Here is an 81,246-nt window from a genome sequence, read left to right as displayed (position 1 = left end):
CAGCACCACCGGCCTCTTCTTCTGCGAACCCATCGCACCAGCCCTGTCCGGCAGAACGGAAGGGGAATCTGCCACACACCAGCATCCCGACCAAACCACCCACAGCTAAGCAGCGACACACTACTAGCTCGTCCAGAGGTCGGGGCCGCCGTCTCCCGTGGCCAGTTCCGCCCAGATGGTTTTCCCGTCGTAGCGGTGTCGCGTTCCCCAACGGCGAGCCAGCTGAGCGACGATGAACAGGCCGCGGCCGCCTTCGTCGAAGGTCCGTGCCCGCCGCAGGTGCGGGGTGGTGGTGCTGCTGTCCGATACTTCGCAGGTGAGATGGTCGGCTTCGAGGATGAGGCGGAGCTGGATCGGAGGTTGCGCGTAGCGGATGGCGTTGGTCACCAGCTCGCTGACCACGAGCTCAGTGGTGAATTGCGCGTCCTGCAGTTGCCAGGCAGCCAGTTGGCGGGATGCGTACTCGCGGGCGTCGGCCACGGCGGCGGGGTCCGGCGGGAGGTCCCAGGTGGCGACGTGGTCGGCGTCCAGGATCCGGGTGCGTGCCATGAGGAGCGCCACGTCGTCGGTGGGCTGGCCGTCGAGGAGGGCGCCGAGGACAGCCTGGCAGTGCTCCTCCAACGAGGGCTCCGGCCTGCTCAGTGCGTGGAGGAGTTCCCGCAGTCCGCTGTCGGGGGCGCTATGGCGCTCACGCAGGAGGCCGTTGGTGTAAAGGGCCAGCAGGCTGCCCTGTGGTACGTGCACGTCCACCGCCTCGAAGGGCAGATTCCCCAGGCCGAGGAGAGGGCCCGGGGGGACGTCGATGACCCGGATGCTCCCATCCGGTGCCACCATGACGGGTGGCGGGTGGCCTGCGCTGGCGAGCACGCAGCGGCTTGTTGCGGGATCGTAGATTGCGTACAGGCAGGTTGCTCCGACCTCGCCCGCCGAGCCGGCGGCGTCGAAGGCGTCCTCGGCGTCGCGCGTGGGTGTGCCTTCGGTGCTGAGCCGCAGGACGACATCGTCGAGGTGGGTGAGGAGTTCGTCCGGTTGCAGGTCGATGTCGGCAAGTGTGCGCACGGCCGCCCGCAGCCGGGTCATGGTGGCCGAGGCGTGCAGCCCGTGCCCGACCACGTCACCGACGACCAGCGCGACCCGAGCGCCGGACAGCGGTATCACGTCGAACCAGTCACCACCCACCCCGGCTCCGTGGTTCGCCGGTACATAACGGCTCGCCACCTCCACCGCCGCGAGTTCGGGCAGGTGTCTGGGCAGAAGGCTGTGCTGCAGGATCAGGGACGTTTCGCGTTCACGGGTATAGAGGCGGGCGTTGTCGAGGCACTCGGCCGCCCGTGTCGCCAACTCTGCGGCCAGGAAGAGATCGTCAGCGTCGAACGGGTAGCGGCGCCGGTGCCGGAGGAGCATCATCGCCCCGAGCACACTGCCCCGAGCGCACAGCGGGACCGTGATCGCCGCGTACCCGCCGCCGTCGTCCGTCGGGGTGGCGAGACTCCCATCCTGGGCGATCCAGCGCCTCACGTCGACGTCATCCACGGAGCAGGCCTGCACAGGCGGGCGCGCGCTCAGGTAACGGGCGGGGAGCGACACCTGCGGGTGTTCCCCCGCACTGCTCCCGTTGCGTCCTGGGCATCTGGGCTGCTGCGCGATGAGGCGCAGCGCGACGGGTTCCGCGAACGGTCCGGTCGGGGGCTCCTTGCCCCTCAGCACGCCGTCGAACACCCCCACACTGACGAAGTCGGCGAACCGGGGGACGGCGACCTCCGTGATTCCCCGGGCTGTCTGCGTCACGTCCAGGGTGTTGCCGAAGCACTTGCTCGCCTCGCTCAGCAAAGCCAGCCGACGCCGGGAGATCATGAGTCGCAGCCGGATTCGGCAGACGGCGACACTCAAAGCGCACGCCAGCACCGTACCCACGATGACCACGACGCGACCGCCTGGAAGAACGTGGGGCAGTGCGAGGCCGTAGACGATGCCGGCCGCCACGGCGGAGAGCACCCCGATCGCCAGGGTGAGCTTGAACGGCAGCAACGCGGCTGCCATCAGGGGAGCGAACACCGCATAAAGGGCCCACCTGAGGCGGCCACCGCCCGACATCTCGAGCACGAGGGCGGAGAACAACGCGATGTAGCCGACGAGCAGCGTGAAAAGACGTTCGTCCAGTCGATGGGTCGCTGCCATGCCATCTCCCGTGGACAGTCCGGAGATGCTCCGGGTATCGCCCAGGCCAACCTGCACGGGTATCCCGGCAGAACCACAGGAAGGGCGCGTTCGAAACACACACGACAGGCCGCGCTACCGTCGGATCGGTCACTTCTCACAACGTAACAGGCGCCCGACCTGCCGTCCTGTGAGACAGGACGAGCCCCGTGCTCGGCCACGCCGGGCTGAAGGAGTGCCCGATCTTGCTGTCCTTCGCGTGGCTTGCGTGCGGAACCAGCAGGCCCGACGGCACCATGGTTCCGATTCCTGCCCTCGCCGGCACCAGGGCAGGCGCTGCGTAGGCCAGTTCGGACCCATGCTGACACGGATGGGCGAACCCGGCTCGCCTCGCCAGTCCGGCGGGCCAGGGCATCGGCGAGGGCTTCAGGTAGTCGCCGTCTGCGGTGTACCCGGTTCTGGCTGGGCAGTCGCCGCGACCTTGGTCGCCGCCCGGACGAAGGCGGCGACGGCGGTGGATCGGGAGTGCTGCGGCCAGGCCACGGACAGCGTGGCCGGCTCCACGTCCTGGACCGGACGGTAGGCGATCGCGGATCGCGGATACCGCCGGGTGAGCGAGGCCGGAAAGAAGCAGACGATGCGTCCGAGCTCGACCAGCTTGAAGATCTGCGGCAGGTCTGAGGCGTCTTGCGCCGTGTCCGCGGTGAATGCTTCGTCCTTTGTTGGGCCGGGCCGACGGGCGTGCGTCCCGCCAGTGCCGTGTCGCCCGGTGACGGGGCCCTGGTCCGCGGGCGATCCGTCGGGCAGGCTCCAGCCGGCGAGGTCGGTCAGGTGCAGGCAGGTGCGGGCGGCCAGCGGGGCGTCGGCCGCCATGGCGATCAGAAACGGCTCGGTGAGCAGCGGCTCGGAGTCCAAGCCGCGGTCGTCGAAGGGACTGAGCAGCAACGCGGTGTCCGCGCGGCCGTCTCGTACGGCCTGCGCCTGCTCGCCGACGCGGCCGAGGACGAGCTGGACCGGCAAGGACGCCCCCTCCTGGGCGTATGCGTCGAGGATCTGCGGCAGCAGGCCGCCGTCGATGTCGGCCTTGAGTGCCAGCCGCAGCATCGGCGTGGGTTCGCCGGCGTGTCGGGCCCGTCGAGCTGCGGCGCTGACCGCGTCGAGCGCGGTCCGGGCGTCCTGCAGGAGGGCTTCGCCGGCCGTGGTGAGCGTGACCCGGCGCGTCGTGCGCTCGAGCAGCTGCACGCCGAGCTGACGCTCCAGCTCCCGGATGGCGCGAGTGAGAGGCGGCTGCGTCATACCGAGCCGCTTGGCCGCACGCCCGAAGTGCAGTTCCTCCGCCACCGCGACGAAGTATCGGAGCTGCCGCGTCTCCAACTCATTCATACCTCCAGAGTATCAGTGGCAATCGGATCGGCATTTCAGGTCCGCCGCGGCAGCGGCTTCACTGGCGGGTGATTCCCCTAATGAACAGGAGAAGGACCATGCGAGCAGTCGCAGTGCGCAACATCGGCGACCCGCCGGAGCTGATGGAACTCCCTGTGACCCACCCGGCACCGGGTGAGGTTCTGGTCAAGCTGGCGGCGGCGTCGGTGAACCCGATCGACCTGGGGATCGCGGTGGGCAGGCTGCCCATGCCGCACGTCTTCCCGCTCGTACTCGGCGTCGACGGCGCGGGGCGCGTGACGGAGGTCGGTGAAGGGGTGCGCGGGCTGCAGGTCGACGACGTCGTGCACGGCCAGTTCCTGCGCGCGCCGCTGGGCCACGGCACCTTCGCAGAGTACGCACTCGTCACGGAGACCCCGGACAGCGGGGCGCTCCAGCGGGTGCCGGATGGCATGCCGGCCGAGATCGTGGCGGCGCTGCCGACCGCCGGCATGACCGCGCTCGGTGCCCTCGAAGCCATCGGCCTGCAAGCTGGGCAGTCCATCCTGGTCGTGGGCGCCACCGGCGGGGTCGGGGTCTTCGCCGTCCAGTTGGCGGCAGCCCGCGGCGCGGAGGTCATCGCCACCGCCCGGCCCGAAGCCGACCGGTGGATCCGGGACTTCGGCGCCGCCCAGACGGTCGACTACACGGCCGGCGAAGTGGCCGAACAGGTGCGCAAGACCCATCCCGGCGGAGTGGACGCCGTGCTCGACCTGACCCGCGACCCGGCCCGCTTCGCCGAAAACGCCGGGCTGGTGCGCGACGGCGGCGCAGCCGTGTCCGTGGCGCTCGTCGCGACGCCGCGGCTGCTCGCCTCCGAACGAATCGTGGTGCGAAACTTCATGATGCAGGACAAGCCGGACCTGCTCGCCCGCATCACCGCCGAGGCCGCCGCGGCCCGGATCACGGTCCCGATCCAGCAGGTCGTCACGCTGGACGAGATTCCCGGAGCGCTGGGACGCAACGCCGCGGGCGGCGCACGCGGCAAGACGACGGTCCGCATCTGACGGCGACTGTGCAACCCGACCTGTCCGACCGAAAGGCATACACCATGGCTGCCAACGCCATCGACCCGAACGAGACCACCGCTGCCCGGCGGCAGCGGGGTGAGCGGATCACCGCGGAGCTGAGCGGAGACCCGAACCCAGCGCTGCTGGAAACGCTCGACCGGGACTTCCCCTTCCTGGCCAACGCCGTCACCTCCTACGCCGTCGGCGAGATCCTCGCTCGAACCGTGCTCGACGTGCGCACCCGCCAACTCGCGCTCGTCGCCGCCTTCGCGGCACTCGGCCTCGGCGACTTCATCAAGATCCACGGTGGCTACGCGCTCAACGCCGGTGTCCCCGAGGAGGAATTGAAGGAGATCGTCTACCTCACCACCATCCCCGCCGGCTTCCCCCGCGCGATCCAAGCCTCACAAGCGGTCGCCGAACTCCTCGCCTCCCGCCGAGCGGTGTGACGGTTCGTCGAAAGCAGCCGACGACGCGGCCACCGCGAATGCCGTGAGCTCCGGTGCAACAAACTTCCATGAATCAATGAAAGGACTTCTTGATGCGACAGCACGCGGACAGCCCCATCGTCTCCGTCGCGTACCACTCCGGCTACGGCCACACCGACGTGCTCGCCGAGGCAGTCCGCATCGGCGCGGCCGACGCCACTGCGGTCGTCCACCTGATCAGGGTTGACAAGATCACCGATGAGCAGTGGTCCATGCTGGATATTTCGGACGCCATCATCTTCGGTTCGCCTACCTATATGGGGACCGCATCCGGCGCCTTCCACACCTTCGCCGAGGCCACTTCGAAGCGTTTCACGCCTGCCACGTGGCGGGACAAGCTTGCCGCAGGGTTCACCAACTCCGGCGCCAAAAGCGGTGACAAGCTGCACACCTTGCAGTACTTCACCGTGCTCGCCGCTCAGCTCGGCATGCACTGGGTCAACCTCGGCCTGCATCCCGGCTGGAACAGTTCGCAGGCCTCCGAGAACGACCTGAACCGGCTCGGTTTCTCTCTTGGTGCCGCCGCCCAGACCCATGTGGACCAGGGAGCCGAGGCGGTGCACAAGGCCGATATCGCCACCGCCGAACACCTCGGTCGTCGAGTGGCTGAAACCGCCGCCATCTTCCGCGCCGGGCGGGCGGCCGTCGCTTGACAACTGCGACCAGCCGGGCGCAGGGGCGGCGGCCTGGGCTTCAGCCGGCCGGTCGCGCTGTCCCAGGTCGCCGGTCTCGGCTTGGCCGCGTCAGGTGTCCAGGAGCCGCAGGTCGACCGCGTCGGCCATCGCCTTCATGCCCGCGTCATTGGGGTGGATGTGGTCACCTGAGTCGTAGGCCGGGTTGAGGGCAGCCGGGTTCGCGGGGTCGCGCATGGTCCGGTCGAAGTCGATGACGCCGTCGAAGGCGCCGCTGGTGCGGATCCACCGGTTCACGTCTTGACGGATCGTCTCGGCGGCAGGCGTGTAGTACCCGTTGCCCTCGTCGGGCATCAGAGTCGCGCCGATGACATTGACGTGGGCGGCATGTGCCTTGTCGATCAGCGTGCGGTAGCCGTTGATGAGGTCCTGGGCGGTCAGCGGCCGGCCGTCGGGTCCGGCGTTGTTGCCGATGTCGTTGATGCCTTCGAAGAGGATGACGTCCTTGACGCCCGGCCGGCCGAGGGCGTCGTGCCCGAAGCGCTTGAGGGCACTGACCCCCTGCCACAGGTTCGGGACGTCGGTGAGGACCCGGTTGCCGCCGATTCCGGCGTCGACGACACTCAGCTTCTGCGGCCCTGGTGCGGCGCCCAACCGACGTCCGAGGAAGTCGGGCCACCGGGTGTAGGTGCCGGTCGAGGAGTGGTAGCCGTCCGTGATGGAGTCACCGAAGGCGACGACGGTGCCCCGAGCGGTCGATGACATGACGTCCAGCCCCGCCAGGTAGTACCAGGAGGTCGTGGTGGTGCCGAACGCGGCGGGGCTGTTGTCACCGGTGTGGTCGCCGGAGGCGATGTAGGTGGTGTCGAATGCGTCGGAGTGCCAGGTCGAGGTGCCCGTCGTGCCGGGCACGTAGAGGCTGACGAGCAGGTTCTTCCCGGCGCTGACCGAGATCGGCACGACGTCGCTGACCGCCTCTTGGCCGGCGGGGATCGTGACGTTGCGGGCTTGCCCGAAGGTGACGTTGCGGGTGGTGCCGCGCGTCGCCTCCCCGCCGCTCGCCTGGACCGCGACGTCCACGGCCCTGACATCGAGCGGGGTGCTGCTGTAGCGGTTGGACAGGGTGATGCGTACGTCCGAGCCCGTGACGCTGCTGTGCACCACCATCCGGATGGTCTGGTTGCTGAAGGACGGGCCGCCGGTCGTCATGCTGGGCGACCAGGCACTGACCCTGGTGTCCTTGCCCTGTGGCGAGGACGTGGCGGCCGTCGCCACGTTCGCCGTGCTCAGCGGAACGACCGTGAGGGCCATGCCGGTCAGCGTCACGACCAGGGCCGGCAGGAACCTGCGACGCGGTCGACGACTCGATGCCGGGCTTTCCTTCTTGTGGGACATCGACGATCTCTCCACTCTTCTCGTGGTGCGCGGCGGGCCGAGGTGCTTCGGGGCCTCGGCAGGCAGACCCGGTCCGGCTTCCGGTCCTCGGCGGGTCATGGACGGCAGGCTGGTGCGTCGGATGAACGTCACAGGGCCGGGCAGGGGCTTCCTCGGCCGCTGGACCCCACGCCGCCGACACGGTGGGCATGGCGGTCAGGACCGACCCCTGACCGCCATGTCCGGCCACTGGCACTCTGCCCGCAGGACGTCGTCACGCGGTCCTGACCGGCGGCCCGGTCACGTGTGCCGGTCCGGCCTCATCCGAGGTTGCCCAGCGTGATGGATTTGCCGGGCTCGAGGCTGATCTTCCGTGAGGTGCCGGCCGCGTGGACGGTCGTGTCGCGGCCGCCGACGCTCTTCAGCGTCACCCGGGCGACCTTGCCGTCCTTCCAGGTGAAGTCGGCGACGAAACCGCCGCGGACGCCGACGCCGGACACCGAACCGGACGCTGCCCACGCGGCGGGCAGTGCGGGCAGCAGCTCGACGTGGCCCGGCCGCGAGTAGAGCAGCATCTCGATCATCGCGGAGGGGGTGCCGAAGTTCGCGTCGATCTGGAAGATGCCGCGGCCTTGCCCCATATCCATGATGTCGAAGAGGTTCGGCGCGGTGCCGTTGCTGCCGCCCGCCGACGGCTTCAAGTTGTTGACGACGAGCTGGTAGGCCTTCTCCGCGTTCTTCAGCCGTGACCAGCACAGGCTGCGCCAGGCGTTGGACCAGCCGAAGCTGTTCATGCCGCGGGCGGTCAACAGGGCCGTCGTGCCGGCGAGGATGTCCTTCGGCGTGGAGTCGTCCGGGCGGATACGGTCGCCGGGGAAGAGGCCGACGAGCGGGGAGAGGTGCCGGTGTGTGGTCTCGCCGAGGTTGTCGGGCGACATCCACTCCTCCAGCCAGCCGGTCTTGGGGCTGACCACGGGCAGGTACAGGCGTTGACGCAGACCGTCGATCGTCGCGCTGTAGGAGGTGTCCTTGCCGAGTACCTGGGTTGCGGTGCGGTAGTTGCCGAACAGGTTCCACACCAGTTCCTGGGCGTAGGTGATGCCCTTGGCGTCGAGCGGGCCCTGTTCGGGCGACCAGTCGCTGTCGGCGATGAGGACCTCTCGTGAGGCTCCGGAGGCTTCGGTGACGGTCGTGGTGACGAGGCGGGGCTCCCAGAACTCCACGGCGCCCTTGATGAGGGGGTAGATCTTCTCGAGGTGGGCGCGGTCCTGGGTGTACTCGTAGTGCTCGAACAGGCTCTGGCAGAGCCAGGCGTTGCCGGCCGGATGCCACCACCAGCCGCCACCGCCGTAGGGGTTGGTGGAGATGGCCACGGTCCAGCCGGCGACCTTCCCGCTGGAGTTGCGGTACCTGTTCGTCGGTGAGTTGAACAGCCGCCGGGTGACGTCCGTCCAGGAGGACAGCTGCGCGAGGCAGTAGTCGGTGAGGGCGTCGAAGCAGTCGGGCAGGCCCGCCCGGTCGGCCATCCAGTAGTTCATCTGGATGTTGATGTCGGTGTGGTAGTCGCCCATCCAGTCCGGGTCGTTGCCGTCCAGCCACGGCCCCTGCAGGCCCATCGGCAGGCTGCCCCGCGACCCGGAGATCATCAGGTAGCGGCCGAACTGCAGGTAGGCGGCCTCGAGCTCCGGGTCGGGGACGTCGTCCCGGTGGCGCGCCTGCACCCGTTGCCAGGTGTCCAGCTTGCGCTGTGCGGCGGACGACGTGCCGAGGTTGATGTCCAGTTGCTCGAACATCGGGCGGAAGTCGGCGACATGTGTGTGCAGCAGGGTGCTCGCGGAGTGGCCGGCCGCGTCGAGGACCTTGGTCCGCGCCAGGTGCTCCGGGTCCACGGACGGGTCACGGAACCCGGCGGCCGCGTCGGGCGCGTAGTTGGAGCCGCCGCTGACGACGACGGTGAGGTCCTTGCAGCCGCTGAAGGAGATCGACGCGCCCTTGACGGCGACCGTGCCGCTGCGGCTGTACGCGGTGACGGCGGCGCCGTACTTCAGCCCGTTGGCGAAGGAAGCGCCGAACGAGGTGTGGCGCCCGGCACTGTCGGCGGTGGTGGACTCGCCGTGAGTGCCGGCGAGGGAGACGGTACCGGTGTAGGTGCCGCCGCCCTTCTGGGAGAAATACAGGACGATGACGTCGTCGGGGCGGCTGGCGAAGATCTGCCGCTGGTAGGTGACGCCGGAGAGGTCGTACGAGGCGCTGACGAGGCCCTGAGCCAGGTCGAGGGAGCGACGGTAGTTGTCGACGGAGCCCAGGTCGTGCCCCGGGATGTCGACGGTGAGCTCGGCCAGCAGGGTCAGAGAGCCGAAGTCGTCGCGGTCGTAGGGGAACTGGCCGTCGCTCTGCAGGGCGTCGTTGAGACCACCGGTCCACAGGGTGGCGTCGCTGATCGTCAGCAGTTCGCCGGCGGGGTCGTTGCCCGCGAGCGCTCCGAGGCGCCCGTTTCCGACCGGCAGACCTTGCTGGATCATCGAGTTGGGGGAGCCGGGAGCCTGCCACCACAGCTGGTTCTTCGCGGCGGCTGCCGCGGACAGCATGGGCGAGGAGGCGGGGCGGGCGGGCGAGGCCGAGGCGGTGAAGGCGGGAAGACCGCCGAGGGCGGCGGCCGCGCCGGTGGTTGCGGCGAGAGCGAGGAAGCCCCTGCGGCTCGGGCGGTGGTCGTGCGATTCGGTGTGCTGAGTGTCCACGGTGTGCACTCCATGTCCGGCAGACGGCGCATGCGGGGACGACGGCCACGGGCCGTCCGGCATTGGGTGAGGCGCGCATCCGGGCGTGGGGGACCCCGGATGCGCGGGATGGTGTGAGGCGGGATGGTGCCCGGGTGCGGGGCCCGGTCATGTCACTGCCGGGCCCCGCGGGAGGAGTCAGGCGGACTTGGGTACGTCGATCCTGTCGATGTCGGGCGAGTAGTCCCAGCCGCTGTCGAAGGTGATGGTGTTGGAGCCCGCCTTCAGGGCCAACTGGACGCTGACGGTCTCGACCGTGCCCCAGTCGCCCGTGGAGGGGAACTTCAGGCTGGTGCCGTTGCCGCTGTTGGAGTAGACCGTGACCGAGCGGGGGTCGCCGCTGACGTAGGCGACGTTGACGGTGTAGATGCCGTCCTTCTTCACCTTGATGTCGTTGAACTGCAGCCTGCTGTCGAGGTAGAGATTGCCGACCTTCTTGCCGCCGGAGCAGGAGTCGCAGGTGGCGACGGAGGCGTTGCCGGTCAGGGTGTTGTTCGCGGACTCTGCCTCGTAGCTGGTGGTCGCCAGTGGGGCGCCGCCGGGCTTGATGGTGAACAGCCGGGAGCCGTGTGCGGGCAGCGACGCGGTGATCTTGTTCTTGTGTGTCCCGATGTCCTGGTGGTTCCACAGGTCGCGCACGGAGGCGGTGCCGGAGAATCCGAAGGACGCCCAGTAGGCGGTGACGGCAGCCGACGAGTTGCCGAGGTTGAACAGGGCGACGGTGTACGTGCCGTTGGGGTTCTTGGTTCCCCAGACCTGCTCGTCGCCCATCGGGGTGACGGGACGTGCGACGGGCGAGTCGTTCTGGTCGACGGCGATGACTTCCCGGTTGGTCAGCAGGGAGAGACCGTAGCTGTCCAGCTTGGTGAGGTCGTCACCGGTGTAAAGAGGTGACTTGTTGATGGCCCACAGGGTCATGTAGCTCTGCCGCTCGGCGTTGGTGAGGCCGTCCATCGACCCGTTGCCGACGTCGATCGCGTCGAGGTCGTTCCAGCCGCCCGGGCCTGCCTTGCTGCTCCAGGCGGGGGCGTCGTCCCACCGGTCGTTGACCGAGTTCTCCCAGGTGACCAGGGTGTTGCAGTAGCACTCCACGTCGGTGTCGATGCGCCAGCCGTTGGAGTACTTCTTCCAGTCGGCGGCGTGACCGACGTCGAGCGACCAGGACAGCTCCAGGTGGATCGGGCGCCCGGTGGCGGCGATGGCCTTGTGCCAGGCGGCGACGTCCGCGACGTTGTCGTAGTTGTCACCGGACTTGAACGAGCCGGGGCCCACGCCGTCCAGCTTGAGGAAGTCGTAGCCCCAGTCGGCGAACATCTGCGCCTGCGAATCGATGTACTTCTGGGCGCAGGGGTTGTCGAAGTCCAGCTTGTAGGAGCTGTCCCAGCCGTTGGTGGTGCGCAGATCCGGGTGGACGACGTCCGCGGTGGTACAGCCGGGGGCGTTGTGGATCGGCGCCTTGCCGTCGCCGTACGCACCCTTCTCCAGACCGACGGGAAGGTAGATGCCGGCCTTGAGGCCCTTGGAGTGGATGTGGTCGGCGACCGACTTCATGCCGTGGGGGAACCGGACCGGGTCTGGTGTCTGCCGGCCGTACTGGTCGTACTCGGGAGTCCAGTTGTTGTCCATCCACCAGCCGGCGTCGATGTTGACGTGGTCGTAGCCGTAGTTCTTCAGCGTGGTGGCGAGGGCGTCCGTCTGCTTCAGGACGTTCGCTTCGGTGAGGTAGCTGTAGTTGCCGTTCGGGTTCAGGCCCGGGTACTGGGAGGACTGCATGCTCCAGCTGGACCAGCCCATGTACGGCTTGGCCGGCGTGCCGGAGGAGACGTCCGCCGTGGTCGTGGCCGAGGCGGCGGCTGCGGTCGTGGGCTTGGCGGGGACGGCCGTGGGCGGGGTGGCGGCGGCCGGGACCGCTGTGGTCAGTCCCGCCGTGACGGCCAGGACCAGCGCGGCTTTGACGGTACGGCGCGGGGAGCGGGGGAGGGCTTCGCGCAGTGCTCTGTACGGGGATGACCGCATGGGTCAGGCCTCCTGGTGATGGGGGAGCGGAATCGCGCGGTGGTACCCGGTGGGGGACGGGCGTTGTTGCAGGCAAGGGGCGGGTGCTGTTCCGGGCAGGCCGACAGGGCAGGCGGTCGGGTGGCCGGCCGCCGGGGCGCCTGGCCGGTGTCTCAGCCCTTGCCCGAGCCGATGGTGAGCCCGCTGATGAACTGTCGCTGGAGCGTGAAGTACACCAGGAGCGTGGGGATCGCGGTCATGAGAGCACCTGCCGCGATGAGGTTGGGGTTGGTGAAGTACGCGCCCTGAAGATTGGCCAGTGCGGAGGTGATGGGGCGCTTGTCACCCGTTTCGATCAGCGCGAGTGACCAGAAGAAGTCGTTGTAGATCCAGATGGATTCCAGGGTCGCGAGCGCCGCGAACGCCGGGCGGCACAGCGGTAGCACGATCTGGAAGAACTGCCGCCACACCGGGGCACCGTCCACGAGAGCGGCTTCGAAGATCTCCTTCGGGACCGTCTTCATGTAGTTGCTCAGCACGAAGGTGCAGAATCCGCACTGGTAGGCGATGTGGATGAAGATGATGCCCCAGAGGGAGTTGTAGACGAGCAGGGAGTCGCTCATCCACGCGGGCAGCGGTACCAGAAGGTACAGCCGGTACAGCGGAGTGATCAGGACCTGGGCGGGGAGCAGGTTGCCCGCGGTGAACAGCATCAGCAGCACGATGTTCCAGCGGAAGTCGAACCGCGAGACGAAGAAGGCCACCGCTGCGGCGAACAACAGGGTGCCGAGCACTGCCGGAACCGTGATGAGCACGGAGTTCCAGAAGAAGTGCGGCATCCCCGACTGGTTCCATGCGTCGGTGAAGTTCTGCAGGCTGATGCTGTGCGGCCAGGACAGGTACCCGTGCCTGGTGGTGTCGGAGTAGGGGCGCAGGGAGGTGTGCACGGCCCACAGCAGCGGGACGAGCCACAGCAGCGCGATGCCGCCGAGCAGGATGTGCCGTCCGGTCTGCCGCCTCGGCCCTTTGGAGGCCGCGACATGATACGCAGGCAAGGGACGTGACCGGCGGGTCGGCGGCGTGGCGGTCGTGGTCACTGGTCCTCCTTGCGGAACGTCTGGACGAGGAACGTCCCGATCGCGGCCAGGGAGACGACGAGCAGGATCACCGCGAGCGCGGACCCGTATCCGATGTGGCTGGACTCGCCGATGATGTTGTCGGTGATGAGCAGCGACAGCAGTTCCATGCCGGGCTTGCTTCCGGTACCGCCTCCGAGCACGTAGACGACGTCGAAGGCGCGCAGGGACTCCATGACGGTGACGACCAGGATGATGATGTTGACCGGTTTCAGGGCCGGCAACACCACCCTCAGGAAGGTCTGGCGTCCGTTGGCGCCGTCGAGGGCGGCCGCCTCCTTCAGGGCGGGGTCGAAGCCCTTCAGCCCGGCCAGGTAGAGGATCATGATGTAGCCGGTGTGCCGCCAGCCGGAGGCGACCAGGACGGCCCACAGGTTGAGGTGGGGATTGCCCAACCAGTCGATGTCGTGGCCGAGCACACCGTCGAGCAGGCCGGTGTCGGGGTTGTAGATGATCTCCCAGATGAAGCCGACGACCGCCAGGGACAGCACCATCGGCATGAAGATCGCCGTTTGGTAGAGGCGGGTGAAACGGATCTTGTGGTCGAGCTGGTAGGCCAGGAAGACCCCGAACGGGGTGGGGAGCAGCGCCGTGAACAGCAGCCAGAGCACGTTGTGCTCGACGGCCGGCCAGAACGGAGGGTAGTTGGTGAAGATCTGGTGGTAGTTGCCCGGTCCGATCCAGTGGATGTCGGACAGGGTCAGGCCGTCCCAGTTGGTGAAGGACAGGCAGATGGAGGCGAGCGCCGGCAGCCAGACGAAGACGAGCAGGGCGAGCACGGGGATGCCGACGACGAGGGTCAGGAAGAGGCGGTCGCCAGGACCGAGCCGGCGGGGACGAGGGTGTGCCTGCGACGGTGACCGACGCATGGTACGCACGGAGGACATGGTGAACCCTCCCGCGGGATCAGGCCGTGAAGAAGCGCGAGCGCTGTGACTCGATCTTCTTGAGGAGGGCTGAGCCGTCATCGGGATGGTTCAGCCATTCGGTGAAGCCTGGCTCGACCACGGTGGAGATGAATCCGGGGTCGCTGTCGCGGTCACCGAACTGGGTGATGTGCTTGGCACCGGCGATGAGGTCGGCTGCCTTGGTCTGCAAGGCGTTGTACGACCCCTTGCCGGTACCGGAGTTGACGGCCACGTTGCTCGGGTCGATGCCCATGTAGATGCCTTCGGCCTTCGCGCTGCCGAGGAACTCGAGGAACTTGGTGGCACCGTCGAGGTTCTTCGGCCTGCGGCTGAGCATGAAACCGTCGGTCGGCGCCTCGACCGTGTCCTGACCGTAGGCCGGGTCGATCTCCGGGAAGGGAAAGAAGTCGATGTCGGAGCGGAGGGACTCGTCGGTGACCTGCTGGCCGAGGAAGAGGCCGATGATCGCCATTCCGGACTTCTTGTCGAGCAGCGACTGCGCGGCGTCCTGCCACGAGCGGCCGCCGCCGTTGGCCTGGTAGTAGGGGGCGAGCTCGCGCCACAGATCGATCGTCTTGGCCGCGCGGGCGTCCGTCCAGGCGACCTGGCCCCTCATCAGGGACATGTGGAAGTCGTAGCCGTTGGCGCGGAGGTTGACGTAGTCGAAGGCGCCGAGGATGCTCCAGCTGTCGCCACCACCGTAGCCCGAGGCGATCGGCGAGAGGCCGTCCTTCTTCATCTGCTTGGCCAGTGCGACGAACTGGCCCCAGTTGGTGGGGACTTGATAGCCGTGCTGCTGGAAGACGCTCTTGCGGTAGAAGACGGCCCACGGGTAGTTGTAGAGCGGGACGAAGTAGTACTTCCCGTCCTCGCCCTTGGACAACTGCTTGGTGGCGTCGCTGTAGCCGGCGCCTATCTTGGCCCATACGTCGTCGATGGGAGTGGCCAGGCCCTTTTTGGCGAAGTACTGCATGCGGTAGCCGGCGAACCAGGTGAAGACGTCGTCCGGGGTGCCCTGCAGGTAGGTGGAGATGCTCTTCTGGAAGGTGTCGTGGTCGACGACGTTCGTCTTGACCGTGAGGCTGCTGTCTTTCTGGAAGGCGTCCGTCACCGCAGCGTAGGCTTTCTTCGGGGTGGCGTCCCCGCCGTTCGACCCGAACGTCACCGTCTTCGGGTCGGACCCGGCCCCTGCCCCGCAGGCGGCGAGGGCGGGCACGGCCAGGGCGGCGGCCCCGACACCGAACAGCCCGTGAAGCACCGTCCTGCGGCTGGGACCTGCGGCGGTCCGAAGGCTGCGGCTGTGCAGCGTCATTGCTACTCCTCGTAGGTTTCTGATCCGATGAAGGACTGGATCGCGGTGGCCGCAGCCCCACGCGCCCACTCCTCGAAGGGCAGGGGACGTGTCATCACGTCGCACTGCGAGGCGGTACCGAAGGCAGAGGCGGCGAACGCGTCCCGGATGCCCTCGGCGAAGAGGTCGTAGGCGGCAAGGCCTTCCCCGGAGATGATCACCCGCTCGGGACCGAGGAGGTTCACCAGGGAGCCGATGGCCTTGCCGATGGCCTCGCCGGCCCGTGCGTAGACCTCTCGGACACCGGGGTCTCCGCTGTGGGCCAGATCCAGCGCCTCGGCCGCAGAGGTCACCTGCTTGCCCGTGGCCTCGCGTACTGCGCGGACTATCGCGGGGTCCGCCGCGATCGCCTCCACGCACCCCCGGTTGCCGCAGTGGCAGAGCGGGCCGAGGGGATCGAGGGACAGATGGCCGATCTCGCCGGCCACGCCGTGCGAACCCGATACCACCCGCCCATGTATCACCAGGCCACAGCCGATGCCGGCGCCCACGGTCACCAGGGCGAAGTCCGAGAGGCCGACTCCGGCCCCGAACCAGTGCTCGGCGACCGTGAGCGCCCGCACGTCGTTGTCGACCGTGACCGGCAGCCCGGTCGCGGTCCCGACGATCTCGCCGAGCGCTACGTCCCGCCACTCCAGGAAGGGCGAGTAGCGAACGACCCCGTTCGCGCGGTCCACGTCCCCGGAGATCGCGAGGCCCAGCCCCCGTACCCGCACACCGAATCCGTCGGCCTCCGTGAGCAACTCCTGTACCAGGGCGGTGAGGGCGGGGAGCACCGTCTCCGTCTCGCGGCCCGTCAACCGTACGTGGCGGGAGATCCGGATACGGCAGCACAGGTCGGAGAGCACGGCGATGATCTCGTCGCCCGTCACCTTGATCCCGATGAACAGCGCCCTCCCCCCGTCCACCCACACCAGGTTGGCCGGACGTCCCACCGCCGGCCGTGCCTCTTCGTCCACAGCCTCGACCAGATAGCCGAGCTCCATCAGCGGACGGACCGCCTTGGTGACGGCGGCCGGAGAGAGTCCGGTCCGCCGCCCCACCTCCGAACGGGTGAGCGGACCGTGGGACAGCAGGGTGGTGAAGACGAGGGAAGCGGCCGGCGTCATCGCCGGGGCCGCCCCATGGGAGTCGGTCGAGCGCATGGCCGGAAACTTAGGAAGGTTCTTTTCTGCTGTCAATAAAAAATGCAGCCCCCTTTGGGCAGCGAGGGGTTGAACCTGATCAACCTGGAAAACATAGGTGTGGACGGGGCATTGACATGTGATCAGAGGCGAGGTTGGCTGCGCATTGGTCCTGGTCCCCTGTGTGGCACTCTCCGAACGTGAGGATCAATGTCTGCCATCTCCTTCGACCCCACCTCCGGTGTCTGGCTGCTCTCCACGGTGCGCACGTCGTACGCGGTGCGGGTCGACCAGACCGGAGCCCCCTGCCACCTCGCCTGGGGACCCAGGCTGCCCCTCGCTGCCGTCGGCCAACTCGTGCCTCCTCATGCCGGGGACGTCAGCAGCTTCGAGGGCCGCTCACCGGCCGGTGAGGAGTTGCCGGTCGACGGTGGGGCCCGGTACGGAGCGCCGTCGCTCCGGGTGCGGTTCGCCGACGGCACCCGCTCCTTCGAGTGGGCGCACCTGGGCCACCGGATCAGCGAACCGGCACCCGGAACCACCGAACTCGCCCTCGAGTTCGCTGACCGCCACTACCCGTTGGCGGTCACGCTCCACTACCGCGTCCACGACGACACGGACGTCGTCGAGCGCTGGACCGTGCTGCGCAACACCGGACAAGAACCGATCACTGTGCTCCGCGCGGACTCGGCCGCCTGGACACTGCCGCCGCGCGACGACTACCGGATCAGTCATGTCACGGGCCAGTGGTCGGCGGAGAGCCTGCTGCACCGCGAGCCGGTCCCGCACGGCGAGACCGTGCTCACCAGTCGGCGCGGCATCACCAGCCACCACGCGAACCCGTGGCTGATGCTGGACGCCGGCGATGCCACCGAGGAGCGGGGCGAGGTGTGGAGTGCGGCCCTGGCCTGGAGCGGCAGCTGGCACCTCACGGTGCAGCGCACGCCCGACGGACGGACGGCCTTCACGGGCGGAGCGGGACATGACGGAACGGCACTGCCCCTCGGCCCGGGCGAGGAGTACGCGACCCCGCGCTTCGCGGCCCTCTACACCGACGGCGGCTTCGGTGCGGCGAGTCGCTCCTGGCATGCCTACGTCCTGACCCATGTGCTCCCGCACCCGGACGAGACGCGCCCTGTGCTGTTCAACTCCTGGGAGGCCACCGGCTTCGACGTCGACGAGGCCGGTCAGAAGAAGCTTGCGGCCCAGGCGGCGAAGCTGGGGGCGGAACTCTACGTCGTCGACGACGGCTGGTTCCGAGGCCGCCGCGACGACACCGCAGGACTCGGCGACTGGGCGCCGGCCGCCGAGCGGTTCCCGCAGGGGCTGGGACCCCTCATCGAGGAGGTCCACCGGCTCGGCATGCGCTTCGGCCTGTGGGTGGAGCCCGAGATGGTCAGCCCGGACAGCGACCTCTACCGGGCGCACCCGGAGTGGGTGTTGCACTTCCCGCGCCGCACCCGCACCGAACTGCGCAACCAGCTGGTGCTCAACTTCGCCCGCGACGACGTCGCCGAGTGGGCGTACACATGGCTGACCAGGCTGGTCGCGGACAACGCGATCGACTTCCTCAAGTGGGACATGAACCGAGCCTTCAGCGAGGCCGGCTGGCCCGACCGGGAGGACGGGCAGGACCTGCTGTGGACCCGGTACGTGCACAATCTCTACGGCGTCATCGACCGGCTGCGTGCCGACCACCCCGGGCTGCGCGTCGAGACGTGCAGCGGCGGCGGAGGGCGCGTCGACCTCGGCATTCTCTCCCGTACGGACCAGGCGTGGCCGTCCGACAACACCGACGCGGCGGACCGCGTGACCATCCAGCACGGCTTCGGTCAGATCTACCCGGCACGGGTGATGGCGGCGTGGGTGACGGATGTGCCCAACCAGCTCACCGGCCGCTCGGTGCCGATGCGCTACCGCTTCCATGCGGCGATGGCGGGCGTCCTGGCGGTGGGCGGGGACCTCGCACACTGGACACCGGAGGAGTTCACCCAGGGCGCGGAGCTGGTGGCGCAGTACAAGAAGGTCCGCCACATCGTTCAGCACGGCATCCAGCACCGGCTGCGCGGTCCCGTCGACGACGGGCCGACCGCTGTGCAGTACACCACCCCGGACCGCCGGGAGGTCTTCGTGCTGGTGTGGCAGCGGGTACCCCGCTACGGCATGCCGCGCCCCGCCCTCAGGCTCGCAGGCCTCGGTCCCGCCGCCTGCTACCGGAACGCCGCCACCGGCGCCGTGCACCACGCGTCCGTACTGACGGGGTACGGGATCACACCCGAGCTGCCGGCCGGTGACTGGTCCAGCGCGTCCCTGCACCTGATCAGGGTGGACGACGAGGCGGTGGACGACGGCAGCCCATCCGGATCATGAGTCCTGGATACGGCTGGAGAGCCCGGCGCACTCGGGATGCCCCGGCCAGGTTGAGTGTTGTGAGGTGAAGCCGCTCCAGCCCCGTGAGCTCACTCGTCGGGCACTGCGCTCAAGCAAACGGCTCCGTCCGGTGGATCAGGAGCATGGCGATGTCATCGCTGCGCGGTATGCCGTGAGAAGCGTACTGGAGGAGCGTATCGGTGAGGGTGTCCATGTCGTCGTCCCCGGCTTGGGCAAGCTGGTGGGCGAGTTCGGCGATGGCATGGTCGATGTCGATGCCTGGGGCTTCGACGAGGCCGTCGGTGTACAGGACGAGGGTGGTGCCCGGGGGCAGCGGAATCTCCACGCCGGCGTAATCGGCGTCCGGGGTGATCCCGAGCAGGAGGCCGGGCGGCACCTGGAGGATCTCGGTGCGGCCGTCCGGGCGGCGTAGCAGGGGTGGGGGATGTCCGGCGGTGGCCAGGCGGGCGCGGTGCTGGGTCAAGTCGAGGTGGACGTAGAGGCAGCTGGCGAACAGTCCCGGGTTGAGGTCGCACATCAGTCGGTTGGTGCGGGCCAGGAGTTCGCTGGGAGGAGCGCCGGCGGCGGCGTGGGCGTGTACGGCGGTGCGGAGTTGGCCCATGAGGGCGGCGGCCTGCACGTTGTGCCCTTGGACGTCGCCGATGGCCGCGGCGGCGCTGGTGGCGTCGCAGCGGATGAGGTCGTAGAAGTCGCCGCCGATGTCCATGCCGCGGCCTGCGGGCAAGTAGCGGGCGGCGACGTGCAGGCCGGGGATGGCGGGCAGTCTTCGCGGCAGCAGGCCGTTCTGCAGGGTGCGGGCAAGATTGTGCTTGGCGTCGTACAGGCGGGCCCTGTCCAGGGCCTGGGCGATCAGACCGGCCACCGAGATGAGGAGGTTCCGCTCGGTCGGCGGGAAGCGGCGGGCCTCGCTATAGGACAGCACCAGGAGCCCGACGGGACGGCCGCGGATGACCAGCGGCAGGAAGGCCCATGCGTTCCTGCCGCCATAGCGGACAACGTTCGGGTAGGCGTGCTTGAACTCGTCGAAGCTGGCGAAGAAGAGGGGCCTCTGCATGGACAGCGCCCGTGCGGGTGGGGCACTGGAGCTCAGGGACTCGCCGTCGAAGCGGGCCATGAAGGCCGGAGGGTACCCACGGTGACCGACGACCCGCAGCCGTCCGTCGTCCGCCGTCATCAGGGCCAGGCCCGAAACCCCGAAGGCAGGCACGAGTTGGTCGGCGATCCTGTCGGCCACGTCTTCCATCCGCACCATCTCGGTGAGGCTCGCCGCCAGGTGCATCAGGTGGTAGAGCGTCGTGGCCCCGGTCTGCTCCGCAGGAGACGGGTTGGGTCGCTCCGGCTCGGCGGGCGGTGCATGCGGGAGAGGAACGATGTGGATGCTGACACCGGAGGCGTCGGGGTAGAGCTGGAAGGAAAGCCGCCGATCCAGTGGGCGCACAGCAGTGAAGTGAGCGGGCCGGCGGCTGATGACCGCGGCACGGAATCGGTCCTCGAAGGTGGGGTCGCCGAGCCACTGCAGGCGCTCCCACGGGCGGGCGCCCAGCAAGTCGGCGGCGCGAACCCCGAGCAGGTCGGCCGCCGCATCGTTGAGAAAAGTGATCCGGCCTTCCAGGTCCAGTGACAGCGCCCCCGGCAGGCGGGCGGCGAAGTCATAGGCGGCCCGGGCTTCGCCTTGGCCCAGGGTGTGAGAACGCACCGGTTCCAGCACCCGCGGACGGCCCTCGGGTAAGAGCGGGTGACCGCCTGCCACAGCGCGCTTGAGTACCAGGCCCGCCTGGTGGCAGAAGGTGTCGATCGCCTCACGCTCACCCCGGTCCAGACTCGTGGGATGCCAGGAGGGCCACAGCAGGCAGACCGTACCCCGTACGGCACCACTGGCGATGATCGGGGCGGCTGCCACGGCGTGGTCCGGCACCACGAGAGCGAGCCTTGGGTAGTGCAAGGCCAACTCCTCGGGGCTGCCGACCCAGACCAGGCGCCTCTCCCGCGTCGCTTCAGCCACCGGGACTGCCTCCTCCACCCTGATCCGGGCCCAGGGGGCGACGATGTGCCAGGAAGTCCCGTACACCATCGACAACTGCAACGCCCGCTCCCGCGGCGGCAGGAGGAACAGCATGCCGCCCGAAGCACCGGCGTCCTGCATCAGGCGGCGGACGAGAGTGGCCAGGTCTTCCCAACCCGAGGCGGGGCCAGGGGCGGCAGACTGCACGCCTTTTCACCGACCTTCTGGAACTGGAGCGAGGCCTCGTATGCGGTGTGCCCGGGATGCCTCGGCCTTCGTGGCGGGGACCACCGCGGTGCGTCTTCGCCCCGTCCCCGGCGCCGGCGTCACTTCCGCGAAAGGCTGCACTTGCCGATGTACTGCGAGCACCTGATGGACCGCAGCCCGCACCTGCGGCACCGGATCTGCACCTGTCGACGCCATGGTCGTTGTGCCCATCGGCTGTGGCAACGCAACACCGCACCAGCCGCATCGCGCGTGACCCATACAGGCACAATAGCCTTCCGAACAGGCATAGGCATCCAAAGTCACGCTCACTGCCCAATCGTGGCCGCGGCCGCCGCACCGACTTGAAGGCCCACTCCGGGGGCTACCGTCAGCGGTCGCCGCCTCGTCCCGGCTCGGATGTGCGGCGATGGCCTTCGGGCAGTCTTGGACAGACCAGGTGGGGTGAAGCACTCCGTCGGGGATTGGTCACAAATCGAACACGAGATCTAATGACGTGCCTGAGCCGCTGACCCTCGCTCAAGGTCATCGGTGACATCCTGTCCGTAGCCGCCGTACGCCCACCGCCTGCGGCAATCGCCGGTTCGGTGACAGCTCATGCCTGTGGCCGGAGCGTGGTCCCCTGGCTTCGCTGCCGGCATGCCTTCGCACACCGGGCCAAGAAGTTGCACACTGTGGAAGTCATGCGCGTGAGGAATCAACGTGTCGCGGGCCTGGGGCAGCCGTGGTCGAGCCACCTGTTGCTGCTGATACCGGTTGCGCTCATCGTGCTGATCACTGTCCTGGACATCGTGACGCCGGCCGACATCGTTCTCGGCCCCCTGCTGGTGATCGCGCCCGCGCTTACTGCGTGGTCCGAGGGCCCCTGGGTGACCAGCGGTATCGGGGCCCTGGTCGTCATGGCCCAAGGCTTTGTCGGCTGGCGTGATGGCCTGCTGTTGTCTCGGAACGTGCTGGTTGAGATGGTCGCTCTGGCGGTGCTGTCGACGGTGGTGGTCTCCTTCTGTGTGGTGCGTGACCGGCACAGGCGTCAGCTGGCCCGGGTGAGGACGGTGGCGGAGGCCGCACAGCACGTCCTGCTGTGGCCGCTTCCCACCCGGCTGGGACCGCTGCAGCTTGCCTGCCTCTACCTTGCCGCTGAGGAGGAGGCCGAGATCGGCGGCGACCTCTATGCCGCCGCCCGCACCGACAGCGCGGCCCGCGTGATGATCGGTGACGTGCGCGGCAAGGGCCTGCCCGCCGTCGGTGAGGCCGCCCTCCTGCTCGGCGCCTTCCGCGAGGCCGCCCACCAACACGCCTCCCTACCCCAGCTCGCCGCCGCCCTGGAACGCAGCATCGCCCGCTACCTCATCGACTTCGAGCCCGCGGACGAGGCGGGCGAGCGCTTCGTCACCGCTCTTCTACTGGAGATCCCCGACGACGAGCCCGTCGTCCGGATCACCAACTGCGGCCACCCGGCACCCCTGCTCCTCGGCCCGGACAACAGGGTGACCGTGCCCGGCCTCGACCCCGCACCGCCGCTCGGTATCGGCTTGACGGACCCCGACGACCACACCCTGGGTGTCCTGCCTTTCGGCCCGGGCGACACCCTGCTCCTGTACACCGACGGTGTCATCGAGGCCCGCGACCAGCAGGGCGCCTTCTACCCCTTCGCGGAACGCGCCGCCCAGTGGGCCGACCACGATCCAGAAGACCTGCTGCACCAGATCCGTCGTGACCTGATCGCCCACACCGGCGGGCGCCTCGGCGACGATGTCGCCCTCATCGCCATCCGCCGTAGCCTCATTCCCCGTCCTGGCCACGAACTGGGATACGCCATCCAGTCCCTTCGTGCTCCGCTATCCCTCCGAACCACCGAACCGAGTCGCCCTCCGGCGGCCGACTGACGCCCTGCAGGTCGGCTGTGATGCCGCCCCTCTCGGGTACTGGAACGGCCTCCAGCACCAGCACGGCCAGGTCGTCGTCCATCGGCTCGGTGCTGAAGTCGTGAACGGCCCGCCGGACCCGCTCCGCCACGGCCTTCGCGCCCAGTCCGACGCATCCGCGCAGTACCTCCGTCAGGCCGTCGTCGTCGTCCAACTGCCGTGTGCCTCTGCGGCGTTCGGTGACGCCGTCGGTCACGCACAGCAGTGTCTCACCCGGCGCGAGAGTGAAGGTGTTGGCGTGGAACTCCTCAAGCTTGTCGATTCCGAGGAGCATCTGCGGGGCTGCGGCGGGAGTCACCGAGCCGTCGGTCGACAGCCGCAACGGAAGCGGATGGCCCGCGCTGGCTATCGTGCATCGCGCGCCGCCGGCGACCGCATCCGGCTCCAACTCTCCGTACAGCAGGCTCAGGAAGCGGGAGTTCTCGTGCTCGCCACGGAATGCCATGGCCTCGGCTGCCTCCTCCGCCATCGCGAGGTTCAGCCGGTTGAGAAGGGACTCGACGCCGTGGCCCTCCCGTGCCAGCAGCCGTACGAGGTGCCGGGCCAGGCCGGTGACGGACATGGCCTCCAGGTCGTGGCCGCACACGTCGCCGAGCAGGAAGCACCAGCGGTGGTCTCCCATCGGGAACAGGTCGTAGAAGTCTCCGCCGACGGTCTGACCCTCACCGCAGGGCTCGTAGACGATCGCCGTGTCGACGCCCGGAATGGTGGCGAGGGACATGGGGAGCTGGCTGCGCTGGAGTGTGCGGCTGATGCTCGCCTGCCGGGTGTAGCGGCGGACGGTGACCACCGCCTGGGCCACCCGCTGGGCAACGTCCTCCGCGAGCCGTACGACGGCGTCGGTCATGTGAGGGAGTCCTGCTTGGCCGATCAGAAGCGTGCCGTGGTACTGCCCGCCCGCGACGAGCGGGAACGCCAGCGCGGAGCCGCCCTGCTCGGCTCCTCCATGCGCGGGCCAGGGCCAGGGCCACGGGCCACCGGTCATCCCCGGCCCGGCAGGCGGACGGTTCTTCTCCAGCGCCAGGCGGAGTGTGCGGATCCGCCGCTCGTCCATGTGCCAGACATGGGAAAGCCGCAACTCGGTGCTGTCGGTGGTCAGCCATACGCCGCACCAGTCGGCGAGCCTGGGGACCAGGAGCTGTCCGGCGAGCGCTGCGACCATGTCCTCGTCCATCTGTCCGACGAGCAGCTCGCCGGCCTCGGCGAGGAACGACCGTCCTTCACGCTCGGCCCACTCGACGCTGCGGCCCCGGCCGTCGCGCGGCGGTGCGGCCGTATCGGGCTCGGGGGTCGCCGGCTCGCGGGGAATGGATTCGGTGAGGCCCTGCTGGCCGGTCTCGAGCGGGGTCTCCATGGCGCACTCCACGCGGAACCAGTCGGCCTTCTCGGTATGCCGGTAGGTCACACCCCACGACTGGGCCAGCGCGCGCATCAGCTGCCGGCCGTAGCCGCGTACGTCGCTGTGTATGCCGTCTCCGTCACGGACGGTGCCGGATGAGCTGTGGTCCAGCACTTCGACCACGACCCCCATCCGTCCGGCCGCACCCTGCATGGCATCGGCCGGCGAGCCTCGACCGACGTCGAGGCTGCAGACCACTTCGATCTCGAACGCGGCCTGTGTGGCGACGCTGGTGACCAGTTCGCTGACGAGGAGTGCTGCGTCGTCGAGGAGCCGCTCGCTGATCGCCGGCGCTCCCGGGAACTGCAGAGCGGATCGTTCGACGAGCGCGGCGCGCAGGAACCTGCGCGCTGTCGAGGCAGCGAGTTCGTCTGCGGGTACGCGCATCCGCGACACGGATTCACGCGGATCAAGGGATGAGCCCATTGGCGACTCCCGGCCGGTCCGACACACATGGTGAATGTAGCCTAAAAGGGAAGTAATCGGATCCTTTTGCTTGCCGGGAATGGGTTGCCATGGACTCTGTCACCCAGCCTGATCGTGTTTCCCGTGAGCCAGAACTCCGGGACCGGGGGCCCGCTGACACCGGCCCCGAGGCCGCAGGCCGACCGGGCCCCGCGCCGGACGGTGAGTGGATACGCGTCGCCGATCTGCGTCCGCTGCTCGCGGCCATGAATGCGTTTTGCGACGGTGACTTCACCGTACGTACAGAGGGACTGTCCGCAGGGGTCCTCGCCGAGATGGCGGGGGTGCTCAACCAGATCATCGTGCGGAACGCGCATCTGGCCTCGGAGCTCGACCGAGTACGCCGGGAAGTGGTGCGACGAGGACGGCTGGACGAGCGGCTCGCAGCGAGTCCCGGGCAGGGCGCGTGGACCACGAGCGTGGAAGCGGCCAACACCTTGCTGGAGGCGTTGGCCGTCCCCGCCGTGAACGCCACCCGCGTCCTGACCGCCGTAGCGGACGGTGATCTGACTCAGCGCGTCGAGTTGCACGACGGCAAACGCCAACTCCGCGGCGATCTGCGACGTCTGGGGCATGGAGTGAACCGGATGGTCGAGCAGTTGTCGCTGTTCACCGGCGAGCTGACCCGCGTCGCCCGGGAGGTCGGTACCGAGGGGCGTCTCGGCGGGCAGGCCACGGTGCAGGGGCTGGTCGGGGACTGGCGTAACGCGACCGAGGCCGTCAACACGATGGCCTTGCGGCTGACCGCGCAAGTACGCGACATCGCGGTGGTGACCACGTCGGTCGCGCGCGGCGATCTGACACGCCAGGTCACGGTCGAGGCGAACGGCGAGCTGCTGGAGCTGAAGCTCACCGTGAACACGATGGTCGACCAGTTGCGCGCGTTCGCCGACGAGGTGACGCGGGTGTCCCGTGAGGTTGGTACGGAGGGCCAACTGGGCGGGCGGGCTCATGTACCGGGCGTCTCGGGCGTGTGGAAGGACCTCACCGACAACGTCAACTTCATGGCGTCGAATCTGACCTCGCAGGTCCGCAACATCGCCCAGGTGACCACGGCGGTCGCCAACGGTGATCTGAGCCAGAAGATCACGGTGGACGCGCGGGGCGAGATCCTGCAGCTGAAGAGCACCGTGAACACGATGGTCGACCAGCTGTCGGCGTTCGCGGACGAGGTCACGCGCGTCGCCCGTGAAGTCGGCACCGAAGGCCGGCTCGGTGGCCGGGCGCAGGTGCGCGGCGTTTCGGGGGTGTGGAAGGACCTCACGGACAACGTCAACTTCATGGCGGAGAACCTCACCTCGCAGGTGCGCAACATCGCCCAGGTCGCCACCGCCGTCGCCCAGGGCGACCTCGGCAAGACGATCACCGTGGAGGCGAAAGGGGAGATCCTGGAGCTGAAGTCGACGATCAACACGATGGTCGACCAGCTGTCGGCGTTCGCGGACGAGGTCACGCGCGTCGCCCGCGAGGTCGGTACCGAGGGCAACCTGGGTGGCCAGGCGCAGGTCCGCGGCGTCTCGGGCGTGTGGAAAGAGCTGACCGACAATGTCAACTTCATGGCGCTGAACCTGACCTCGCAGGTCCGCAACATCGCCCAGGTGACCACGTCCGTAGCCAACGGCGACCTGTCGAAGAAGATCACGGTGGACGCGCGGGGCGAGATCCTGCAGCTGAAGAGCACCGTGAACACGATGGTCGACCAGCTGCGCGCGTTCGCGGACGAGGTCACCCGCGTCGCCCGCGAAGTCGGCACCGAAGGCCGGCTCGGTGGCCGGGCGCAGGTGCGCGGCGTCTCGGGGGTGTGGAAGGACCTCACGGACAACGTCAACTTCATGGCGGAGAACCTCACCTCGCAGGTCCGCAACATCGCCCAGGTCGCCACCGCCGTCGCCCAGGGCGACCTGTCGAAGAAGATCGACGTGGACGCGCGCGGCGAGATCCTGGAGCTGAAGACGACCATCAACACGATGGTCGACACGCTCTCCTCGTTCTCGTCCGAGGTCACCCGCGTCGCCCGCGAGGTCGGCAGTGAGGGGCAGCTGGGCGGTCAGGCCCGTGTGGAGGGCGTCTACGGAACGTGGAAGCGGCTGACCACCAACGTCAACGAGCTTGCCCTGAACCTCACCACCCAGGTGCGGGCGATCGCGGAGGTGGCCAGTGCCGTCACCCAGGGCGACATGTCCCGTGCCATCACGGTCGAAGCCCAGGGCGAGGTCGCCGAACTGAAGAACAACATCAACCTCATGGTCTCCAACCTCCGCGAGACCACCCGCGCCAAGGACTGGCTGGAGTCCAACCTCACCCGTATGGCCGCCCTCATGCAGGGCCACCGCGACCTCGTGGAGGTCGCCGACCTGATCCTGCGCGAGCTGACCCCGCTGGTGAATGCGCAGTTCGGTGCGTTCTTCCTGGCCGAGGCAGGCGCGCCGCACGCCGAGGGCCTGCAGTTCATCGCCGGGTACGGCACCGACCGGGCCGGCGAGAGCAGCCCGCTCCCCGGCGCCGGCACCCTGGGCCGCGGCCTGATCGCACAGGCTGCGCAGGAGAAACAGCGCATCCTCATCACCGACGTCCCGCCGGACTACATCACCATCAGCTCCGGGCTCGGCATGGCGTACCCCGCCAGCATCGTCATCCTGCCGATCCTCTTCGAGGATCAGGTGCTCGGCGTGATCGAGTTGGCCTCGCTCAGCAAGTTCAGCGATGTGCACCTGGCCTTCGTGGACCAGTTCGCCAACACGATCGGCGTCTCGATCAACACGATCATCGCCAACTCCCGAACGGAGTCCCTGCTCTCGCAGTCCCAGCGCCTCACCTCCGAATTGCGCGAGCGGTCGGACGAACTTCAGCGCTCCAACGCCGAGTTGGAGGAGAAGGCCGCCCTCCTCGCGACCGCCTCGCGGTACAAGTCCGAGTTCCTGGCGAACATGTCGCACGAGCTGCGCACCCCGCTCAACTCGCTGCTGATCCTGGCCAGGCTGCTCGCCGACAACCCCGACGGGAACCTGTCCGAACAGGAGGTGCAGTTCGCGACCACCATCCACCGCTCGGGCTCGGACCTGCTCCAGCTGATCAGCGACATCCTCGATCTGTCGAAGATCGAAGCCGGTCGGATGGACGTGCGCCCGACCATACTGCCGCTGGTCAAGCTGCTTGACTACGTCCACGCCACGTTCCGGCCGCTCACCATCGACCGAGGCCTGGGCTTCGATATCGCTGTCGGGGAGAACGTACCCGCCGAGCTGTACTCCGACGAGCAGCGCCTCCAACAGGTGCTGCGCAACCTGCTGTCCAACGCCCTGAAATTCACCCACACCGGCAGCGTGGAGCTGCGCGTCGAGCGGGTTCCGGGCGAACAGTTCGAGGAGGCGACACTCAAAAACGCCGAAGCCATCATCGCTTTCTCCGTCAGGGACACCGGGATCGGTATCGCCCCCGAAAAGCTTCCGATGATCTTCGAGGCGTTCCAGCAGGCCGAGGGCACCACCAACCGCAAGTACGGCGGCACCGGCCTCGGCCTGTCCATCAGCCGGGAGATCGCCAGGATGCTCGGCGGCAAAATCGTCGCGGAGAGTGAGCCGGGTGTGGGCTCCCGCTTCACCCTCTACATTCCCTCGCACTACCCAGGCTCCACCACCGGGCAGGGTCCGGCGGAGCTGCGCACCGTCGGAGCCCCGCCCGCAGAGAACCGGGCGCCGGCAACGGCCGCCGAGGACGCATCACCTGGGCACGTGTTGGACAGCGGGGTGAGCGCCGACATCCTGGATCCGGGCCGCCTGAGCCCGGACGACCTGATGGGCAGAGGAGCCGCGGGGACGGCTGACGGCCGCGAGGACGCCTGGCCGGAGACGACTCGGCTCAAGGAATGGCTTAACGGGCGTCCCGGTCGCGTACTGGCAGGCCGTCACATCCTCATCATCGACGACGACATCCGCAATGTCTTCGCCCTCACACACGTACTGGGCCGCGTCGGCATCACCGTGAAGTACGCGGAGAACGGCCGAGAGGGCCTTGAGGTCCTGGAACGGTCCCCTGACGTGTCCCTGGTCCTGATGGACATCATGATGCCGGAGATCGACGGATATGAGACCACCCGCATCATCCGGGACACCCCCCGTCTCGCACACCTGCCGATCATCGCGCTCACTGCCAAAGCGATGCCCGGAGACCGCGAGAAGGCGATAGACAGCGGCGCCTCCGACTATGTGCCCAAGCCGGTGAACGTCGACCACCTGCTGTCGGTCATCTGCGATCTGCTCGATCCGCAGAACGGCTCCCCGGAGCCGGCGCAGGATCGGGACACCGCCGATGAACCGTCCGACGCAGAGGACGGCGCCGACGATCCGCCCAGGGAAGCGCCATGAACACCAGCCCGGCCGACCCATGCAGCATCCTGATCGTGGACGACATGGAGGAGAACCTCATCGCGTTCGAGGCCGTACTCGGCCCGCTCCACCAGCACCTGGTCCATGCGCGTTCGGGGGAGCAAGCGCTGAAGGCGATGCTGCGACAGGAGTTCGCCGTCGTCCTCCTGGACGTCCGGATGCCCGGCATGGACGGGTTCGAGACCGCCGCCAACATCAAGCGCCTCGACCAGACCAAGGACGTGCCCGTCATTCTGGTGACGGGGACCGAGCCGGGCGCTGACCACACCTACCGGGGATACGCGATCGGCGCCGCGGACTTCATCACCAAGCCCATCGACCCGTGGGTGCTGCGTACCAAAGTCAACGTCTTTCTCGATCTGTACCGCAAGAACCGCCAGTTGGCGACCCGCGCACAGCCCTCGGACGCAGACCGGCTTGCGGAGATCGCCGAGCAACTCGCCCAGATCGAGCTACTGCTGCGCAACAAGCCGGAAGCCGAGACGGCCCATCTCGCTGACCGCATCGCGGAGGTGGAACGCGCGGTGGGTACCCTCCTCCCAGGCCGCACCGGCCACTATTCAGCTTGATCGGCTGCCCATGTCCCGTACCCCGAGCATGCGGCGCCCGCCGCAGTGCACTGAGCATCGACGCGCAGCCACGTCCACGGACCTTGCGGGGCGCACGGTGACCTCGCAGCCTTCGCCGTGCCCGTCGTCCAGAGCGGCCGGCGTCCGGTGGCGGTCCTCCCCGTCGGCGGTGACGTGAGGGTGGTGGAAGCGCACGGGACCCAGTTCGAAGTGCCGCCGCACGCGGTGGGCACGGCGTGGGTCAGAGGCCACTGCCCTCCGTGGGAGGGGCCCCGATGATCTGGTGGTCAGGACTGGGCGGGCAGATCCGGGCGATGAGTAGGGCGACGTCGTCGTGGTCGCCCGGGTCCCGCAGGGCGTGCAGGAGCAGGTCACAGGTTTCTCCCACGGGGCGGCCCTCGGAGCCGTCCAGCAGGCCGAGGAGGGTGTCGAGGCGGTCGTCGATGGGATGGTGGCGCGTTTCGACCAGGCCGTCGGTGTAGAGGACCAGATCGTCGCCCGGACCGAGATCGAGCGTTCTGCTGTGGAAGGTGACGCCGCCGACACCCAGCGGCGCGCCGGGGCACAGGTCGAGCAGCTCGGGGGGTCGGCCGGGGTGGACCAGGACGGGGGGCAGGTGTCCGGCGTTGGCGATGTGGCACTCGCCGTGGTGGGGGTCGTAGACGGCGTAGAGGCAGGTGGCGATGTAATGCTCCAGGCCGCTGGTGATCCTGTCCAGATGCTGGAGCACCTGGGCGGGGTCGAAGTCGAGTTCGGCCAGGGTGCAGGTGGCGGTGCGCAGGCGGCCCATGGTGGCGGCGGCGTCGATGCCGCTGCCCATCACGTCCCCCACGACCAGGGCGGTCTTGTCGCCGGTCAGGGGGATGATGTCGAACCAGTCTCCGCCGACTTCGCTGGTGGCCTGGGCGGGCTGGTAGCGGGAGGCGATCTCCAGGCCTACCAGGTGCGGCGGGTGCTCCGGCAGCAGGCTGCGCTGGAGGGTGACGGCGGCGTTGCGCACGCTCTGGTACCAGCGGGCGTTGTCGATGCTGACCGCGGCACGGTTGGCCAGCTCGCCTGCCAGTACGGCGTCGTCATGGTTGAAGGGCAGGGGGTTGCGTGCGCGTTTGAGGTCCAGGGCGCCGAGCACTATGCCGCGGGCGCTCAGCGGCACCGCCAGGTAGGAGTGGATGCCGGCGCGGGCCAGGAGCGTGGCCGCCTCGGGATTGCGCGCTATACGGGACAGGTCGCGGTCGTTCACGTGCGGTACCAGAACCGGTTTGCCGGTGCGGACGCACTGGGTGACCAGGCGGTCGGCGGCGTAGGCGGCCAAGTCGCCTACCTGGTCGGCGGCGCGGGTGGCCTCGGTGGGGTAGGCGGCGGCCAGGGCGAGGGCGCGGAAGAGTTCTGGGCCGCTGCCCGGCGCGGCGGTGCGGTGGCAGGCCAGGACCGTGTCGAGGACGTCCACCGCCGCGATGTCGGCGAGCTCGGGCACGGTGACCCCGGCCAGCTCGCGGGCGGTCTGGTCCACGTCCAGCACGGTGCCGATGAGAGCCGAGGCGTCAGCGATCAGGGTCAGGCGCCGTCGGGCCCGGGCGGCTTCGGTCGCCAGGCGGTGCCGCTCGGTGACGTCCGCGATCGAGGCGGCCACTCCCCGCGCCCGGCCGACGGGGTCCTGCAGCCGGTAGAGGGAAACCGACCATGCATGGTCGTGATCCGCATCGGCCCAGGTGCGGCCGACGACGTTCTGGTCCAGCAGTGGGACTCCCGTTTCCAGAACCCGCCACTGCGCGGACTCGATGGCCGCGGTGTCCACATGCGGCAGGACCTCTGAGACATGGCGGCCGACATGCTCCTCGGTCGACAGGCCGTTGATGCGCTCCAGCGCCGGATTAACGGCCACGTACCGCAGATCTGTGTCCATGACGGCCAGCCCGACCGGGGACTGCGAGACCAGCATCCCGGACAGCTCATTCAGCAGCCTGCGGGGCTGGGACGTCCCGGGGACATCGTCTTCGGCCCGAAAGGATTCGGATGTGTTCATCCCGGCCATCCCCTCTTGCAACCGTCACCCCAGCTGCCTCCGGGCGCCGTCCTGGGCCCGAGACCCTGGTCCTTCGCAACCTCCATGATGTCCACGAAGCAGCCCGCCACGCATCCCCCCTCGGCTCCAAGAAGATCCTGCCTTCCGCGGCCTTGATCGTGAGCCGGCACGGCCAGCAGGGAGGCCAGGAGCGCCACAGCATCGCGGAGGAGCACCGCCAGGCCACCGAGGAGCGCGCCGACTGCAAGGGCACCGGTGGTGAGACACGCCAGTTACGCGCCCTGGAGCCCCCGATGAGCGAACAGCCGGCCCCGCCGACACCGCCCGGCAGCAGCTGGAGCCCCCAGTCGCCGACGCGGTCCGCGCGTACGCAGCCAAGACCCGCGCTGTAACCGCTGCTACTTGCTGCACCCGGCGACTGCACGGTGCTGCTCGTGCCCCTGGTCCTGCTGCTCGGCTGCTGAGCCGAAGCACACACCTCTTGCACTTAGTTCAAGTGGTCGGCTACGGTCACTCCATCAGCAAGTTGAACTAAGTGCAAGTCCGTCGAGGGAGGGTCCCCATGAACATGCTCGCCGCTGTCATGCAGATACTCGTCGCCGCCGCCTTTGTCAGCATTCCAGTGGTTCGCCACCGCTTCGGTCCCGCCGCGAAGGCCGCCGCCGTGGCCGAGCTCCGCCGCCAGGACGTCCGTCCGGAGGTGCTGGAGGAGAACGGGCTCCGCTTCGACGCCGGCGGCCACGAGACCGCGGCACCGGCGGCCGTCGCCGCGGTGATGACCGCCACCGCCGCCTTCAACTTCGCCGGCGCCGACCTGGCGCAACTACTGACCTGGATCTTCTCCTCCCTGGTGCTGCTGATGAACGCAGGCATCGTCTACAGCAACCTCACCGCGGTGCAGTCAGTGGAGGCCGCTTTCCGCCGCAAGAGCGACCCGGAACTGGCCCGGATCAAGGTCGCGCCCTTCCTCCAGGCCGCCGAGAACGCCTTCCCGCACTGGGTGCGCGCCCAGACCTACCTCCGCAACACCACGGTCTTCGCCGGCTCCGCCATCGCCCTGATCGCCGTTTCCTTCGGCTGACAGCGCCGGAGTCTCCCAAAAGTGCAGACGGGTCACACCCGTGCATCCCGCGGCGAACCGCAGCTCCAGACAGGGCTTGTAGGGGTCCAGCCTGGTGGGTCGCGGCCGGTTCTCGCGAAGGGTGTCCTACGACAGCTCCTGTCTCCGTCTCTGACCCGAGCGCTCTTGCGGACAGAAGCTGACCTAAATGCTCCGTACGGTCGTGCCATGACGCAGACGCAGAGGATTCTTGTCACCGGTGCCACCGGAACCGTCGGCCGCCAGGTCGTCGCCGAGCTGCTCGCCCGCGGCCATGCGGTCCGCGCCCTCAGCCGGGATGCGGCGAGGGCCGACCTCCCGGCCGGTGTCGAGGTCGTCCAGGGGGATCTGACCGAACCGGCCGGCCTGGCTTCGGCCTTGGAGGGTGTCACCGGCCTTCACCTGATCACCTTCGGCGGGCCCTACTTCGCCCCGCTGGAGACCGGCCTGCGGATCCTGGAACTGGCCCGCGCGGCCGGCGTACGCCGGGTCACCGTGCTGCATGGCGGCGGGCCGTCGCTGCTGGAGGACGCCGTGCGTGCCGATGACGATGTGGACTGGACCGTGCTCATGCCGGTCGAGTTCATGGCCAACTGCCTGGAGTGGGCGGACGGGATCGTGGCCTCGGACGAAGTCCGCGAGCCGTTCGTCTCCCGGCTGAGTGCCATCGTCCACGAGGGCGACATCGGAGCCGTCGCCGCGGTCGCGCTCACCGAGGAGGGCCACGGGGGCCAGGAGTACGTGATCACCGGCCCCGAGCTCCTGACCGTCGGCGACAAGGCGGCGACGATCGCCGCCGCCCGCGGCCGGGAGATTGCCCTGATCGAACTCAGCGAGGAGCAGGCCATCGCGCAATGGCGGGCGGCGGGCCACTCGGAGGACGTGATCGGCTTCCTGATCGAGGCGTACGGGAACACCCCGGAGGTGGGCCGTACGGTCGTTGACACCGTCGAGAAGGTCACCGGCCACCCGGCCCGCACTTTCGCCCAGTGGGCAGCGGAGCACGCGGACGCCTTCACGGCAACAGTCCCCGTGGTCACGGCATAGCCCCCCGCGTGGTATGCGGGACGGACGCGGAAGGAACCACATCACAAGTGACGAAACCACACCCGCGTCCGGCCCCGCCCGACGAGGTCAGGTGGCTCCCGATCTCGTGAACATCGGCTATTCGCGCGAGTATGCGACTCCCACTCTCGTGTCGCAACGACGTCGTTACTCACGTACGTAACCAAGAGGCCGTCCGTCCTCGCCGACGAACTGCGCACGTTCTTCGCCCGCCTGAACTGAGAGGTCAGATGGCCATCACTTCGTCCCAGCCCGCCGACGTACTCGAACGGCGGGCTCTCAACCGGGCGTTCCTGGCACGCCAGTTGCTGCTGGCACGACGAACGATGCCGGCGGAGGAGGCGCTCGAGCACCTCGTGGGTCTGCAGGCACAGGCACCCATTCCGCCTTACTACGGCCTGTGGACCCGGCTGGAGGACTTCCGCCCCGCGGAACTGGCCGGCCTGCTCACCGAACGGCGGGCCGTGCGCATCGCACTGATGCGGGGCACCGTCCATCTGGTCACCTCCGCCGACTGCCGCAGGCTTCGGCCCTGTCTGCAGCCGTTCATGGAACGAAGGCTGATCACCACCTTCGGCAAGGACCTGAACGGGCTGGATCCGGCCAAGGTCGCGGCGGCCGGCCGGGAGCTCCTGGAACAGTCTCCTCTCACCGTCGGCGACCTGAGCGCCTCCTTGCGGACGACCTGGCCCGACCACCCCGCCTCCGCACTCGGCAACGTCGTACGCAGTCTGCTGCCGGTCGTCCAGATCCCGCCCCGCGGAGTGTGGGGTCAGAGCGGACAGACGACGTACGCCACGGCGGAGGACTGGCTCGGCGCCCCGCTGGCCCCGGAGTCCGACGTCGACGCCCTGGTCCTGCGCTATCTGGCGGCGTTCGGCCCTGCCACCGTCAAGGACATCCAGGCGTGGTCGGGGCTCACCCGGCTGCGCGCGGTGACCGAGCGCCTGCACCCGCAGCTGGTCTCCTTTCGTGACGAGAACGGCCGAGAGCTGTGGGATCTGCCCGGCGCACCGCGTCCGGACCCCGACACGCCCGCGCCGGTGCGCTACCTGGCCCCGTACGACAACGCGATCCTCTCTCACGCGGACCGCACCCGGATCATCAGCGACGAGCACCGCAAGGCCATCGCGACGAAGAATGCCGTGATTCCCGGGACGATTCTGGTCGACGGGTTCGTCGCCGGGGCGTGGCGGACCGACCGTGCGCGCGGGGCGACGACTCTCAACGTCCAGCTCTTCCACCCGGTGAGCAAGCGCCGGCGCGCCGAACTCGCGGAAGAAGGGGAACGTCTCCTGCTCTTCGCGTCGGACGGCGCGACAGGGCGTGAACTGCGCATCGCCGACGCCTGACCGCGATGCGCCAAGGGGCGGGCCGGCTGGGCCTCTCCCACCACTCCACCCGCGAGGGCGGCACTACACCGTCGACCAGGCATCTCGCAGTGGGCATTCATCCGCGACGCTCGCGGCGTGCGCATGAGGATCTCCATCTCTTCGGTTGCGAAGACCGCGTCGACGGTCTCGCCGTACTTGTCATCGCGGTCGCGCAGCAGGAAGCGCAGTGACTCCCAACGCGTGCCCAGGTCGGCGGCGAGAATTCGTGCCTGTTGCACGGCCCAGGCCTGGGTCGGGTGCACGGTGACGCCGGTGATGTGCGACCTGCGGGTGCCGTGCTCGAGGAATGCCGGCGCGCCGGCCAGTGGGCCGACCCGGTCGGCGCCCGCGTGACGAGCCGGCTCAGGGACGCCGGGCCGGTCGTGGGCTCGGGCCCGGACCTGGAGGCGGTGACGAGGCCTCAGCTTGCCGAACGGACGGCAGAGCACGACATCCACGATGTCGCTGATCTCGCCGAGGCGTCGGACGGGGTGGAGACCGGCCAGGTAGTCGTGGCGCCGGGCGGTCGGCGGACCGACGATGGAGAACAGCGGCCCGCGCCCCGGTAACCGGGGCGCGGGCCGTGTATCGCTGAGATCCGGTGAACCGGAGAGACGGAGTCGGGCGATGAAGGACTTCCTGGTCGAGATCACCACCGACGTGCCGCGGGACGTTCCCGCCGAGGAGGTGGACCGCAGGCGCGCCGCCGAGGCGGTCCGCGCCCGTGAACTGGCTGCCACCGGAAGGCTGTTCAGACTGTGGCGGCCGGTCGGCGAGAAACGCAGCATCGGCATCTGGCGGGCCGGCGACGAGGCGGAGCTGCGCACGGAGGTACTCGGAACCCTGCCGATGTGGCCGTGGATGACCGCCGTGGTGACCCCGCTGGAGCCACACCCGAACGACCCGGGTACGCGCACGTGAGCTCGGTGGACCAGGTGCCGGGCCGACCGGTCGTATGCGGCGGCCATGCCCGGACCGCGGACCGAGCTCACTCGGAAGAAACTCGGCCGCGTCGTCCACCGCTCGGTCCGGGCCCTCGAACGCGGCCTCCGCGCCTGGCTCGCCCACTGGAACGACAGCCCCCGCCCCTTTGCCTGGACGAAGACCGCAGACGAGATCCTCGACGGAGTCGCCGCTTACTGCCGACGAATCTCTGACTCCGGTCACAGCACTAGGTGTGCAGCTGACGGACGCCCTGACCGTGGACGACGGGTGGCCCGCGCCCCACCGCCGGCGGGCTGGTGACCCGCCTACCCCCAGTCGAGGCGCCCGTCGAGCACGCGCGGCGCGGTGTCGTCCCCGAAGCCCCGCCCCTCGCACAGCGCGTTGGCGACCTCGGTCAGGTAGGCGGCGAACGTCGCTTCCCCCGGGTTCGGGAGTTCCGCCTCGGCGTAGTCGCCGAGCAGCCCGTACCCCCGGCCCGGGGTGCAGTCGACAAAGCTGCCGTAGAAGCCGTCCGGGTCGATGGTGGTGATCGGCAGGTACCGCTGCCCGGGCTCGTCATCCAGGCGCGCGGCCGCGACCGGGCCCTCGAACCACGCTCCCAGGTTCTCCAAGGGGCCGACCCCCTCATCATTGGGCAGGAAGTACCCGGTCGGCTCGGGGGCATCGCGGGATGTGGGCCAGTCGAAATCCGAGGCCGGCCCGGTGCCATTGCGCACCAGGTAGAAGGCGCGCACATCGGCGGGGACCGCCAAGTCGAGATCCTGCTCCAGCGAGCGGAGCTCGCCCTCCGTCGCGGGCGCGGGCAACCGCTGGAAGGTGCGGGGCGCATGCTCCTTCAACCACGTTTCGATCCGCGCCCAGGCGACGAGGGTCTGTTCAGCCCGTATCTGATCATCGGTCATAGCCCGGACCATAGCCGTGAGCGATGACACCGGCCCCTGGCCGCTGACGAGGCCTCACCTGGACCACCTATTGAGCGCGACCTCATACGCGCCTTGGGCGCGTAGCCATCGAGGCTGCCGACGGTTGAGTCGAACGGTGCACTCCACGGGCCAGCGCTGGAGGCGAGCGCGTCGAATCACCTCAGTTACCTCGAATGCGGCGACGCAGGGTCAGCACCAGGCAGTCCCGTCACGGCTGGCTGTGACTTCTGGGCCGAAGTCGCCGGTGCTGTCCCCGAGATCACTGGGAAACCACACAGCGACATGGACGGCAGTGCCCGCAATGGGCTTTGCGGGCCGGGCTCCTGTGGTCGGCTCGGTGCTGGCTTGTTCGGGCGTCCGGTCGAGTCTGGGTACCGCCGGCCCAGCCGGAGCCGTCGTGTCTGGCGAAGGGTGAACCCGGAGTCCCAGTCCACCGCATGGCACGGTCACGTCTGGGCGATGAACTCCCTCAGGACGGCGGCCAGCCGCTCCGGCCGGTCCTCGGCGATCAGGGTCCTCGAGTCCTCGATCTCCACCAGCCGTCCCTGCGGGAGGAGTTCGGCCAGGCGCCGGCCGTGGGCGCGGGGCATCATCAGGTCCTCGGTGGCCCAGACGACGAGCGCCGGCTTGTCGAACTTCCGCAGCCCTTCGGCCGCTTCGGGCAGTTCGCTCCTGCGGATGTTCGTGTTGTAGTGGCGGAAGTCGCGCCGGATGGCCGGGTCGGTGCGCAAGGGGCGCAGCCAGCCGTCGACAATCTCGTCCGGCACGGGGCGCTTGGTGAGAGCGCCGATACCGACGGGCAGCCGGCGCAGTGGTTTGAAACCCAGGACGCGGACCATGAGCGGCAGGGCGCCGGGCACCCGGCAGGCCGCGCCGATCATCTTGCCGGGCAGGCCGGGCGGATAGTTGTCGAAGGCCTCGCAAGAGATCAGCACCAGCCGGGCCAGCCGCTCGGGGTGTTGGGCGGCGACCGTCTGGGCCCGGCCGCAGTCGCTCTCCACCAGGGTGACGTCCCTCAGGTCGAGCCGGTCGAGGAACTCCACGATCAGGTCGATGACGAGGTCGGGGGTGGGCGGCCGGTCCATGGGGGTGCGGTGGGAGCCGTAGGGCAGCGTGGGCGCGATCACCCGGTTGCCGGCCCGGAGTCCGGCGGTGACGTCGCGCCAGACGGTGGCGTCGTGGACGAGGCCGTGCAGGAGGACCACGACCGGGCCCTTACCACCGGTGTCGTCGTAGGAGATGGTTCCCGCGGTGAGCTCTATCTCCGGCATGGGCAGATCCTAGTGCCGCATCAGGCAACGTTCGCGCTGCGGCGAGGCGTCACTTGATCGCTGCGCTGGGCGGTATCGGACGACCAGAGTGATCAGTGGCTGAACGTGTGCGGGTGCGGGAGGTCGATGATGACGAGGGCAGGCGGTTGCCTCGGACCGTCTGTAGAGGCACTGGTTCGATGGACGCAAGCAGGCGTGCGTACCCCTGTGTTGCCGTTCCCGGCCGGCACAGGGATGCACACGCCAGCGACGCCGCCTGCCGTCCCGTGGTCAGGACGTTTTGCGCTGGCGTCTGATGGGCTCCCCCGTCCGGTGCAGGTGGGTGAGTGCCTCGCGGTAGGACTGGATCAGTCCGGTCTCGTGGTACGGCACGCCGATGTCCGCGCAGTACGCGCGTACGACGACCTGGGCCCGACGTAGATGAGGAGTGGGCATGCTCGGGAACAGGTGGTGCTCGATCTGGTAGTTGAGCCCGCCGAGCATCAGGTCGGTGAGCCGGCTGCCCCGCACGTTGCGGGAGGTGAGCACCTGGCGGCGCAGGAAGTCGGGGCGGTCGTCGCCGGTGAAGGTGGGCATGCCCTTGTGGTTCGGGGCGAAGATGCTGCCGAGATACACACCGAAAAGGCACTGGTGCACGGCGAGGAACGCCACGGCCTTGCCGGGGGAGAGCACCAGGAACAGCGCGGACAAGTAGGCCGCCATGTGCAGGAACAGCAGGCCGCCCTCCAGCAGGCGGCTCTTCATGGACGGCGAGCGCAGCGCCCGTACGCTCGCCACGTGCAGGTTGAAGCCCTCCAGGGTCAGCAGCGGGAAGAACAAGAACGCCTGGTGGCCGCCGATGAATCGGGCCAGACCGCTGCTGTTGCGGGCTTGCTCGGTGGACCACACCAGGATGTCCGGGGCGACATCGGGGTCGAGTTCCTCGTGATTGGGGTTGGCGTGGTGGCGCGTGTGCTTGTTCATCCACCAGCCGTAGCTCATGCCGATGCCGAGGTTGCCGAAGAGCCGGCCCGAGATCTCGCTCGCGCGGCGTTTCCGAAACACCTGTCGGTGCGCCAGGTCGTGTGCAACGAGTGCGACTTGGCCGAACATCAGGGCCATGAAGGCGGCGACCGCCAACTGCCACCAGGTGTCGCCCAGCGCGACGAAGGCCGCCCAGCCCGCCGCCAGCAGTCCGGTCACCAATCCGAGCCGCACCGTGTAGTAGCCGGGGCGTTGCCGCAGCAGACCCGCCTCGGTGATGCGCTGCGACAGCCGGGCGAAGTCGCTGGCGGCGCCGCGGCGGGGTCTGCGGGGATGCACGGCGGCCGGTGCGGTCGTGACCGAGGCGTCGGAGGAAGTCGTCATGCAGGCGAGTCTGGCTACGGCCGCCCCACCGAGACCAGCCTGTCAGCTGTAGGCCTCTTGGGGGGCCGAGCCCCTACCACCCCATGGGGTTGTCCCCACCCCTGTACCCCCTGAACTGGGCTTTCTCCGGGCGGTGAGGTCCGTGGCCGGAGCGCCCGGCCGAGCCGCCTTGGCCAAGAGACTGGGACTGTCCAGCGCTTCACGCCGGAAGGCATGCTGCAACCGGCTCCGTATCACCACGTGGCCGTCGGCACCGGCGCGACACACATCCACGTCAGTGGGCAGGTCGCACGCCGGGCCGATGGGACTCCGGTCGCACCCGGCGACCTGGTCGGGCAGGTCGCCCAGGCACTGCGCAACACCTCCGTCGGGCTGGCGGCCGCGGGCGCGTCGTTCGCGGACGTGCTGCGTCTGATGTTCTACGTGACCCGATGGAGCCCGGAGAAAATCGACGACTTCATGGCCGGTGTGGAGGCCGTCGCTGACGAGATCGGGCTCCAGCTCCCCATGCCGCCGGCCTCCCTGATCGGTGTCGAGTACCTCTTCGAGTCGGATGTGCTCGTAGAAGTCGAAGCAACTGCGCTGCTCGGCTGACTCTTGAGGCATGTCTTCCAGCCTCGTCTCCATGCGATCGCCACAGCGGGGCGCCGAGACTGAGCACGCCAGTTGGCGAGCGGTGCCAACTGGGGTGCTCAGTCACACCCGAAACGACGCGGACGATGTCGAGCGCCACCCGTGCCCGCGATGCGCGGCCCAGCCCGGATCACCGTGCCGCTCACGCTCCGGCGCCGTCAACGGCGTTGGGGACCAGCGGCTGTACCGCTGGTCCCCAACGCAGGAACAGCTGCTTCGAGCACGGGACATCCGGCAGTATGACCCCGTGCCCTCCCTGCCCGGAACCAAGGACCGCGCCGCAGGCGCCGCCGCCCCGGTACGGATCCGCCTGGCGGCGGCCGCAGCTGCGGTGCTGACTGTCGCCGCGGGGCTGGGACTCAGGGCCGTGACGGCGGGGAGCGCGGGCAAGTACGGCGGAGACGCGCTGTACACCGTCCTGATTGTGACCCTCGTCGTTCTGGTGGCGCCCAGGGTGACGCCCCTGACGGCCGCCGCAAGCGCGTTGGCCGTCAGTTGGGGGATCGAGTTCCTGCAGCTCAGCGAGGTGCCGGCGGAGCTCTCCCGGCGCAGTGCCGTCGCCCGCCTCGTACTCGGTTCCACCTTCAACCCGCCCGACCTGCTCTGGTACACGGTCGGCGCGGCAGCGGGCTGGCTCGCTCTCACCGCGGTGAGGAGGCAGGCGTAGGGCCTGCTGGTGGCCTACCGGAGGCTCCGCCGATCGGCCACGGCCCAGGGGGCGAACGCGACCGCCCCCCACGACCATCAACATCGCGCCGGCCGCCGCAAGAAGCCCACGGGAGAACAGGGGCAGTCCAGACCCCGTTGCCGAGTCGGCTCAGACCGTGGTGACGACCTGGTCGAACTCCAGACGAGGGGAGCGCGGGTACCAGGCGTCCGCACCCGGCTTGCCGATGTTGACGACCATCAGCGGGGTGTGGTCGTCGTCCAGGAACTCCTTGCGGACGCCCTCGAAGTCCAGGCCGGTCATCGGACCGGCGGCGAGGCCCGCGGCCCGGATGCCGATGATGAAGTACGCGGCCTGGAGGGCGGAGTTGAGGGCGGCCTGGCCCTCCCGTACCCCGCGGTCACCGAAGACGGCGTCCTTGGCCTGGGGGAAGTGCGGGAAGAGGTGGGGCAGTTCCTCGTGGAACTCGTTGTCCGCGGAGAGGATCGCGACCAGGGGGGCGGTGGCGGTCTTCGCCTGGTTGCCCTCCGCCATGTGCTGGACGAGACGCTCGCGGGCCTCGGCGGAGCGGACCAGGGTGATGCGCAGCGGCGACTGGTTCATTGAGGTCGGGCCGTACTTGACCAGGTCGTAGATCGCCTGGACCTGCTCCTCGGACACCGGTTCGTCGGTGAAGGTGTTCGCGGTGCGGGCCTCACGGAAGAGAAGGTCCTGGGCGGCGGGGTCAAGAGCGAGCGACATGGGGGAACTTCCTCACAATGGGTGGTTGATCCCGGGGGATCGACTTGCGGCACCGACACTATGCCTTAGAAGTTCAAGCTTCAACCAAAACCGGGGTGGCGGTGATCAGCTTCACAGGGAGACGGCGCGCCGCGGTCACCTTGGCTGTCCCATACATTGACAGTGCGCGGCCCCGGTCGCTGTAGTACAGGCGACGGATGTCGTGTGGTGTGTAGCGGAGCGGAGCGCCGGTGGCGTCGGTCGGACCACGGGGCTTACCGCCCCTTCGCGGAACGCGACGCCCAGCGGGCCGACCACGATGCCGCATCGCATCCAGCGTGACCTGATTGCCGACACCGGCGGACGCCTCGGCGGCGACGCCGCCCTCATGGCCATCCGCCGCGCCCCCATATCCCGCCCCTGGCCATGGCCTGGACGAACGCCCGCAGCATCGCCCCGCCGTTGTCGTCTCGGCTGCCGCGCCGGTACAACACCAGCACGTCTGGGATGACAGCCTCTCCGCCTCCGATGGGTGGTAGACCTCGGGGATCCAGTCCAGCGGCCGGCAGACCTCGCCGCGGCGACGCGCGTCCTGACGGAAGACGAGTCCGGTCTCGGTCACCGTCAGCGCGGGCCCGACGGCCGTCACAACCATCCGTTGCGCTGGGCCTGCAGGGCCAGTTGGAAGCGGTTCGCGGCGCCCAGCCGGGCCATCAGGACCTGCAGGCGGCGGAACAGCGTGCGGCGGCTGATTCCCAGTTCGCGGGCGATGACGTCGTCGCTCGTGCCGCCGGCCAGGAGCCACAGCAGACGGCGGTCGGTGGGAGGCAGACCGCCTGGGCGGGTCGTGCCGCCGTGGAAGGGCAGAGCCTGCTGCCACGACTGCTCGAACAGCGCGATGAGGGCGGAGAGCAGACCGCACGGCTGCACGACCAGCATGGTGTTGTGCACGTCGACCTCTTTGATCGACAGTGACACCAGAGCGTACGCCTCGTCGATGATCAGGAGTTTGACGGGGACGGACGGCAGCACTCTGGCCTGCTCACCGGCATTGATGCACGGTTCGATGACTTGTTTGAGGTGGTCCGGGCGTTCCAGCGACTCGCGGGAGTACACGACGCGTTGTGTGACACCGCGGGCCAGCGTGGCCAGTGCGTCGTCGGCGGCACTGGCCACAGGGAAGTAGGGGGGCGACTCGAACTGCCGGATCTGGTGGCGGGCGCTGGCCCAGGCTTGGCGCATCCTGGGGCCGATGGCGTCGCCCGTGACGATCTCGACGAGGTGGTCGTTGTGGGCCGCGAGCCGCTGGCGCCGAAACGAATCGAAGGCGCCCGCGACCGCGATGCGGGATTTCTCGACCTCGGCCGCACGGCGCCGGGCGAGGACCTCGAGACCGGCCGCCGGAGCCACCGGCGCCACCACGTCCTCGTCCCTCTCGGCGGCACCGGTCAGGCCGGCGTCGACGAGCTCTCCGTACGCCGTGGCCAGGCCCGGGCTGTCCAGACCGGCCGCGGCGGCGATGTCGCTCAGCGGCGCAGGGGCCAGCTCCAGCAGGGTGAGATAGACCCGGGCCGCCGTCTGGCCGATGCCCAGGAGCCGCAGTGCATCGCCGAGATTCGAGTTCGTCATGAGCCGCATTATCGACGGCCGTGGCCGGCCACGCGTGGCCGATCTGTGCCAGTGGCACCACTGGGCACCACACGCGGGCGTCGCGGGATAGCGTCGCCGAGCCGTCGGCATGTGGCGGCGCTCGACTCCCAGGAAGGCGGACGCAGTGGCGAAAGGCCGCAAGAACGGTTTGTACGCAGGGATCTCCGAGGAACTGTCCGCGTTGATGCGGACGGGGTGGGCGGAGACCGAGAGGCGCGAGCTGACGCTCGAGGAGCAGGCCCCGTACGCGGCCGCGCGCCGGGCCGCGCTCTCCGCGCGCTTCCCGGGTGAACGGCTCGTGATCCCTTCGGGGAACCTCAAGGTCCGGTCGAACGACGACACCTACCCGTTCCGGCCGTACTCGGGCTATGTGCACATGACCGGCGACCAGGCCCGGGACGGTGCCCTTGTCCTCGAACCCCGTGCGGACGGCGGCCACGACGCCTACTGCTACCAACTCCCGCGGGACAGCAGGGACGACAACGAGTTCTGGACCGGTGCCACAGCAGAGCTGTGGATGGGCCGGCGCCGCTCCCTCGCCGAGGCGGAGCGCGTGCTCGGCCTGCCGTGCCGGGACGTCCGCACGGCGGCCGGCGAGCTGGCAGCCGCCTCCGGCACACCGACGCGCATCGTCCGCGGTATCGACCCGTGCCTGGAGGCCGCCGTCGCCACCGAGGCGGAGCGCGACGCGGAGCTGGAAGAAGCCCTCAGCGATCTGCGCGTCGTGAAGGACGAATGGGAGATCAAGGAGATCCGCTCGGCCGTGGACTCCACGGTGCGCGGATTCACGGACGTCGTCGGTGAGCTGTCGCGGGCGATCGCGACGTCCGAGCGATGGATCGAGGGCACCTTCTTCCGTCGCGCCCGTCTTGAGGGCAACGCCGTCGGCTATGGCACGATCTGCGCCGCGGGTGAGCACGCCACGATCATGCACTGGACCGACAACGACGGACCGGTGTGTCCCGGGGAGCTGCTCCTGCTCGACGCGGGCGTGGAGTCGCGCACCCTGTACACCGCCGACGTCACACGCACTCTGCCGATCGGCGGCACCTTCACCCCCGTCCAGCGCAGGGTCTATGACGCGGTGTACGAGGCCCAGGAGGCGGGCATGGCGGCCGTCAAGCCGGGCGCCGCGTATCGGGACTTTCATGAGGCGGCCCAGCGTTCCCTGGCGGCGCGGCTGGTCGAGTGGGGTTTCATCGAAGGGCCTGCCGACCGCGCGTACGAGCTGGGCCTCCAGCGCCGTTTCACGATGGCCGGTACCGGTCACATGCTCGGCCTGGACGTCCACGACTGCGCGCAGGCCCGGACTGAGGAGTACGTCGACGGCGTACTGGAGCCGGGCATGGTGCTCGCCGTCGAGCCCGGCCTGTACTTCCAGCCGGACGATCTGACCGTGCCTCAGGAGTGGCGCGGAATCGGCGTACGCATCGAGGACGACTTGCTCGTCACCGCCGATGGTCACGAGAATCTGTCGGCGGGCCTGCCGCGGTCTGCGGATGAGGTCGAGGCGTGGATGGCCCGGTTCGCTGGCTGAGCACATCGAGAACCGGGCCAAGGCAGGGCCGCCGTCTGGGGAGCCTGTCCACCGCACGGCGCGGCGATCAGATCGCCGCCTGCCTGGAGGAGCTGGAGCACGAGTACGTCACTGCTGTCGACGGCGAGGGTAAGCCGCGGTTCCCGCCCGTGGTCTTTGAGCGGGCTCGCGCCAAGCTGAACCGGATCGCGGCGAAGATGAATCGGCCGCCGAAGCAGAAGGCCCGGCCGCTCGCGCAGTTGCGCGCGTGGTGGAAGACGGGCGCGATCCTCATCTCCGGGGCGGCCGTCGACGTAGTCGACTCGCTCCTCTGGCGCGCCCGTGCCGCGGCTGTGGCAACCCAGCCGGGCGTGCCGACGCGGCGCTGCCGATCGGCTGAAGGCCTGTTCGGCGGGCGCCCGTCGGCACGGACTCGGCAGGCTCCGCGTCGGGGAGCGGGCCGAGGTCTCGGCCCGCTCCCGAGGGGTCAGTCGCCGGCCGGTGTGCCCGTCACCTTCAGGTGACGGACGCGGCCCACGTTGTCGAAGGATCCGAAGCCCACCCGGCCCGAGGCGAAGACCGGGTCGGTGGCCGTGATCAGCGGGTTGGGGCTGCCGTCCAGGTAGACGGCGGTCTCACCGGTGTCGGCGCAGTGGGTGAGGCGTACCTTGTGCCACCCTTCGTCCTTGATCGCTGGAGATGCACCGATGGTTCCGTTCCACTGGTCGTCGATGCGCAGCCGGTCGGCGTCGTTGACCGTGAACATACCGTTGTGCGGGTAGATGGTGTTGTCGCTCGACAGGTGCGCGTACTGGAATCGGGTGTCCGACTGATAGTCCCAGATGAGAATGACGTCACGGTTGGTGATCTCGACCGGGGTGTCGATCCGAACCTCCGCCTCGACGGTGACGGAGGAGTAGCGCGGGCCCGCGGTCAGGACGGCGTACTCGAAGGGGCGCCGCGGTCCCGGGCGGGCGACGCCCGGCTCGGTCATGATCGTCTCGCGTTCGGTGTACGCCCAGTTGGCCGGGGTGACCGGTGCCCAGTTGTCGGGGCCGGTGGTGTGGGTGGTGGGGGTGTTGCCGATCTCGCAGTCGGCGAAGGTGCGGGTCCCGGTCACCTTCCAGACCTTGCCGTTGGCCTTCGAGACGATGTACAGGCCGCCGCTGCGGTCGGAGCCGAAGCGCAGGTCGACACGTTGGTCACCGGCGAGGTTGCGCATGGTGACCGTCTTCCCTGTCGACTTGTCGACGAGCATCAACTGCTCGAGCGGCGCGAGGTCGGCGCCGCGGCGCATGTTGCGGGTGTCCGCTGCCAGGATCCGGCCGTCCACGAGGTCGCCGAAGATGTACTTTCCGCGCAGCGCCGGAGCGTCCTTGCCGCGGTAGACGGAGCCTCCTGCGATGGCGCGGCCCACGTCGGACCGGCAGTCCCAGCCGGGTGCCGGGTCGTGGTCGTAGGCGGCGACCGGGTAGGTGTAGCCGTACTGGGCGTCGTCGGCGGGAAGGGGGAGGATGCGGGCGCACGGGTCGGTGGTCTTCTTGTCGAATGCGAAGGGACCCTCGCGCTCGCTCCAGCCGAAATTGTCCCCGGCCTTGACCTCGTACACCGACTCGATGGCGTGCTCGCCTATATGGCCGAGATACATACGGTGACTGCCGCCCGCGTCCCAGCTGAAGCGGTGCGGGTCCCGCATGCCTATGGCGTAGATCTCCCCAAGGGCACCGGGCTCACCGACGAACGGGTTGGACGCGGGGATGCCGTACCTGCCGTTGGCGCTGTCGCGGCCCGCGGGATCGATCCGCAGAAGTTTGCCGTGCGGGAGCGCCAGGTTCTGCGGCTCGCTGTTGCCGACGCCCTGCCCTCCGTCGCCCACCGCGAGGTAGAGGAGGCCGTAGTCCTTGTCGTGGGGCTTGGCCGTCGGGTTGAAGTCGATCTGCTGAACGCCGTGGACCTGGCCGGTGAAAGCGATACGCAGCACCTCGCGATGGGTGCCGTGGAAGACGGCCGCCGAGGGGTCGTCGGCGGTCCACTCGGTGATGACGCCGTGATAGGCGGGCGTGCCGGCCTGCCGGTAGTCGGGGGTCTCGGTGGCCTGCGACGCGAGCTCGGTGTGGATGGTGTAGAAGCGCCCGTTCGTGCCGAACTCCGGGTGGAACGCGGCGTACCCGAAGCCCTGACCGAGGCCGCGGCCCGAGAAGAAGTGCGGGAATGCGGCCTTGACGTCCAGGTAGGGGTGCGGGGTGGCACCGGAGGTGCTGGTCGCGGCGCCGGGGTCGGTGAGGTACAGGGTGCCGTTGAGGTCGGGAGTCGCCATCCGGCCGGAGCCGTCGGGGAGTTCATTGATGGTGTTGATCCGCGCGTGGCGCATCAGGCGCGGATCCGTTGGTGCCGGAACGGGTTCCGACTTGGGGAATTGCGCGAACTCCTCCAGGACGAGGCCTGTCGTGGACTGGGCGGGCTTCTGCGGAATGGGGTCGGTCAGGGCGGTTGTCGCCGTGGCGGGCTCGTCTGCGTGGGAAGGGGTGGCGAGACCGCCCAGGGCGAGGGCTGCGCTGACGGCCACGGCCGCCCAGTGCCTTCGATATGTACGTCGTGAGGCCATGCGGGTCCCTTCGGGCTGGCGCGACAAGTAGGGAAAAACGATCCAGGGCGGGACGTTCAGCGGCTCTGCGTCATGCGCCGGTACTCGGCCGCGACCGCTCCGGCCGGCACCGGGCGGTCCAGGAACAGGAGGTCGTCCATGCGGCAGTCGCAGGCGTTGTTCTCCCGGGTGTTCTGGGGGAAGCTGCCGCCGATCTTGATGCCGCGGGGATCGGTGGGCGAGGCGCGGTGGGGCGCCGGCGTGGTGGCGAGTTCCCAGGGGTCGCCCGGCGTGACGTAGAAGCCGTTCAGGGGCTTGCCGTCGCGGTAGAGCGCGAGGGTGCCGTCGCGGAAGTCGAATGTCGCGGCCAGGTGGACCCATTCACCGCGGGGCAGCAGTTCTTCCCAGGGGGCCTCGGCGGCGAAAGTCTGGGAGGCGCCGCTGTCCAGGCGTCTCCCCAGCGCGACCAGCTTCAACTCGCCGTTCACCTGGATGAGTTCGAGCAGCGCACGCACCGCGTGACCGTCAGAGGTTCCGGACAGTATGCCGGCCAGTCCGATCGCGTTGTAACGGTCGTTCGGGTCGGGCGTGTTGGAGTTGAGGGCGGGATTGTCGCCCGTCATCTTGAACCAGCCCATGACGGTGGCGCCGCGGGCACTGCGGAAGGCCCTGAGGGACGACATGCCCTCGGCGTCCCAGGCCCCGGCCTTCCAGTCGTCGTTGCCCGCGGTGGCCGGGTTCTGCTGGCGCACCTGCAGGGCGGGTGAAGCACCCGGGTACGCTTCGTCGGCCACGCGCATCGCGGAGCCGCCGTTGATCAGGGTGAGCGTGGTGCCGGAGCGTCCGATGTCCTGCTCGCGACCGGGGTCGGCGGGGTCCGGGTGTCCGAAGTCGTACGCCGCCACAGCCTGGGCTCGCAGCGGAGTGTGGGCGGTTGAGGGGCGGGCCGCCTGGGCCGGAAACGTGGCGGCGGCAAGCGAGGCGGTCGCGGCGAGCGCGGCGACGGCGAGTGAGTAGCGTCTGGTGCGGGGCGGTGTCATACAGCCTCCCAGCGGCGGTGAAGGGGCGTTCGGTCGGGGTCCCCCGACTGGCAGAAAGCGCTTTCGTCCGCGTGCAGGGACCATGTAACCCTTTCGCCGCGCCCAGGACAATGGGCGTGTACTCGCCAATTTTTGAGCGCCCTTCGGTGGCGGCGCGGACCTCCTTGCGGGCAAGGATGCTTGGAGCTGGCCATGCGTAGCGGTAGTTGGCCTTGCGTTCCAGGGCCAGTGAGCCCAAACATCCCGTCGCTGTCAGGGGTGGCCCGCGACGGGGATGCGTACCATCTGCCGGCGCATGAGTAGGTCAGCGCAGGTGGTCGTACAGGTCAGGAATGTCGCCCTGCCCGTTGCCCTCGAGCCACGTCGCAGTGCCGGAATCGAAGCACGCGAACGCTGTCGCAACGATGGCGCGGGCTTGCCCTCTGTCCGTCCCCGAGGGCGCCAGACTTGCTTCGAGCAGTGGCAGTAGCTCCTCCTGGCAGCGCACGCGCTCGCCAAGATAGGCGGCGCGCAGCGAGTCGGCTTGGTGCACCAAGCGGAAGCGCTCCAGCGCCTGCTCGGGACTCGTATACCCAGCGAGGTGGCCGATGGTTGTGAAGCCGTAACTGAGCGCTTCAGTCGGCCCGTGAGCGGCCGACTTGGCCCGATGGGGCTGATGGGGTCCTGGAGAGCGTGGAGGGTAGAGGTTTCCTCTTGAGCGCTGGTTTGGTCTCCGATCTGCTGGAGGCGGGCGAAGGGCGGGACGGGCGCCCCACGTAACCTCTTCCTGTGCCAGCCTCCCGCCTGCATCGCGTCGCCGTCCTTGTGCTCGAGGGCGCGAAGCCGCTCGATGTCGGAATTCCCGCGCAGGTTTTCACGACCCGCGCGAGCATGCCGTACGAGGTGCGGGTGTGCGGGGCGACACCCGGTCTCGTGACCGGCGGCGATGGCCTCGCGTACTACGTCGCCCACGGCCTCGACGCGCTTGCGTGGGCCGACATCGTCTTCGTCCCCGGCTACCGCTTTCCGGACCGCGACGACCCGCCGCAGGCCGTCGTCGACGCACTGATCGCCGCCCACGACCGGGGCGCGCGGCTCGCCGCCATCTCGACGGGTGCCTTCGCGCTCGCCGCCACGGGCCTGCTCGACGGCAGGCGCGCCACGACGCACTGGCACTACACGCGGGCACTCGTGGCCAGGCATCCGCTCGTCCAGGTCGACGAGAACGTGCTGTTCGTCGACGAGGGCAGTGTGCTCACCTCGGCCGGCGCCGCCTCCGGCATCGACCTGTGCCTGCACATCCTGCGCGGCGACCTCGGGGTGGCCGCGTCCAACCACGCGGCCCGCCGCCTGGTCGCGGCCCCCTACCGCAGCGGCGGCCAGGCCCAGTACGTGCCGCGCAGCGTCCCCGAGCCGCTCGGCGAGCGCTTCGGCGCCACCCGCGAGTGGGCGCTGCACCGGCTCGGCGAGCCCCTCACCCTCGACATACTGGCGCGGCAGGCAGGGGTCTCGCCGCGCACATTCTCCCGGCGCTTCGTCGAGGAGACCGGCTACACGCCGATGCAGTGGGTGATGCGCGCCCGCATCGACGTGGCCCGAGAACTGCTGGAGCGGTCGCAGCGGAGCGTCGAGCAGATCGCCGCCGACGTCGGTCTCGGCACCGGCGCGAATCTGCGGCTGCACTTCCAGCGCATCCTCGGCACCACCCCGAGCGAGTACCGGCGCACCTTCACCCTGGGCGAGTAACCCGTCCGGCACCGCGTGGCGGGATCCTTTTGAACCGTGGCGATCCCGCCACTGTCAGCGGCGCCGGCCGCGGGCGAGCCTGGTGGCGAAGGAAAGGGACATCACTCATGACTCGCATCGCCATCAACGGATTCGGCCGCATCGGACGCAATGTGCTGCGCGCACTGCTGGAGCGCGACAGCACCCTCGAGATCGTCGCCGTCAACGACCTCACCGAGCCCGCCACTCTCGCCCGGCTGCTCGCCTACGACAGCACGGCCGGCCGTCTCGGGCGCCCGGTGACCGTCGACGGGGACGCCCTCGTCGTCGACGGCCGTCGGATCACGGTGCTGGCCGAGCGCGAGCCGGCGCAGTTGCCGTGGGCCGAACTCGGCGTCGACATCGTCCTGGAAGCCACCGGCCGCTTCACCTCGGCCAAGGCCGCCCGCGCCCACCTCGACGCAGGCGCGAAGAAGGTGCTCGTCAGCGCGCCGTCGGACGGCGCCGACGTCACGCTCGCGTTCGGGGTCAACACCGACGCCTACGACCCGGCCGTGCACACGATCGTCTCGAACGCCTCCTGCACCACCAACGCGCTCGCGCCGCTGGCCGCGGTCCTCGACGAACTCGCCGGTATCGAGCACGGGTTCATGACGACGGTGCACGCCTACACGCAGGAGCAGAACCTGCAGGACGGTCCGCACCGCGACGCCCGTCGCGCCCGGGCCGCCGGCGTCAACATCGTGCCGACCACGACCGGTGCCGCCAAGGCGATCGGCATGGTGCTGCCGAACCTCGACGGCAAGCTGTCGGGCGACTCGATCCGCGTACCGGTGCCGGTGGGCTCGATCGTCGAACTCAACACGACCGTCGCCCGCGACGTGACACGCGACGACGTGCTGGCGGCGTACCGCGCCGCAGCGGAGGGGCCGCTCGCCGGCATCCTCGAGTACTCGGACGACCCGCTCGTGTCGTCCGACATCACGGGCAATCCCGCCTCATCGATCTTTGACTCGGCGCTCACCCGCGTCGACGGCCGCCACGTCAAGGTGGTCGCGTGGTACGACAACGAGTGGGGCTTCTCGAACCGCGTGATCGACACGCTCGAGTTCCTCGCCACCGGCTGACCGGACGCCGGGGTGGTACCCCGCCTCCGGCGACCGCGACGGCCAGCACTTCCTTTGGGCGCTTCAGTAGACCAGTCGGGCAGCCAGAGCGCTCAGTCACAGGAGCGGGTCCGCCCGGCCTCCGGAGGGTGCGGGAGCGCCACGGCCGGTCAAGGGGCTCTTCGAGCGTCGCTCCGCGATGGCTTACGGCCACTCCTGACAGTCCGCGACGTGGATCACGGTAGCCGCATCGCGGGCGGCGCACCGGGGGCGGAAACGCCGAGGGCCGGAATCCCTGATCGGATTCCGGCCCTCGGCCTTCAGTAGCGGGGACAGGATTTGAACCTGCGACCTCTGGGTTATGAGCCCAGCGAGCTACCGAGCTGCTCCACCCCGCGTCGGTGAAGAGAACACTACGTGACCGACGGGGAAAGAAGCGAATCGCTTCCGCGGAGCGTCTCGCCGACAGCTCCTCCCGCAACGCGTCCCTGAGTCGCGCCGCCCACTCGGCGACTTCCCCCGGCCCCAGCGCCACCGCGCGGTCGGCCGACGGGCGTCGGACCGGGCGTGTTCCCAATTCGGGAGACCTGTGACAGGTGAAGCGCTCGACGGCCCGGGTCGGTTTGGACAGGCCCAGGATGCGGGCGCCGGGCAGGTGGCCGGCGTGGGCGGTCCCGGCGAACGGGAGCAGAGGGTGCTCGCAGAGGGACCGGACGGGCATGCCGCGGGGCAGGACAAGGTCGTCGCGGGCCAAGAAGGGTTCGTCGTAGCCCTCGCCGTCGGGGAAGGTGGTCAGGCCGAAACGGGCACGGGCTGAACGGTTCGAGCGTAGGCCCGGGCCGTTCGGCCCAGTGTGCCGCGCAGGCTCTGCGAGTCGGTGGAGATGCCGTGTGCGTGGAGGAACTGGTCGGCCGTTTCCTCCGCGGCGGCCGGGTCGATGCCGCCGGGCTCGTGGACCATTCGCGGGGCGGTTGCGATGGCCACGGTCACCGGCGCCCCCACGGCCTGTGGGAGACGAACGGCGGCGTGGAGTGCAACGTGTGTATCGCTGCCGTCGCCCTGGTTGTTGCCGCCATCGGCCCGGGCCGGCTCACCGCCGACCGCTTCCTCCGCTGGGGCACCGGCGGCTGGGTAGAGGCTGCCTGCGCCCTGGGCCTGGGAGGTGCCGCCGCTGTGATCACCCTGAGTCTGTGAACGCAAAACGCCCGCCTGGTCCGCTTTTTGAGGCGGTGCCTGCCATGCGTGCCTTGGGGACGTCGCGGATCACCGTGTATGCTCGGCAGCCGCGAAGGGGAGTAGCCCTGCAATACCGGTCGTCGACACACTGGAACCCAGCACCTGGTTCCCGGTGGCCGGGCCCGCACTGCGATGCGGGTGGGCGAGACCTTCGGCCCTTTGTCGACGACGTATGCGTGTCGGCGGGGTCGAAGCTGCCGCCATTCCCCTTTTTACGCGGTTGTCTCGAAGCCCCGCCGGTGCGGGAAGGCTGAGCCGAGACCGTGATCCATTTCGTGTTGTTGATCGTCTGCGCGGTGGCGATCTATCTCTCCTGTGAGTGGTTCGTCAACGCCGTCGAGTGGCTCGGCGAGCGCCTCAACGTGGGCAAGATGGCGGTCGGCACGATCCTGGCCGCCTTCGGCACCGCACTGCCCGAGTCCGTGGTCACGCTCGTCGCGGTGACCACCGGCGCGACTGCTGAGGCCAAGAACATCGGCGTCGGCGCCGCGATGGGCGGGCCGCTGGCGCTGGCCACCGTCGCCTACGGCGTCACCGGCGCCATGCTGCTGCTCAAGCGTCGCAAGGAGCGTGAGCGCACTGCCGCGCTGGTCGCCGCAGGTGGCAGGGGCCCCGACCTGCCCGCCCAGTCGGCCGGTGACACTGAGCAGGCCCTCGGTACTGCGAAGGACATGAGGCGGCTGGCCAAGGACCAGAAGTGGTTCCTGCCGATCTTCATCGTGAAGGTGGCGCTCGGCCTGGTCGCCTTCGCCTTCAAGCCCGTCCTTGGCCTGCTGTTCTTCGCCGCCTACGCGGTCTACTTCTGGCGGGAGATCCGCGGTGGCCAGGACGAGGACGGCGAGGAGGAGCTGGAGCCGCTGAAGTTCCAGCCCAAGGCCGCCTCCCCGGCCACCTGGGCCGTCATCGCCCAGACGCTGGTCACGCTGATGGTGATCTTCTTCGCGTCGCAGCTGTTCGTGAAGCAGCTGGACGCCATTGGCCCGATGATCGGCCTGTCCGCCTCGGTGACCGCCCTGCTGCTGTCCCCGATCGCCACCGAACTGCCGGAAATCATGAACGCCGTGATCTGGGTCCGTCAGGGCAAGACGAAGCTCGCTTTGGCGAACATCTCCGGCGCGATGATGATCCAGGCCACCGTTCCCTCCGGCCTGGGGCTTCTCTTCACTCGCTGGCACTTCGATGCCGCACTGCTGTGGTCCGGGCTGATCACCATGGCGGCGATCGTCTACCTGCTGCTGACCATGCGCGGGGACAAGCTCACCCCGGCACGCCTCGCGGTCGCGGCCGGCTTCTACGTGCTCTTCGCCCTAGGCCTGATTCCCATCCTCAGCTGAGCGATTGCTGCGCTACCGCCTGGGCTCGGGCGGCTGCGCAGCGATTGGCGCCGCCGCGCAGGCATTGCCTGCGTGGCGGCCGGGCCGCTTGTTCATCACCGCGCGAGCAGCGCACGGCAAAAGGGACCTGAGCTGTCATGGCTGGAAACAGAAGATCCGTACCCGCAGAGAACCAGGAGTCGGCCGGGCGGCGTCGGCGCAGGCGTCCCAAACGGCGGACCGGCCGCTGGGTGGCGCTCGCTGCCTCGGTTCTCGTCCTCGGCATGGCCGGAGTGGGCGGCTGGGCGTACACGCACCTCAACGGCAACATCAAGGGAGCCGATCTGGGCGACGCGCTGGGCGACAACCGGCCCAAGGCCGCCGCCGACGGGCAGAACATCCTGGTCATCGGCTCCGACAGCCGCAAAGGCCTGGGGGATGCCTACGGCAAGAACCTCACGACGATGCAGTCCGACACCCTGATGCTGCTGCACACCGGCGGCGACGGGAAATGGGCCACCGTCGTCTCCTTCCCCCGCGACTCCTGGGTACAGGTACCCGCCTGCGACCGGGGCAACGGCTCGACGTCCAGCCCGCACCACTTCAAAATCAACGAAGCGTTCGCGATCGGCGGCACCACCGGCGACGCGGCCAAGGCCGCTGCCTGCACCATCAAGACCGTCGAGGCCAACACCCACGTCCGCATCGACCACTTCCTGATCATGGACTTTCGCGGCTTCACTGGCATGGTCGACGCCCTGGGCGGCGTGGAGGTATGCCCCCAGCAGGCCATCCACGACAAGAAAGCCCACCTCGACCTGGAGGCTGGCTGCCAGATCGTCAAGGACGACAAGGCCCTCGGCTACGTCCGCGCCCGCTACAGCATCGGCGACGGCTCCGATATCGGCCGCATCGGACGCCAGCAGGAGTTCATGCAGTCCCTCGCCGACCGCGCGAAATCAAAGCTGTACAACCCCACCGCCTTGTACGGCTTCTTGAACTCCGCGACCAAGTCGCTGACCACCGACCCCGACCTGGCCGGCATCGACCCCTTGTACAGCCTGGCCTCCAGCGTGAAGGGCATAGCCACCGACCGGATCTCGTTCCTGACCGTCCCCAACTACCCGCGAGAGCGCGACGTGCCCAGCGACAAGGCCAACGTCACCTGGCAGCAGCCTGCTGCCCGGCAGTTGTTCACCGCCCTCAACCACGACCAGGAGACGACCAAAGCCGACCTGAAGAAGGCGACCGCCCAGTTGCCCGCACCCGCGAGCACCGTGCACGTCACCGTCCTCAACGGCACCGGCACCCAGGGCGCAGCACTGAAGGTCGCCGAACAGTTGCGTGCCCTCGGCTTCCAGATCACCGCCACCGGCAACGCCCCCACCCGCGTCAGCAAAACCACCCTCACCTACGCCCACGGCCAGTCGGAGCAGGCCCAAGCGGTCGCCGGCCACCTGCCCGGCGTGACGCCCACACTGTCCGAGCAATCAGCCCCCACCACGGTCACCCTGACCATCGGCCCCGACATGCCCGCCATCGACGGCTGAGATGAAGACAGAGCCGGGATACGACAGGCGAGCACACCCGTTCCCACCCGGGCTTTCTCCAACCTGGCAGTCTCCCGGCTCCGCCGTCACAGAATGTGATTGCTCTCCAGCGACAGTCTCGGCAGGCGGCGGGACAACGGGGCCGGTAGCCACCATGCCCGGGTGCCGAACAGCTGCATGGCGGCCGGGACGATCAGGCAGCGGATGATCAGCGCGTCCAGGAGGACAGCCGTCGCCAGGCCCAGGCCGAACTGCTGGAGCATGCGGCTCGGGCTGAGCATGAAGGCCGCGAAGACGACGATCATGATGCTTGCGGCCGCGGTGATGACCTTGCCGGTCGCGGCCAGGCCTTCGCGGACGGCGTGGGCGTGGTCCTGGGTGCGTACCCACTCTTCGTGGATGCGGGAGACGAGGAACACCTCGTAGTCCATGGAGAGGCCGAAGACGATTGCGAAGATCATCACGGGGATGAAGGCCTCGACCGGTCCCGGCTGCGCGCCGAACCAGCCGTGCTGGAAGACCAGGGTGATCACGCCCAGGGCGGCGGAGATGGACAGGAGGTTCAGGACGGCGGCCTTGAGGGGGATCAGGAGCGACCTGAAGACCGTCATCAGCAGGAGTGACGACAGGCCCACCACGATGGCGATGAAAAGTGGCATGCGGGCCGAGACCCTGTCGGCGAAGTCCTGTGCGGCCGCCGTCGAACCGCCGACCAGGAAGTTTGCGCCGGTGCGCTTCTCCAGCGGCGGCAGTACGTGGTCGCGCAGTTCGTGGACGAGGTCGGTGGTGCCCTTGTCCTGTGGCGCGGTCGTGGGGAACACCAGGACCGTGGACAGGGAGCCGTCTGGGGACGGGATCGGCGGGGTCGTTGCCGCCACGCCGTCGGTTGCGGCGAGGGCCGAGCGCAGCTGAGCGCCCGCCGCCTGGTCGCCCTTGCCCACGACGACCAGGGGGCCGTTGAAACCGGGGCCGAAGCCCTCCGCCAGCAGGTCGTAGGCCTGCCGGCTGGTGGACGACGCAGGGTCGTTGCCCGCGTCGGCGAAGCCGAGGCGCAGGCCGAGCGCAGGCGCGGACAGGGCCAGCAGTGCCGCGGTGGCGGCCAGCAGGACGGGCAAGGGCCGGTGCTGTACGGCGTCGGCCAGGGCACGCCAACGGCGGCCCGTCACCCTCCCCTTGGCCTGCGCCTTGGCCGCCTGCCGCAGCACCTGGCGCCGGATCCGCCCGCCGAACACCGCCAGCAGCGCCGGCAGCAGGGTGAGCGATGCCGCCATGGTGACGAGGACGGTCAGCGCGACGGCGAGCGCCACGCCCTGCAGCGCGCCCAGTCCCAGGGCCACCAGGCCGAGCAGCGCGATGATGACGGTGCAGCCGGCGAAGAAGACGGTACGACCGGCGGCGTCCATCGCCCGGCGTGTGGCCGTGGACGCATCGGCGCCGTCCGTGATCTCGTGACGGTAGCGGTAGAAGATCAGCAGCGCGTAGTCGACGCCGACCGCGAGGCCGACCAGCATCATCACCGGCGGGGTGAAGTCGGCGACCGTGAACACGTGCGAGGCCAGCACGATCAGGCCGATCGCGCCGCCCACCGCGAACAGCGCTGTGACCAGGGGCAGCGCGGCGGCCGCGACCGAGCCGAAGAGCAGCACGAGCACCACCAGCGCGGCGATCAGCCCCGCGCCCTCGGCGGACCCGCTCTTCTGCTCCTGCGCCGCGCGCACCGCCGCACCGCCGAGCTCCACTCTCAGGCCGCTCTTCCCGGACTGTTCTGCGGACTTCGCTGTGTCGATGATCCTGACGATGTCCGGCTTCGGTACGTCCTGCGCTTTGCCGGCCAGCGTCACGGTGGCATACCCGATGGCGCCGTCCCGGGACATGGCGGCCGAGTCCGCGTACGGGCTGCGGACCGTGACGACACCCGGCAGGCCGCGGACCTCGTTCAGCGTCGACTCGACGCGGGGCCGGATGCCGGTGGCCCGCAGCCCGGTCTCGTCCTTGAAAACGATCTGCACGCTGTCGCCGGCCTGTGCCGAGCCATGCTTCTTCAGCAGATCTGTGGCGGCTTGGGAGTCCGTGCCGGGCAGCAGGAAATCGTTGTGGTACGTACTGCCGGCCGTCCGTGCGCCGGCGGCGATCACGGCGACCACGGCCACCCACAGGAGCAGGGCGGCCCAGCGGTGGCGCTGCGACCAGAAGGCCAGGCGGGCGAAGACCCCGCCGCGGCCGGGGGCTGCCGGGGTGACTGCGGACTCGGGCGTCGGGGGTATGCGGACCCCGGTTGTGGGAGGGGTGTTGCTGGCGATGTCGTCGCCGCTTGCGGGTGATGTGTTCATGCGCTGAGCGTGCGGTGGGCGTATGCCCGGGCACGTCCGCCCGGGGCGGACACTTCGCATACCCCGGCGGTTGTGGGTTCGGAGGGGCGCGTACGACTCCGGTTGTCCCGTCCCTGGGGGTCGGGGCTCGCCGGGCCGTCCTGCGTCGTCCGGCTGTGGTCAGTCGTTCAGCCAGCCGGGGCTGACCATCCCGGACTCGTAGGCGAGCACGACCAGTTGGGCCCGGTCCCGTACCTGCAGCTTGGTCATGATGCGGCTGACGTGGGTCTTCGCCGTGGCGGGGCTGAGGACCAGGCGGGCGGCGATCTCATCGTTGCTCAGACCGGCCGCGACCAGCTGCATGACTTCCCGCTCCCGCTCGGTGAGCGCGTTGAGCCGGGGGCCGGGATTCGGTGCCCTGACCCGGCTTGCGAACTCGGCGATCAGCCGGCGGGTGACGGACGGGCTGATCAGCGCATCTCCGCGGGCGGCCACCCGGACGGCATGGATCAGCTCCTCCGGCTCGGTGTCCTTGAGCAGGAAGCCGGTGACGCCGGCGCGCAGCGCGCCGTAGACATAGTCGTCCAGGTCGAAGGTGGTCAGGATGACGACGCGGACGTCCGCGAGCCGCTCGTCGGCGGCGATCCGCCGGGCGGCCTCGATGCCGTCGGTGCCGGGCATTCGGATGTCCAGCAGGGCCACATCGGGGCGCAGTTCGCGGCAGGCGATGACGGCCTCGTCGCCGTCGGCCGCCTCCCCGACGACCGTGATGTCGTCCTCGTCCTCCAGGATGGAGCGGAAACCGGCGCGGACGAGTCGCTGGTCGTCGGCGAGCAGCACCCTGATCATGATCGTCTGCCTGCTCCGTTCTCGCGTGACACCTGTGGACCGGCTGGAGGGCCTGGAACGTACGGACCGTAGGGAATCCGCGCTTGCACGGCGAATCCGCCGCCCGGCCGGGGCCCCGCGATGAGTTCACCGCCCAGGGCGCGGGCGCGCTCGCGCATACCGCCCAGGCCGCTGCCGGTCGAGGGGTCCGTGGTGCCGGCGCCGCCGTGCGCTGCCGTGCCGTTCCCGTCGTCCTCGACCTCCACCAGGAGGTCGCGGTCACCATAGCGCAACCGTACGGTGACCGCCGTGGCATGGGCGTGCCGGGCGACATTGGTCAGCGACTCCTGGGTGATGCGGTACGCCGCCAGGCCCACCTCGGTGGACAGTGGCCGCTTGGCGCCCTCGGTCCGCGTCCGTACGGCAAGCCCTGCCCGCTCCGCCGCCCGGACCAGTTCGCCCAGCCGGTCCAGCCCGCCCGCGGGGGCCAACGGCGCCGCCTCGTCGGCCTGGCGCAACACGCCGAGAGTTGCGCGCAGTTCGCGCAGTGCCGCCTTGCTGCTGTCCTTGACGGCGGCCAGGGCCTCCTCGGCCTGAGCCGCGGCCTTCGCCGGGTCCTTTCTCAGGCGGTGCAGGGCGGCGCCCGCCTGAACGTTGATGAGCGAGATGTGGTGGCCGATGACATCGTGCAGTTCGCGGGCGATGCGCAGCCGCTCCTCGGTGGCGGCTCGCCGCTCGACCTCGCGGGCGTGGGCGAGGCGGCTGTAGCGGACGTATCCGAGCGCGACGACGGCTACGAGCCAGCCGGACAGCAGGAAGACGGCGAGGCCGGTCAGGTCCTCGCTGCCCAGGACGCTGACCGTGCCCACACCGAACACGGCGACCGAGACGAGCGCCACGGCGGCGCGCATGCGGCCCGTCGCAGCGACGGTGTACAGCGCGACGATCAGGGCGATCACCAGGGGGCCGTCGAAGCGCAGCGAATAGAAGGTGCCCGTGAGCACGAGCACCGTCCAGCCCACTGCGACGGGGTAGCGCCTGCGGAAGTACAGCACCCCGCAGGCCAGAACGAGGAGCAGCGCGGCCAGCGCGAGCACCGGGCCGCTCCGTTCGCCCTCGTCCCAGAACGACTGGGCGGAGCCCAGCGCCACCACGGTGAACACCACTCCCGCCAACGCCAGATCGGCAGCCCGGCCGTGCGGCAGCCGGGGTCCGCGGCGCTGGCTCGGGGCGGGGTCGAAGACCATATGCGCCAGCGTAGGGGCGGTACGGGAGTGGCGCGCCCTCCGCGCGGCGACATCCTGCAGCGCCGGGGCGCAACTTCGGGGGTACGGGAGCGGGCGGGGACGCAACCGGTGGAGTACGGCACAGGGTGCCGAGCCACCTCAGCCTGCCCGACACACCTCGCACGGCGCACCGTTCGAGGTGAGGTCACCGTGCGGACAAGGCTGCGGGCGGCGGTCTCATCGAACGGGCGCCGCCCCCTCCGCGGCACGCGCGCGTAGGCGACCCGGTGATCGATCACCGGGTCGGCATCAGACCAATCAACGTGTCCCGCCGAGACGAACCGCATGAACTCCTCGGTCGGCGCAGGAAGCTCGCGGTCGCCGGCGTCCGCCAGGCTTATTCACCGGCGTTTTGCCCTGCCTCGCCCAAGCGGGACTGGCTCGTTGTCCGACCTGTGCGGCAGTCTGGGCACAGTGCTGTGAGCTGCCCTTTCGCGGAGCCAGGCAAGGAATGCGATGACGAAGAGCCCTTCGACGAGCAAAGAGAGTACGCCGTAAGGCGGCTCCCAGCTCCGTTCGTGGTAGCCGTCCGGCAGACCGACCGTGCGCGACAGCAGAAAGCCGGTGATCATGCCGAGGCTGACGAGTGCCCCGGTCAGCCAAGCGGCCACGGTTGGTTTCATGATGGCGAGCGCCAGAGCGACGGCAAGCATGGCGGCACTGCCTACGGCGAACAGGACGCCGATGTAGAACTTTTCCTCAAGGTGATCAGGGACTAGGAGTGTGTGCAGCACCGCGTTGGCGACAGCACAGCATGCTCCGAGTCCTCTCAGGGAGGCTTCGGCTGCATTGGTGGAGTTCATCGCGACTCCAGCGGTTCACGTGCGTGGAGCACAAGGCCCCGGGGGAATCCTCGGCAGCGGAGAGCGGAGCGGGACCTCGGCTCACTGCTCGCAGGCGGTGTCCGTCCTCGGGGATGCCTCCAGCCGCGTCCTCGCCGCGCAGTTCGACGCAGCATGAGCCTGGTCGAGGGACGAACACCTCGTGGGAGGCGCGCCCGCGATGAGCGCGCCCCCTTGGGTTCCAGCGGCGACCGCTACTAGCGCACGATGATCACGACGGGTCCGCCGCCGAACCGGTGGCCGAAGCGGAACCCACCATGGTCGAAGCGGAACCCACCACGGTCGAAGTGGTGATCGAAGCGGAACCCACCACGGTCGAAGTGGTGATCGAAGCGGAATCCGTGGTCGAAGCAGCGCCAGTCGCCGCCGAAGCACCGGCTGGTGGTCACGTGGGTGTGCACGGCAGGCGCTGCTGCTGCGGCCGTACCGGCTGCGCCCATCGCAGCGCCGCCGGCCATCAGAATGGCGGCTGACGTCGCGACGAGACGCCTAGCGCCTTTTACTCGCATGGTGAATGCACTCTTCCCTCTGCCGCGTCGGCCCGTGTGGCGGGGCCGGCGCGGTCTTGGACGTACGACATGAATGACCGCGGCCGCAAGGGAGCGGCACGGCCGTGGGCGGGGCCCCGCGCGTTCGAGGAGCACGTCTCGCATCCAAGATCCCCGCTGCACGGGAACCAGCCGACCAGGGGAAATATCCCCGGACTGCAGCCGTACTTCGGTTACGTAAGCAGTGCCCTTTTGGATTGCCGTTTTGGCGGAAGCCGCAGTGTCTCGCGTGGCGGGCGAAGAACTGTTTGCCGGTGATCACGTCGGCGCGGGGCCGTGTGGACGGTTGTCATCGGTACTCCGACGTGATGCCAGGCATGCCCGTCACCCGACGAGGCGGCGAGGCCTCCCGCGTGCACCGCGTGGGCGGGCATCCAGGTCGGTGCCTCCCCGTCTGGACGACGCCGGAGACGGTCACCAACAGCCAGGGCACACTTCCCTCAGCGATCGCGTGGTGCCCGAACGTGGCGAGAACGGTGCCGAGCGGTCGCTCACGGTGGCAGGAAGGCACCGGCCCCCGGAGCGTAGTGGAAGGCGGCCCGGGCGACGCCGACGCGCTCTGTGGCTGCGAGTTCCTCGCTTGACTCGCGAACGGTCGGCGAAGTGCGCTGGATGGCGATCATGGCTGCGTCGTCGGCCAGGCGTCCGCCGACGTGGGCGAGCAGGTCTTCGCTCAGGTGGCGGACCAACTCCGGAGGGCTGCCCTGCGCCCAGGCGGCGACCCGATCGACCAGCGGATAGAAGACGCCGCTTCCGTTCCGGGCCTCCACGACGCCGTCGGTGTGCAGGAGCAGGAGGTCTCCGGGCAGCAGGGTGAAGGTGTCGACGTGGTAGTCGGGGATGGTCAGTTCACCCAGGCCCAGCGGCGGGGCGGGGCTGGTGGCGTGCAGCGGCATGGCCTGCTGGTCGCGCAGCAGCAGGGGAGGAGGGTGTCCGCAGGTGACCATCCGCATCTGCGGCAGTGCGTCCGGGATGTCGATGACGGCGGCGGTGATGAAGCACTCTCCCGCCGCTTCCTGATCGGTGGGTTCGGCCAGATTCCAGCGCACGCTGTGGTCGAGGTAGGCCACCAGGCCGGGCAGGCTGGACTGGCGGTGCCCGGCCTCCCGAAAGGCGCCGAGCAACAGTGCCGCGTCGCCGACGGCGGTCAGGCCCTTGCCCATGACATCGCCGATGATCAGCCGGGTGGCCCCCTTGGTGCGGACGGCCGCGTACAGATCGCCGCCGATCAGCGCCTGTTCCTCGGCAGCCAGGTACACCGAAGCGACCCACAGCGGGCCGATCCGGTGGGGCAGCGGCCGTAGAAGCGCCCGCTGTGTGGCCTCCGACACGGTCCGTACCTGCGCCAGTTCACGGCCGTGCCGCTCGCGCAGGTACCGGAACAGAGTGACGATCACCGTGACCACCAACAGGGCGATGATCTGCGAATCGAAGTACATCCCGCTCAGGTGGGCGTCCGGGTGGGTCAGATTGACGGCGAGCAGGGCCACCACCGATATGGCTCCGATCACGCCGGTGAGGAAAGCGCCCGCGAAGGACGCGGTGATCGCGGGCGCCACGATCAGCAGAGGGCCCAGCGGCACACCGTTCGGGGTCAGCGCGTCGACCAGCGCGATAGCCCCGATCAGCCCGAGCGGCAGCGCCAACAGCGCATCGCTGGTCCGCCACGAGCGCTGGTGGTGAGGAATCGGCCACCGCAGACTCATACCCTCGGCTTACACCTTCCAGGACAGCCCCGCAGATCGTGACGGATCCGCGCAGGCCACCGCTGAGCTTCATGTCCTCCGGATCGGCAGTCCACTCGCGGCCGCCGCCGTCGGGCCGCAGGAACACGACCGGACGAGGGCGGCCTCGCGACGGGCCCCGCGAAGTGGGGGCTTTCGTCCATCGCGACACCGCATCGGCCGGTGCGGCTGCCGCGTCCTTGGCCCAGCGTAGGCCGACGACTTCGTGGGTGGCTATCACCACCGCGGTGCCACTCTCAGACCGTGTCCTACGGGCTGAGGCGGACGAGGCCCTCGTAGCAGCACAGGGCGGTGGCGAGTCCGAGGAAGGCCGGGTAGTTGCGGCGATCGCGTTCGTAGCAGGGGCTGAGTCGTCAGTAGCCGGTCAGCCACGAGATCGTCGCGATGCCCAGGTCGGCGCCAGCCAGGGCGGCGGCATCGTTGACGCCGTCACCGACGATGGCTACCCGGTAGCCCTGTGTCTGCAACTCGCGGACGAGGGCGACCTTCCCCACGGGCGTGCACCGGGCATGCACTTCGTCTACCAGGCCGTCCTTCGACTGATGGGTTCCGCCGGAGACGTCGCCCTCGCCTGTAGTGCAATCGTCTGGCGAGGGCAGTCTGCCGGTTCCGGCCGGCGGCACGCTGGACACGTCACCGCACACTGGTGACATGGCCGTGCCGGGCACCCGCCGGTGGCAGGCCGGCGACCTGGTGCCGTTCACCTCGCGCTTCGATCACGCGGGACGCGTCGAGGCCTTCGCTGTGGTGGTCCGTCCCGGCCAGAGCGGGCAGTGACAGTTCGGGGCGGTCCACGACGTCGCGACGTCCGCCTACGGACCGCTGCCCGGGATTGACAGAGCGTGAGACGAGACCGTTGTCGTCGTTCCTGGATCGCTTGGCGGATCCCCGGGGAACCCACCGGCCCCTCCATCCGACTGCTGTGACGAGGAAGCAGGGAGGTGGCATGGAGGGTCTGGACGTCCGGATGTCCGACGTCGTGTGCCGGCACGGCCGGGTCGAGGCGGTGCGTGAGGTGTACCTCGACGTCGCGGTGGGGCAGCGGGTGGCGTTGACCGGCACCAACGGGTCGGGCAAGACGACGCTGCTGCGTGCGGTTCTCGGCCTGCACCGGAACTTCGCGGGCCGGATCCTGGTGGGTGGGCGGGACACCAGAAGCGCGGCCGAGTGGGCGTGGCGGCGCCGGGTGTGCGCGTGGATCCCGCAGAAGCCGGCGGCCGGCCGGTTTCCGCTGCTGGGCCGGGAACTGCTGGCGAGCAGCGCTTCTGGCGCCGAGGCGGCCGAGGCGGCAGACAAGCTCGGCGTCGGGCATCTCGCCGACCGGCCGCTGCACACGCTGTCCGGAGGCCAGCTCCAGCGCATGTACCTGGCGCGGGCGGTGGGTTGCGTGGCCGCGGGCGCAGGGGTGCTGCTGGCTGACGAGCCCACCGCCGCGCTCGACTTCTCCGGCCAGGAGGAGGCGGCCGACGTTCTGCTGTCCCTGCCGGTGACCGTCGTGGTCGTCACGCACGACCGAGCCCTCGCCGACCGCTGCGACCGGGTGCTGGAGATGGCCGCGGGCAGGTTGCGGGAGGTCCGGTGAGCACGCTGGCCGCGGCCGACGTCGGCCAGTTGCTGCAGCTCGTGCCCGTCCAACGGGCGGGCGTCGCCCTGTTGGTGGCGGCACTCGGGCTGCCCGTGATCGGGGTTGTCATCGTGGGTCTCGACATCATGCCGGTGCGGTTCGCGATGATGCATGTGGCGCTGCTGGGTATCGCGGTCGGTCTGCTGACCGGACTCGATCCGATGCTGTGTGCGCTGGTGGCGTGCGCGCTAGCCGGGGCCGGGGTCGCGCCGCTGGCCCGCACCCCGGACGGATTGTCCGGCGCGATGGGCCTGCTGATGAGCCTGGCGATCGCGGCCGCGCTGCTCTTACTCGCCGTCTCGGGCGTCAACGCGGCGGGAGCCTTTGCGCTGCTGTGGGGGTCCATCCTCTCGGTCGGCACCGCCGACCTCTGGCTGCTGGCCGGCCTGGCCGTCGCCGTCCCGGGCCTGTTCTGGTGGCGCAGGAGGGACATCGCGCTTCTTCTGTACGACCGTGAGCTGGCCCTGTCCTCGGGCGTACGTGTCGAGCGACTCACCCTCCTGCTGCTGGTCCTGGTCGCGGTGTCGGTCGCCGGGGCCATCAAGCTCACCGGCGCCCTGCTCGTCGACGCGCTCACCCTTCTGCCGGCGCTGGCCGCACGGCGGTTGGGCCGTTCCCTGTTGTCCATCACCGTCTGGGCGGTCGGTATTGGTGTCGTCGTGAACCTGACCGGGTTCCTCGTCGCGCTCCGCTTCGACTGGCCGCCCGGTCCCGTCCTCGTCCTCACCGCCGGCGTCGTCGTCCTCGCCGTGCATCTCGTCCCCGAACGGAGAATCAGCTCATGGCGCGCACCCGCGACCGCATCACTACCGTCCTCGCACTGACCCTGAGTACGGCGCTCACACTCACAGCCACCGGTTGCGGCAGCGAGAACACCTCCTCGTCCTCCTCGTCCGGTGTGCAGCCCGCCGGAAGGAACGAGGACGCCCCGGTCGTCGTTGCCACCACCAGCTGGGAGGGCGCCTTCGCCAAGGCGGCGGGGGCGACGGACGTCAAGGTCATCGTGCCGGAGTCGGTGCAGCACGCGCCGGACTACGACCCGAAGCCGTCCGACCTGGCGGCCGTGGCGGGCGCCGACTTCGTGCTGTACGCGCCGTTCGAGCCGTACGCCGCGAAGTTCAAGGAGGCGGCCGGATCCGACGCCAAGCTGGTCGAGGTCAACCTCGACAACGACGCCGACAAGGTGAAGGCCGAGGTGACCCGCTTGGGCGAGATGTTCGGTACCCAGGACGCCGCCGACAAGTGGATCAAGTCCTTCGACACCGAGTACGCCGCGTTGCAGAACGACTTGAAGGCCGCCTGGCCGGACGGCAAGGCGCCGACCGTCGTCGCCCAGGTGTTCGCGACGTGGTCGGCGAAGATGGCGGGCGCGGAACTGGTCGGTACGTACGGTCCTGAGGCGGTGACGGCCAAGCAACTGTCCGACCTCTCGAAGGCGAATCCGCAACTGGTCCTGGACAACGCGCACATGACGACCGGCAAGGTTCTTCCCGACTCGGGTGCGCGCCAGGTGGAGATCGTCAACTATCCGGCCAGGGACCTGGATCTGCTCGCCGTGTACAAGAACGCGGCGACGCAGGTGGAGAAGGTGATGGCCGCCTCCTGAAACTGCAGGAGTGGCAAGCACACGTGGGAAGGGTCGCCCAGGGTGTTCCCGGGCAGCCCTTCCGCTGCCCAGCCGGTCAGCCTGCCGATGCCAGAGGCTGCTGCTCCTGCGCCTGCGCCGTGCACCGTTCCCGCAGCGCCGCCCGGTCCGGCTTGCCCGCCGGCGTCAGCGGCAACTCACCAAGGGCCAGTAGCCGTTCGGGGTGCTTGCGCCGCTCCAGGCCACGGGCGTCGAGGTGGGTGCACAGCTCTTCCAGCGTGGGTGGCTCGCCGTCCCGGGGCACGACGCAGGCCGCGAGCCGCTCGCCCATGAGCGGGTCTGGCACCCCTACGCACACCACGTCCCGAACACCAGGATGCGTGGCGAGCTCGATCTCCACTTCCGCAGGGCTGATATTGGCTCCGCCCCGGATCACCACGTCCTTCAGTCGCCCGACGATCCTGAGCGTCCCGTCCTCGCCGATGAGCCCCAGGTCCCCGGTGCGCACCCAGCCGTCCGCCGTGCGGTAGCGGGAGTCGAGATCGGGCGCGGCGACGTAGCACAGCGGGGTCATCGGACCGCGGGCGACGATCTCGCCGACCGTGCCCCGGGACACCTCCTGCACCTCGGGGGCGCCGGGGAGAGCGATCCGTATGTCGGCTACCCGTGGATCGGGGCGCCCTGCGGCAATGCCGGGTTGCCCGCCATCGTGGCGGGAGTCGTCCGACAGCCCCGTATGGCAGTTGACGCCGTCCGCCGAGCCGTAGAGGTTCACGACCGGGCAGCCGAAGGCCTTGCGTGCCTCCGCCGCCGTGGCTTCGTCCAGCGGTGAGCCTCCGACGATCACGGCCGTGGGTGGGGTGAACTTCTGGCGGCTGCCTTCCGCCATGCGGTCCAGCATCATCCGGATCATGGTCGGCACGCCCAGTACATGGGTCGGCTCGTGCTCGGCGAGGGCCTCCAGCGCCGCCTCGGGGGTGAATTGGTCGAGCAGGACCAGGGTTCCGCCGTGCCGGGCGAGGGTGACGGCGGTGCCGTTGCTGCCGAAGGCGGAGGCCAGGGGTACGAGGAACAAGCAGCGTGGTGGGCGTCCGTCCGGGATGAGGGAGCCGAGGAAGTTGCCGCGTCCGCCGGCCAGGGCGTTGTGCGAGTAGGCCACCATCTTCGGCTCGGCCTCGGAGCCGGAGGACACCAGGATGCGGGCGGCGGAGTCGGGGTCGGGGCGGGCCGGGACCAAAGTCTTCGGGTCGGTGCGCAGCAACTCCGCGAGTGCGGTGGTCCCTTCGGGGGCGGCTCCCGAGGCGATCACCGTCCGCAGTGCGGGCAGCTCATCGGCCACTGCCAGCAGGCCGGCCGCGTGGTGGTTGCCCCGGTGCTCGGCCGTCGCGATCACCGCGACAGCCTCCGATCTGCGCAGCAGCGAGGCCGCCTCGCGCCCGCCGCGCCCGACGGGGAAGGGCAGCGCGACCGCGCCCAGGGCTGCCAGAGCCAAGTCGACGATGACTGCGTTGCGCCCGTTGGGCAGTTGGATGCCGACGACGTCTCCAGAACGTATGCCGAGGCCGGCGAGTCCGGCGGCGAGACATCGGGCCTTGCGGTCCAGCGCGGTGTAACAGAGTTTGCCCTTGGCATCGAGGATGGCCGTGTGGTGCGGATCGGAGATCTGATGGGCGCGGTAGAGGCTGTAGACGTCCAGGTCGGGGCAGGTTCCGTCCACGGCCCAGGTACGGCGCAGTTCGGCGGGCAGCAGGTCGTGCAGGGCGACGGTCATGCGAACCTCCAGGGGGCGGGAACGGCGGGGGCGCCGTGTGCGTCGAGGCTGATCGAGCCGGAGGCGAGCAGACCGGCGAGGTCGGTGACGACCGGGACGGCGGACAGACCACACCCGCGCAGTCGCTCCAGCGCCGCCGCCGTGGGAAGGTCGCGGATGTCGCAGGGGATCGCGGAGCGGTCCGGGAGGGCGATCCAGCCGTCGGCCGTGGGTAGAGGTCGGCGGAACCCCGCAGGGCGTCGCGGGTCGAGACCCTGCGCGGCACGCGCCCGGGCGGCTGAGGTGAGTACGTCGGCGGCCCCGAGTAGCGACGAGTCCACCCGCACACCGGCCCCGGTGCGCTGCCGCAGCAGCAGTCCCGCGAGGACGGCCTCGGCACCGATGAGCCCGCCGAGCACGTCGAGCAGGGTCATCAGGGAGGGCGCGGGCGGCTCGTCGGCGGGGCGCGCGGCTTCGCCGACCCCGGTACGGGCCTGCACCATGAAGTCGGTGCCCATGGGGGCCTCCTGCAGCCGTCCGGCCCAGCCGCTGGTGTAGGCGTAGACGAGTTCGGGATTGGCGGCGGACAGGTGCTCGTGGTCCAGGCCGAGCTCCGCAGCCTTCCCCGGCGCCCAGTTGTGCAGGAAGACATCGGCCTCCGCCGCCATCGCGCGCAGCCGCTCGCGGTCCGCCGGCGACTTGATGTCCACCTCGACGGCCTTCTTGCCACGGTTGAGCGCGAGCCACCGTGCCGAGATCCCCGAGCAGGCGGGCGGCATGCCGCGCAGCGGATCCCCGCCGGGCGGCTCGATCCGCACCACCTCCGCGCCGAGCAGGCCCAGCAGATGCGCGGTCAGCGGCGCCTGGATCCGGCGGCCGGCCTCCAGGACGGTCAGGCCGGCCAGAGGGGCGTCGGCCTCTTCCGGCGCCCGGCCGGAGTACGACGCGTTGTGCGGGGACAGTTCCCACGGCGGGGCCCCGTCGTACTCGGCGGCCCGCTCGGCAAGCGAACGCAGCGGGCACACCTCGGCACCGGAGGAACGAGCCGCATCCCGGATCAGCCCCCAGGCGGCGGCTCGGGCGGCGTCGTGCAGTGGCTGAGGAAAGGGCGCGCAGGCCGTGGCGTACCGGAACTGGAAGGGCCGCCAGCCGCGTCGTATCGCATCCCCCGGAGCGTCCAGTGCACGCCAGAAGTCGGCCCACGCGTCCGGGTCGAGCGTCTCCAGTTCGAAGGCGACCCCGTCGACGGAGGTGAACGGCGGTCCACCCGGAGCGACTTCGGTAGCCTCACTCTCCTCCGCGCCTGCCGCGGCCAGGTACTGCGAGACGGAGAGCAACCCGGCCCGTTCGGCGCTCACCTCCGCACCCGTGACCTGTCCGCCGCGAGCCTGGGCGAGGAGCCCGGCCAGCAGGGCCTGCACGGCGAGGACACCGGTGGCGGTGGCGGCGTAGTCGACGGCCAGACCGCGTGGGGTGCCGTCGCGCCGGCCGTGTACGGCCATGATCCCGGTGGCTGCCTGCGCGGTCGCCTCGTCGACGACTTCGTCGCCCCACCTGGTGTGGGCGGTGATTCCGCTGAACCCAGGTCCGGAGAGCCTGATCCGGCCGCCAGTGTGTCCGTCCCCCTCCGCGCCGAGCAGCCGCAGGTGCTCCGCGACGAGTCCGTCCGCCGGTCCCGGCGGACCCGAGGCGCTCAGGCTCAGCCCGTCGAGCGGCCGGGCCGTCGAGTGCGCGGCGGCCGGTGTGGCTGGTGATGTCATGCCTCTCCTTTCCTGACGCGCGGGAACCCGGGAGCGGCCGCCCCCGACCAGTTCCACGAAGAGGTGGTCGGCCCGGCAGGGGCCAGAGTTCCCGAAGGGGTGGGGGAGACGTGCTGGACGTGACGCTCGGCGACCCGCAATGTCCGCCGGAAATCGTGGGGTTGAGGGATCGAGTAGCGGACTTCGTCCGCACGCGGGTCGTGCCCTGCGAGCCAGTCCTGGACGGCGGCGGCCCGGCCGCGGCGGCCGCGTTGCGCCGGCTGCGGGAGGAGGCCAGGGCCGAGGGACTGTGGGCGCTGCCCCTCCCTACGGAACTGGGCGGTCAGGGGCTGCCGTTGCGGTGGTACGCCCATGTCGCGGAGGCCGAGGGTGCAAGTGACCATGGTCCGGCGGCACTCGGATCGGCTTCGCTGCTGGACGCGCTCATGCTGTGGCGGCACGGCAGCCGAGGCGTCCGTGAGCGCTATCTCTCCCCGCTGGTTGCCGGGGACCTGAGGGCCAGCTACGCGATGACCGAGCCGGACGTCCCCGGCACCGACCCCTTCCTCACCACCACCCGCGCCGACGGAAGTGAGGGCGGCGGCTGGCGCGTGACCGGACGCAAATGGTTCGTCAGTGGGGCCGCCGACGCCGACCTGGTCACGGTCCTCGCCCGCACGGACGGCCGGGCCCCCGACCGGGACGGCCTGACCCTGCTGCTGGTCCCCGCCGCTTCCCCCGGCTTCCGGGTGGTGCGCGAACTTCCCGTACTCGGTGCGACCGGTCAGGCGGAGATCGAGCTCGACGACGTCTCAGTGCACGGTGACCACCTGATCGGCGAACGCGGCAAGGCGCTCGCCGTAGCCGCCGAACGGCTTCAACTCGGCCGCACCCTACGCGGCCTGCGCTGGCTCGGTCAGGCCGGCCGTGCCTTCGAGCTCATGCGGGAACGAGCCGTCACCCGCACCCGCTCCCGTGGCCCGCTCGGTGACCTGCAACTCGTCCAGCGCCACGTCTTCGAGTCCTTGCTCGCCCTGCGCACGACCCGGCCTCTGGTCCACGAGGCCGTGTCCCGGCTGGATGCGGGTCGCGATGCCCACGTGGAGGTGGGCCTGGCCAAGGTCGCCGCAGCGCGCACGCTGCACCTCGTGGCCGACGCGGCGATCCAGGTCCACGGCGCGGCGGGCCTCGGCCCGGACACCGCGCTTCCCGCCCTCTTCCGTACCGGCCGCGCGGCCCGCATCCTCGACGGCCCGGACGAACTGCACATCACGTCAGTGGCGCGGCGGGTGCTGCGGACGGATCCCGTTAGTGCTGTGACGGACACGCCACAGCACTAACGGGGGCCGGCCACGGGGCCCACGGGCGTGAGGCCGGTGAGCGCGGCGAGGGAGTACGCCAGGAAGAAGTTGCCCCAGATCAGCTCATGCCGCACGGCTGTTCCGGCCGCCAGGTCGTAACAGCCGTCCAGGAGGCGGCCGTCGGCGGTGAGGCGTCTTTCGACCAGTGCCTCGAGAACCGCGACGGCACGGTACCGATGACCGAGTCCGAGCAGTGCCAGTGCGGTGATGGCGGCAGCAGAGGTGTCGCGGGGGCCACCGGGATGAGCGAAGTCGGCGGGCGGTACGAGGTGTTCCGTCAGCAACGCGTCGACATGGTCGGAGAATTCGTCGCCGCCTGTCAGGTGGACGGCCTCGGCGAGGGCGAGCAGCAGCCACGCCGGCCCTCGGCTCCAGCTCGAGGACGGATCGGCGCACGCGGTCCAGCCCGCACCAGGGTCGTGCCGCCACGACCAGCGGGGCGGTCGTGCACCGAGGCACAGATCGACATGACGCCGCAGATGGGAGCGAGCCGCCTCCGCGTCCACCGTCGCCAGCAACGGCACCATGCCGGGCACGCCGTCCACACGGGCCATCAACCGCGGCCCACCGAACGCCGAACCCCACGGCACGAGACCCAGTTCCGGGGCGAAGGCGTCCAGGCAGGCCCGGGCGGCCCGGTCCCTCAGGCCCAGGTCGTCGTCCGCGAGGGCGGTGCCGTACCAGAAGATGAGTCCGCGGGTGGCGGTGTCCGCTTCGGTCCAGTCGGCCAGGCGGGCCGTGCAGTCCCGCGCGGCCGCGTGGTCGGTGGCGTCGCCGGTGTACCGGGCACGGAGCCACAGCAGTCCCGCCCAGAAACCACCGGTCCAGGAGCCGCGCGCGGTCGTCCGCCATGTGCCGGTGTCCGGGTCCGCGTACAGCGGGAACCGGTCGCCGACTTCGGCACGGGTGACGGCGACCCGGGCCAGGATGGAGGCGAGGGCCGGGGCGGCCCAGACCGGCGCGGTTCGCGGGCCGGGGGGCGCCCGCCGGTCCTCCGGCGGGGGCGTGCTCTCATCCCTGCATGCCCTCATGACCCTACGCCCGCCCGACGTTCCCGCACGGCCCACAGCAGCGCCACCGTCCCGGCTCCCGCGAACTCGGCGGCCACGAGCAGCCACCCGCCCCCGTACCGCCCGGCCTCCGCCAGCACCCCGAACAGCGGCGGTCCGACCGCGAATCCGGCGAAGAAGCCCGCCGCGACCAGCGCCGAGTCCTGGCCCGCCCGGCCGGGCGCGGCTCGCTGCATCACCAGGACCATCGACACCGCGTTCGCCGCCACGGCGAAGACGCCCACCGCCACGGCCGCCACCCACGCCAGCGGACGGAACGACGACGAACAGGCCAGCAGCAGGGCCGCCACCACCGCGCCCACGGCCAGAGAACCCGGCAGCCAGGGCGCCCGGTCTGGCCGCCCCGCGACCTTCGACCAGCCCACCCGGCCCGCGATCCCGGCCACACCCAGCACGGCGACCAGCGCACCCGCCGCGGTGGGACCGAGACCGAGCCGCTCGGTGCCGTACAACGACAAGTAGGTGTTCACCGAGGCGATGCCGCAGCCGAGCAGCAGCGAGAACACCGACAGCCACGCGATCATGCCGCGCGGCACCCAGACCGCCGATGTGGACTTCGCCGGCGGATCAGGGGGCAACGCCCGCGCCGCCCACACTGCCGCCACCACCGCGGCGCCCGCCGCCGTCCACACGGCACCCCGCCATCCGGTGAATCCGGCCAGCGCCGCGAGCGGCAGCCCGGCCGCGAACGCACCGAGTTGCACCCCCGACTGCTTCATCCCGGTCACCGAACCGCGCCGTGCGGGCGGTACCGCGGCGAGAATCGCCTTGTTCGTGGCGGGGTTGGCCAGCGCCTGCGGCAGTCCGCCGAGCGCGACGGCCGCCAGCAGGAACCCGGCACCCGGCGCCGACCCGATCAGCGCCAGCGCCACCGCCGCCACCGCCAGCAGGGCCACCAGACAACGCCGCGGTCCCACCCGGTCCACCACTCTGCCGCCGACCGGGGAGAGCACAGCCGCCGTACTGAACCCCACGGTGGTCGTCAGCCCCAGTGCGGTCGGTGAGATGTCCAATTCGGCCACGAGCCGCGGACCGAGCGCGCCCAGTAGGAACAGCTGCATCATCGAAAAGGCCATGGCACACGTCAGCAGCGCGGTCAGGGCACCCGGTCCCCGTACCCCGACCACCTCGGCCGCCCGCCGGGTCCCACTCTGTCCGGCCCGTCCCGCCTGTTCCGTCGTCACAGACGCACCTCCCGGGACAGCAGTCGGGCCCAACTCTTATCGAGTTCCCGCCGTTTACTGTGACGTGTATTACGGGGAGAGTGTTGAGCGCGGGGCAGGAGGAGTTCTCGTACCGCTCCGTGACGGCAGAGCAGGAATGCGAGGATGAGCCGCCATGACGGTCGGGTGGTGTTTGCGCACGTTACGGGCCGCGGTGTTCGCGGCCGTCTGCGTGCTGCTCGCCGCCTTGGGGCACGTCCTGATGTCGGACGCAGCGGTGCCCTGGTGGGCTCTTGCCGCCGCGGCGGTGGTGACCAGCGGTATGGCGTTGTGCCTGGCCGGAAGGGAGCGCGGCCTCCTCCTCGTCCTCTCCGTCGCGGTGACCCTCCAGGCAGTACTGCATGTGTGGCTCTCGTACGCGCAGGAACTGTCGCCACCGTCCATGCCCCCGATGCCGTCGATGCCCATGGACACCATGGCTATGGACGGCATGGGTGACGGCACTCCCTTCAAGGACTACATGGTCTCGATGGCTCGTATGGGCCACGCGATGGACCACATGACCCAGGTGGGCTCCTCCACGGAGTCGCTGAGCGCCCCGCATTCCATGACGGGAACAGGGCACGTCGTGGGCGGGATGTCCACCACCGGAATGCTCGCCGCCCACCTGCTGGCCGCGTTGATGTGCGGCCTGTGGCTCGCCTACGGCGAACGCGCCGCCTTCCGCATTCTGCGCGCCGTGGCCGGATGGCTGGCCGCACCCCTGCGGCTGCCCCTCACCCTGCCCGCACCACCACACCGCCCGGACATCCGCGCCCGCCGCAGCCGCTCCGCCCGCACGCCGCGCAGGCTGCTCGTTGCTCACGCGATCACTTCTCGGGGTCCGCCCGTGGGGACCGCTGTCGTCTGAGACAGCCGGTTCCCCGGGCCGTCCGTGTGCGCCACGCCCGGACGGCCCGGGCATCGGCCGTACGCAGCCATGCGCGCGTACGCCCGCCACACTCCCACACCAACACCGGATCCGCCGTGCCCAGCGCCGGCCCGATCCGGATACCCGGATTTCCGGATTCCCGAGAAGGACATCAGGTGATCAGTCCTGCCCTGCCCGCCGCATGCGACAAGACGCCGTCCAAGACGAGGGCACATGACCAGAAGACGGCTGCTGACGAGGCGATAACGGCCTGGGCGCTTGCCGCCCGTGGCGGTGACCCCGAGGCCGTCGAGAACTTTGTCCGCGCCCTGCACAGAGACGTCCGCAACTACGTCACCTACCTGGGCGCCGACCCCCAGGCCGCCGACGACCTGGCCCAGGACACCTTTCTGCGGGCTCTGGGAAGCCTGCACCGATTCGAGGGCCGTTCCTCCGCCCGCACCTGGCTGCTGTCCATCGCCCGCCGCGCGGTGATCGACAGCTTCCGGCACAACTCGGCCCGGCCCCGCTTGTCCGACACCGACGACTGGCAGAGTGCCGCCGAGCGTGCCCAGCCGCGTGGCCTGCCGGGCTTCGACGACGGCATCGCTCTTACTGAACTACTGGACACGTTGCCCGACGAGCGCCGCCAGGCGTTCGTCCTCACCCAACTCCTCGGCCTGCCCTACGCCGAAGCGGCAGAGCTCAGCGACTGCCCGATCGGTACGGTCCGTTCACGCGTCGCCCGGGCACGCTCCTCGCTGATGCGGTCCCTGCACGATGCCGAGAGAGCCGAACCGGTGGCTGTGTAATCGATCAACGTTGCGACCTGCGGCTTAGCTGTCGGTGGTTGTCAGCGTTGGTCGTCGTTGTGCACCCTCCGACGGCCCCGAGCCGGACCGGGGGCGCTTTCGTTCCGGGCGCCGGGATTTCACAGCATGATCGCGCCGATCGCGGGTAAACGCGACATCGAGGGGGGCCTGCAGCAAGGGGGCGGCTCCATGACTGACATCCCATCAGAAGTCTTCGAGACTGTGGCGAGAGATGCCCTGCACGAACTGGCCGTGGCCCCCAATTGCAGGGCGTTGGGGGCCCTAGCTGGGTGTGATGTGCGGTGACCAGGTCGGTGCGGTGGGCGGTCAGCAGCGCCAGGTCGGCGGCCAGCTGGGCGGGCACGTCGAGGGTGGCGAAGTCCCGGCGGTGACGGGCGGTCTCGGCGATGACGTAGGCGTCGCGGGCATCGGTCTTGGCCTCGCCGCGGTAGGCGCCGGCCATGCGGTTGACGGTGCGGCCCGGCACGTAGACGCCTCTTTGGCCGTGCACTGTCAGCAGCGTCAACAGCAGTGCGGATGATGCGTTATGCCGTGGGCCCGAGGAGCACACCGTCGTCAGCTCCGTAAACAGTGACCGATCCGCGCATTTCAATCAGAGAGCAGGGTGCCCCGGAGAGCCGGACGGCCGCTCCAGCCGAGCCACGGTCGGCAAGCTGCTTTGAAGTCACATCCGGCCCTGCCGGGCCACCCAACAACTTACGGAGCTGCCCTGGCGCGAGGGATCATGGCTCCCCCTGGCCGCCTCAGCCGCGCTGCTGGTGTGTGCCGTCGACCAGAGCGCGCGGCGACGGCCGGCCCGAGAGGACAATGCGAAGCTGCGCAGATCCAAGTGATCAGCGGATGGTGAGGCCTTCGGAAGAGGGGGACAGGTGCGACCCCGGAGGCGGTCAGGTGTCCGCTTTGATCTTCTTGATCGTCAGGTGGGACTGAACTCGAAGTACCCCGGGAAGGCCGGTGAGCTTGCCGATGAGGAAGGCTTCGTAGGCGGCTTGGTCGGTGACGGCGACACGTAGGAAGTAGTCGGGCTGGCCGAACATCCGACGCAACTCGACGACCTCCTCATACGACGACAGTGTGTCCTCCAGCGCCTTGATGGTCTGCAGATTGTTGGCGGAGACCTCGATGTCGACCAGGACTTCCAGGCCGCGGCCGACGGCTTCGGGACTGATGGCGGCACGATAGCCCGTGATGACGCCCGCCTCTTCCAACCGCTTCACGCGGCGTAGGCATGGGGGTGGAGTCAGGCCGACCCGCTTGGCCAGTTCGACGTTGGTCAGCCGTCCATCCCGGCTCAGTTGAAACAAAATTTCTTGATCGATCGCGTCGAGGCTAATTCCATTGCTCACAGGGCAATTCTACAGACAAAGTACGCAACCATATGAGGACAAATTCGATCTAATATTTCAGCGTGATGGATACGTGTTCGCCCGTTGACGGCAGCCCTCCCAGGCCCTTCCCCGCACCCTCGCCTCGACCCCGCCCCGAGGCCCTGGCCGCCCTGAAGGACTCCGCTTCTGTGGGGCTGGGCCTGCTGCCGCTCGGCCTGGCTTTCGGGGTGCTCATCACCCATGCCGGCCTGCCCTGGTGGTGCGCGAGCCTGTTCACCGCCGTCGTCTACGCGGGGTCGTTTGAGTTCCTCCTGGTGAACCTGACCCTTGCGGCCACGCCGCTGGCGACGGTCGCACTGACCGCCTTCCTGGTCAACGTCCGGCACGTGTTCTACGCGCTGTCCTTCCCCCTGCACCGCGTGCGGGGGCGTCTCGCCAGGACCTACAGCACTTTCGCCCTGACCGACGAGGCATACGCCCTGTCCACCGGCGAAGAGGCCCGGTCCTGGTCCGGCGCGCGCATCGTGTGGCTGCAGGTGTTCATGCAGCTGTACTGGGTCGGCGGCGCCACCGCCGGCGCCCTGCTCGGCTCGGTGGTACCCGACAGCGTCACAGGCCTGGACTTCGCGATGACCGCCTTGTTCGCCGTCCTGGCCCTCGACGCCGTCAGGGAACGTTGCGGCGACCTGCCCACCCCTGTTCTCGCGCTGCTCAGCGCCCTGACCGCCCGCCTGGTCCTCCCCGGCCAGATGCTGCTGGCCGCCTTCACCCTGTTCACCGCCGCTCTCCTGGCCCGGCACCTCGCCACCCGTAAGAGGCCGAGCGCGAGGACCACCGAGGGGACGTCCCGTGCCTGACCCCCGCTACCTGCTCCTGGCCGTCGCAGTCTCGGCTGCCGTCACCTGGGCTCTGCGTGCCCTGCCCTTCACCGTCCTGGCCTCGCTGCGGGCCAGCAGGACAGTCCAGTACCTCGGCGCCCGTATGCCGGCCGGTGTCATGGTGATCCTCTTCGTCTACTGCCTGCGCGACGTTCCACTGACCCAGTCCCGCGCCGCCGCACCCCTGGCCGCCCTGGCCGTCACCGTCGGGCTGCATCTGTGGCGCCGCAACGCCCTGTTGAGCATCCTCGGCGGCACCGTCGTCAGCGTAGCCCTGGCCAGCAGCCTCTTCGCCGGCTGACCCGCTGCTCCCACGCACGGCCGAGGGTCTGCGGTTCAACGCCGGGGCGCAAGAACGCACAAGACCCCATTGCACCGCGGTGCCGACCAGCGTGCCGCCGTCCAGCTCCACCACGGGAACGGGACGTGCCGCTAGTCCTGCTGATCGCAAAGCGGGGGAGACCACCAGCGCCGCCCGCCGAATGGGCTGCACTGGCAGGGCTTCAGGTCGACGCCGACTTCCACTCTCTGCGTCGTGTGTGTGCGAGCGCGGTGTCGAGGAGGAGGCGCAGGCAGGCCGGGGTGGGCGCAATGGCGGTGGTGAGCAGGGCGCCGCGGTCGGCGAGTGGGGCCAGTACGGCGTAGCCGTCCGCAGGGTTGCCGCCCAGGTGGAGTGGCTCCTCGATGGGATGGGGGTCTGGTGTCACGACGAGGAGTTGGCCGCAGGCCCGGTGGCGGCTCAGGACGGCGGGGCCGTCCCAGGCGGGTGCGGGGGTTCCGTAGGTGGTGTGCTGGTCGAGGATGAGCCGGTGGGCGCGGCGCACGGTGAGGCGGGTGGTGAGGTGTCCGGGTGGCTCCGCGGTACGGCCGAGCAGTTGCTCTTCGCGTAGCAGCAGTCGGGAGGAAGCGGCGAGGCTGACGGTGTATGTCTGGTGCAGGGTGCTTCCGCGGGTGCTGATCAGCGGCTGGGGCAGCCAGTTCAAGGATGCGTACTCGTCCGCTGTGAGCTGTACGTCGTAGCCGGCCGGGTCGGTGGTGGAGCCGCGCAGGGCGATGGTGGCGGCAGCCGTGGTCACCTCTAGTTCGGCCTGCGGGCGTGCGGTGATGTCGAGCGCCAGTCGGTCGCCGCCCAGCGGTGCGCTCATTGCCCCGATCACGCTCACCCGTGCCTGTCTGCCGGATGGCCGTAGTCGCCGTAGGTGGAAGGGCCCATCGCTGTGCAGGAGCGGGAGCGTGGTGGTGCGGCCGTTGTGTTCGGCGCGGATCCGGGCGGTGGCGCGGACGCCGTTGCCGGTCGCAGTGAACGTGCCGGTTTGGTTGCCTTCGTCGCCGGCGGCCGGCACCGCTGCGGTACGTGCGGGTGGGTGGATGGGGGCCGCCGGGCGCGTCGGTGCGGGACTGGTCGCGGAGGTCACGCGGCGGCCCCGGCCCGCCAGGTGGTCAGGCACCCGGTGACCCAGTCGGCGACCGGGCGGATCCCGTCGGCCTGGGTGAGGCTGGTGAAGGCGACGGGCAGGTCTCCGCGCTGGCACTGCGCGTCGGCGGCCATGGTGTCGAGGTCGGCGTTCACGTACGGCGCGAGGTCGGTTTTGTTGACGACGAGGAGGTCGGCCGTGGTGATGCCGGGTCCGCCCTTGCGGGGGATGTCGTCGCCGCTGGCCACGTCGATGACGAAGATCTGTGTGTCGACCAGTCCCCGGGAGAAGGTCGCAGTGAGGTTGTCGCCGCCGGATTCGACGAGGATCAGGTCCAGTGACCCGACGGTGGCCTCCAGGTCCTCGACGGCTTCGAGGTTGGCGGAGATGTCATCGCGGATCGCGGTGTGCGGGCAGGCGCCGGTCTCGACAGCGGCGATCCGCTCGGGCGGGAGCACGGCTTCGCGGCGAAGGAACTCGGCGTCCTCGCGGGTGTAGATGTCGTTGGTGACCACGGCGATGGACAGCTGGTCCCGCAGGGCCCGGCACAGTGCGGCCACGGTCGCGGTCTTTCCGGAGCCCACGGGGCCGCCGAGGCCGATGCGCAGCGCGCGGCGGCTGCCGTCAGACCGCAGCGGTTCGGCGCTGTGGGTGTGGCGGTGCGGCATGGTCACGGGCTGGTCGAGGTGAACGTCAACTCCCTTTCGGTGAAAGGGTGGTTCAGGATGCGAAGAGGCGGACAGTCCAGATGGAGTGCTGCTCGCCGGTGAGGTCCAGCAACGGCGCGGACGCGGCCGGGAGGGCGTCGACGCCCTCCTCGGCGACCCGGGTCGTGGCGGCTGCGGCGGCGTCGGCCACGTCGTCGAGTTCGGGAGCCAGGCGCGCCAGCAGCGCGGTCGCGTCGAAGGGGTCGAGGCTGAGCAGCCGTACGGCGGCGGCCGCGGTGCCGCTGGCGCTCTCGTACGCGGCTGCCTGTGCGGCGTCCAGCGGGCTCAGCCCGGCAGCACGGGCGGTGACCCCGAGGACGACGGGCTGGTGCACGCCCTGCGGCCGGGCGCCGGCGAGCCGGTCCAGGTCGGCCGAGGGCCAGGTGGCGCGGGCCGCGCGGAGCAACTGCCGGCCGAGTCGTCGGGCGACCTTACGCAGAGCAGGCATGGGCGTTCGGGCGTCCGCTGCCTCGTCCAGGAGCAGGGCGTCGTAGCCGGTGGCCGCGGCGGCCGCGAGTCCGGCGGCGGTCAACCCGACGGTGTGCAGCCGCCCTCTGCAGAACGCCTCCAGACTCGCGGGGTCGTGTACGCCGCCGGAGGACACCGCGGCCTCCACACCGCCGGAGTGGGCATGCCCCCCGGCGGGAAAACGGCCGTCGGCCAGGATGAGCACGGTTGCACTCGTTGCGGCTGCGGCCAGGCCTGCCCGCCCAGTCCGCCTCGATGCGGATGACGAGATCGGTGTCGGCGAGCCGAACCCGGTCGTCCACGGTCGGGCCGTACAGATCGGCGTACTCGGCACGCGTCAGTGGCTCAGCCATCGAGCTCTCCGTTCCCACTCTTGATCTGCAGGCCCTTCACCTGGCGCTCCCCCCTGATCGGGACGAGTTCCACGCACCGCTGGTCGCCCGGCTCGAACCGCTCCGACGTACCCGACGGAATGTTCAGCCGCTTCCCGTGCGCCTTCTCGCGGTCGAAGACCAGCCCGGGTACGGCTTCGTCACCGGATACGTATCCGTCGTTCGCCTCGGCGAAGTGGAAGTGCGAGCCGACCTGGACCGGCCGGTCCGACTCATTACTCACGAACAGCCGCGTGACCAGAGGTTGCGGACAGCTTCGCCGCCTTCTGCACGGTACCCGCGCCAGCCCGGTAGCCGGGCGCCGGCGCCCGTCCCGGGAGCCACTCAACTTGCCGTGGACGTGCGGGCCGGCGGTGTGACCGGCCCGCTGCCGTCCTGTCCTACGTCCTGCTGATCGCTAACCGAGGGACCACCAGGGCCGCGCACCGAATGTGCTGCCCTGGCAGGGCGATCAGGTCAGGCGCGGATCCCGGCCGACGAATGAACAGCAATCCCCGGACAGCTCCGGCAGCCGTCTGTCCCGGGCCGTGCCGGTGACGAGTTGCTCATGCACCCTCTCGTCGCCCTCGACCGGTACCCGACGAGCCCGCGTTCAGTGTCTCCGTAAGGTCTCCCCAAACAGTGACAGAACGATATAAATTCCATATATAGGGAGTTCGTTCGATCAGCCTTTGCGGGAAACCGCTCATCTCGCCAACTATGCCAAGGCACGGGAGATGAACCCATGAGCGATCCTGAACAGGAACGTCCTGTAGCCCAAGAAGCCACTGATGCCACTGAGCCTGAGGCACCAAGTGGTGAGGAGGTTGCGCCGGAGACTGAACCGGCTGCCGAGGAGGCGGAGGCCGGTACCGAAACGCCCAGTGGTGAGGAGGTTGCGCCGGAGACTGAACCGGCTGCCGAGGAGGCGGAGGCCGGTACCGAAACGCCCAGTGGTGAGGAGGTCGCGCCGGAGACTGAACCGG

The 81,246-nt window shown here is 69.6% G+C and carries 65 protein-coding genes, 1 tRNA gene and 6 pseudogenes; 31 read left to right on the top strand and 41 right to left on the bottom strand.

The features are described from left to right. Window positions 1–123: 123 nt before the first annotated feature. Window positions 124–2,178, bottom strand: coding sequence for a SpoIIE family protein phosphatase (locus tag ACIQFZ_RS25130; RefSeq protein WP_402692184.1), 2,055 nt, complete (start codon window positions 2,176–2,178; stop codon window positions 124–126). A gap of 405 nt (window positions 2,179–2,583) precedes the next feature. After that, window positions 2,584–3,540 (bottom strand): LysR family transcriptional regulator, encoded by a 957-nt coding sequence (locus ACIQFZ_RS25125; protein WP_402692183.1) that lies wholly within the window; start codon window positions 3,538–3,540, stop codon window positions 2,584–2,586. A 98-nt stretch (window positions 3,541–3,638) separates the two neighbouring features. Between ACIQFZ_RS25125 and ACIQFZ_RS25120 the strand changes: the two genes are divergently transcribed. The 3 genes from ACIQFZ_RS25120 to ACIQFZ_RS25110 all read left to right on the top strand — a co-directional run bounded on the left by ACIQFZ_RS25120 (window position 3,639) and on the right by ACIQFZ_RS25110 (window position 5,730). Next, a complete protein-coding gene (locus tag ACIQFZ_RS25120; RefSeq protein WP_402692182.1) occupies window positions 3,639–4,586 on the top strand; it encodes an NADP-dependent oxidoreductase in 948 nt (315 codons plus the stop codon). A 44-nt stretch (window positions 4,587–4,630) separates the two neighbouring features. Continuing rightward, complete coding sequence (locus ACIQFZ_RS25115; RefSeq protein ID WP_402692181.1) at window positions 4,631–5,038, top strand: carboxymuconolactone decarboxylase family protein; 408 nt, start codon at window positions 4,631–4,633, stop codon at window positions 5,036–5,038. Window positions 5,039–5,130: 92 nt separating this feature from the next. Continuing rightward, entirely contained in the window at window positions 5,131–5,730 is a 600-nt protein-coding gene (locus ACIQFZ_RS25110) for a flavodoxin family protein (protein WP_365427105.1), read from the top strand. Between the two features lie 90 nt (window positions 5,731–5,820). Here the strand turns inward: ACIQFZ_RS25110 and ACIQFZ_RS25105 are convergent, their stop codons facing one another. The 7 genes from ACIQFZ_RS25105 to ACIQFZ_RS25075 form a co-directional block, all read right to left on the bottom strand. Continuing rightward, window positions 5,821–7,104 (bottom strand): SGNH/GDSL hydrolase family protein, encoded by a 1,284-nt coding sequence (locus tag ACIQFZ_RS25105; RefSeq protein WP_402692180.1) that lies wholly within the window; start codon window positions 7,102–7,104, stop codon window positions 5,821–5,823. 299 nt (window positions 7,105–7,403) lie between these two features. Beyond that, on the bottom strand, window positions 7,404–9,821 hold the full coding sequence (locus tag ACIQFZ_RS25100) for a glycosyl hydrolase family 95 catalytic domain-containing protein (protein ID WP_402692179.1): 2,418 nt from the start codon (window positions 9,819–9,821) through the stop codon (window positions 7,404–7,406). 177 nt (window positions 9,822–9,998) lie between these two features. Beyond that, the gene (locus ACIQFZ_RS25095; protein ID WP_402692178.1) at window positions 9,999–11,876 is read right to left on the bottom strand and encodes an alpha-galactosidase D; all 1,878 of its coding nucleotides are present in this window, start codon (window positions 11,874–11,876) and stop codon (window positions 9,999–10,001) included. Window positions 11,877–12,028: 152 nt separating this feature from the next. After that, window positions 12,029–12,910 (bottom strand): carbohydrate ABC transporter permease, encoded by an 882-nt coding sequence (locus ACIQFZ_RS25090; RefSeq protein ID WP_402692177.1) that lies wholly within the window; start codon window positions 12,908–12,910, stop codon window positions 12,029–12,031. Between the two features lie 38 nt (window positions 12,911–12,948). Next, window positions 12,949–13,878, bottom strand: coding sequence for a carbohydrate ABC transporter permease (locus ACIQFZ_RS25085; RefSeq protein WP_402692176.1), 930 nt, complete (start codon window positions 13,876–13,878; stop codon window positions 12,949–12,951). Window positions 13,879–13,897: 19 nt separating this feature from the next. After that, window positions 13,898–15,211, bottom strand: a complete 1,314-nt coding sequence (locus ACIQFZ_RS25080; RefSeq protein ID WP_402692175.1) for an ABC transporter substrate-binding protein — start codon at window positions 15,209–15,211, stop codon at window positions 13,898–13,900. A 2-nt stretch (window positions 15,212–15,213) separates the two neighbouring features. Then, on the bottom strand, window positions 15,214–16,395 hold the full coding sequence (locus tag ACIQFZ_RS25075) for an ROK family protein (protein ID WP_402692174.1): 1,182 nt from the start codon (window positions 16,393–16,395) through the stop codon (window positions 15,214–15,216). A gap of 189 nt (window positions 16,396–16,584) precedes the next feature. Between ACIQFZ_RS25075 and ACIQFZ_RS25070 the strand changes: the two genes are divergently transcribed. Further along, a complete protein-coding gene (locus ACIQFZ_RS25070; protein WP_402692173.1) occupies window positions 16,585–18,744 on the top strand; it encodes an alpha-galactosidase in 2,160 nt (719 codons plus the stop codon). 109 nt (window positions 18,745–18,853) lie between these two features. Here ACIQFZ_RS25070 and ACIQFZ_RS25065 read toward each other — a convergent pair whose 3' ends face one another. After that, window positions 18,854–20,974 carry a SpoIIE family protein phosphatase gene (locus ACIQFZ_RS25065; protein ID WP_402692172.1) on the bottom strand — a complete coding sequence of 707 codons (2,121 nt, stop codon included), beginning with the start codon at window positions 20,972–20,974 and terminating at the stop codon, window positions 18,854–18,856. Window positions 20,975–21,681: 707 nt separating this feature from the next. On the opposite strand from ACIQFZ_RS25065, the gene ACIQFZ_RS25060 reads away from it, so the two are divergent. After that, window positions 21,682–22,878 carry a PP2C family protein-serine/threonine phosphatase gene (locus tag ACIQFZ_RS25060; protein WP_402692171.1) on the top strand — a complete coding sequence of 399 codons (1,197 nt, stop codon included), beginning with the start codon at window positions 21,682–21,684 and terminating at the stop codon, window positions 22,876–22,878. Here ACIQFZ_RS25060 and ACIQFZ_RS25055 read toward each other — a convergent pair. Then, on the bottom strand, window positions 22,775–24,703 hold the full coding sequence (locus tag ACIQFZ_RS25055) for a SpoIIE family protein phosphatase (RefSeq protein WP_402692170.1): 1,929 nt from the start codon (window positions 24,701–24,703) through the stop codon (window positions 22,775–22,777). The two genes, ACIQFZ_RS25060 and ACIQFZ_RS25055, sit on opposite strands and share 104 nt — an antisense overlap. A gap of 284 nt (window positions 24,704–24,987) precedes the next feature. Between ACIQFZ_RS25055 and ACIQFZ_RS25050 the strand changes: the two genes are divergently transcribed. Further along, the gene (locus ACIQFZ_RS25050) at window positions 24,988–29,145 is read left to right on the top strand and encodes a HAMP domain-containing protein (RefSeq protein WP_402692169.1); all 4,158 of its coding nucleotides are present in this window, start codon (window positions 24,988–24,990) and stop codon (window positions 29,143–29,145) included. Continuing rightward, complete coding sequence (locus tag ACIQFZ_RS25045; RefSeq protein ID WP_376652622.1) at window positions 29,142–29,735, top strand: two-component system response regulator; 594 nt, start codon at window positions 29,142–29,144, stop codon at window positions 29,733–29,735. Before ACIQFZ_RS25050 ends, ACIQFZ_RS25045 begins: the two co-directional genes overlap by 4 nt. Before the next feature lie 241 nt (window positions 29,736–29,976). Here the strand turns inward: ACIQFZ_RS25045 and ACIQFZ_RS25040 are convergent, their stop codons facing one another. Further along, on the bottom strand, window positions 29,977–31,758 hold the full coding sequence (locus ACIQFZ_RS25040; RefSeq protein WP_383060992.1) for a SpoIIE family protein phosphatase: 1,782 nt from the start codon (window positions 31,756–31,758) through the stop codon (window positions 29,977–29,979). 562 nt (window positions 31,759–32,320) lie between these two features. Here ACIQFZ_RS25040 and ACIQFZ_RS25035 point away from each other — a divergent pair. The 5 genes from ACIQFZ_RS25035 to ACIQFZ_RS25015 all read left to right on the top strand — a co-directional run bounded on the left by ACIQFZ_RS25035 (window position 32,321) and on the right by ACIQFZ_RS25015 (window position 36,216). Continuing rightward, window positions 32,321–32,839: a hypothetical protein gene (locus tag ACIQFZ_RS25035; protein WP_383060994.1), complete on the top strand. Its 519-nt coding sequence runs from the start codon at window positions 32,321–32,323 to the stop codon at window positions 32,837–32,839. 207 nt (window positions 32,840–33,046) lie between these two features. Beyond that, window positions 33,047–33,904: an NAD(P)H-binding protein gene (locus tag ACIQFZ_RS25030; RefSeq protein ID WP_402692168.1), complete on the top strand. Its 858-nt coding sequence runs from the start codon at window positions 33,047–33,049 to the stop codon at window positions 33,902–33,904. Window positions 33,905–34,152: 248 nt separating this feature from the next. Further along, complete coding sequence (locus tag ACIQFZ_RS25025; RefSeq protein WP_402692167.1) at window positions 34,153–35,274, top strand: winged helix DNA-binding domain-containing protein; 1,122 nt, start codon at window positions 34,153–34,155, stop codon at window positions 35,272–35,274. A gap of 317 nt (window positions 35,275–35,591) precedes the next feature. After that, window positions 35,592–35,864: a hypothetical protein gene (locus tag ACIQFZ_RS25020; RefSeq protein ID WP_402692166.1), complete on the top strand. Its 273-nt coding sequence runs from the start codon at window positions 35,592–35,594 to the stop codon at window positions 35,862–35,864. A 58-nt stretch (window positions 35,865–35,922) separates the two neighbouring features. Further along, the gene (locus ACIQFZ_RS25015; protein ID WP_365435238.1) at window positions 35,923–36,216 is read left to right on the top strand and encodes a muconolactone Delta-isomerase family protein; all 294 of its coding nucleotides are present in this window, start codon (window positions 35,923–35,925) and stop codon (window positions 36,214–36,216) included. Window positions 36,217–36,545: 329 nt separating this feature from the next. Here the strand turns inward: ACIQFZ_RS25015 and ACIQFZ_RS25010 are convergent, their stop codons facing one another. From ACIQFZ_RS25010 to ACIQFZ_RS25000, 3 genes are all read right to left on the bottom strand, one after another. Then, the gene (locus ACIQFZ_RS25010) at window positions 36,546–37,142 is read right to left on the bottom strand and encodes an SMI1/KNR4 family protein (protein ID WP_402692165.1); all 597 of its coding nucleotides are present in this window, start codon (window positions 37,140–37,142) and stop codon (window positions 36,546–36,548) included. 467 nt (window positions 37,143–37,609) lie between these two features. Next, entirely contained in the window at window positions 37,610–38,434 is an 825-nt protein-coding gene (locus ACIQFZ_RS25005) for an alpha/beta fold hydrolase (protein ID WP_383060999.1), read from the bottom strand. 270 nt (window positions 38,435–38,704) lie between these two features. After that, a complete protein-coding gene (locus ACIQFZ_RS25000; RefSeq protein WP_365435247.1) occupies window positions 38,705–39,781 on the bottom strand; it encodes an acyl-CoA desaturase in 1,077 nt (358 codons plus the stop codon). Window positions 39,782–39,994: 213 nt separating this feature from the next. On the opposite strand from ACIQFZ_RS25000, the gene ACIQFZ_RS24995 reads away from it, so the two are divergent. Both ACIQFZ_RS24995 and ACIQFZ_RS24990 read left to right on the top strand, forming a co-directional pair. After that, a complete protein-coding gene (locus ACIQFZ_RS24995) occupies window positions 39,995–40,375 on the top strand; it encodes a Rid family hydrolase (RefSeq protein WP_365775500.1) in 381 nt (126 codons plus the stop codon). A gap of 286 nt (window positions 40,376–40,661) precedes the next feature. Next, window positions 40,662–41,081, top strand: coding sequence for a DUF2809 domain-containing protein (locus ACIQFZ_RS24990; RefSeq protein WP_376652630.1), 420 nt, complete (start codon window positions 40,662–40,664; stop codon window positions 41,079–41,081). Between the two features lie 150 nt (window positions 41,082–41,231). Here the strand turns inward: ACIQFZ_RS24990 and ACIQFZ_RS24985 are convergent, their stop codons facing one another. Both ACIQFZ_RS24985 and ACIQFZ_RS24980 read right to left on the bottom strand, forming a co-directional pair. Next, complete coding sequence (locus ACIQFZ_RS24985) at window positions 41,232–41,822, bottom strand: malonic semialdehyde reductase (protein WP_365435063.1); 591 nt, start codon at window positions 41,820–41,822, stop codon at window positions 41,232–41,234. Between the two features lie 624 nt (window positions 41,823–42,446). Then, window positions 42,447–43,430 (bottom strand): LuxR family transcriptional regulator, encoded by a 984-nt coding sequence (locus ACIQFZ_RS24980; protein ID WP_383061000.1) that lies wholly within the window; start codon window positions 43,428–43,430, stop codon window positions 42,447–42,449. A 145-nt stretch (window positions 43,431–43,575) separates the two neighbouring features. Here ACIQFZ_RS24980 and ACIQFZ_RS24975 point away from each other — a divergent pair, with 145 nt between their 5' ends. Then, window positions 43,576–44,988: an aminopeptidase P family protein gene (locus tag ACIQFZ_RS24975; RefSeq protein WP_402692164.1), complete on the top strand. Its 1,413-nt coding sequence runs from the start codon at window positions 43,576–43,578 to the stop codon at window positions 44,986–44,988. 466 nt (window positions 44,989–45,454) lie between these two features. Here the strand turns inward: ACIQFZ_RS24975 and ACIQFZ_RS24970 are convergent, their stop codons facing one another. From ACIQFZ_RS24970 to ACIQFZ_RS24960, 3 genes are all read right to left on the bottom strand, one after another. Next, on the bottom strand, window positions 45,455–47,533 hold the full coding sequence (locus tag ACIQFZ_RS24970; RefSeq protein WP_402692163.1) for a PQQ-dependent sugar dehydrogenase: 2,079 nt from the start codon (window positions 47,531–47,533) through the stop codon (window positions 45,455–45,457). Window positions 47,534–47,628: 95 nt separating this feature from the next. Next, the gene (locus ACIQFZ_RS24965; protein ID WP_383061003.1) at window positions 47,629–48,591 is read right to left on the bottom strand and encodes a hypothetical protein; all 963 of its coding nucleotides are present in this window, start codon (window positions 48,589–48,591) and stop codon (window positions 47,629–47,631) included. Between the two features lie 304 nt (window positions 48,592–48,895). Further along, entirely contained in the window at window positions 48,896–49,126 is a 231-nt protein-coding gene (locus ACIQFZ_RS24960; RefSeq protein ID WP_402692162.1) for a hypothetical protein, read from the bottom strand. Between the two features lie 233 nt (window positions 49,127–49,359). Here ACIQFZ_RS24960 and ACIQFZ_RS24955 point away from each other — a divergent pair, with 233 nt between their 5' ends. Then, a complete protein-coding gene (locus ACIQFZ_RS24955; protein WP_365436514.1) occupies window positions 49,360–50,316 on the top strand; it encodes a helix-turn-helix domain-containing protein in 957 nt (318 codons plus the stop codon). Between the two features lie 107 nt (window positions 50,317–50,423). Further along, window positions 50,424–51,422, top strand: coding sequence for a type I glyceraldehyde-3-phosphate dehydrogenase (gene gap, locus ACIQFZ_RS24950; protein ID WP_365775502.1), 999 nt, complete (start codon window positions 50,424–50,426; stop codon window positions 51,420–51,422). Window positions 51,423–51,725: 303 nt separating this feature from the next. Here gap and ACIQFZ_RS24945 read toward each other — a convergent pair. The 3 genes and pseudogenes from ACIQFZ_RS24945 to ACIQFZ_RS24935 form a co-directional block, all read right to left on the bottom strand. Further along, window positions 51,726–51,799, bottom strand: a tRNA-Met gene (locus tag ACIQFZ_RS24945). Window positions 51,800–52,056: 257 nt separating this feature from the next. Further along, window positions 52,057–52,122 (bottom strand): annotated as a pseudogene (locus ACIQFZ_RS24940) (GTP cyclohydrolase I FolE); the annotation flags it as partial. 71 nt (window positions 52,123–52,193) lie between these two features. Continuing rightward, window positions 52,194–52,385 carry a hypothetical protein gene (locus ACIQFZ_RS24935; protein WP_402692161.1) on the bottom strand — a complete coding sequence of 64 codons (192 nt, stop codon included), beginning with the start codon at window positions 52,383–52,385 and terminating at the stop codon, window positions 52,194–52,196. A gap of 54 nt (window positions 52,386–52,439) precedes the next feature. On the opposite strand from ACIQFZ_RS24935, the gene ACIQFZ_RS24930 reads away from it, so the two are divergent. The 3 genes from ACIQFZ_RS24930 (at window position 52,440) to ACIQFZ_RS24920 (ending at window position 55,500) form a co-directional block, all read left to right on the top strand. Then, entirely contained in the window at window positions 52,440–52,595 is a 156-nt protein-coding gene (locus tag ACIQFZ_RS24930) for a hypothetical protein (protein WP_402692160.1), read from the top strand. A gap of 305 nt (window positions 52,596–52,900) precedes the next feature. Next, the gene (locus ACIQFZ_RS24925) at window positions 52,901–53,971 is read left to right on the top strand and encodes a sodium:calcium antiporter (protein WP_376652637.1); all 1,071 of its coding nucleotides are present in this window, start codon (window positions 52,901–52,903) and stop codon (window positions 53,969–53,971) included. A 137-nt stretch (window positions 53,972–54,108) separates the two neighbouring features. Continuing rightward, window positions 54,109–55,500 carry an LCP family protein gene (locus ACIQFZ_RS24920; protein ID WP_383060387.1) on the top strand — a complete coding sequence of 464 codons (1,392 nt, stop codon included), beginning with the start codon at window positions 54,109–54,111 and terminating at the stop codon, window positions 55,498–55,500. Between the two features lie 86 nt (window positions 55,501–55,586). On the opposite strand, the gene ACIQFZ_RS24915 is transcribed toward ACIQFZ_RS24920, so the two are convergent. The 4 genes from ACIQFZ_RS24915 to ACIQFZ_RS24900 form a co-directional block, all read right to left on the bottom strand. Next, window positions 55,587–57,830, bottom strand: coding sequence for an MMPL family transporter (locus tag ACIQFZ_RS24915; RefSeq protein ID WP_402692159.1), 2,244 nt, complete (start codon window positions 57,828–57,830; stop codon window positions 55,587–55,589). 159 nt (window positions 57,831–57,989) lie between these two features. Next, window positions 57,990–58,658, bottom strand: coding sequence for a response regulator transcription factor (locus ACIQFZ_RS24910; RefSeq protein WP_365434400.1), 669 nt, complete (start codon window positions 58,656–58,658; stop codon window positions 57,990–57,992). Then, window positions 58,655–59,884, bottom strand: coding sequence for a sensor histidine kinase (locus tag ACIQFZ_RS24905; RefSeq protein WP_402692158.1), 1,230 nt, complete (start codon window positions 59,882–59,884; stop codon window positions 58,655–58,657). The genes ACIQFZ_RS24910 and ACIQFZ_RS24905 overlap by 4 nt, the downstream gene beginning before the upstream one ends. Window positions 59,885–60,264: 380 nt before the next feature. Next, window positions 60,265–60,726, bottom strand: coding sequence for a hypothetical protein (locus ACIQFZ_RS24900; RefSeq protein WP_365436401.1), 462 nt, complete (start codon window positions 60,724–60,726; stop codon window positions 60,265–60,267). Between the two features lie 296 nt (window positions 60,727–61,022). Here ACIQFZ_RS24900 and ACIQFZ_RS24895 point away from each other — a divergent pair, with 296 nt between their 5' ends. Then, entirely contained in the window at window positions 61,023–61,238 is a 216-nt protein-coding gene (locus ACIQFZ_RS24895; RefSeq protein WP_402692157.1) for a hypothetical protein, read from the top strand. Between the two features lie 566 nt (window positions 61,239–61,804). Here the strand turns inward: ACIQFZ_RS24895 and ACIQFZ_RS24890 are convergent. The 3 genes and pseudogenes from ACIQFZ_RS24890 to ACIQFZ_RS24880 all read right to left on the bottom strand — a co-directional run. After that, window positions 61,805–63,019, bottom strand: coding sequence for a PP2C family protein-serine/threonine phosphatase (locus ACIQFZ_RS24890; RefSeq protein WP_376652644.1), 1,215 nt, complete (start codon window positions 63,017–63,019; stop codon window positions 61,805–61,807). Between the two features lie 287 nt (window positions 63,020–63,306). After that, window positions 63,307–63,438 (bottom strand): annotated as a pseudogene (locus ACIQFZ_RS24885) (IS5/IS1182 family transposase); the annotation flags it as partial. Beyond that, window positions 63,439–63,582 (bottom strand): annotated as a pseudogene (locus tag ACIQFZ_RS24880) (HAD family hydrolase); the annotation flags it as partial. It lies immediately after the preceding pseudogene. A gap of 127 nt (window positions 63,583–63,709) precedes the next feature. On the opposite strand from ACIQFZ_RS24880, the gene ACIQFZ_RS24875 reads away from it, so the two are divergent. From ACIQFZ_RS24875 to ACIQFZ_RS24860, 4 genes are all read left to right on the top strand, one after another. Beyond that, window positions 63,710–63,835, top strand: coding sequence for a hypothetical protein (locus ACIQFZ_RS24875; protein WP_402692156.1), 126 nt, complete (start codon window positions 63,710–63,712; stop codon window positions 63,833–63,835). Window positions 63,836–64,004: 169 nt separating this feature from the next. Further along, the gene (locus tag ACIQFZ_RS24870; RefSeq protein ID WP_365435117.1) at window positions 64,005–64,640 is read left to right on the top strand and encodes an ATP-binding cassette domain-containing protein; all 636 of its coding nucleotides are present in this window, start codon (window positions 64,005–64,007) and stop codon (window positions 64,638–64,640) included. After that, entirely contained in the window at window positions 64,637–65,506 is an 870-nt protein-coding gene (locus ACIQFZ_RS24865) for a metal ABC transporter permease (RefSeq protein WP_376652645.1), read from the top strand. Before ACIQFZ_RS24870 ends, ACIQFZ_RS24865 begins: the two co-directional genes overlap by 4 nt. Continuing rightward, window positions 65,464–66,288 (top strand): metal ABC transporter solute-binding protein, Zn/Mn family, encoded by an 825-nt coding sequence (locus ACIQFZ_RS24860; RefSeq protein WP_402692155.1) that lies wholly within the window; start codon window positions 65,464–65,466, stop codon window positions 66,286–66,288. Before ACIQFZ_RS24865 ends, ACIQFZ_RS24860 begins: the two co-directional genes overlap by 43 nt. Window positions 66,289–66,364: 76 nt before the next feature. On the opposite strand, the gene ACIQFZ_RS24855 is transcribed toward ACIQFZ_RS24860, so the two are convergent. Further along, the gene (locus ACIQFZ_RS24855) at window positions 66,365–68,038 is read right to left on the bottom strand and encodes a class I adenylate-forming enzyme family protein (RefSeq protein ID WP_402692154.1); all 1,674 of its coding nucleotides are present in this window, start codon (window positions 68,036–68,038) and stop codon (window positions 66,365–66,367) included. Then, window positions 68,035–69,777: a CoA transferase gene (locus tag ACIQFZ_RS24850; protein WP_402692153.1), complete on the bottom strand. Its 1,743-nt coding sequence runs from the start codon at window positions 69,775–69,777 to the stop codon at window positions 68,035–68,037. Before ACIQFZ_RS24850 ends, ACIQFZ_RS24855 begins: the two co-directional genes overlap by 4 nt. Window positions 69,778–69,887: 110 nt before the next feature. On the opposite strand from ACIQFZ_RS24850, the gene ACIQFZ_RS24845 reads away from it, so the two are divergent. Next, the gene (locus tag ACIQFZ_RS24845; protein WP_383060376.1) at window positions 69,888–71,096 is read left to right on the top strand and encodes an acyl-CoA dehydrogenase family protein; all 1,209 of its coding nucleotides are present in this window, start codon (window positions 69,888–69,890) and stop codon (window positions 71,094–71,096) included. Here ACIQFZ_RS24845 and ACIQFZ_RS24840 read toward each other — a convergent pair. Both ACIQFZ_RS24840 and ACIQFZ_RS24835 read right to left on the bottom strand, forming a co-directional pair. Beyond that, window positions 71,093–72,148 (bottom strand): sugar ABC transporter permease, encoded by a 1,056-nt coding sequence (locus ACIQFZ_RS24840; protein ID WP_402692152.1) that lies wholly within the window; start codon window positions 72,146–72,148, stop codon window positions 71,093–71,095. The genes ACIQFZ_RS24845 and ACIQFZ_RS24840 overlap by 4 nt on opposite strands. Continuing rightward, complete coding sequence (locus ACIQFZ_RS24835) at window positions 72,145–73,314, bottom strand: MFS transporter (RefSeq protein WP_402692187.1); 1,170 nt, start codon at window positions 73,312–73,314, stop codon at window positions 72,145–72,147. Before ACIQFZ_RS24835 ends, ACIQFZ_RS24840 begins: the two co-directional genes overlap by 4 nt. 211 nt (window positions 73,315–73,525) lie before the next feature. Between ACIQFZ_RS24835 and ACIQFZ_RS24830 the strand changes: the two genes are divergently transcribed. Then, window positions 73,526–74,260 (top strand): hypothetical protein, encoded by a 735-nt coding sequence (locus tag ACIQFZ_RS24830; protein WP_402692151.1) that lies wholly within the window; start codon window positions 73,526–73,528, stop codon window positions 74,258–74,260. A gap of 176 nt (window positions 74,261–74,436) precedes the next feature. Further along, a complete protein-coding gene (locus tag ACIQFZ_RS24825; RefSeq protein WP_376652651.1) occupies window positions 74,437–75,072 on the top strand; it encodes a sigma-70 family RNA polymerase sigma factor in 636 nt (211 codons plus the stop codon). Window positions 75,073–75,376: 304 nt separating this feature from the next. Here the strand turns inward: ACIQFZ_RS24825 and ACIQFZ_RS24820 are convergent. Both ACIQFZ_RS24820 and ACIQFZ_RS24815 read right to left on the bottom strand, forming a co-directional pair. Then, window positions 75,377–75,613 (bottom strand): annotated as a pseudogene (locus ACIQFZ_RS24820) (transposase); the annotation flags it as partial. Window positions 75,614–75,980: 367 nt separating this feature from the next. Then, window positions 75,981–76,439, bottom strand: coding sequence for an Lrp/AsnC family transcriptional regulator (locus ACIQFZ_RS24815; protein ID WP_365425221.1), 459 nt, complete (start codon window positions 76,437–76,439; stop codon window positions 75,981–75,983). 170 nt (window positions 76,440–76,609) lie between these two features. Here ACIQFZ_RS24815 and ACIQFZ_RS24810 point away from each other — a divergent pair, with 170 nt between their 5' ends. Further along, the gene (locus tag ACIQFZ_RS24810; protein WP_365425219.1) at window positions 76,610–77,278 is read left to right on the top strand and encodes an AzlC family ABC transporter permease; all 669 of its coding nucleotides are present in this window, start codon (window positions 76,610–76,612) and stop codon (window positions 77,276–77,278) included. After that, complete coding sequence (locus ACIQFZ_RS24805; protein ID WP_365775510.1) at window positions 77,271–77,600, top strand: AzlD domain-containing protein; 330 nt, start codon at window positions 77,271–77,273, stop codon at window positions 77,598–77,600. Before ACIQFZ_RS24810 ends, ACIQFZ_RS24805 begins: the two co-directional genes overlap by 8 nt. A gap of 202 nt (window positions 77,601–77,802) precedes the next feature. Here ACIQFZ_RS24805 and ACIQFZ_RS24800 read toward each other — a convergent pair whose 3' ends face one another. The 5 genes and pseudogenes from ACIQFZ_RS24800 to ACIQFZ_RS24780 all read right to left on the bottom strand — a co-directional run bounded on the left by ACIQFZ_RS24800 (window position 77,803) and on the right by ACIQFZ_RS24780 (window position 80,567). Then, window positions 77,803–78,444 carry an urease accessory protein UreD gene (locus ACIQFZ_RS24800; RefSeq protein WP_402692150.1) on the bottom strand — a complete coding sequence of 214 codons (642 nt, stop codon included), beginning with the start codon at window positions 78,442–78,444 and terminating at the stop codon, window positions 77,803–77,805. Window positions 78,445–78,710: 266 nt separating this feature from the next. Further along, window positions 78,711–79,382, bottom strand: coding sequence for an urease accessory protein UreG (ureG, locus tag ACIQFZ_RS24795; RefSeq protein WP_383060366.1), 672 nt, complete (start codon window positions 79,380–79,382; stop codon window positions 78,711–78,713). Window positions 79,383–79,434: 52 nt separating this feature from the next. Then, window positions 79,435–80,094 (bottom strand): urease accessory protein UreF, encoded by a 660-nt coding sequence (locus tag ACIQFZ_RS24790; RefSeq protein WP_402692149.1) that lies wholly within the window; start codon window positions 80,092–80,094, stop codon window positions 79,435–79,437. 7 nt (window positions 80,095–80,101) lie between these two features. Further along, window positions 80,102–80,242, bottom strand: a pseudogene (locus tag ACIQFZ_RS24785) (hypothetical protein); the annotation flags it as partial. Continuing rightward, the gene (locus ACIQFZ_RS24780; protein WP_365436066.1) at window positions 80,235–80,567 is read right to left on the bottom strand and encodes an urease subunit beta; all 333 of its coding nucleotides are present in this window, start codon (window positions 80,565–80,567) and stop codon (window positions 80,235–80,237) included. The pseudogene ACIQFZ_RS24785 and the gene ACIQFZ_RS24780, both read right to left, overlap by 8 nt. A 438-nt stretch (window positions 80,568–81,005) precedes the next feature. On the opposite strand from ACIQFZ_RS24780, the pseudogene ACIQFZ_RS24775 reads away from it, so the two are divergent. Beyond that, window positions 81,006–81,246: pseudogene (locus ACIQFZ_RS24775) on the top strand (hypothetical protein); the annotation flags it as partial.

This window comes from Streptomyces sp. NPDC093064 (assembly GCF_044754605.1).
Taxonomy (GTDB): Bacteria; Actinomycetota; Actinomycetes; order Streptomycetales; family Streptomycetaceae; genus Streptomyces.
The sequence above is the reverse complement of the archived record's forward strand: the minus strand, read 5'-3'. Positions and strand labels throughout refer to the sequence as shown.

Coding starts and splice junctions, on each gene's coding strand:
- ACIQFZ_RS25005 (WP_383060999.1), bottom strand. CDS start 38,434: ATGCCGGAGATAGAGCTCACCGCGGGAACCATCTCCTACGACGACACC.
- ACIQFZ_RS24965 (WP_383061003.1), bottom strand. CDS start 48,591: ATGACACCGCCCCGCACCAGACGCTACTCACTCGCCGTCGCCGCGCTC.
- ACIQFZ_RS25070 (WP_402692173.1), top strand. CDS start 16,585: ATGTCTGCCATCTCCTTCGACCCCACCTCCGGTGTCTGGCTGCTCTCC.
- ACIQFZ_RS25075 (WP_402692174.1), bottom strand. CDS start 16,395: ATGCGCTCGACCGACTCCCATGGGGCGGCCCCGGCGATGACGCCGGCC.
- ACIQFZ_RS25040 (WP_383060992.1), bottom strand. CDS start 31,758: ATGAACACATCCGAATCCTTTCGGGCCGAAGACGATGTCCCCGGGACG.
- ACIQFZ_RS24915 (WP_402692159.1), bottom strand. CDS start 57,830: ATGAACACATCACCCGCAAGCGGCGACGACATCGCCAGCAACACCCCT.
- gap (WP_365775502.1), top strand. CDS start 50,424: ATGACTCGCATCGCCATCAACGGATTCGGCCGCATCGGACGCAATGTG.
- ACIQFZ_RS25010 (WP_402692165.1), bottom strand. CDS start 37,142: ATGACCGATGATCAGATACGGGCTGAACAGACCCTCGTCGCCTGGGCG.
- ACIQFZ_RS25035 (WP_383060994.1), top strand. CDS start 32,321: ATGAACATGCTCGCCGCTGTCATGCAGATACTCGTCGCCGCCGCCTTT.
- ACIQFZ_RS25130 (WP_402692184.1), bottom strand. CDS start 2,178: ATGGCAGCGACCCATCGACTGGACGAACGTCTTTTCACGCTGCTCGTC.
- ACIQFZ_RS25055 (WP_402692170.1), bottom strand. CDS start 24,703: ATGCGCGTACCCGCAGACGAACTCGCTGCCTCGACAGCGCGCAGGTTC.
- ACIQFZ_RS24890 (WP_376652644.1), bottom strand. CDS start 63,019: ATGAGTCTGCGGTGGCCGATTCCTCACCACCAGCGCTCGTGGCGGACC.
- ACIQFZ_RS24895 (WP_402692157.1), top strand. CDS start 61,023: ATGGTCGAAGCGGAACCCACCACGGTCGAAGTGGTGATCGAAGCGGAA.
- ACIQFZ_RS25045 (WP_376652622.1), top strand. CDS start 29,142: ATGAACACCAGCCCGGCCGACCCATGCAGCATCCTGATCGTGGACGAC.
- ureG (WP_383060366.1), bottom strand. CDS start 79,382: ATGCCGCACCGCCACACCCACAGCGCCGAACCGCTGCGGTCTGACGGC.
- ACIQFZ_RS24980 (WP_383061000.1), bottom strand. CDS start 43,430: ATGACGAACTCGAATCTCGGCGATGCACTGCGGCTCCTGGGCATCGGC.
- ACIQFZ_RS24905 (WP_402692158.1), bottom strand. CDS start 59,884: ATGGTCTTCGACCCCGCCCCGAGCCAGCGCCGCGGACCCCGGCTGCCG.
- ACIQFZ_RS24800 (WP_402692150.1), bottom strand. CDS start 78,444: ATGAGCGCACCGCTGGGCGGCGACCGACTGGCGCTCGACATCACCGCA.
- ACIQFZ_RS24920 (WP_383060387.1), top strand. CDS start 54,109: ATGGCTGGAAACAGAAGATCCGTACCCGCAGAGAACCAGGAGTCGGCC.
- ACIQFZ_RS24860 (WP_402692155.1), top strand. CDS start 65,464: ATGGCGCGCACCCGCGACCGCATCACTACCGTCCTCGCACTGACCCTG.
- ACIQFZ_RS25000 (WP_365435247.1), bottom strand. CDS start 39,781: ATGACGACTTCCTCCGACGCCTCGGTCACGACCGCACCGGCCGCCGTG.
- ACIQFZ_RS24900 (WP_365436401.1), bottom strand. CDS start 60,726: ATGAACTCCACCAATGCAGCCGAAGCCTCCCTGAGAGGACTCGGAGCA.
- ACIQFZ_RS25120 (WP_402692182.1), top strand. CDS start 3,639: ATGCGAGCAGTCGCAGTGCGCAACATCGGCGACCCGCCGGAGCTGATG.
- ACIQFZ_RS24830 (WP_402692151.1), top strand. CDS start 73,526: ATGACGGTCGGGTGGTGTTTGCGCACGTTACGGGCCGCGGTGTTCGCG.
- ACIQFZ_RS24870 (WP_365435117.1), top strand. CDS start 64,005: ATGGAGGGTCTGGACGTCCGGATGTCCGACGTCGTGTGCCGGCACGGC.
- ACIQFZ_RS25030 (WP_402692168.1), top strand. CDS start 33,047: ATGACGCAGACGCAGAGGATTCTTGTCACCGGTGCCACCGGAACCGTC.
- ACIQFZ_RS24875 (WP_402692156.1), top strand. CDS start 63,710: ATGGCCGTGCCGGGCACCCGCCGGTGGCAGGCCGGCGACCTGGTGCCG.
- ACIQFZ_RS25025 (WP_402692167.1), top strand. CDS start 34,153: ATGGCCATCACTTCGTCCCAGCCCGCCGACGTACTCGAACGGCGGGCT.
- ACIQFZ_RS25095 (WP_402692178.1), bottom strand. CDS start 11,876: ATGCGGTCATCCCCGTACAGAGCACTGCGCGAAGCCCTCCCCCGCTCC.
- ACIQFZ_RS24840 (WP_402692152.1), bottom strand. CDS start 72,148: ATGAGGGCATGCAGGGATGAGAGCACGCCCCCGCCGGAGGACCGGCGG.
- ACIQFZ_RS25125 (WP_402692183.1), bottom strand. CDS start 3,540: ATGAATGAGTTGGAGACGCGGCAGCTCCGATACTTCGTCGCGGTGGCG.
- ACIQFZ_RS25105 (WP_402692180.1), bottom strand. CDS start 7,104: ATGTCCCACAAGAAGGAAAGCCCGGCATCGAGTCGTCGACCGCGTCGC.
- ACIQFZ_RS25015 (WP_365435238.1), top strand. CDS start 35,923: ATGAAGGACTTCCTGGTCGAGATCACCACCGACGTGCCGCGGGACGTT.
- ACIQFZ_RS24850 (WP_402692153.1), bottom strand. CDS start 69,777: ATGACATCACCAGCCACACCGGCCGCCGCGCACTCGACGGCCCGGCCG.
- ACIQFZ_RS25085 (WP_402692176.1), bottom strand. CDS start 13,878: ATGTCCTCCGTGCGTACCATGCGTCGGTCACCGTCGCAGGCACACCCT.
- ACIQFZ_RS24985 (WP_365435063.1), bottom strand. CDS start 41,822: ATGTCGCTCGCTCTTGACCCCGCCGCCCAGGACCTTCTCTTCCGTGAG.
- ACIQFZ_RS25080 (WP_402692175.1), bottom strand. CDS start 15,211: ATGACGCTGCACAGCCGCAGCCTTCGGACCGCCGCAGGTCCCAGCCGC.
- ACIQFZ_RS24910 (WP_365434400.1), bottom strand. CDS start 58,658: ATGATCAGGGTGCTGCTCGCCGACGACCAGCGACTCGTCCGCGCCGGT.
- ACIQFZ_RS24995 (WP_365775500.1), top strand. CDS start 39,995: ATGCTGCAACCGGCTCCGTATCACCACGTGGCCGTCGGCACCGGCGCG.
- ACIQFZ_RS25050 (WP_402692169.1), top strand. CDS start 24,988: ATGAATGCGTTTTGCGACGGTGACTTCACCGTACGTACAGAGGGACTG.
- ACIQFZ_RS25115 (WP_402692181.1), top strand. CDS start 4,631: ATGGCTGCCAACGCCATCGACCCGAACGAGACCACCGCTGCCCGGCGG.
- ACIQFZ_RS24855 (WP_402692154.1), bottom strand. CDS start 68,038: ATGACCGTCGCCCTGCACGACCTGCTGCCCGCCGAACTGCGCCGTACC.
- ACIQFZ_RS25110 (WP_365427105.1), top strand. CDS start 5,131: ATGCGACAGCACGCGGACAGCCCCATCGTCTCCGTCGCGTACCACTCC.